This window comes from Salinarimonas rosea DSM 21201, from assembly GCF_000429045.1.
GTDB classification, from domain to species: domain Bacteria; phylum Pseudomonadota; class Alphaproteobacteria; order Rhizobiales; family Beijerinckiaceae; genus Salinarimonas; species Salinarimonas rosea.
In genome coordinates this window covers 167,077-277,613 of record NZ_AUBC01000007.1, presented here as the reverse complement: position 1 = coordinate 277,613, position 110,537 = coordinate 167,077, and the positions used below count along the sequence as shown (strand labels likewise).

General features: G+C 72.3%; 98 protein-coding genes and 2 tRNA genes (1 of these 100 running past the window's edge). 53 read left to right on the top strand and 47 right to left on the bottom strand.

The annotated features are described in order from the left end of the window. The coding region (locus tag G407_RS32835) for a transposase (RefSeq protein ID WP_156917500.1) at positions 1 to 254 on the bottom strand (254 nt) is incomplete at its 3' end. Positions 255 to 277: 23 nt separating this feature from the next. Here G407_RS32835 and G407_RS26385 point away from each other — a divergent pair. Then, positions 278 to 784 carry a PilZ domain-containing protein gene (locus G407_RS26385; RefSeq protein ID WP_052341081.1) on the top strand — a complete coding sequence of 169 codons (507 nt, stop codon included), beginning with the start codon at positions 278 to 280 and terminating at the stop codon, positions 782 to 784. 196 nt (positions 785 to 980) lie between these two features. Beyond that, entirely contained in the window at positions 981 to 3,389 is a 2,409-nt protein-coding gene (locus G407_RS26380) for a mechanosensitive ion channel domain-containing protein (RefSeq protein WP_052341080.1), read from the top strand. Positions 3,390 to 3,398: 9 nt separating this feature from the next. Here G407_RS26380 and G407_RS26375 read toward each other — a convergent pair whose 3' ends face one another. Further along, entirely contained in the window at positions 3,399 to 6,149 is a 2,751-nt protein-coding gene (locus G407_RS26375) for an ATP-binding protein (protein ID WP_052341079.1), read from the bottom strand. Between the two features lie 147 nt (positions 6,150 to 6,296). Between G407_RS26375 and G407_RS30965 the strand changes: the two genes are divergently transcribed. The 3 genes from G407_RS30965 to G407_RS0107785 all read left to right on the top strand — a co-directional run bounded on the left by G407_RS30965 (position 6,297) and on the right by G407_RS0107785 (position 9,287). Beyond that, entirely contained in the window at positions 6,297 to 7,478 is a 1,182-nt protein-coding gene (locus tag G407_RS30965) for a hybrid sensor histidine kinase/response regulator (protein WP_084327378.1), read from the top strand. After that, a complete protein-coding gene (locus G407_RS0107790; protein ID WP_029030367.1) occupies positions 7,475 to 8,743 on the top strand; it encodes a pilus assembly protein TadG-related protein in 1,269 nt (422 codons plus the stop codon). Before G407_RS30965 ends, G407_RS0107790 begins: the two co-directional genes overlap by 4 nt. A 196-nt stretch (positions 8,744 to 8,939) precedes the next feature. Further along, a complete protein-coding gene (locus tag G407_RS0107785) occupies positions 8,940 to 9,287 on the top strand; it encodes a response regulator (protein ID WP_029030366.1) in 348 nt (115 codons plus the stop codon). 28 nt (positions 9,288 to 9,315) lie between these two features. On the opposite strand, the gene G407_RS0107780 is transcribed toward G407_RS0107785, so the two are convergent. Further along, on the bottom strand, positions 9,316 to 9,966 hold the full coding sequence (locus tag G407_RS0107780; protein WP_029030365.1) for a DUF4142 domain-containing protein: 651 nt from the start codon (positions 9,964 to 9,966) through the stop codon (positions 9,316 to 9,318). 125 nt (positions 9,967 to 10,091) lie between these two features. Then, positions 10,092 to 11,027 carry a dihydrodipicolinate synthase family protein gene (locus G407_RS0107775; protein ID WP_029030364.1) on the bottom strand — a complete coding sequence of 312 codons (936 nt, stop codon included), beginning with the start codon at positions 11,025 to 11,027 and terminating at the stop codon, positions 10,092 to 10,094. Between the two features lie 167 nt (positions 11,028 to 11,194). Here G407_RS0107775 and G407_RS0107770 point away from each other — a divergent pair, with 167 nt between their 5' ends. Next, the gene (locus G407_RS0107770; RefSeq protein ID WP_029030363.1) at positions 11,195 to 12,061 is read left to right on the top strand and encodes a D-amino-acid transaminase; all 867 of its coding nucleotides are present in this window, start codon (positions 11,195 to 11,197) and stop codon (positions 12,059 to 12,061) included. Between the two features lie 97 nt (positions 12,062 to 12,158). Here the strand turns inward: G407_RS0107770 and G407_RS0107765 are convergent, their stop codons facing one another. Next, positions 12,159 to 12,830, bottom strand: coding sequence for an outer membrane protein (locus G407_RS0107765; RefSeq protein ID WP_029030362.1), 672 nt, complete (start codon positions 12,828 to 12,830; stop codon positions 12,159 to 12,161). A 296-nt stretch (positions 12,831 to 13,126) separates the two neighbouring features. Here G407_RS0107765 and G407_RS0107760 point away from each other — a divergent pair, with 296 nt between their 5' ends. After that, positions 13,127 to 13,639 (top strand): tyrosine phosphatase family protein, encoded by a 513-nt coding sequence (locus G407_RS0107760; protein ID WP_029030361.1) that lies wholly within the window; start codon positions 13,127 to 13,129, stop codon positions 13,637 to 13,639. Between the two features lie 21 nt (positions 13,640 to 13,660). Here G407_RS0107760 and G407_RS0107755 read toward each other — a convergent pair whose 3' ends face one another. Beyond that, a complete protein-coding gene (locus tag G407_RS0107755) occupies positions 13,661 to 15,250 on the bottom strand; it encodes a hypothetical protein (RefSeq protein ID WP_029030360.1) in 1,590 nt (529 codons plus the stop codon). Continuing rightward, a complete protein-coding gene (locus G407_RS0107750; protein WP_029030359.1) occupies positions 15,247 to 17,472 on the bottom strand; it encodes a transglycosylase domain-containing protein in 2,226 nt (741 codons plus the stop codon). Before G407_RS0107750 ends, G407_RS0107755 begins: the two co-directional genes overlap by 4 nt. 354 nt (positions 17,473 to 17,826) lie before the next feature. Here G407_RS0107750 and G407_RS0107745 point away from each other — a divergent pair, with 354 nt between their 5' ends. The 3 genes from G407_RS0107745 (at position 17,827) to G407_RS0107735 (ending at position 23,376) form a co-directional block, all read left to right on the top strand. Then, on the top strand, positions 17,827 to 18,852 hold the full coding sequence (locus tag G407_RS0107745; RefSeq protein WP_043539174.1) for an NAD-dependent epimerase/dehydratase family protein: 1,026 nt from the start codon (positions 17,827 to 17,829) through the stop codon (positions 18,850 to 18,852). Positions 18,853 to 18,924: 72 nt separating this feature from the next. Further along, positions 18,925 to 21,660: a DUF2339 domain-containing protein gene (locus tag G407_RS0107740; protein ID WP_029030357.1), complete on the top strand. Its 2,736-nt coding sequence runs from the start codon at positions 18,925 to 18,927 to the stop codon at positions 21,658 to 21,660. 78 nt (positions 21,661 to 21,738) lie between these two features. Beyond that, complete coding sequence (locus G407_RS0107735) at positions 21,739 to 23,376, top strand: alpha-D-glucose phosphate-specific phosphoglucomutase (protein WP_043539173.1); 1,638 nt, start codon at positions 21,739 to 21,741, stop codon at positions 23,374 to 23,376. Positions 23,377 to 23,393: 17 nt separating this feature from the next. Here G407_RS0107735 and G407_RS0107730 read toward each other — a convergent pair whose 3' ends face one another. Further along, positions 23,394 to 24,425 (bottom strand): tyrosine recombinase, encoded by a 1,032-nt coding sequence (locus tag G407_RS0107730; RefSeq protein WP_029030355.1) that lies wholly within the window; start codon positions 24,423 to 24,425, stop codon positions 23,394 to 23,396. Then, entirely contained in the window at positions 24,422 to 24,568 is a 147-nt protein-coding gene (locus G407_RS0107725; protein WP_029030354.1) for a hypothetical protein, read from the bottom strand. Before G407_RS0107725 ends, G407_RS0107730 begins: the two co-directional genes overlap by 4 nt. A 294-nt stretch (positions 24,569 to 24,862) precedes the next feature. Between G407_RS0107725 and G407_RS32035 the strand changes: the two genes are divergently transcribed. From G407_RS32035 to G407_RS26360, 3 genes are read left to right on the top strand one after another with little or no spacing between them, the layout of a single operon-like run. Beyond that, the gene (locus G407_RS32035) at positions 24,863 to 26,953 is read left to right on the top strand and encodes a sensor histidine kinase (RefSeq protein WP_052341077.1); all 2,091 of its coding nucleotides are present in this window, start codon (positions 24,863 to 24,865) and stop codon (positions 26,951 to 26,953) included. Beyond that, complete coding sequence (locus G407_RS0107715) at positions 26,950 to 27,375, top strand: response regulator (RefSeq protein ID WP_029030353.1); 426 nt, start codon at positions 26,950 to 26,952, stop codon at positions 27,373 to 27,375. Before G407_RS32035 ends, G407_RS0107715 begins: the two co-directional genes overlap by 4 nt. 5 nt (positions 27,376 to 27,380) lie before the next feature. Next, entirely contained in the window at positions 27,381 to 28,463 is a 1,083-nt protein-coding gene (locus G407_RS26360) for a sensor histidine kinase (protein WP_245259041.1), read from the top strand. 10 nt (positions 28,464 to 28,473) lie between these two features. On the opposite strand, the gene G407_RS0107705 is transcribed toward G407_RS26360, so the two are convergent. The 8 genes from G407_RS0107705 to G407_RS0107670 all read right to left on the bottom strand — a co-directional run bounded on the left by G407_RS0107705 (position 28,474) and on the right by G407_RS0107670 (position 39,331). Beyond that, positions 28,474 to 28,944 (bottom strand): acyl-CoA thioesterase, encoded by a 471-nt coding sequence (locus tag G407_RS0107705; RefSeq protein ID WP_043539171.1) that lies wholly within the window; start codon positions 28,942 to 28,944, stop codon positions 28,474 to 28,476. 75 nt (positions 28,945 to 29,019) lie between these two features. Then, positions 29,020 to 30,387: an L-serine ammonia-lyase gene (locus G407_RS0107700; RefSeq protein ID WP_029030351.1), complete on the bottom strand. Its 1,368-nt coding sequence runs from the start codon at positions 30,385 to 30,387 to the stop codon at positions 29,020 to 29,022. 26 nt (positions 30,388 to 30,413) lie between these two features. After that, the gene (locus tag G407_RS0107695) at positions 30,414 to 30,977 is read right to left on the bottom strand and encodes a sarcosine oxidase subunit gamma (protein WP_029030350.1); all 564 of its coding nucleotides are present in this window, start codon (positions 30,975 to 30,977) and stop codon (positions 30,414 to 30,416) included. After that, entirely contained in the window at positions 30,961 to 33,963 is a 3,003-nt protein-coding gene (locus G407_RS0107690) for a sarcosine oxidase subunit alpha family protein (protein ID WP_029030349.1), read from the bottom strand. The genes G407_RS0107695 and G407_RS0107690 overlap by 17 nt, the downstream gene beginning before the upstream one ends. Beyond that, positions 33,960 to 34,253, bottom strand: a complete 294-nt coding sequence (locus tag G407_RS0107685) for a sarcosine oxidase subunit delta (RefSeq protein ID WP_029030348.1) — start codon at positions 34,251 to 34,253, stop codon at positions 33,960 to 33,962. The genes G407_RS0107690 and G407_RS0107685 overlap by 4 nt, the downstream gene beginning before the upstream one ends. 12 nt (positions 34,254 to 34,265) lie before the next feature. After that, positions 34,266 to 35,522, bottom strand: coding sequence for a sarcosine oxidase subunit beta family protein (locus tag G407_RS0107680; protein WP_029030347.1), 1,257 nt, complete (start codon positions 35,520 to 35,522; stop codon positions 34,266 to 34,268). 159 nt (positions 35,523 to 35,681) lie between these two features. Continuing rightward, positions 35,682 to 36,695: a GlxA family transcriptional regulator gene (locus G407_RS26355; RefSeq protein ID WP_043539169.1), complete on the bottom strand. Its 1,014-nt coding sequence runs from the start codon at positions 36,693 to 36,695 to the stop codon at positions 35,682 to 35,684. A 125-nt stretch (positions 36,696 to 36,820) separates the two neighbouring features. Then, complete coding sequence (locus G407_RS0107670; RefSeq protein ID WP_029030346.1) at positions 36,821 to 39,331, bottom strand: GcvT family protein; 2,511 nt, start codon at positions 39,329 to 39,331, stop codon at positions 36,821 to 36,823. A gap of 237 nt (positions 39,332 to 39,568) precedes the next feature. Here G407_RS0107670 and G407_RS0107665 point away from each other — a divergent pair, with 237 nt between their 5' ends. From G407_RS0107665 to G407_RS0107620, 10 genes are all read left to right on the top strand, one after another. Next, on the top strand, positions 39,569 to 40,606 hold the full coding sequence (locus G407_RS0107665) for a GlxA family transcriptional regulator (RefSeq protein ID WP_029030345.1): 1,038 nt from the start codon (positions 39,569 to 39,571) through the stop codon (positions 40,604 to 40,606). Between the two features lie 193 nt (positions 40,607 to 40,799). Further along, positions 40,800 to 41,591: a lytic transglycosylase domain-containing protein gene (locus G407_RS31625; RefSeq protein ID WP_156917499.1), complete on the top strand. Its 792-nt coding sequence runs from the start codon at positions 40,800 to 40,802 to the stop codon at positions 41,589 to 41,591. Positions 41,592 to 41,696: 105 nt separating this feature from the next. After that, a complete protein-coding gene (locus tag G407_RS0107655) occupies positions 41,697 to 43,238 on the top strand; it encodes an aromatic amino acid lyase (RefSeq protein ID WP_029030344.1) in 1,542 nt (513 codons plus the stop codon). A 67-nt stretch (positions 43,239 to 43,305) separates the two neighbouring features. After that, positions 43,306 to 44,217, top strand: a complete 912-nt coding sequence (gene osmF / locus G407_RS0107650) for a glycine betaine ABC transporter substrate-binding protein OsmF (RefSeq protein WP_029030343.1) — start codon at positions 43,306 to 43,308, stop codon at positions 44,215 to 44,217. 219 nt (positions 44,218 to 44,436) lie between these two features. Beyond that, positions 44,437 to 45,636 (top strand): ABC transporter permease, encoded by a 1,200-nt coding sequence (locus tag G407_RS0107645; protein WP_052341074.1) that lies wholly within the window; start codon positions 44,437 to 44,439, stop codon positions 45,634 to 45,636. Further along, a complete protein-coding gene (locus G407_RS0107640) occupies positions 45,633 to 46,568 on the top strand; it encodes an ABC transporter ATP-binding protein (RefSeq protein ID WP_029030341.1) in 936 nt (311 codons plus the stop codon). The genes G407_RS0107645 and G407_RS0107640 overlap by 4 nt, the downstream gene beginning before the upstream one ends. Then, positions 46,565 to 47,302 carry an ABC transporter permease gene (locus G407_RS0107635; protein WP_029030340.1) on the top strand — a complete coding sequence of 246 codons (738 nt, stop codon included), beginning with the start codon at positions 46,565 to 46,567 and terminating at the stop codon, positions 47,300 to 47,302. Before G407_RS0107640 ends, G407_RS0107635 begins: the two co-directional genes overlap by 4 nt. 447 nt (positions 47,303 to 47,749) lie before the next feature. Beyond that, positions 47,750 to 49,141, top strand: coding sequence for a dihydroorotase (locus G407_RS0107630; protein WP_029030339.1), 1,392 nt, complete (start codon positions 47,750 to 47,752; stop codon positions 49,139 to 49,141). Continuing rightward, the gene (locus G407_RS0107625; protein WP_029030338.1) at positions 49,138 to 50,397 is read left to right on the top strand and encodes a Zn-dependent hydrolase; all 1,260 of its coding nucleotides are present in this window, start codon (positions 49,138 to 49,140) and stop codon (positions 50,395 to 50,397) included. Before G407_RS0107630 ends, G407_RS0107625 begins: the two co-directional genes overlap by 4 nt. Before the next feature lie 4 nt (positions 50,398 to 50,401). Further along, positions 50,402 to 51,496, top strand: a complete 1,095-nt coding sequence (locus G407_RS0107620) for a thiohydantoin desulfurase (RefSeq protein WP_029030337.1) — start codon at positions 50,402 to 50,404, stop codon at positions 51,494 to 51,496. 19 nt (positions 51,497 to 51,515) lie between these two features. Here the strand turns inward: G407_RS0107620 and G407_RS0107615 are convergent, their stop codons facing one another. After that, on the bottom strand, positions 51,516 to 52,442 hold the full coding sequence (locus G407_RS0107615; protein ID WP_052341073.1) for a LysR family transcriptional regulator: 927 nt from the start codon (positions 52,440 to 52,442) through the stop codon (positions 51,516 to 51,518). 90 nt (positions 52,443 to 52,532) lie between these two features. Between G407_RS0107615 and amaB the strand changes: the two genes are divergently transcribed. The 5 genes from amaB to G407_RS0107590 all read left to right on the top strand — a co-directional run bounded on the left by amaB (position 52,533) and on the right by G407_RS0107590 (position 59,035). Further along, entirely contained in the window at positions 52,533 to 54,059 is a 1,527-nt protein-coding gene (gene amaB, locus G407_RS0107610; protein WP_029030335.1) for an L-piperidine-6-carboxylate dehydrogenase, read from the top strand. Between the two features lie 199 nt (positions 54,060 to 54,258). Then, positions 54,259 to 55,479, top strand: coding sequence for an acyl-CoA dehydrogenase (locus tag G407_RS0107605; protein WP_029030334.1), 1,221 nt, complete (start codon positions 54,259 to 54,261; stop codon positions 55,477 to 55,479). A gap of 40 nt (positions 55,480 to 55,519) precedes the next feature. Then, positions 55,520 to 55,945, top strand: coding sequence for a hypothetical protein (locus tag G407_RS26345; protein WP_052341072.1), 426 nt, complete (start codon positions 55,520 to 55,522; stop codon positions 55,943 to 55,945). Beyond that, a complete protein-coding gene (locus tag G407_RS0107595) occupies positions 55,942 to 57,132 on the top strand; it encodes a CaiB/BaiF CoA transferase family protein (RefSeq protein WP_425337486.1) in 1,191 nt (396 codons plus the stop codon). The genes G407_RS26345 and G407_RS0107595 overlap by 4 nt, the downstream gene beginning before the upstream one ends. Before the next feature lie 220 nt (positions 57,133 to 57,352). Beyond that, positions 57,353 to 59,035, top strand: coding sequence for a thiamine pyrophosphate-binding protein (locus G407_RS0107590; protein WP_029030332.1), 1,683 nt, complete (start codon positions 57,353 to 57,355; stop codon positions 59,033 to 59,035). Positions 59,036 to 59,095: 60 nt separating this feature from the next. Here the strand turns inward: G407_RS0107590 and G407_RS32725 are convergent, their stop codons facing one another. Next, positions 59,096 to 61,363 carry a putative bifunctional diguanylate cyclase/phosphodiesterase gene (locus tag G407_RS32725; protein ID WP_052341071.1) on the bottom strand — a complete coding sequence of 756 codons (2,268 nt, stop codon included), beginning with the start codon at positions 61,361 to 61,363 and terminating at the stop codon, positions 59,096 to 59,098. A gap of 225 nt (positions 61,364 to 61,588) precedes the next feature. On the opposite strand from G407_RS32725, the gene G407_RS0107580 reads away from it, so the two are divergent. The 6 genes from G407_RS0107580 to G407_RS26335 all read left to right on the top strand — a co-directional run bounded on the left by G407_RS0107580 (position 61,589) and on the right by G407_RS26335 (position 69,500). Next, complete coding sequence (locus tag G407_RS0107580; RefSeq protein ID WP_029030331.1) at positions 61,589 to 62,761, top strand: phosphoserine transaminase; 1,173 nt, start codon at positions 61,589 to 61,591, stop codon at positions 62,759 to 62,761. 211 nt (positions 62,762 to 62,972) lie between these two features. Next, positions 62,973 to 64,589, top strand: coding sequence for a phosphoglycerate dehydrogenase (serA, locus tag G407_RS0107575; RefSeq protein WP_029030330.1), 1,617 nt, complete (start codon positions 62,973 to 62,975; stop codon positions 64,587 to 64,589). A gap of 71 nt (positions 64,590 to 64,660) precedes the next feature. After that, positions 64,661 to 65,410 (top strand): tRNA (guanine(46)-N(7))-methyltransferase TrmB, encoded by a 750-nt coding sequence (trmB, locus tag G407_RS0107570; RefSeq protein WP_084327382.1) that lies wholly within the window; start codon positions 64,661 to 64,663, stop codon positions 65,408 to 65,410. After that, positions 65,407 to 66,177: an ABC transporter permease gene (locus tag G407_RS0107565; RefSeq protein ID WP_245259040.1), complete on the top strand. Its 771-nt coding sequence runs from the start codon at positions 65,407 to 65,409 to the stop codon at positions 66,175 to 66,177. Before trmB ends, G407_RS0107565 begins: the two co-directional genes overlap by 4 nt. 39 nt (positions 66,178 to 66,216) lie before the next feature. After that, positions 66,217 to 67,200: an ABC transporter substrate-binding protein gene (locus G407_RS0107560; RefSeq protein WP_029030327.1), complete on the top strand. Its 984-nt coding sequence runs from the start codon at positions 66,217 to 66,219 to the stop codon at positions 67,198 to 67,200. 101 nt (positions 67,201 to 67,301) lie between these two features. After that, positions 67,302 to 69,500 carry a PBP1A family penicillin-binding protein gene (locus G407_RS26335; protein ID WP_084327376.1) on the top strand — a complete coding sequence of 733 codons (2,199 nt, stop codon included), beginning with the start codon at positions 67,302 to 67,304 and terminating at the stop codon, positions 69,498 to 69,500. On the opposite strand, the gene G407_RS0107550 is transcribed toward G407_RS26335, so the two are convergent. The 6 genes from G407_RS0107550 to G407_RS0107525 form a co-directional block, all read right to left on the bottom strand. Beyond that, positions 69,494 to 70,708, bottom strand: a complete 1,215-nt coding sequence (locus G407_RS0107550) for a multidrug effflux MFS transporter (RefSeq protein WP_029030326.1) — start codon at positions 70,706 to 70,708, stop codon at positions 69,494 to 69,496. The genes G407_RS26335 and G407_RS0107550 overlap by 7 nt on opposite strands. Positions 70,709 to 70,763: 55 nt before the next feature. Continuing rightward, positions 70,764 to 71,330, bottom strand: coding sequence for a PIN domain-containing protein (locus tag G407_RS26330; protein WP_052341069.1), 567 nt, complete (start codon positions 71,328 to 71,330; stop codon positions 70,764 to 70,766). Beyond that, positions 71,320 to 71,769 carry a hypothetical protein gene (locus G407_RS32030; RefSeq protein ID WP_029030325.1) on the bottom strand — a complete coding sequence of 150 codons (450 nt, stop codon included), beginning with the start codon at positions 71,767 to 71,769 and terminating at the stop codon, positions 71,320 to 71,322. Before G407_RS32030 ends, G407_RS26330 begins: the two co-directional genes overlap by 11 nt. A gap of 159 nt (positions 71,770 to 71,928) precedes the next feature. After that, positions 71,929 to 72,630 carry a lytic transglycosylase domain-containing protein gene (locus G407_RS31620; RefSeq protein WP_156917497.1) on the bottom strand — a complete coding sequence of 234 codons (702 nt, stop codon included), beginning with the start codon at positions 72,628 to 72,630 and terminating at the stop codon, positions 71,929 to 71,931. Between the two features lie 75 nt (positions 72,631 to 72,705). Then, positions 72,706 to 74,004: a L,D-transpeptidase family protein gene (locus tag G407_RS31615; protein ID WP_156917496.1), complete on the bottom strand. Its 1,299-nt coding sequence runs from the start codon at positions 74,002 to 74,004 to the stop codon at positions 72,706 to 72,708. A gap of 155 nt (positions 74,005 to 74,159) precedes the next feature. Further along, complete coding sequence (locus G407_RS0107525; RefSeq protein ID WP_029030324.1) at positions 74,160 to 75,122, bottom strand: acetyl-CoA carboxylase carboxyltransferase subunit alpha; 963 nt, start codon at positions 75,120 to 75,122, stop codon at positions 74,160 to 74,162. A 203-nt stretch (positions 75,123 to 75,325) separates the two neighbouring features. Here G407_RS0107525 and ahcY point away from each other — a divergent pair, with 203 nt between their 5' ends. The 3 genes from ahcY to G407_RS0107510 all read left to right on the top strand — a co-directional run bounded on the left by ahcY (position 75,326) and on the right by G407_RS0107510 (position 77,744). Then, the gene (gene ahcY, locus G407_RS0107520) at positions 75,326 to 76,726 is read left to right on the top strand and encodes an adenosylhomocysteinase (protein ID WP_029030323.1); all 1,401 of its coding nucleotides are present in this window, start codon (positions 75,326 to 75,328) and stop codon (positions 76,724 to 76,726) included. A 221-nt stretch (positions 76,727 to 76,947) separates the two neighbouring features. After that, positions 76,948 to 77,499, top strand: a complete 552-nt coding sequence (locus G407_RS30265) for a DUF2975 domain-containing protein (RefSeq protein WP_052341066.1) — start codon at positions 76,948 to 76,950, stop codon at positions 77,497 to 77,499. Continuing rightward, positions 77,499 to 77,744, top strand: coding sequence for a helix-turn-helix domain-containing protein (locus tag G407_RS0107510; protein ID WP_029030322.1), 246 nt, complete (start codon positions 77,499 to 77,501; stop codon positions 77,742 to 77,744). The genes G407_RS30265 and G407_RS0107510 overlap by 1 nt, the downstream gene beginning before the upstream one ends. A 20-nt stretch (positions 77,745 to 77,764) precedes the next feature. On the opposite strand, the gene G407_RS0107505 is transcribed toward G407_RS0107510, so the two are convergent. The 6 genes from G407_RS0107505 to G407_RS0107480 all read right to left on the bottom strand — a co-directional run bounded on the left by G407_RS0107505 (position 77,765) and on the right by G407_RS0107480 (position 82,049). Further along, positions 77,765 to 78,226, bottom strand: a complete 462-nt coding sequence (locus G407_RS0107505) for a helix-turn-helix domain-containing protein (RefSeq protein ID WP_029030321.1) — start codon at positions 78,224 to 78,226, stop codon at positions 77,765 to 77,767. Positions 78,227 to 78,235: 9 nt separating this feature from the next. Further along, a complete protein-coding gene (locus tag G407_RS0107500) occupies positions 78,236 to 78,547 on the bottom strand; it encodes a DUF4258 domain-containing protein (protein WP_029030320.1) in 312 nt (103 codons plus the stop codon). Between the two features lie 94 nt (positions 78,548 to 78,641). After that, positions 78,642 to 79,982: a flagellar protein export ATPase FliI gene (gene fliI / locus G407_RS0107495; RefSeq protein WP_029030319.1), complete on the bottom strand. Its 1,341-nt coding sequence runs from the start codon at positions 79,980 to 79,982 to the stop codon at positions 78,642 to 78,644. Continuing rightward, complete coding sequence (locus G407_RS0107490; RefSeq protein WP_029030318.1) at positions 79,979 to 80,518, bottom strand: hypothetical protein; 540 nt, start codon at positions 80,516 to 80,518, stop codon at positions 79,979 to 79,981. Before G407_RS0107490 ends, fliI begins: the two co-directional genes overlap by 4 nt. Beyond that, the gene (gene flgF / locus G407_RS0107485) at positions 80,518 to 81,249 is read right to left on the bottom strand and encodes a flagellar basal-body rod protein FlgF (protein WP_029030317.1); all 732 of its coding nucleotides are present in this window, start codon (positions 81,247 to 81,249) and stop codon (positions 80,518 to 80,520) included. Before flgF ends, G407_RS0107490 begins: the two co-directional genes overlap by 1 nt. Before the next feature lie 20 nt (positions 81,250 to 81,269). Further along, on the bottom strand, positions 81,270 to 82,049 hold the full coding sequence (locus G407_RS0107480) for a DUF1217 domain-containing protein (RefSeq protein ID WP_029030316.1): 780 nt from the start codon (positions 82,047 to 82,049) through the stop codon (positions 81,270 to 81,272). Positions 82,050 to 82,356: 307 nt separating this feature from the next. Here G407_RS0107480 and G407_RS26310 point away from each other — a divergent pair, with 307 nt between their 5' ends. After that, on the top strand, positions 82,357 to 83,352 hold the full coding sequence (locus tag G407_RS26310; protein WP_052341065.1) for an IS5 family transposase: 996 nt from the start codon (positions 82,357 to 82,359) through the stop codon (positions 83,350 to 83,352). Positions 83,353 to 83,560: 208 nt separating this feature from the next. On the opposite strand, the gene G407_RS26305 is transcribed toward G407_RS26310, so the two are convergent. Beyond that, positions 83,561 to 84,598 (bottom strand): sensor histidine kinase, encoded by a 1,038-nt coding sequence (locus G407_RS26305; protein WP_052341064.1) that lies wholly within the window; start codon positions 84,596 to 84,598, stop codon positions 83,561 to 83,563. 191 nt (positions 84,599 to 84,789) lie between these two features. Between G407_RS26305 and G407_RS0107465 the strand changes: the two genes are divergently transcribed. Further along, on the top strand, positions 84,790 to 85,602 hold the full coding sequence (locus G407_RS0107465; RefSeq protein ID WP_245259038.1) for a Crp/Fnr family transcriptional regulator: 813 nt from the start codon (positions 84,790 to 84,792) through the stop codon (positions 85,600 to 85,602). Between the two features lie 18 nt (positions 85,603 to 85,620). Here G407_RS0107465 and G407_RS0107460 read toward each other — a convergent pair whose 3' ends face one another. Together G407_RS0107460 and G407_RS0107455 are read right to left on the bottom strand one after the other, a co-directional pair. After that, positions 85,621 to 86,196: a protein phosphatase CheZ gene (locus G407_RS0107460; protein WP_084327374.1), complete on the bottom strand. Its 576-nt coding sequence runs from the start codon at positions 86,194 to 86,196 to the stop codon at positions 85,621 to 85,623. 79 nt (positions 86,197 to 86,275) lie between these two features. Then, the gene (locus G407_RS0107455) at positions 86,276 to 86,659 is read right to left on the bottom strand and encodes a response regulator (RefSeq protein WP_029030313.1); all 384 of its coding nucleotides are present in this window, start codon (positions 86,657 to 86,659) and stop codon (positions 86,276 to 86,278) included. A 242-nt stretch (positions 86,660 to 86,901) separates the two neighbouring features. Here G407_RS0107455 and G407_RS26300 point away from each other — a divergent pair, with 242 nt between their 5' ends. Further along, positions 86,902 to 87,372, top strand: coding sequence for a MaoC family dehydratase (locus tag G407_RS26300; RefSeq protein WP_052341063.1), 471 nt, complete (start codon positions 86,902 to 86,904; stop codon positions 87,370 to 87,372). 72 nt (positions 87,373 to 87,444) lie between these two features. Further along, entirely contained in the window at positions 87,445 to 88,413 is a 969-nt protein-coding gene (locus tag G407_RS26295; RefSeq protein ID WP_052341062.1) for a bifunctional riboflavin kinase/FAD synthetase, read from the top strand. 209 nt (positions 88,414 to 88,622) lie between these two features. Here the strand turns inward: G407_RS26295 and rplT are convergent, their stop codons facing one another. Continuing rightward, entirely contained in the window at positions 88,623 to 88,997 is a 375-nt protein-coding gene (gene rplT, locus G407_RS0107440; RefSeq protein ID WP_029030312.1) for a 50S ribosomal protein L20, read from the bottom strand. A gap of 41 nt (positions 88,998 to 89,038) precedes the next feature. Continuing rightward, a complete protein-coding gene (gene rpmI / locus G407_RS0107435; protein WP_029030311.1) occupies positions 89,039 to 89,239 on the bottom strand; it encodes a 50S ribosomal protein L35 in 201 nt (66 codons plus the stop codon). A gap of 266 nt (positions 89,240 to 89,505) precedes the next feature. On the opposite strand from rpmI, the gene G407_RS26290 reads away from it, so the two are divergent. After that, positions 89,506 to 89,718 (top strand): hypothetical protein, encoded by a 213-nt coding sequence (locus G407_RS26290; RefSeq protein ID WP_043539166.1) that lies wholly within the window; start codon positions 89,506 to 89,508, stop codon positions 89,716 to 89,718. Positions 89,719 to 89,737: 19 nt separating this feature from the next. Here G407_RS26290 and G407_RS0107425 read toward each other — a convergent pair whose 3' ends face one another. Next, entirely contained in the window at positions 89,738 to 91,258 is a 1,521-nt protein-coding gene (locus G407_RS0107425) for a bifunctional ADP-dependent NAD(P)H-hydrate dehydratase/NAD(P)H-hydrate epimerase (RefSeq protein WP_029030310.1), read from the bottom strand. A 226-nt stretch (positions 91,259 to 91,484) separates the two neighbouring features. Here G407_RS0107425 and G407_RS0107420 point away from each other — a divergent pair, with 226 nt between their 5' ends. From G407_RS0107420 to G407_RS0107395, 6 genes are all read left to right on the top strand, one after another. Further along, positions 91,485 to 91,823, top strand: coding sequence for a P-II family nitrogen regulator (locus tag G407_RS0107420; RefSeq protein WP_029030309.1), 339 nt, complete (start codon positions 91,485 to 91,487; stop codon positions 91,821 to 91,823). 95 nt (positions 91,824 to 91,918) lie between these two features. Continuing rightward, positions 91,919 to 93,328, top strand: a complete 1,410-nt coding sequence (gene glnA, locus G407_RS0107415; RefSeq protein WP_029030308.1) for a type I glutamate--ammonia ligase — start codon at positions 91,919 to 91,921, stop codon at positions 93,326 to 93,328. A 380-nt stretch (positions 93,329 to 93,708) separates the two neighbouring features. Further along, positions 93,709 to 96,132, top strand: coding sequence for an endopeptidase La (gene lon / locus G407_RS0107410; protein ID WP_029030307.1), 2,424 nt, complete (start codon positions 93,709 to 93,711; stop codon positions 96,130 to 96,132). A gap of 165 nt (positions 96,133 to 96,297) precedes the next feature. After that, positions 96,298 to 96,642, top strand: a complete 345-nt coding sequence (locus tag G407_RS0107405) for an HU family DNA-binding protein (protein WP_169728769.1) — start codon at positions 96,298 to 96,300, stop codon at positions 96,640 to 96,642. 121 nt (positions 96,643 to 96,763) lie between these two features. Next, positions 96,764 to 96,839, top strand: a tRNA-Val gene (locus tag G407_RS0107400). Positions 96,840 to 97,000: 161 nt separating this feature from the next. After that, positions 97,001 to 97,077 (top strand) — tRNA-Asp (locus G407_RS0107395). Between the two features lie 167 nt (positions 97,078 to 97,244). On the opposite strand, the gene G407_RS0107390 is transcribed toward G407_RS0107395, so the two are convergent. From G407_RS0107390 to G407_RS0107370, 5 genes are all read right to left on the bottom strand, one after another. Next, entirely contained in the window at positions 97,245 to 97,826 is a 582-nt protein-coding gene (locus G407_RS0107390) for a peroxiredoxin (RefSeq protein WP_029030305.1), read from the bottom strand. A gap of 258 nt (positions 97,827 to 98,084) precedes the next feature. Continuing rightward, positions 98,085 to 98,837, bottom strand: a complete 753-nt coding sequence (locus G407_RS26285) for an ABC transporter ATP-binding protein (protein WP_043539163.1) — start codon at positions 98,835 to 98,837, stop codon at positions 98,085 to 98,087. Continuing rightward, positions 98,834 to 99,670, bottom strand: a complete 837-nt coding sequence (locus G407_RS0107380) for an ABC transporter ATP-binding protein (RefSeq protein ID WP_029030304.1) — start codon at positions 99,668 to 99,670, stop codon at positions 98,834 to 98,836. Before G407_RS0107380 ends, G407_RS26285 begins: the two co-directional genes overlap by 4 nt. Then, positions 99,667 to 100,587, bottom strand: coding sequence for an ABC transporter permease (locus G407_RS0107375; protein ID WP_029030303.1), 921 nt, complete (start codon positions 100,585 to 100,587; stop codon positions 99,667 to 99,669). Before G407_RS0107375 ends, G407_RS0107380 begins: the two co-directional genes overlap by 4 nt. Next, positions 100,584 to 101,666, bottom strand: a complete 1,083-nt coding sequence (locus G407_RS0107370; protein WP_084327373.1) for an ABC transporter permease — start codon at positions 101,664 to 101,666, stop codon at positions 100,584 to 100,586. The genes G407_RS0107375 and G407_RS0107370 overlap by 4 nt, the downstream gene beginning before the upstream one ends. Before the next feature lie 82 nt (positions 101,667 to 101,748). Between G407_RS0107370 and G407_RS26280 the strand changes: the two genes are divergently transcribed. The 4 genes from G407_RS26280 (at position 101,749) to G407_RS0107350 (ending at position 105,626) form a co-directional block, all read left to right on the top strand. Further along, positions 101,749 to 102,405 carry a helix-turn-helix domain-containing protein gene (locus G407_RS26280; protein WP_052341061.1) on the top strand — a complete coding sequence of 219 codons (657 nt, stop codon included), beginning with the start codon at positions 101,749 to 101,751 and terminating at the stop codon, positions 102,403 to 102,405. Beyond that, positions 102,402 to 103,994 carry an ABC transporter substrate-binding protein gene (locus G407_RS0107360; RefSeq protein ID WP_029030301.1) on the top strand — a complete coding sequence of 531 codons (1,593 nt, stop codon included), beginning with the start codon at positions 102,402 to 102,404 and terminating at the stop codon, positions 103,992 to 103,994. Before G407_RS26280 ends, G407_RS0107360 begins: the two co-directional genes overlap by 4 nt. An 85-nt stretch (positions 103,995 to 104,079) precedes the next feature. Further along, positions 104,080 to 104,544 carry a GAF domain-containing protein gene (locus G407_RS0107355; RefSeq protein WP_029030300.1) on the top strand — a complete coding sequence of 155 codons (465 nt, stop codon included), beginning with the start codon at positions 104,080 to 104,082 and terminating at the stop codon, positions 104,542 to 104,544. Further along, on the top strand, positions 104,541 to 105,626 hold the full coding sequence (locus G407_RS0107350; protein WP_043539162.1) for a M24 family metallopeptidase: 1,086 nt from the start codon (positions 104,541 to 104,543) through the stop codon (positions 105,624 to 105,626). The genes G407_RS0107355 and G407_RS0107350 overlap by 4 nt, the downstream gene beginning before the upstream one ends. A 20-nt stretch (positions 105,627 to 105,646) precedes the next feature. Here the strand turns inward: G407_RS0107350 and G407_RS0107345 are convergent, their stop codons facing one another. Both G407_RS0107345 and G407_RS0107340 read right to left on the bottom strand, forming a co-directional pair. Continuing rightward, entirely contained in the window at positions 105,647 to 106,945 is a 1,299-nt protein-coding gene (locus G407_RS0107345) for an aspartate aminotransferase family protein (protein WP_029030298.1), read from the bottom strand. Then, on the bottom strand, positions 106,942 to 107,823 hold the full coding sequence (locus G407_RS0107340) for a phosphotransferase (protein ID WP_342418132.1): 882 nt from the start codon (positions 107,821 to 107,823) through the stop codon (positions 106,942 to 106,944). The genes G407_RS0107345 and G407_RS0107340 overlap by 4 nt, the downstream gene beginning before the upstream one ends. Here G407_RS0107340 and G407_RS32465 point away from each other — a divergent pair. Then, a complete protein-coding gene (locus tag G407_RS32465) occupies positions 107,758 to 107,970 on the top strand; it encodes a hypothetical protein (protein ID WP_245259050.1) in 213 nt (70 codons plus the stop codon). The two genes, G407_RS0107340 and G407_RS32465, sit on opposite strands and share 66 nt — an antisense overlap. 32 nt (positions 107,971 to 108,002) lie before the next feature. Here the strand turns inward: G407_RS32465 and G407_RS0107335 are convergent, their stop codons facing one another. The 3 genes in view from G407_RS0107335 to G407_RS0107325 are tightly spaced (at most 50 nt apart) and all read right to left on the bottom strand, a layout consistent with a single transcriptional unit that may run on beyond the window. Further along, the gene (locus tag G407_RS0107335) at positions 108,003 to 109,214 is read right to left on the bottom strand and encodes a Zn-dependent hydrolase (protein WP_029030296.1); all 1,212 of its coding nucleotides are present in this window, start codon (positions 109,212 to 109,214) and stop codon (positions 108,003 to 108,005) included. Between the two features lie 50 nt (positions 109,215 to 109,264). Then, on the bottom strand, positions 109,265 to 109,966 hold the full coding sequence (locus G407_RS0107330) for a GntR family transcriptional regulator (protein WP_156917495.1): 702 nt from the start codon (positions 109,964 to 109,966) through the stop codon (positions 109,265 to 109,267). 13 nt (positions 109,967 to 109,979) lie between these two features. Next, positions 109,980 to 110,537, bottom strand: partial view of a histone deacetylase family protein gene (locus tag G407_RS0107325; RefSeq protein WP_245259043.1) — the 3' portion only. It continues 438 nt past the right edge of the window; only the last 558 of its 996 coding nucleotides appear in the window; its start codon lies off the right edge, out of view — the gene reads right to left on this strand; it ends in the stop codon at positions 109,980 to 109,982.

The window sequence follows — 110,537 nt, the reverse complement described above, 5'->3', positions numbered from 1 at the left end:
CGACGCGCTTCGCGGCGCCACGTGAACACCTGCTGCGGCGTCAGGCCATGACGGCGCGCAACCTCGGACACGACCGCGCCCGGCTCGAGCGTCTCGGCGACGATCCCGGCCTTCTCGTCCGCGCTCCAGCGCCGGCGCCCACCAGCGCCGTTGATCACCTCCAGCCGGCGCACCACGCGCGCCGGCTCGAGCGTAGGCTCAAGTCCAGACACAAAACGATCTCCGACCACTATCGGGACGAGAGCTTCGCTCATCAGCTCACGGCGAGGAAGGTGGGATGGAGACAGCGCTTACGATCGTGCTCGGCGACGGCGCCGCCTTCTCCGGCGAGACGCGCTGCGTCTCCCCCGGCGGTGCCGTCGTCGCGTCCGTGGCGCCCGTCGTCGAAGGCGAGATCCTGACGCTGGCGATGGCCGAGATCGGGGTGGCGCGCGGGCGGGTGGCGCGATTCGTCGACGGCGGCTTCGCCGTCGCCTTCGAGCGCGACGGCCGCGAGGCGCGCACCGCCGCGCTGATCTGGCTGGAGGAGCGCCTCGAAGGCCGGCGCTCGGAGCTGCGGGCGCATCCGCGCGGCGTGCCGCCGCCGGCGACCGCGACGCTCACCGTCCTCGACGAGCCGCCGGAGATCGCGCCCGTGGCGGTCGCCGATCTCTCCTTCGGCGGCGCCCGCCTGATCTCGCCGCTGCGGCCGGGCCTCGGCGCACCGGTCCGCCTGGGCGGCCTGCCCGGACGGGTCGTGCGGCACACGCCCGACGGGCTCGCCATCGTGTTCACGGGTCCGTGATCGCCGCGGCGGTACGGCACGACTCCTTGAGAGGACGGACGAAATCGCCGAGGCGGGCCGGAGGGTGCGGAGCGGGGCGCGCGCGGGCGGTTTCCCCCGGGGTCGATTTCCCTATAGTGCGGCCGGTGCCGACGGGATTCGCCGTCGCGTCTGTCCTCCGCGGCACCCGTCCCCAGTCCGAAGCCCTTTCCGGATCATGCGCCAGAACTCGTCGCTCATCGTCTTCATCCGCTCGCACACGCGCCTGGCGACCGTCGCCCTCGTGATCTCGCTCGCGCTCGCGATCGTGGTGCTGCTGGGCGCCGCCGCGCGGGCGCAGGTTCCGGGCCTCGCCCTCCCCGGCGTCGCGGCGCAGCAGGACGCCCCCGCGGACGAGGCGGCGGCGGGAGAGCCGACGGACGCGACGCTCCCCCCGGAGCTCGAGGCGCTGCGTGCGGTCATCGCCGACGACGCGGCGCGAGCGCGCCTGCTGGAGGCGCTCGCCGCCACCGCGCCGGCCGGGGACGCGGTCGCGGCCGCCGCGGCGGCGCAGGAGGAGGCGCCCCTGCCGTTCGCGACCGTGATCGCGGAGCAGACCCGCGCCGTCGCCGAGCAGGTCGCCGGCATCTTCGCCGTCACGGGCCGCGCGCTCGACACGGTGGCCGCGCTGTGGCGCGACGTCGACGCCGCCGACGTCGAGCGGCTCGGGCGGATCGTCGCCGCGCTCGGCCTCGTCATCGCCGTCACGGTCGGCAGCTATCTCGTGCTGCGCTGGCTCGCGGGCCGCCTCGGCGACCGCTTCGCCCGCCATCGGCAGACGGGCAACATCATCGGGCGCATCGTGCTCTCCGTGGCGACCTTCCTCGTCGAGGCGCTGGCGCTCGCCGCCGCATGGGCGATCGGCACGTTCGTCGCGGTGCACTGGGGCCCGACGGGGATGAACGCTCTGAACCAGCAGCTCTTCCTCAACGCGTTCGTGATGGCGGAGGTGATCAAGCTCGGCGTGCGCGCGGTGCTGCGGCCGAACCGGGGGAGCCTGCGCGTCATCCAGGCGATCTCGGACACCGCCGCCGCCTATTGGTATTTCTGGATCGGCCGCACGACGTCGATCGTGGTCTACGCCTTCCTGTTCGTCGCGCCGATCGCCTCGTGGACGGTCTCCTTCGCGGCGGGGCAGGCGATCCGCACGCTCGCCGTTCTCGCCGCCTGCCTCGTCGGCGTGCTCGTGACGCTCCAGAACCGCGACTTCGTGCGCCGCATCATGCTGCGCCGTGCCGTCAACGGCCAGGACGATGCGACCGCGCGCTTCATGGCGGCGCTGGCGCGGGTGTGGCACGTGCTCGCGATCGTCTACTTCGTCGCCTTGTTCTTCGTCTGGACGGTCCACCCGCGGGAGGCGCTCACCTACATGCTCTCGGCGACGTTCGAGAGCGCCATCGCCATCGGCGTGGGCGTGGGCATCGCGATATTCCTGTCGCGCTTCATCACGGGCGGCATGCGCCTGTCGCCGGACGTGAAGCAGCGCCTTCCCCTGCTCGAGTCGCGGCTCAACGCCTTCGTGCCGAAAATACTGCACGTGATCCGGCTCGTCGTGCTCGTCGGCATCCTCGTCGCGGTGGCGCAGGCCTGGGAGCTGTTCGACTTCCTCGCCTGGGCCTCGAGCGGCGTCGGCTTCGCGGTGACGACCTCGCTGATCTCGGCCTTCCTGCTCGTGCTCGTGGGGATCGCGCTCTACATCCTGGTCTCGTCCTGGGTCGAGTACCGCCTCAACCCGGACTACGGAACGCCGCCGTCGGCCCGCGAACGCACCTTGCTCGCCCTCTTCCGCAACGCCTTCACGGTGACGCTCGTCGTCGTCATCACCATCATGGTCCTGTCCGAGCTCGGCGTGAATGTCGGGCCGCTGCTCGCCGGCGCCGGCGTCGTCGGCCTCGCGGTCGGCTTCGGTGCGCAGAAGCTCGTGCAGGACGTCATCACCGGCGTGTTCATCCAGCTCGAGAACGCCATGAACGAGGGCGACGTCGTCTCCGCCGGCGGAATCTCCGGCGTCGTCGAGCGGCTGACCATCCGCTCGGTGTCGATCCGCGACCTGCAGGGCACCTACCACGTGGTGCCGTTCTCGAGCGTCGACAGCGTCTCGAACATGATGCGCCACTTCGCCTACTACGTCGCCGACATCGGCGTCGCCTATCGCGAGAACGTCGCGGAGGTGAAGCAGGCGATGCAGGACGCCTTCGACCTGCTGACGCGCTCCGAGGATCACGGCGCCGACATCCTCGGCCCCTTCGAGCTGTGGGGCGTCGAGGCGCTGGCCGACTCGGCGGTGGTGATCCGCGCCCGCATCAAGACGGCGCCCGGCAAGCAATGGGCGACGGGCCGCGCCTATCTCGAGGCGGTCAAGCAGGTCTTCGACGAGCGCGGCATCGAGATTCCCTTCCCGCACCTCACGATCTACGCCGGCGAGGGCAAGACCGGGACGGCGCCGCCGCTGCGCATCCTGGCCGAGCGCGCCGCCGCCGGCGGCGCGCCCACGGCCGCGCCACAGATGGCGACCGCCGACGAGGCGGTGGAGAGCATCGCCGGCAACGTCACCTCCGCGCCCGAGGAGACCGGCGCCAAGGCTTGAGTGCGGCTCTCAGCCGGCGGCCGCGACGGCCTCGGCGCCGGCGCGCTGCGGCTCGTCCGCCCCCAGGCGCACGCGCAGGGCCGCGATCGTCTCGTCGAGGAGCGGCGCCAGCGCGCCGAGCCGGTCCGCGTCCGGGAGCGTCCCGGTCTCGCGCGCCGCCGCCTCGATCGCCGCGAGCCTCGCCGCCAGAGCCGACGCGCCGACGTTCAGGCTCATCGACTTCAGCGCATGCGCCGCGCTGGCGACGCGCGCCGGCTCGGCGCCGTCCGCGACCGACGCGGCGAGCTCCGCCAGCGCCGGCGGCGCGTGCTCCAGGTAGAGGCCGAGGATGCGCCGCAGGAAGCCGGCGCCGGTGGTCTGCGCCATCTCGGCGATGCCGGCGACGACGTCCTCGTCGAGGAGCGCCTCGGGAGCGGGCGCCTGGTCCGCCGCGGGAGCCTCGTCCGCCGCTGGAGCCTCTGGCGGCGGCGCGGGAGCCGCGCCGGCGGAGGGCGACGCGGGCTCGGACGCCTCGAGATGCGCGCCCAGCGTCTGCGCCAGCGCGGCGAGGCTGAAGGGCTTGTGCAGCACGCCGTCCATGCCCGCCTCGCGCCAGGCGTCCGCGCCGGCGCCGACGACGTGGGCGGTCAGCGCGACGATGGGCGTGCGGGCGCTGCCCGTGCGCGCCTCGTGGGCGCGGGCGAGGCGGGTCGCCTCGAAGCCGTCGAGCTCCGGCATCGAGCCGTCCATCAGGACGAGATCGAGACCGCCGGCCACGATCGCGTCGAGCGCCTCGCGCCCGTTCGCCACCGTGCGCGCCGCGATCCCGAGCCGCGACAGCGCCTCGCAGGCGACCTCGCGGTTGACCGCGCTGTCGTCGGCGACGAGGACCCGCGCGCCGCCGAAGCGCGGCAGGGCCGACGCGACGCCGTCCCGCGCGCGCTCCTCCCGCGGGAAGGGCGTGCCGTCGACGAGCCGCGCGAGGGCGAGCGTCCATTCGCTCGGCGCCAGCGGCCGGCGCAGCAGCGCGTCCGCGAGACCCCGGGCGCGGGCTTCCTCACCGGCGCGCTCCCCGATCGGCGAGAGCGCGAGGACCCGCCGCGCGCCCGCGGGCCTGCCCGCACGCAGGAGGGTGTCCGCATCGACGATCCAGTCGACATCCGGGCCGGCGTCGCCGGGCTCCGCAACGTCGAACCCCGCCGCCACGAGCCCCAGCGACAGCGCCGCGCGCGTCGCCGATCCGGCCGCGGCGACGACCGCCGTACGGGGCGCCTCGAGCCGGGGCGCCGTCGGAACATTGTCCGTCACGGCGATGCACGGGAGCTCCACCGTGAAGCAGGACCCCTCGCCGAGGACGCTCTCGACCCGGATGTCGCCGCCCATCGCGGCGACGAGGCGCTGGACGATGGACAGGCCGAGCCCGGTGCCGCCGTAGCGGCGCGTGGTCGACTGGTCTGCCTGGGAGAAGGCGGAGAAGATCGTCGCCAGCTTCTCCTGCGGGATGCCGATGCCGGTGTCCTCGACCCGGATCGTCACCCGCTCCCCCGCGGTGGCGACGCGCACCAGCACGTGGCCGGTCTCGGTGAACTTGAGCGCGTTGTTGACGAGGTTGGCGATCACCTGCGTCAGCCGCACCGGATCGCCGACGATCCGCGGCAGGGCCGGGTCGATCGCGGCGGCGAGGTCGAGCCCCTTGCCGGCAGCGCGCTCGCCGAACAGCGTGACCACCGTCTCCGCCGCCTCGCCGAGATCGACGGGCACGGCCTCGAGCTCGAGCTTTCCGGCCTCCACCTTCGCGAAGTCGAGGATGTCGTTGATGATCGCGAGCAGCGACTGGCCGGAACGGGCGATCACCTCCGCGTAGCGCCGCTGCCGCTCGGGCAGGTCCCCGGCGGCGAGCAGCTCCGCCATCACCAGCATGCCGTTCATCGGCGTACGGATCTCGTGGCTCATCGTGGCGAGGAAGTCCGACTTGGCGCTGCTCGCCCGCTCGGCGGCGTCCTTGGCCAGCACGAGATCACGGGTGCGGTCCTCCACCTCCATCTCCAGCCGCTCGCGGTGCTGCGCGAGGCGTGCGTCGCGCCGGCGGATCTCGCCGAGCATGGCGTTGAAGCCGAGCGCGAGCTGGCCGATCTCGTCGTCGCTCTCGACGGGACAGGCCTCGTCGTAGTCGTGCGCCTCGCGCACCCGGCTCATCGTCGCCGACAACGTGAGGAGCGGGCGGGTGATCGCGCGCTGCAGGCGCCAGGCGATGGCGAGGCCGATGACGCTCGCCACGACCGCGGCGCCGAGACCGAAGGCGAGGACGACGAGGAGGCGGCCCCAGAGGTCGCCGGTCTCCGACGTCAGCTCCAGCCGGCCGACCTCGACGCCGCGATGGCGCACCGGCACGCCGACGACGACGGTGCGCGAGGAGAGGATCGCCGCGACGGAGAGCGGCGTCGTCTCGTCGAGCACGAGATCGCCGAGGAGCCGCACGCCCGAGCCGGCTTCCTCGAGCAGGGTTCCGTCGCGGTCAGCAACCGTCACATGCGTTATGCCGGGCAGGCGGCCGATGGCGCGGACCGCCTCGAAGATCGCGTCGCGGTCCTGCCGGACGACCGCCTCGGCGCTCGCCGCCGCGAAGGCGTGGGCGACGGCGAGCAGGCTCTCGCGCTTCTGCTCCCCGTACCGCCGGACCTCGAGCCAGAGGCTCGTCGCCGAGCCGAGGGTGAGGGCGATCAGGACGGAGACCACGACCAGACGGCCAAGCTTTCCGACGACCGATCTGCTGGGTTGCAAGTGACCACTCCTGTCGTCCGAGCGTCCACACGCCCGCGTCCATGAGCGAATAGAGCCACGAATGAGTAAGTGTCGGCTTAACTAACCGATTTAATCGGGGATTCACGGATTGCGCCTAAACGTCCTCCTCTAAGAAGGGCGGAACCGATGCTCCTCGGCAAGACGAATGCGGGCTTTCTCTACGTTTTCGAAAGCCCGACGCGCATCCTCGTGGTGGACGACGACCCGATCATGCGCGAGATCGCGGTCGGGCATCTCGACCATCCCGGCGGGGAGATCGTCACGGCCGCCGACGGCGAGGAGGCGCTCGCGATCCTGCAGCGGGATGCCCGCTTCGACATCGTCCTGTGCGACCTCGAAATGCCCAGGATGAACGGGTTCGCGCTCCTCGCCGAGATGCGGCGCGATCCGCGCATGCAGAACCTCCCCGTCGTGGTGATCACGAGCCGCGACGACGTGTTCGCGGTCGATCGCGCCTACGAGGTCGGTGCCACGTCCTTCGTCGCCAAGCCGGTCAATTGGCGCCTCCTCGGCTACCAGCTGCGCTACGTCCTGCGCGGTGCGCGCATGGAGGCGATCACCCGCGAGGCGCGGGCCCGAACCGAGGAGGCGGACCGGCTCAAGGAGAGCCTGCTCTCCCTCCTCCAGCACGAGACCCGGACGCCGCTCAACGCGATCATCGGCTATTCGGAGCTGCTCCAGGCGTCGCTCGATCCCGACGCCGACCCCCGCGACTATCTCGACGGCGTCATCACCGCGGCGCGCGGGCTCAACGAGACGCTCCAGCGCGTCTTCGCCTTCGCGCAGACGTCGGCGGGCACCGTCCCCGTGACGCCGGAGCGCCTGTGCGCGGCCGATCTCCTCGAGGACGAGGTCCACCGCCGTCGCCGGGCGGCGGATGCTGCTGGCATCACGCTGGACGTGGACGCCGACCCGGCGCTCTTCGTGACGGCGGACCAGCATCTCGTCGCCAAGGCCCTCGGGGAGCTCGTCGCGAACGCGCTCGCGCACACCCCGCGTGGCGGCCGGGTGCGGCTCACCGCCCGCGGCGAGGCGGGCGAGGTCGCGCTCGGCGTCGCCGACGACGGCCCGGGCCTCGACGCGGAGACGCTCGCCCGCTGCACGCAGCCCTTCCTCCAGGCGGAGAACGTGCTCGTCCGCCGCGCCGTGGGGCTCGGCCTCGGGCTGGCGATGGCGCGGCGCATCGCCGAGCTCAACGGCGGGCACCTCTTTCTCGAGTCGGCCCCGGGCCGGGGGCTCGCTGCACGCATCGTCCTGCCGGCTGCGCGCCTCGACGCGACCGGACTGCCCAGGGAGGCCGCCGAATGACGGGCAAACGGGTCATCGGGCGTCTCGCGGCGCTGCGTCGGCGGCTCGCGGACGAGGCCGGCAGCGTCGCCATCGTCTTCAGCCTCGCCGTCGTGCCGATGCTCGCCGCGGCCGGGCTCGCCGTGGACGCGACGAGCTGGTACGCCGCACGGTCCTCGCTGCAGGCCGCCGCGGACACGGCGGCGATCGCCGCCGCGCGCGAGATGCGGCTCGCCAACACGCCCGCCGACCAGCTCGAGGCCGGCGCCGAGACGGCGGCGCGCGCCGCGCTCGCCACGCGCGGCTTCGATGCCGCGGCTGCGCGGGTGGACGCGACGGTCGATTCCAGGACCCACTCCGTGCGCATCGACATCGGCAGCCCGCTCGAGCGTGTCTTCAGCCGCATCGTCACCGACGCGTTCGCGCAGGTCGTCGTCACCGCGACCGCGAAGCTGAGCGGAAGCGCGCCGATCTGCGTCGTGGCGCTCGACCCCACGGGCTCGAAGGCGCTGCACCTGGAGAAGCGGGCCGTCATGGAGGCGCACCGCTGCGGCGTCTTCTCGAACTCGACGCATACGCAGGCCCTGCGGGTCGACGATCAGGCCGAGCTCCACGCCGCGCTGATCTGCTCGGCGGGCGGCCATTTCGGACGCGGCACCGCCTTCGTGCCGACCCCGCGCACCGAGTGCCCGCCGATCCCCGACCCCCTCGCCGGCCGCGCGCCTCCGGCCGTCGGCCCGTGCGACCACGAGGGCCTCGACATCCGCGCCGACACGTACCTGCTTCCGGGCGTCTATTGCGGCGGCATCCGGATCAGCCAGGGGGCGCGGGTCGAGCTCGGCTCGGGTCTCTACGTCATCAAGGACGGCGAGCTGCGCGTCGACGACGGAGAGCTCGTCGGCCGCTATACGAGCTTCTACTTCACCGGCAGGAACGCCGCGATCGACTTCCGCAAGCAGTCGCGCATCGATCTCGCCGCCATGCGCGACGGGGCGCTCGCGGGCATCCTCATCTTCCAGGACCGCGCGGCGGAGGAAGGGCGCGACTTCAAGATCACGAGCGACGACGCCCGCACGCTCCTCGGCACGATCTACCTGCCCCGCGGCGATCTGCTGGTGGACGCGGACAGAGCGGTCGCCGACGAGTCCGCCTACACGGTCATCGTCGCCCGGCGGCTCGAGCTCTCGGCAGGCCCGGTGCTCAAGCTCAACACGGACTACCACGCCACCGACATCCCGGTTCCCGACGGTGTCGGTCCCACGGGCGACGTGGTGCTGTCCCAGTAGCGCGGCATATCGTCCTGAACATCTGCGAATGATCCTCGAAGGCCGGCGATCTACGCAGTAACAGATGGTTAACCACGATCGTTCGACTTCGACTAAAGCTCGAACGAGCGGGAACCGCGATGCGTGCCGCCGGTTGAGCCAACATGTCGGTTCCACGAAGAGGCGTCCCGCCGACGGAAACGAGGAGCGGGACGAGGTGAGCGATGTGAGCGTGCGTATCCTGATCTGCGAAGACAACCCGCTGATCGCCCTGGATCTCCAGGCGATCGTCGAGAACGACGGGCACGAGGTCGTCGGCGTCTGCGACAGCGCCGCCGCGGCGAGCCGCCTGCTCGCGACGCAGGTCGACTTCGCGCTGCTCGACATCGACCTCACCGACGGCAAGAGCTTCGGCGTCGCCCAGGCGCTGGAAGAGCGGGGAGTGCCCTTCGCCTTCGTCTCGGCCGCGCGCCCCAGCGACCTGCCGGAGGACCTGCGCGGGGCGCGCTTCGTCGCCAAGCCGTATCGCGAGGACGCGATCCTCGCGGCGCTGCCGCGCCACTGACGGGCTCGAGCCCACCTTCCGGGACGGCTCACCCGTCGGCGATGAACTCTGCGACGAGCTCCTGACGAATGGTCACCGCCTGATAGAGGGATACCTCCAGCATGGGCAGGATGCGCCGCGCGAGCTCGCGTACGTTCTCGTCGGAGCCGAACCGCCTGTAGAAGCTCGTCAGCCCGACCGCTTCCCGGTGCGCCTCGATCATCGCGTCGATGTAGAGTTCCTCGAAATCGATCGGGCGCGTCGCCGCCGCGAGCGCCGCCATCGCTTCGCCGTCGCCGGGCAGGGCGACCGGGCCGGCGTCCACGCTTTCGGGAAGCGTCTCCTGCGCGATGGCGCGCCCCGCCTCGTGCGCCTCGAGGATGTCACGGGCGACGTCGGTCGTACGCGGGCGCGGGTCGCGCGCGAGCACCAGCTCGGAGGCCCTCATGGCCAGCCGATCGAGCGCGACGAGGCGGCCGAGATAGGTCGGGGCGTCGAGATCCTCGAGCGTGCGCCAGTCGAGCTGCGTCTGCGGCGCGATGCGCTCCGCCGCCTCCTCGGGCGTGAACGGCGCGGCTTCCGGCGCGCGGGCGTCGCCGGCGTCGACGCCGTCCTGCGCGCGCAGCGGCGGTGCGCCCGCGAGCGCGAGAAGCGAGACGGCGAGCGCGAGCGCACGGAGCGGGGTCGAGACGGGTCCCAACGTTGATCTCCCGGGGGTGAATGCCACCCGAGAGAACGAGCCTTCGTCGCCGACGGTTCCGCGCGTGACCCGCGACGCTCCCGCGCGGGATCCCCGCGCGAGTAGGACCCCCGCTCGCGCGATCGTCAGGCCGGGCGCAGGTCGCCGGCGCGCGGATCGTGCCGCGCGAGGCGGGCCAGCAGGAGATCGACCTCGGCCTTCGTCTTCGCCGACACGCCTCCGCCGGGCTTGCGCAGCGTCGCGTTCGCGATGATGCCGCGCCGCATCAGCACGTACTTGCGCACGGCGAGCCCCGCACCGGGCTGCTGCTCGTAGCGCATGTAGGGCAGGTGCGCGTCGAAGAGATCGTGTGCCGCCTCGCGCTCGCCCGCCGCCGAGAGCCGCACCACGTCCGCCAGCATGTCCGGAAAGGCGTAGCCCGTCATGGCGCCGTCGGCGCCGCGGGACATCTCGAAGTCGAGGAACATGCCGCCGTTGCCGCACAGGATCGAGACCCGGCGCATCGAGCCGTCCGCCTCGAAGCCCCGCAGCGTGGTGATCTTCTCGAGGCCGGGCCAGTCCTCGTGCTTGAGCATCACCGCGCCCGGATTGTCCGCGACGATGCGCCGGATGACGCCGGGCGTCATCACGACGCCCGTGGAGAGCGGGTAGTCCTGGACGACGAAGGGCACGTCCGCGCCGATCGCCTCGGCGGCGTTGGCGTAGTAGCCGACGATCTGGTCGTCGGTCTTCAGCGAGGAGGGCGGCGCGATCATCACGCCGGCGGCCCCCGCGGCCATCACGGCCCGCGTCAGGCCGCCCATCGCGGCGAAGCCCGGGGCGGAGACGCCGACGACGACCGGCACGCTGGCGCGCGCGATCACCCGCGCCGCGACGGCGAGCGCCTCCTCGGCGTCGAGCTTGGGCGCCTCCCCCATCATGCCGAGCACCGTGATGCCGGTGGCGCCCGCCGCGACGAAGAAGTCCGTCATCCGGTCGATGGAGGCCTCGTCGACGCGCCCGTCCTCGTGGAAGGGGGTCGGGGCGATGACGTAGACGCCTTTCGCGGATGCGTCGAGCATGGGGGAGGGCTCCTGGCAGCGGGTCGAACGAGGCGCGCACGCTAGGGCGCGGGGCGCAGGCGCGCAAGCGCACCCACACGCATGCGCATTTCGGCCCGCTTGCAGGAGGCGCCCCCGCCGTGGTGTGGTCGCGACCTCCCGAAGAGACGAGAAGAGGCTGCGCTCCGATGTCCCGCACCGTGTTCCTGAACGGCGACTTCGTCCCCTACGAGGAGGCCCGCATCCCGGTCATGGACCGCGGCTTCCTGTTCGCGGACGGCATCTACGAGGTCGCCGCGCTCGTCGACGGCAAGCTGGTCGACGCGCTCGCCCATCTCGCCAGGCTCGACCGGTCGCTGCGCGAGATCGAGATCGCGAACCCCTATGCCGCCGAGGAGTGGATGCGGCTCATGCAGGAGCTCGCCCACCGCAACGACCTCGCCGAGGGGCTCGTCTACATCGAGGTGACCCGCGGGGTCGCCGAGCGCGATTTCGCCTTCCCGCCCGAGGGGACGACGCCCACGGTCGTGATGTTCACGCAGGCCAAGCGCATCCTCGGCGCGCCGGCGGCGGAGACCGGCGTCGCCGTCGTCACCGTGCCGGACCTGCGCTGGAAGCGGCGCGACATCAAGTCGGTGGCGCTCCTCGCCCAGGTTCTGGCCAAGCAGGAAGCCGCCCGCGCCGGCGTCGCAGAGGCGTGGATGGTGGAGGACGGATACGTGACGGAGGGGTCCTCCTCGTCGGCCTTCATCCTCACCGCCGACGACCGGCTCGTCACCAGGCCCCTCTCGACGGCGATCCTGCCGGGGATCACGCGCACGGCCGTCATGCATCTCGCCCGCGAGATGCAGCTCGTCGTCGAGGAGCGGCTGTTCAGCGTGGAGGAGGCGCACGCTGCCAAGGAGGCGTTCTACACCTCGGCGTCCGCTTTCGTGATGCCGATCGTGGCGATCGACGGGCGCACGGTCGGGACCGGCACGCCGGGGCCGGTGGCGCGTCGTCTGCGCGAGGTCTACATCGCGCTCGCGCGGGACGGATCGCTCGCGAGCGGCTGAGCGTCCGCGTCCTGCAGCCGCCCCCATCATGCGAACGCCCCGCCCTCCGGCAGGAGGGCGGGGCGTCGTGCGTCTCGTCCCGACCGGGGACGCGGGATCAGAACTTGTAGTTCAGGCCCGCGCGGACGGTGGAGAACTCGACGCCGGCCTTGCGCTGGACGTCGAGGTTGTAGGTCTCGTTGTCCAGGTCGGTGTAGAGGTACTCGACCTTGGCGGTCAGGTTGTTGGTGAAGGCGTGCTCCACGCCGCCGCCGAGCGTCCAGCCCCAATGGGTCTGGTCGTCGGAGAAGGTGGTGCCGCCGACGACCGCCGTCACGTCGGCGCTGCCGTAGGCGAAGCCGCCGGTGGCGAAGACGAGAGTGCGGTCGAGCGCGACGCCGGCGCGGGCGCGCACGGTGCCGAAATAGTCGAGCTGGGCCTCGCTGACCGTGCCGGCGAGCGCGCCCGGGACGGCGGGGCCGCCCTCGAAGTTCGTCCACTGCAGGTCGGTCTCGAGACCGGCGACGAACTGGCCGAACTGGGCATTGTAGCCGAGCTGGCCACCGCCGACGAAGCCGTCACCCTCGTCGTAGAGCGCACCGCCGGTCGTGCCGGTGAAGTCGCCCCAGGCGTAGCCGAGGTTCACACCGGCGTAGAAGCCGGTCCAGGTGAAGACGGGGGGCGCGGACGGAACGAAGGGGGCCGGCTGCGTCCGGGCCGGCAGGTCGGCTGCGACGGCGGCCGCCGAGAGCGCGACGAGCGCGGTGGAGGCGATGAGCAGGCGAATCATGATGTTTGGTCCTCTTGGTGGGATGGCGGACACATAGCGCGGAGTCCCATGGCGCGAAAGTCGCGCGGACCGGTTACCGAAGCATTGACGCAGTACGTTGTATTTCTGCAACTTAATCACTAGTTAAACATGCTCACGCCGTCTTGTCGGCGACTTTGTGTCGAAAGCGAGGCAGTGCCGAATACGAGGAACCTTCGACCTCGTTTTCTCAACGAATTGTTCACCCTGTCGGCGTGTCCCTCACGCGCGGATCCACGCGTTGACAGCCGCACGCACGGCTGCGATCCCTCGCGGCCATGCCGTACCTGCAGGTCTGCCCCCTCTCCCGTCTCGACGAGACCGTCCGCACGACGCGCGCGTCGCACCTGGTCACGCTCGCCGGCGTCGGGACGGCGCTCGCGCGTCCCGCCGCCATCGCCGAGGATCGCCACCTGACGCTGTTCATGAGCGACATCGTCGAGCCGATGGACGGCCATGTCCTGCCCGGGATCGAGCACGTCGGGCCCTTCCTCGGCTTCGTGCGCGCCTGGGACCGCGCGGCGCCGCTCGTGATCCATTGCTGGGCGGGGATCAGCCGCTCCACGGCGAGCGCCTTCGTCGCCGCCTGCGCGCTCGCGCCCGAGCGCGACGAGGCGGTGATCGCGCTGGCGCTGCGGGCGGCCTCGCCGATGGCGACGCCCAACCGGCGGATCGTCGCCGTCGCCGACGAGCTGCTCGGGCGCCGCGGACGCATGGTCGACGCCGTCGCCGCGATCGGTCGCGGGGCCGACGCCTACGAGGGCGTGCCGTTCACGCTGGCGCTGGACTGAGCCGTCGGGCTGCGTGCCGCCTCAGCGGCCGCAGCCGTCGAGATCGCCGGGCTCGGCCGTACCGGCGGACGCGAGCAGCCCGGCCGCGGCGAGCGGGACGGCGGCGGCCGTCGGCGAGGCGGCGGCGAGCGAGCCCTCCTCCTCGAGCGTGCGCACCGCACCGGCCAGCGGCGCGGTGGTGAGCCGCGCGACCGTGGCCGGCAGGCCCGCGGCCTCCTGCACCACGGAAGCCGCGATGTCCCCTGCGATCTCGGACATCGGCCGCCCGGCGAGCGTTCGCACCAGGTCCGCGAGGCCGTGATCGACGACGGCGACCGACATCGTGCGGGCGCGGGCGCGGGCGAGATCGCGCGATCCGAGCTCGGAGAGGTCGAGATCCTCGTCGACCTCGAGGTCGACCTCCGCCGTCGCGTCGGCGAGGCCGGGCGCGGCGAGGCAGACGAGACGCAGGCGCAGGCGCCCGGGGCGCAGCACCGCATCGGCGGAGACGTCGAGGCTCAGATGCGGTGCGCCTTCGAGCCCCCCGGCATCGACACCCTGCGCGGAGGCGGACGCGGCGATCGTGCGCGCGGGCTCCTCGATCGGCGTGCCGGCGAGGAGCGCCGCGGACGCCCGCGCCCCGCCGAGGTCGATCCGCGCGCGCGAGGCGGACGAGCCGAGGTTGACGTAGACGCCGCCCTCCTCGGCGACGAAGACCGCCGGCTCCGCCCCCGGACGCCGGGCGCGGAAGAGCAGGTCCTCGAAGGAGAGAGAGAACAGCCGGGCCGCGTCGTCGGGAGCCTCGGCGAGGCCGAGCGCGGACTGGGCCACCCGGGTGAGGCTGCGCGGCGAGCCTTCGAGCGCGAGGCTGCCGAGCGTGAACTCCGCCGCGCCGGCGAAGCGTGCGCTGCCCGACAGGCCGCGCGCGGTGAAGCCGGCGATGTCGAGCGCCGGGACGCCGGGGGCGTCCTCGCTCGCTTCCCCCGGGCGTGCCACGAGGCCGTCGAGCACGAGGTGCTCGGCCGCGAAGCGCGAGGCGAAGCTGCCGCGAGCGGGATCGTCGACGCTCCGGCGGACCTCGATCGCGACGTCCTCGATCACCACGTCGGCGGGGGCGGCGGCATCCGGGAGGACTCCGGTCGCGGCGGCGCCCAGCGTCCGCAGCGCCTGCGCGGAGAGGACCACGAGATCGGCGCCGAGCGTGCCGCCGTCGTTCTCCAGCGTGAAGCCCTCGAGCACAAGGTGATCGCCCACGAGCGCCGCGTTCGCCGCGGCGAGCCGCGTGCCGCGCCAGCCGACGGCGAGAGACAGGCCGCTCGCGGTCAGGTCCGGGACGATCCGCCGGGCGTCGGCGCCGCCGGCGCCGGCGAGCGGGTGGTCGGCCGGCAGGCGCACGGAAACGGGCGCGCCGTCCCAGGCGACGCTCGACCAGGTGGCGCGCTCGAGCACGGGATGGGCCTGCGAGAGGAACCTGCCGAGCGCCACCTCCGGCGCCTCCGCCCGCTCGGGCGGAAGCGCCTGCGCCACGGGCTGTGCGGCGACGCCGTGCGGCGCGAGTCCCGCGCCGAGCGTGAGCGCGATCAGGGCCACGCCCGCGAGGCGCGCGGCGCGGGTCGACGACGAACCGTTCATTGGGCCCAACCCGGCCTCCATGCTTCCGCCGGCGCGGCGCCGGCATAGGGGTCGCCACGCTGGCCTTCGAAGCGGCCGGCCCACCAGCCGCCTCCGCCGCGGGGCTCGGGCTGCGGCTCCGGCTCGGGCTCGGGCGCGAGCCAGTAGGGCATCTCCTCGCGGGCGAAGAGCGGCGCCTCGATGGTCGCCGTGGTGATTCCGGCGGCGCGCGCCTCGCGCAGGAAGGACGCGGCGATCGGCGCGGCGAACGAGCCGCCGGTCGCCAGCCGGCCGTTGATGGGGGGCAGCGGGCGATCGTCGTCGCGCCCGATCCAGACGGCGAAGGCGAGATCGCCGGTGCGCCCCACGAACCAGCTGTCGCGGTGCTCCTGCGAGGTGCCCGTCTTGCCGACGACGCCTTCGGGCCCGTTGGCGAAGGCGCCCGCCGCGGTGCCGCGCAGGACGACGCCGCGCATCATCCGCTCGAGGTCCTCGAGGTACGCGCGGCTGGCGATGTCGCTCGAGCGCGGGTCGAGCGCGGCCATTCCGAGCGCCATGCGGTAGGGCGATGTCTCCACCGCGCCGATCGAGGCGGAGGGATAGAGCAGGCCACGCTCGTCGGGCGGGTAGAGGCTCGCCGAGACGGCGACGCGGCGGACCTCCTCCATGCCGACATGCATGGCGAGGCGGGCGGCGACCTGGTTGTAGCTGCGCTCCAGCGCCGTGAAGACCGGCGTGTAGCTGCCGCCGCCGCCATCGTAGTTGCCCGGCGACCAGACCTCGTTGCCGACCGTCACGGTGATCGGGCCGTTGAGCACCCAGTCCTGCGGCAGCACGCCGCCTTCGAGGGCCGCGAGCCAGACGAAGGGCTTGAAGGCGGAGCCGGGCTGGCGCTGGGCGCGGGTGCGGTCGAAGCCGCTCGCCCAGCTGCGCGTGCCGCCCACGGAGGCGATCACCTCGTTGGTGGCGAGATCGATGGCGACGAGCGCGCCCTGCACCCGGGGGCGACCCTGGACCTCGCCGTTCGGCAGAAGGACGAAGACGTCGCCGAGCTCCGCACCGCGGGGGAGCTCCGGCGCGGAGGGGGCGGGAGCGGGGACGTCCGCCGCCGTGGCGCCGGTCGTGTCGACGGGATCGCGCGGCTCGACGATCGGGCCGTTGCGGCCCGTGATCACGCGCAGGAAGCCGTCCGGCAGGCGGGCGACGACGCGGTCCGCGGCAAGCCAGAGCGCGTCCGGGTTCTCCGCGGCGCGATCGAGCACGCGCTCCGGCACGCGGCCCAGCGGCGCGTCGGGCAGGCGGCGGTTCACCGGCTCGAGCACCTCGTCGAGCGCGCGCTGCGCCATCGCCTGGGCATCGGCGTCGATCGTGGTCGGGAACGGCCGATCGGCCGCCTGGTCGAGATAGGTCCCCGTGCCGAGGAAGCGGCGGGCCTCCGAAAGCACCCAATAGTCCGGATCGTCGGGCGCGGCGCCGGCGCGGGGGGGCGGCGGCGGCGGCGCGACGGCGATGCCGGAGGCCTGCGCCGCATCGCGCGTGGTCTCGTCGATGAAGCCGACCTCGGCCATGCGGGAGAGGACGTGGTCGCGCCGGACCTTCGCCCGCTCGGCGCTGCGCAGGGGGTCGAGGCCCGACGGCGCGCGCAGGACGCCGGCGAGGAAGGCGTGCTCGGGCAGTGTCAGGGCGTCCCAGTCGCGGCCGAACCAGTTGCGCGCGGCGTTGGCGGCGCCGTCCGAGCGGCGGCCGAAATAGACCGCGTTGGCGTAGCTCTCGATGATCTCTTCCTTGGAGGCGACGCTCTCCGTCATCACCGCCACGATGGCCTCGGCGACCTTGCGCTCGAGCGTCGCCGAATCGCCGACGAGCGCGTTCTTGGCGAGCTGCTGCGTCAGCGTCGATCCGCCGCCGGCGTCCGAGCGGCCGCCGAGCGCGCCGATCACGGCGCGGCCGAGCCCCGCGGGGTCGAGCCCCATGTGCCGCTCGAAGCTCGCGTCCTCCACGGCGACAAGGGCCTCCACGAACTGCCCCGGCAGGTCCTCGTAGCGCACGGTGGCGCGGTCCACGCCGAGCCGGCCGGCGGCCTCGCCGTCCCGGTAGACGATGGCGATCGAGCGGGAGGCACCCGCCGCCTCGGTCCCGTGCAGCGCCAGCACGGGCTTGGCGTCCACGACGCCCACCGGCCCGGCGACGATGGGAGCGCCGAGGGCGACGAGCGCGGCGAGGGCGGTGAACGCGTCGGACATGATTCGGCGTGTCTCCAGGAAGGGTCTAGTCGGCGCTTCGCCCGAACGCGCACTCGCGAGCCGCTGCGATTCTCATTTGCACCCTAACATCGGTTACGTCCAGGTTGACGCTCGGCGAATGCCAGGCACCGCATCGCTTTCGCGCCGCGGTGTGGAAAACTTGTGACGGCGCACCGCGCATCCGCGATGCGGCGATAACGCCGCAGGTGGCGTTCGGGTGCGACGCGGCGCGGCGGAACGGACGTTTCCCGTGAAACACTCCGCGGCAACGCCCCTGCGTCGCGCGCGGCTGCCCGGCGTCGTTGCCCGACGGGGGCGATCGGGCTATCGACCCCGACGAAGGAGCGCATCGCCATGGTTCACCCGCCGCGCAAGGCCCTCGTCACCGGCACCGCCGGCTTCATCGGCTTCCACGTCGCGCAGCGCCTGCTCGCGGACGGATGGCTCGTCACCGGCGTGGATGGGATGACGACCTATTACGACGTCTCGCTGAAGGAGGCGCGCCACGCCCGCCTGCGCCGCTCCAATGCCTTCCATGCGCACGAGATCATGCTCGAGGACGACGCGGCGCTCCAGGAGGTCTTCGACGCGGCGACGCCGGACGTCGTCGTCCACCTCGCCGCCCAGGCAGGCGTGCGCTACTCGCTCGAGAACCCGCGCGCCTATGTCGACGCCAACCTGGTGGGCACCTTCAACGTGATGGAGGGCGTGCGGCGGCATGCGCCGACCCACTTCCTCCTCGCCTCGACCAGCTCCGCCTATGGCGCGAACACCGAGATGCCCTTCGGCGAGACCGACCGGGCCGATCATCCGCTGACGCTCTACGCCGCCACGAAGAAGGCGACGGAGACGATGGCGCATTCCTACGCGCACCTGTGGAAGCTGCCGACCACCGCCTTCCGCTTCTTCACCGTCTACGGTCCCTGGGGCCGGCCCGACATGGCGCTGTTCAAGTTCGTGCGCGCGACGCTCGCCGGCACGCCGATCGAGGTCTACGGCGAGGGCCGCATGCAGCGCGACTTCACCTACATCGACGACCTCGTCGAGGCGATCGTGCGCCTGATCGACACGCCGCCGGTGGAAGGCGCGCCGATCGCGCCCTTCGATTCGCTCTCGCCCGCGGCGCCGTGGCGGGTGGTGAACATCGGCGGCGGCCAGCCGGTGGGGCTCATGCCCTTCATCGAGACGATCGAGGCGGCGCTCGGCGTGCCCGTGCGGAAGACGATGCTGCCGATGCAGAAGGGCGACGTCGCCGCCACCTTCGCCCGCGCGGAGCTGCTCGAGGCGCTCACCGGGTACCGGCCGTCGACGCCGGTCGAGGAGGGCGTGCGGCGGTTCGTCGACTGGTACCGGGAGCACTACGGCCCGTCTGCGACCTGATGGCGCAGCGGCGCGACTTGGGCTAAGCGTTGCGGCGGCTCGCGACGAGCCGTTCCCCGGGAGCGCGCGGCCGTGGACGACGAAATCTTCTTTCTCCTCATCGGGCTCGCCGTCCTCTCGCTGCCTATCCTGGCGATCGCCGCCTTCGTGATCGCCTACAATGCCCGCCAGCGGCTGCGCGGGCTCGAGAACCGTCTCGCCACCGCCGAGAGCGCGCTCGTCGCACTGCGCACGATGCCCTCTCCGCCTCCCGCCCCCTCCCGCGAGGCGCCGCCGACGGCGGACGTGCTGCGGGAGGAGCCGCCGTCCGCGCCGGAGGAGGAGCAGCCGCCGGAGGCCGGCTTCGAGCCGGCGCCGCTGCCGGAGATGCCGCCGCCCCCGCCGCCCCAGGCGTCGCCTGTGCCGCCTCGGCCCGGGCTGGAGGAGCGGTTCGGCACCCGCTGGGCGGTCTGGATCGGCGGGCTCGCGCTCGCGCTCGGCGGCGTCTTCCTGGTGCGCGCCTCGATCGAGGCGGGCCTGCTCGGTCCCGGCGCCCGGATCGCGCTCGGCGCGCTGTTCGCGGCGGCGCTGATCGCCGGCGGCGAGGTCCTGCGTCGGCGCACGGCGCCGATTCCGGCCTACGGCAGCGCCTACGCCCCGGGGGCGCTCACGGCGGCCGGGGCCACCACGGCCTTCGCCGTCGTCTACGCCGCGTTCGCGCTCTACGGCTTCATCGGTCCCGCGGCCGCCTTCCTTCTCCTCGCCGCGGTCGCCTTGGCGACGATGCTCGCGGCCGCCCTGCACGGGCCCGCGCTCGCGGCGATCGGCCTCGTCGGCGCCTTCGCCGCCCCGCTCCTCGTCGAGAGCGACACGCCGAGCCTCTGGCCGCTGCCCCCCTACCTCGCCTTCGTGGCGATCGCCGCCTACGGCGTCGCACGGCTGCGGCGTTGGCGCTGGCTCGCGCTCGCGACCGCGATCGGTGCCGCGCTGTGGGCCCTGGTGCTGACGCTGCTCGCCTTCGGCGACCATGCGCCCGGCCTCGTGCACATCGCGCTCCAGACCGCGCTCGCCGCCGGCGCCTTCGTCGTGCTGCCCTACGGCCGCGACCGCGCGCCGCGGCCGATGCTCGACCTCGTCGCCACCGGCGTACTCGCGGGCTGCGCGACGCTGGCGCTGCTGGCGGTCGAGAGCGGCGACGTCGGCCCCGCCGCGCGCGTCGCCTTCGCCGGCACGGTGGCTGCCGTTCTGACGGCGACCGCTCTGCGCTTCGCCCCCGCCGCCGCGGGCGCGCTCCTCGCCGCGATCGTCGTGGCCGGCGCGCTCGCGACCTGGCCGCTCGCCTGGGAGATGGCGGACGAGCCGCAGCGCCTCGTTCCCGGCGGTGTCGCACGCACGCCCTGGCCGCAGGCGCTCGAGGCCTTCCTCGCCTTCGCCGCGCTCGCCTCGGCAGCGATCGCCGCGGCGTCCGGCCTGCGGCTCCTGCGCGGCCCGGCACTGCCGCGGCTCCCGGCCGCCGCCCTCGTCGCCGCCGCGTCCGGCGCGCCGCTCCTCGTGCTCGTCACCGTCTACTGGGTGCTCACCGACGCGTTCCGCAGCTTCGACGCCGCGCCCGTCCTGCCGTTCGCGGCGGTCGCGGCCGGCCTCGCCATCGCCTACGCCGCGCTCGCCGCATGGCTCCAGCCGCGTCTCGCGGCGCGGGACGGCGAGACGCCGGGGCGCCTCCTCCTCGCCGGCAGCGCCGCAGCGGCGCTCTCGGCGCTCTCCGCCGGCCTCGTCTTCACCCTCGACCGCGGCTCGCTCACGGTGGCGCTGGCGCTCTCGGCGCTGGGAAGCGCGTATGTCGCGGACCGCACCGGGATCGCGACGCTGCGGTGGGCGGTCGGCGTCCTCGGCGTCGTCGTGCTCGCGCGGCTGGTGGCCGATCCCGTGCTCGCCGACGATCCCGGGCGCACGATCCTGCTCAACTGGCTCCTCGTCGGCTACGGCGTGCCGGCGGCGTCCTTCGCGCTCGCGGCGCGGCTCCTCGACCGCACCCGCCGCGACGGCGTCTCGCGCTTCGCCGAGAGCCTCGCCTTCGTGCTCGGGGCTTTCCTGGTCTTCTTCCAGATCCGCCACGCCCTGCACGGCGGTGATCCGCTGGCGCAGGCGACGGACCACGTCGAGATCGGCCTCCTCGCCACCGCCTCGCTGGCGTTCTCGATCCTGGCGACGCGCCTCGACATCGCCCGCCGCGACCCCGTCACCGGCATCGCGAGCCTCGCCTTCGCGGCCCTCTCGCTCGCGCTCGTGGCGCTGGGCCTCGGGCTGGGCGCGAACCCGCTCGTCACGGACGAGCCGATCGCCGGCGTTCCGGTCCTCAACGACCTCCTGCTCGCCTACGCCCTGCCGGCGGCCCTCGCGGCCGCGCTGGCGGTCGCCGCGCGCGGGGTGCGCCCGCCCTGGTTCGTGGCCGCGGCCGGCTGGCTCTCGCTCGCGCTCGCCGTCGCCTGGATCGGCCTCTCGATCCGCCACGCGGCGCTCGGGGCCCGAATCGGGCTCGACCGGCCGACGACGGAAGCCGAGATGTGGGCCTACTCCGCGGCGCTGATCGCGCTGGCCCTCGCCGCGCTCGCCGTGGGGTTCGTGCGCGATTCGCGGCGTGCGCGCCTCGTGGCGATGGCGTTCCTCGCGGCGGCCGTGGTGAAGGTCTTCCTCCTCGACCTCGCCAATCTCGAGGGCGTGCTGCGTGCGGTCTCCTTCATCGGGCTCGGCCTCGCGCTCGTGGGCATCGGCCTCGTCTGGCAGCGGCTGCTGGCGCGGCGCCCCGCATCCGGCGCGGGGGCGCAGTAAGGCGCGGGGTGGATCGGCGCGCGCCGATCGGTATGCTGCCGGCCCACACGCCTATCCGCATCCGTCACGGGAGATCGCATGACCATCGCCGTCGAGACCGTGGAGACGACACCCTTCCCGGACCAGAAGCCCGGCACGTCCGGCCTGCGCAAGAAGACGGCGGTGTTCCGCCAGCCGCACTACGTCGAGACCTTCGTCCAGGCGATCCTCGACGGCGTGCCGGACAAGCCCGCCGCGACGCTCGTGGTGGGCGGCGACGGGCGCTACCTCGTGCGCGAGGTCGTGCAGGTGATCGTGCGCATGGCGGCGGCGAACGGGATCGGCCGCCTCGTCGTCGGCGCCGAGGGCCTGCTCTCGACCCCCGCCGCCTCGGCCCTGATCCGCAAGCGCGGCGCCGCCGGCGGAATCGTGCTCTCGGCGAGCCACAATCCCGGCGGCCCGGACGGCGACTTCGGCATCAAGTTCAACGTCTCCCACGGCGGCCCGGCGCCCGAGAGCGTCACGCGCGCCATCCACGAGCGGGCGAGCGCCATGACGGCCTACCGCATCGCCCGCGCGCCGGACCTCGACCTCGGCTCGCTCGGCGAGACGCGGCTCGGCGACACGATCGTCGAGATCGTGGACCCGGTCGCCGACTACGCCGAGCTGATGGCGCAGTTCGTCGACCTCGACGCCATCGCCGGCCTGTTCGCCCGGGGCTTCCGCATGCGCTTCGACGCGATGAGCGCGGTCACCGGCCCCTACGCCACCGCCATCCTCGAGGAGCGGCTCGGCGCGCCGGCGGGGACCGTGGTCAACGGCACGCCGCTGCCCGACTTCGGCGGGCACCAACCCGACCCGAACCCCGTCCACAACGCCGAGCTCGTGGCGCTGATGACCGGGCCCGACCGGCTCGACTTCGCAGCCGCGTCCGACGGCGACGGCGACCGCAACATGATCGTCGCGCCGGGCATGTTCGTGACGCCGAGCGATTCGCTCGCGATCCTCGCCGCGCACGCGCATCGTGCGCCCGGCTATGCCGACGGTGTGGTCGGCGTCGCCCGCTCCATGCCCACGAGCCGCGCCGTCGACCGCGTCGCCGCCGCGCTCGGCGTGACGTGCTACGAGACGCCCACGGGCTGGAAGTTCTTCGCCAACCTCCTCGACGCGGGGATGATCTCGCTGTGCGGCGAGGAGAGCGCGGGGACGGGCTCGTTCCACGTGCGCGAGAAGGACGGCCTGTGGGCGGTCCTCCTGTGGCTCGATATTCTCGCGAAGACCGGCGAGAGCGCGGACGCTCTGGTGCGGGCGCACTGGGCGCGGTTCGGGCGCGACTACTACCAGCGCCACGACTACGAGGAGGTCGACGCCGAGGCCGCGGCCGCGCTGATGGACGACCTGCGCGCCCGCCTGCCGACGCTTCCCGGGACCGAGGCCGCGGGCCTGCGCGTCGAGGCCGCGGACGACTTCGCCTACACCGATCCCGTGGACGGCTCCGTCACCGCCGCGCAGGGCGCGCGCATCTACTTCGCCAACGGCGGCCGCGCGGTCTACCGCCTCTCCGGCACCGGCACGGCCGGCGCGACGCTGCGGGTCTATCTCGAGCGCTTCGAGCCGGCCGACGGCGACCACGAACGCGACGTCGGTGCGGCGCTGGCGGACGTGGTCGCGGCGGCGCGCGAGATCGCCGGGATCGAGGCCCGCATGGGCCGGGCCGAGCCGAGCGTGATCACCTGACGCGCGGAGGCGGAGGATCAGCCGGGCTCGTCCTCCGCCGCGGGCCGCGCGTCCCCGAGCGGGTGGAGATCGCGCACCATCGCTGCGGTACGGGCATCGAGCACGTGCGTGTAGATCTGCGTCGTGGCGATGTCGGCGTGGCCGAGCAGCTCCTGGATGACGCGCAGATCCGCGCCGTTCTGCAGGAGGTGGCTCGCGAAGGCGTGGCGCAGCACGTGCGGGCTCACCAGCCGGGCGGGGATGCCGGCGGCGCCCGCGAGCGCCTTCAGCTCCCGGGCGAAGGCCTGGCGGGTGAGGTGGCCGCTCTCGCTGTCCGCCGGGAACAGCCGGGCCGTGCCTGCGGTCGGTCTCTCCCCGGACGCGGTGGTCCCTGCGGCGCCGTCGCGCTCGAGCGCCTCGAGATAGTCCTGCGCCGCCGCCCGGGCGGGCTCGGTCACCGGCACGAGCCGCTCCTTGCCGCCCTTGCCGCGGATCACGAGCGCCCGCTCGCGGGTGCGCGCCGCCGAGCGCGGCAGGGCGACCAGCTCGGAGACGCGCAGCCCCGTGGCGTAGAGGTATTCCAGCAGGCAGCGCAGCCGCAGGGCCCGCAGCCGCGCCTTCGCGCCGATGCCCGGCACCTCCGCCGCCTCAGTCGCGGCAGCGAGGAGCCGGTCGACGTCGTCCACGGAGAGCGTCTTCGGCAGTCCGCGCGCCTGCTTCGGCCCCTGCAGCGTCGCCGTCGGGTCGTGGGCGGCGAGGCCCTCCGCCAGCAGGAAGGCGTGGAAGCGCCGCACCGCCGAGAGCCGCCGCGCGCTCGACGAGGCCTTGAGCCCGCGCTCGGCGATGGAGGCGAGGAAGCCGCGTACGGTCTCCGCGCGCGCCTCGATCGCGGCGGTGCCGACCTCGGCGAGGTAGTCGAGGTAGTCCGCGAGGTCGCGGCCGTAGGCGTCCAGCGTGTTGCGGGCGGCGCCCCGCTCGGCCGCCAGCATGTCGAGGAAGAGCCCGACGAGCCGAGCGTCGCCGCGCGCGGCCGCGCCCGCCGACGGGCGTCCCCGCCCCGGTCCGCTCATCGCGGGGCGAGCCGCGAGGGCGGCACGGTCGTCGAGATCTCGCGCACGTCCGGCTCGACGAGAAGGGCGAGCGCCCACATGCCGGCATAGGCCAAGCCGGCCAGCAGGCCGAGCAACACGACGAGGCGGAACAGGGTCGGCACGGTCTCGGGGCTCCCGGGCTGTCGGACGGCGCGGGCGACACGAAACGGCCCGCGTCGCGCCATCTCCGGGCCACGGGGCCGGTCTAGGCGCGGTCGGCGAACCCTAAGCGCCCGTTCGCGCCTTGCCTAGCCCTGCGAACGATCGGGGAGGCGCTCGACACCGGCGCCGATTCGGACGGTGCCGTGGGGTGGAACCATCGCTGCGGTGACGCGTTGTCTCTCGCCGCATTATGGCCTCGTGCCGGTCGGTGGCGCGTGGGCAACGTCTCCGGACGAAGAAGCAAGAGCGACGGCATGGACGACATGAACGCCGCACGGCGTGAGGACGCCGGCGGTGGCAAGAGGTTTCGGGAGCGGCTGACGCGCCTGTCGGGGCGCAACCTGCTCGCCCCCGCCGTCGTATTCGCCGTCGGGCTCGCCAGCACCCTCGTCGCCGGCGTGGCCTACGACCGCGTCGCCGCCGCGCGCGACGCGCAGCGGTTCGAGTCCCTCGTCGCCCAGCGCGTCATCTCGATCGACGAGCGCATGAGCCTGTATGTCGGGCTGCTGCGTGGCGTCGCGGCCCATCTCGCCATCGAGCAGGCCATCGACCGCGGGCGTTTCGCGGCCCTGATCAGGCGCATGCGGATCGACGAGGAATACCCGGGCGTCCAGGGCGTCGGCTACGCGGCGCTGATCGAGGACGCCGCCGACGAGGCGGCTCTGGAGGCGACGATGCGCGCCCAGGGCGTCGAGGACTTCGCCGTCTGGCCCCGAGAAGACGACATCGAGGACGACATCGAGGACGGTGCCGCGGGCGGAGCGGCGGGCGAGCCCGCACCGGAAGCGCTGCGCAGCGCGATCGCGCTCCTCCAGCCGGACGACGCGCGCAACCTCCAGGCCATCGGCTTCGACATGGCGTCGGAGGAGACGCGCCGTAGCGCGATGCTGCGCGCCCGCGACCGCGGCAGCTCGACGGCCTCGGGGCGCGTGACCCTCGTCCAGGAGACGGACGAGGACGTGCAGCCGGGCTTCCTCATCTACCTGCCGGTCTATGCCGGCGGGCGCATCCCGGAGACCGTCGAGCAGCGCCGGCGCCTGCTGGAGGGCTGGGTCTACGCGCCCTTCCGCGCCCGCGACCTGTTCGACCGCGCCCTGTTCCAGGGGCTCGGCGGCGAGCTCGAGTTCGCGGTCTACGACGGCGTCGCCCCGATGCCGGAGCACCTGCTCTACCGCTCCCGCGGCATGGACGAGCCCGGCCGTCTCGGCTTCGAGAGCGTCGAGCGCATCACCATCGCCGACAAGCAGTGGACCGTGGTTCTCAAGACCGCGCCGCTGTTCGAGCGGGCGTCGCCGCGGGTGTTCACCCCGTTCATCTTCCTGGCCGGCTTCGTGGCTACCGGCATGCTCACCGCGGCGAGCGTGCGGCAGGCCCGGGCCGTCGACGCGGCGGAGCAGGCGCGGACGCAGGTCGAGGAGCTCAACCACACGCTGGAGCACCGCGTCGAGCGGCGCACCGCGCAGCTCGAGCGCGCCCGCGCCCGCCTCGCCGAGCTCAACGTCGACCTCGAGCGGGCCGTGCAGGCGCGTACGGCCGAGCTGACCGCCGCCAACGAGGAGATCCAGCGCTTCGCCTACATCGTCAGCCACGACCTCCGCGCGCCGCTCGTCAACGTAATGGGCTTCACCGCCGAGCTGGAGACGGTGCGCACCGATGTCGAGGCGTTCCTCGCCGAGGTCGCGGCGAAGGCGCCCGAGATCGCGAGCGAGGACGCCCGGCGCGCCATCGAGACCGACCTGCCCGAGGCGCTCGGCTTCATCCGCGCCTCGACGCAGAAGATGGATCGCCTGATCAACGCCATCCTCAAGCTCTCCCGCGAGGGCCGGCGCGTGCTGTCGGCGGAGCCGGTCGCGCTCGCCGAGATCGTCGAGAGCCTGCGCGAGAGCCTCGCCCACCAGCTCGTCGAGCGCGACGCGACGATCGAGATCGGGCCGCTGCCGACGATCACCTCGGACCGGCTCGCGCTCGAGCAGATCATCGGCAACGTGGTCGAGAACGCCGTGAAGTACCTCGACCCGACGCGACCCGGGCAGATCCGGGTCACTGCCCAGGACACCGGGCCGCTCGTGCGGCTCGCGATCGCCGACAACGGCCGCGGCATCTCGCAGACCGACTTCGAACGCATCTTCGACCTGTTCCGCCGCGCGGGCCGCCAGGACGTGCCCGGCGAGGGAATCGGCCTCGCCCACACCCGCGCGCTGGTGCGCCGGCTCGGCGGCTCGATCGAGGTCGAGTCGACGGCAGGCGAGGGCTCGACATTCACGATCACCTTGCCGAAAGTGCTCGACGACGCCGCCAGGGCGTCCAAGGACGATAACAAGGACGAGAAGGAGAGCGCTGCATGAGCCCGCAGCCCGTTACCATCATCATGGTCGAGGACGACCAGGGCCACGCCCGCCTCATCGAGAAGAACGTCCGCCGCGCCGGCGTGAACAACGAGATCCGCCACTTCGTCGACGGCACCTCCGCGCTCGCCCACGTCATGCTGGAGGAGGTGCGCGCCAACGGCCCGCTCCTCGTCCTGCTCGACCTGAACCTGCCGGACATGAGCGGCATCGACATCCTGGCCAAGCTCAAGGCCGACGAACGCCTGCGGCGCGCGCCGGTGATCGTGCTGACGACGACCGACGACCAGCGCGAGATCCAGCGCTGCTACGACCTCGGCTGCAACGTGTACATCACGAAGCCGGTGGAGTACGAGACGTTCGCCCAGGCCATCCGGCAGCTGGGCCTGTTCCTTTCCGTGATGCAGGTGCCAGAGGCCTGACGATCGTGCCCTACCAGCTCGAAGGCGTGCGCCTCCTCTACATCGACGACGACCCCGCCTTCGGCCGCCTGGTCGAGCGCACGCTGGCCCGCAAGGGCATCGCGGTCAGCTTCGCGCTCGGCGGCGACGACGGCGTCGCCGCACTCGCGACGGGCGGCTTCGATGTCGTCGCCCTCGACCACTTCATGCCGGGCAAGGAAGGGCTCGAGGTTCTCGCCGAGATCCGCGCCCTGCCCGACCCGCCCCCGGTCGTCTACGTCACCGGCGCCGACGAGGGCCGCATCGCCGTCGCGGCGCTGAAGGCCGGCGCGGCCGACTACATCGTCAAGGACGTGGGCGGCGCGTTCTTCGACCTGCTCGTCGCCGGCATCGGCCAGTCCCTGTCGCAGGAGCGCGTGCGCCGCGCCAAGGAGGCGGCGGAGCGCGAGGTGCGCGAGCAGCGCGACCGGGCGGAGATGCTGCTGCGCGAGGTGAACCACAGGGTGGCGAATTCGCTCCAGCTCGTCTCCTCGCTGGTCTCGATGCAGAAGTCGCTGGTGACGGATCCCGGTGCACGCTCGGTGCTCGTGGAGACGCAGTCGCGAATCACCGCCATCGCGCAGATCCACCGGCGGCTCTACACCTCGCCGGACATCCGCGCGGTGTCGATGGACGCCTACCTGCGCGGGCTGATCGAGGAGCTCGCCGCCGCCCTCCAGGCGCAGGGCGAGCGCCACGAGCTGAAGGTCCAGGCGGAGGGCGTCCCGATGCCCACCGACAAGGCGGTCTCGCTGGGCGTGATCGTCGCGGAGCTGGTCACCAACGCCGTGAAATACGCCTATCCGGCGGGAGCCGGCGGCGAGGTCCGGGTGCTCCTCGTGCGCGACGGCAGCGGCATGGCCCGGCTCGTTGTCGAGGACGACGGCGCCGGCTGGCGCGGCGAGGAGCCGGCGACGGGGAGCGGGCTCGGGACGCGGATCATCAAGTCGATGGCGTCGGCGCTCCAGTCGAGGCTCGAGTTCGATCCGAGCCACCGCGGGACGAAGGTGATGCTGCGCTTCGCGGTCGAGGAGGAGACGCAGGAGGATCCGGCCCGCCGGGTGGGGTGAGGCGCCGTCCTCAGGGCGGCGGCGGGGGTGCCGCGCGCGCGAGGCGTTCCAGTGCCGCGCGGGTGTCCTCGGGGATCGGCACCGGCCGGCTGTTTTCACGTGAAACGAAGACGTGGGTGAACCGCCCCGCCGCTGCGGCCTCGGGCGCACCCGCCTTGAAGATCCCCACCGAATAGGTGACCGACGAGCTTCCCAGCCGTGCGACCGCGATTCCGGCCTCCAGCGCGTCCGGGAAGGCGACGCTCTCGAAATAGGCGCAGGACGTCTCGACCACGAGCCCGACCACGGGGCTCGTCGCGACGTCGAGCAGGCCCGCGTCGACGTACCAGCCGTTCACCGCCGTGTCGAAGTAGCTGTAGTAGACGACGTTGTTGACGTGGCCGTAGACGTCGTTGTCCATCCAGCGCGTCTGGATCGGCCGGAACACGGCGTAGGCGGCGCGCGCGGGGCGGGGCTGGCGGGGCAATCGGGTCTCCTCCATCGATGCGGCGGAGACCGAGCATAGGCCCGGCTCTGCGCGGCGTCACCCGCGGGGGGGGGGGCGGCGCGGCGCGCCTCAGCACTCCGCGACGTTCACCGCGAGCCCGCCCTGGGACGTCTCCTTGTACTTCGACTGCATGTCGAGCCCGGTCTGGCGCATCGTCTCGATGACGCAGTCCAGGGAGACGTGGTGGACGCCGTCGCCGTGGAGCGCGAGGGAGGCGGCGGCGATGGCCTTGATGGCGCCGAAGGCGTTGCGCTCGATGCAGGGGATCTGCACGAGGCCGCCGACGGGGTCGCAGGTCATGCCGAGATGGTGCTCCATGGCGATCTCGGCGGCGTTCTCGACCTGCTCGGGCGTCGCGCCCAGCGCCGCGGCGAGGCCGGCGGCGGCCATCGAGGCGGCGGAGCCGACCTCGCCCTGGCAGCCGACCTCCGCGCCCGAGATCGAGGCCTTGCGCTTGATCAGCCCGCCGATGGCGGCCGCCGTGAGCAGGAACGTGCGCGTCGTCTCCGGCGACGTCTCTCCGCAGATCTCGCGCAGGTAGCGCAGCACCGCCGGGACGATGCCGGCCGCGCCGTTGGTCGGCGCGGTGACCACGCGCCCGCCGGCGGCGTTCTCCTCGTTCACCGCGATGGCGAAGGTCGAGACGCGGTCCATCACCTCGCTCGGCGAGCGGATGTTGGCCCGCTCGCCGGCCTGGAGGCGGGCGTGGAGGTCCCGCGCGCGGCGGCGGACCTTGAGGCGTCCCGGCAGCGTGCCGCCGGTGGAGAGTCCCCGCTCGATGCAGGCGAGCATCGCCGCGGCGATGCGGTCGAGCCCCGCCTCCACCTCGTCGAGGGGCCGCAGCGCCGTCTCGTTCTCGCGCTGGACCGCCGCGATGTCGACGCCGCGCGCCCGGCACAGCGCCACCAGCGCGTCCGCGCTGTCGAAGGGCAGCGGAGCGGCGACTTCCATGGGTGCCGACGCTCCCGTGTCCGCGGCCTGCTCGCCGACGACGAAGCCGCCGCCGATCGAGTAGTAGACGCGCTCGAGCGCCAGCGCGCCGGCTTCGTCGAAGGCGCGGAAGCGCATGCCGTTGGTGTGGCCGGGCAGCATCTCGGCGGTGTCGAGGACGAGGTCCGCGTCCGGGTCGAAGGCGACGTCCCGGTTGCCCACGCGGATGGCGCCGTCGCGCGCGAGCCCGGCGACGAGGCCGGGCACGGCGTCCGGATCGACCGTGTCGGGCCGCTCGCCCAGCAGCCCGAGGCAGATCGCCGTGTCGCTCGCGTGCCCGCGCCCGGTGAAGGCGAGGGAGCCGTGCAGGCTCACCGCCATCCGCGCCGGTGGCGCGGGGAGCGCGCGCAGGTCCGCCAGGAACCGCGCGGCGGCCACCATCGGGCCGACCGTGTGCGAGCTCGAGGGGCCGATACCGATCTTGAAGAGCTCGAAGACGCTGATCATGGCCCGTCACGCTCCGCCGCGGCGGCTCACAGGCCGCGCGCCGCCTCGAGGAGAAAGCCGCGGACGTAGTCCGCGTAGGAGCGCCAGCATTCCACCTCGAACGTGTCCGCGTCGAGGTGCGAGAGCAGGATCTCCGTCTTGGCGAGAACCGTCCGGGTCGCCCTGCCGACCGGGAACGCCTCCGGCGCGAGGTCGAGCGGGCAGCCGGCGGAAAGTGCCGTCGCCGCGCCGGCACCGCTCACGAGGAGGCCGCAGGAGCGGTGGCCGACGTCGACGAGCGCGTGGACCGTGCCGGCGAGCGCGCCGATGACGCGGGCCGCGAGCTCGTCGCCCTCGTCGGCGTCCGCGACGAGGAGCCATTCGTCCGGCCCGAGCCGCAGGGCGCGGCGGCCGTCGCATTCGCTGGTCGAGCCGATCGGCCCGTCGAGCACCAGCCCCGCGACGCTCCCGATTCCCGCGGCAGCCAGAGGGCGAAGGCGCAGCGACAGGCGCGTGCGCGGGGGACTCGGCGCGATCGTGACGCCGCCGATCGTCTCCGCGGCGAGCGGGAAGGGCGCCGCGCGGGTCGCCCGGTTACGAATCTCGAGCATGGACGCGCACTCCTTCCGCATCGACGAAGACGGTGTCGCGGATCGTGGCGCGGGCGAAGCCGGCCATCGTGGTGACGTGGATGGTCTCGCCCATCCGCGCGTGGCCGTCGGCGACGAGGGCCAGCGCGATCGTGCGCCCGCAGGCGGGGCTGAAATAGCTCGACGTGACGTGGCCGAGCATCGGCACCGGCACCGGGGCCGAGGGGTCGAGCACGATCTGCGCGCCCTCGTCGAGCCGCTCGTGCGGATCCTCCGTCTCGAGCCCGACGAGCTGCTTGCGGCCGCCCGCCACGAGGTCGGGCCGCGCGAGCGAGCGCTTGCCGACGAAATCGGGCTTCACCTTCGAGACCATGCCGCCCAGCCCGACGTCGTCGGGCGTCACCGTGCCGTCGGTCTCCTGGCCGACGATGATGAAGCCCTTCTCGGCGCGCAGCACGTGCATGGTCTCGGTGCCGTAGGGCGTGATGCCGAGCTCCCGTCCCGCCTCCCACAGCGCCTCCCACACCGCGCGGCCGTAGTCGGCCGGCACGTTGACCTCGTAGCCGAGCTCGCCCGTGAAGGAGACGCGCATCAGCCGCGCCGGCACGCCGCAGACGAAGCCCTCGCGCACGGACATGTGCGGCAGCGCCTCGTTTCCGAGGTCGATGTCGGAGACGAAGGGCGCGAGCACGTCGCGGGCGCGCGGGCCCTGCAGGGCGATCACCGCCCATTGCTCGGTCACCGAGGTGAGGAACACGTCGAGGTCCGGCCACTCGGTCTGGAGGTAGTCCTCCATCAGCGCCAGCACCCGCGGCGCACCGCCGGTGGTGGTGGTGACGTGGAAGCGATCCTCCGCCAGGCGCGCGACGACGCCGTCGTCGAGGATGAAGCCGTCCTCCTTCAGCATCAGCCCGTAGCGGCACTTGCCCGGCGCGAGCTTCGACCAGCCGTTGACGTACATCCGGTTCAGGAACTCGGCGGCATCGGGGCCGACGACCTCGATCTTGCCGAGCGTCGAGGCGTCGAAGATGCCGACGCCATCGCGCACGGCCGCGCATTCGCGTGCGACGGCGGCGTGCATGTCCTCCCCGGCCTTGGGGAAGTACCAGGCACGCCGCCACAGCGAGACCGGCTCGAACACGGCGCCATGGGCCTCCGCCCACGGGTCGATCGGCGTCCGGCGCACGGGGTCGAAGAGCGCGCCCTTGCTCGGGCCGACCAGCGCGCCGAAGGAGACCGGCGTGTAGGGCGGGCGGAAGGTCGTCGTGCCGACCGTGGGCAGCTCCTTGTCGAGGAGCCCCGCCACGTAGCCCAGCGCGTTCATGTTCGACGTCTTGCCCTGGTCGGTGGCCATGCCCGTCGTCGTGTAGCGCTTGACGTGCTCGATCGCGTGGAAGCCCTCGCGCACGGCGAGCTTCAGGTCCTTGGCGGTGACGTCGTTCTGGAAGTCGACGAAGGCGCGCACGCGCCCGGGATCGGCATCGGTGGGCAGCACGCGCATGGGCTGGAAGCCGGTGCGGGTGGGGCTCGCCTGGAAGGTGCGTGCCTCGGAGACGCCCGCGGCCGCCGCGCCGGCAGCGAAGCCGGCGTCGAGGCAGGCTGCGAGGTCGTAGTCCCCGGCGCAGGCGCCGGCGGAGCGCTCCGCCTGGGCGTGCGTGCCGGGCAGGAAGGCGTCGCGCTCGGCGTCGAAGGCGAGCTTGCCGCGCGACTGCGAGAACAGGTGCACCGCCGGCGTCCAGCGGCCCGACATGCCGACGCAGTCGCACGGCAGGGTGCGGCGGGCGCCGACCGAGCCGTCGGCGCGCAGCGGCGCCACGACCAGGCCGGAGACCCGCAGGCGGCCCTTCGAGCCCACCACCGTGTGGCCCGCCAGCACCTCGATGCCGTGCTGCGCGGCGAAGGCCACGTCCGCGGCGCAATCCCCCGCGAGCCGCACGTCGACGATCGTCACCCGGATCCCCGCCGCCGCGAGATCGGCGGCGGCGGTGTAGGCCGAGGAGCCGACGGTCGCGATCGCCACCTGGCGTCCCGGCGCCACGCCGTAGCGGTTGACGAGGACGCGCAGGCCCTCCGCCAGCATGATGCCCGGGCGGTCGTTGTCGGCGAAGACCAGCGGGCGCTCGTGCGACCCGGTGGCGAGCACGACCTCGCCGGCGCGAACCTGCCACAGCCGCTCGCGTGGCAGGTCGCGGGCCTGGTCGAGGGGGAGATGGTCGGAGACCCGCTCCACCAGGGCGACGTGATTGTGGTTGTAGTAGCCGAAGGCGGTGGTGCGCGGCAGGATCACCACGTTCTCGTGCCCGTCGAGGGCGGCGAGCGTCTGAGCCACCCAGTCCTGCGCCGGCAGGCCGTCGATGGTCGCGCGGGGGTCGTGCAGCAGCGCACCGCCCGGCTCGGCCTGCTCGTCGGCGAGCATCACCCGCTTGCCCGAGCCCGCGGCGGCGAGCGCGGCGGCGAGGCCGGCGGGACCGGCGCCGACGATCAGCACGTCGCAATGGGCGTGGCGGTGGGCGTAGCGGTCCGGGTCGGGGCCCTCCGGCGCCACGCCGAGCCCCGCGGCGGCGCGGATGATCGGCTCGTAGACCTTGTCCCAGAACGAGCGCGGCCACATGAAGGTCTTGTAGTAGAAGCCCGCCACCAAGACCGGCGAGAGCAGGTCGTTGACCGCGCCGATGTCGAAGCCGAGCGAGGGCCAGCGGTTCTGCGAGCCGGTGACGAGCCCGTCCACCGCCTCGACGGCGCCGGCGCGGTTGTTCGGGTCGACCCGGCCGGGGCCGCGATCGACCGAGAGCAGCGCGTTCGGCTCGTCGGTCCCGACCGAGAGGAGGCCGCGCGGCCGGTGGTACTTGAACGAGCGGCCCATCAGGTGGACGCCGTTCGCCAGCAGCGTCGACGCCACGGTGTCGCCGGCATAGCCCTCGTAGGTCTCGCCGTCGAAGCGGATGGCGAGCGGCCGCGTGCGGTCGATGCGCCCGCCCTGCGGGAGGCGGTAGGCCTGAGCGCTCATCGGGCGTCCTCCGCTGCGATGTCCGGGCGCGGCGCGCCGGCGGGATAGGTGGCGACGAACTTGTCGGAGTGCGTGTCGCGGAGCGCGTTGAACCACCGCTGGCAGCCGTGGGCGTGGTTCCAGCGCTCGGCGAAGAGGCCCTTGGGGTTGTTGCGCACGAACAGGAACTCGGACCACGCCCGGTCGTCCAGCGCCGACGGGTCGGCCGGGCGCGCCACGTGCGCCTCGCCGCCCCAGCGGAACTCGAGTTCCGGCCGCGGACCGCAATGGGGGCAGGTGATCAGCAGCATGACTCTCGCCCCTCAGTGCGCGACGGCGGCGGCCGCCGCCTCGTCGATCAGGCGTCCGGTGCGGAAGCGATCGAGCGTGAACGGCGCGTTGATCGGATGCGGCTCGCCGGTGGCGAGCGTGTGCGCGAAGACGTGGGCCGAGCCCGGCGTCGCCTTGAAGCCGCCGGTGCCCCAGCCGCAATTGACGTAGAGGCCCGGCACCGGCGTCTTGCCGATGATCGGCGAGCGGTCCGGTGTCACGTCGACGATGCCGCCCCAGTTGCGCAGCATGCGCATCCGCGAGAAGCGCGGGAAGATCTCGCAGATCGCGTCGAGCGTGTGCGTCGTGATCTGCAGGCCGCCCTGCTGGGAATAGGACGCGTACTGGTCCGTGCCGGCGCCGATGACGAGCTCGCCCTTGTCGGACTGCGAGATGTAGGCGTGGACCGCGTTCGACATCACGACGCAGGGGAAGACCGGCTTCACCGGCTCCGACACCAGCGCCTGGAGCGGGAAGCTCTGGAGCGGCATGCGCACGCCGGCGCGCTCCATGATCACCGAGGTGTGCCCCGCGGCCGCGACACCCACCCGCGTGGCGCCGATGAAGCCCCTCGTGGTCTCGACCCCGGTGACGGCGCCGGTGGCGGGATCGCGCCGGAACCCCGTCACCTCGCAGTTCTGGATGATGTCGACGCCGCGCGCATCCGCCGCGCGGGCGTAGCCCCAGGCCACCGCGTCGTGGCGCGCGGTGCCGCCACGGCGCTGGAGCGCGGCGCCGAGCACGGGATAGCGGGCGCGCGGGTCTATGGAGAGCGGCGGGCAATAGGCCTGCGCCTGCTCCGGCGTCAGCCACTCGTTGTCCACGCCGTTGAGCCGGTTGGCGTAGACGTGGCGCTTGAAGACCTGCACGTCGTGAACGTTGTGCGCCAGCATCATCACGCCGCGCTGCGAGTACATCACGTTGTAGTTCAGGTCCCGGGAGAGTCCCTCCCAGAGCTTCACCGCGTGCTCGTAGAGATGCGCGCTCTCGTCGTAGAGGTAGTTCGAGCGGATGATCGTGGTGTTGCGGCCGGTGTTGCCGCCGCCGATCCAGCCCTTCTCGAGCACGGCGACGTTCGTGATGCCGTGCACCTCGGCGAGGTAGTGCGCCGTGCCGAGCCCGTGCCCGCCGCCGCCGACGACGACGACGTCGTAGCTCTTCTTCGGCTCCGGCGAGCGCCATTGCCGGCCCCAGCCTTCGTGCCCGCGCACGGCCTCCGTGAGCAGGTTTGCGAGATTGAAACGGCGCATGGCGGTCACTCGCTCGTCGCCCGCCCGTGCGAGGCGGGATCATTGGGGCGGGATCAGGATCGCATCCTGCGCCCGCGCGCCCGCCGCCGCTTGATCGGCCGCGACGTTCTCTTGCGTGATTACGACACGTCGCGTCGCCTGCGCTCAAGCGCGGCCGGTTCACGGCGCGGCCGTCGGCTCGCTCTCCTGCGGGCGCGCCGCACGCACCAGGCTCGGCGACAGGTTGAAGTAGCCCTTGAACTGGCGGGAGAAATGCGCCGCGTCGCAGAACCCCGTCTCCACCGCGACGGCGGTGACGGGCTTGGCGGTGTTCTCGATGAGCCAGCGCGCGTGCCGCAGCCGCAGCTGGCGGTAGACCACCGCCGGGCGCAGCCGCAGCCGCGCCTGGAACAGGCGCTCGAGCTGGCGCGTGGAGAGCGCGAGCGAATCCGCGATCGCCGCGATCGTCATGGGCTCGGCGATGTTCTGCTCCATGAGCCTGAGCGCGCGCTCGACCCGCGCCTCGCCGATGCGCTCGACGGGGAGCGCGTGGGGCTGCGCATCGCTCGCCGCGCGGGCGTGCTGGAGCAGGAGCACGTGCAGCGCCTTCTGCGCCACGGCGCGGCCGAGATGTTTCTCGATCAGCCAGGCGGCGAGGTCGGCCACGCCGGCGCCGCCCGAGCAGGTGATGCGATCCCGGTCGACGAGGAAGAGCTGGTCGGACAGCGGCGTCGTGTCGGCGAACGCGGCCTCGTACTCGGCGTGGTGGTACCAGGACACGCAGGCCCGGCGGTTCCGCATCAGCCCGGCGCGGGCGAGGACGAAGGAGCCGGTGCACACGCCGACGAGCGGCACGCCCGCCAGCGCCGCGGACCTCAGCCAGCGTTCGGTCTGCGCATCGACCTGGTCGCCGCCGTGGAGCAGGCCGCCCACCACGACGACGTAGTCGAAGCCGCGCGGATCGGAGAGCGGCGAGGTGCGCCCCACGGACAGGCCGCAGCTCGCCCGCACCGGCTCGGCGCTCGACGCCATGATCGCCCACGAGCAGCGGATCGGCCGCGACCGGTCCCCCTCGTCGGCGGCGAGCCGCAGCGGATCGACGAAGAGCGAGAGCGCCGAGAGGGTGAAGTTCTGGGCGAGCACGAAGCCGACGCGCAGCGCGAGCGGGGGATCTGCGGGGGAGCCTGCGGGCATGGATGACGTCCTCCCTGGATCGAAGTGCGCGGCAGCGGGACGGCCGAGGCGATCCATGACCGCGATCCGCCTGCATACTCCTTCCCTGTAGGGGAAGGAGAACGCACGCCGCGCCGCTCGGCTGCTCACCCCCGCAGCCGCGCGTTCTCCGGGTCGAAGGGCGACTCGCCGATCACCATGCACCGGTGCGGCCGGCCGAGGATCACGATGTCGAGCTCTGTGCCGATCTCGCCCAGGTCCGGTCGGACCATGCCGAGCGCCAGCGACTTGCCCGTGCGCCAGCCGAAGCCGCCGGAGGTGGCGCGCCCGACGATCTCGCCGCCGCGCAGGAGCGCCTCGTTGCCGCGGGCGTCGGCGTCGCCGACGTCGTAGACCTCGAGCGTTACGAAGCGGTTGGCGAAGCCCCTTGCCTGCCGGGCCAGCAGCGCCTCGCGGCCGATGAAGTCGCCCTTGTCGAGCCGCACGAAGCGGTCGAGGCCGCTCTCCAGCGCCGCGTACTCGATCGAGAGCTCGCGCGGCAGCACGCGGTAGGACTTCTCGAGGCGCATCGAGTCCATGGCGCGCACGCCGTAGGGCGCGATGCCGAAGGGAGTCCCGGCCTGCATCAGCAGGTCGAAGACGTAGGCCGTCATCTCGACGGGAACGTGGAGCTCGAAACCGAGCTCGCCGACGAAGTTGACCCGCAGCGCCTTGGCGTTCGCGACGCCGACGTCGATCGTCCGGCCGGTGAGCCAGGGGAAGGCGGCGTTCGAGAGATCCGTGTCGGTGACGCTCTGGAGCACCTCGCGGGCGTGCGGGCCGGCGAGGCCCAGAACACCGATCTGCGTCGTGACGCGGGCGAGGTCGACCGAGCCGTCGCGGGGGCGCAGCTTCGAGAGATAGTCGAAGTCGTGCCGCTCTGCCGAGCCCATGCCGACGAGGTAGAACCGCTCCGGCCCTTCGCGGAAGACCGTGAACTCGGCGCGCACGCCGCCGTTCTGCGCGAGCATGTGCGTCAGCCCGATCCGCCCGGTCTTCTGCGGCAGGCGGTTCGCGAGGATGCGATCGAGCCAGGCCTCGGCGCCGGGTCCCGAGACCTCGTACTTGGCGAAGGCGCCGAGGTCCTGGATGCCGACCGCCTCGTGCACCCGGCGCACCTCGTTCCCGACATGCGCGAAATAGTTCGAGCGGCGGAACGACCAGCGCTCGCGCGGGCGCTCGCCCGCCTTCGGGGGCGGGTGGTTCTCGGCGAGGAGCACGTCCTCCTTGGCGAGATCCGCCTCGTCGAGGCCGTAGCCCCCCGGGGCGAACCAGTTCGGGCGCTCCCAGCCGTAGACGCAGCCGAACACCGCGCCGAGCGCGGCCATGCGGTCGTGCACCGGCGAGCGGCGCAGGGGGCGCGCGGCGGCGCGCTCCTCGTCCGGGTAGTGGACGGTGAAGACGTTGGCGTAGGCCTCCTCGTTCTTGGCCTTGAGGTACCCGCGCGTGGCATGCGGGCCGAAGCGGCGCGGGTCGACGCCGCCCATGTCGATCGTGGGCTCGCCGTCGACGATCCACTCGGCGAGCTGCCAGCCGGCGCCGCCGGCGGCGGTGACGCCGAAGGAGTGGCCCTCGTTGAGCCAGAAATTCGGCAGGTCCCAGGCCGGGCCTATGATCGGCGAGCCGTCGGGCGTGTAGGCGATGGCGCCGTTGTAGACCTTCTTGACGCCGACCTCGCCGAAGGCGGGCACCCGGGCGATCGCCGCCTCGATGTGGGGCCCGAGCCGCTCGAGCTCCTCCTGGAACAGCTCGTACTCGCTGCTCGCGTCGGGCCCGTCGACGTAGCAGCAGGGCGCGCCCGCCTCGTAGGGCCCGAGGATGAGCCCGCCGGCCTCCTCGCGCATGTACCAGCCGGAATCGGACTCGCGCAGCACGCCCATCTCCGGCAGGCCCTGGCGGTGGCGGGCGACGATCTCGGGATGCGGCTCGGTGACGATGTACTGGTGCTCGACCGGGATGACGGGGATGTCGAGCCCGATCATCGCGCCGGTCCGGCGGGCGAAGTTGCCGGTGGCGCAGACCACGTGCTCGCAGGTGATCGCGCCCTTGTCGGTCTCGACCCGCCAGCGCCCGTCGGCGGTGCGCGCGATGCCGGTCACGGTGGTGAAGCGGTGGATCTCCGCGCCCCGCGCGCGGGCGCCGATGGCGAAGGCCTGGGTCAGGTCGGCGGGCTGGATGTAGCCGTCGTCGGGATGGCGGATGGCGCCGACGAGCCCGTCGGTCTCGCACAGCGGCCAGATCTCCTTCACCTGCGCGGGGGTCAGCACCTCGACGCGCACGCCCAGCGTGTCGGCGATGTTCTTGTAGTACATGTACTCGTCCCAGCGGTCCCTCGTTCGCGCCAGGCGGATGTTGGAGACGCGCCGGAAGCCGACGTCCTGCCCGGTCTCCTCCTGCAGCGTCGCGTAGAGCGCGACCGAGTACTCGTGGATGCGCCCGACCGAGTAGCTCATGTTGAACAGCGGCAGGAGCCCCGCCGCGTGCCAAGTCGAGCCCGAGGTCAGCTCCCGGCGCTCGATCAGGACGACGTCCGACCAGCCCTTCCTGGCGAGGTGGTAGAGCGTCCCGGTCCCGACCACGCCGCCGCCGATCACGACGACACGCGCCTCGCTTCGCATCCCGCCCGCATTCATGGCTCGCCTCCGCCCGCGCGGCCCCCTCCGGACCCGCGGCCATGCTCGCCACGCCCCCGCTCCGCCGCTTGCGCGAAGGCGACGTGCGATGTCGCGCGGGCGCCATCGGCCGGTGCGAGCCTTTCGCGAAGATCGGAACAGGTATCCGCGCACGGTTGCCGTTTTTGCGCCACGCAGGGCGGGAATACTACACTTCGTCGGCTTCGTGCCGTGGAGGCGAGCATGGCGGGACGGTTCGATCCGGAGAGACCCCTGGCGCTCGGCTTCTTCCTCACGCCGAACTTCTCGATGATCGCCTTCACGTCGGCCATCGAGCCGTTCCGGCTCGCGAACTACGCCACCGGGTGGGATCTCTATTCCTGGCGGCTGTACTCGCCCGACGGGGAGCCGGTGCGCGGCTCGAATGCGGTCGCGGTCGCCGTGGACGCGCGGATGTCCGCCGCGCAGGGGCTCGACCGGGTCTTCGTGTGCGGCGGCAACGGCGTGCAGGGTTTCGATCATCACGACACCATCGCCGCGGTGCGACGCCTCGCCGCGCACGGGGCGGAGATCGGGGCCGTGTGCACGGGCGCCTGGGTGCTCGCCAAGGCGGGCCTCCTCGACGGCTACCGCGCCACCATCCACTGGGTCTACCAGTCCGGCCTCGTCGCCGACTTCCCCGATCTCGAGGTGAGCGACGAGCTCTTCGAGATCGACCGCAACCGCTTCACCTGCGCCGGCGGGATGGCCGCCGCCGACATGGCGCTCTCGCTCGTGGCGCAGGACCGAGGCGCCGACGTCGCCGCGCAGGTCACCGACCTCCTGATCCACAATCGCATCCGGGAGGCGCGCGAGCGCCAGCGCATGGACCTGCGCGCCCGCGTCGGCGTCGCCCATCCCAAGCTGCTCGCCGTCGTCCAGACGATGGAGGAGACGGTGGAGGAGCCGCTGCCCTGCGCCGACCTCGCCCGCACCGCGGGCGTGTCGCAGCGCCAGCTGGAGCGGCTCTTCGTCAAGTATCTCGGCGAGCCGCCGACGCGCTACTACATGAAGGTGCGCCTCCAGCGCGCCCGCCAGCTGCTGCGCCAGACCAGCCTGCCGGTGCTCGAGATCGCGCTGTCCTGCGGCTTCGTCTCCGCGTCGTACTTCTCCAAGACCTACCTCGAGCATTTCGGCCGCTCGCCCTCGGCCGAGCGCAAGCCCGGCGCCCGCGAGAGCATGGCGGTGGGTGCCGTCGGGCCCCGCGGACGCGGGCGCGTTGCCCTCGCCGACGCAGGCTGACGCGCCGCCTTATTCTCGTCCCTCTTCGCCGCGAGAAGCCCACCCGTCGGCGCGCGAGGCGCGCCGACGCCCGCGCCCTCCCGGCGCATCGACCGGCGCCCGCAGAACCGGGGCCGATCCCAGCGGCGAGCCCCCGGAACCCGGCGGCGCTCGATCCCGCGCGACACGACGATCACCTTAGGAGAACGAGACGATGCGAATCGCTCTCGCGACCGCGCTCGCCCTGATCCTGGCGACCCCTGCGCTCGCCAACGAAAACGCCGCGCTCTTCCTCGCCGAGCACGCCGCCGCGCAGGCGGAGACGGCCGCGCCGGAGGCCGTCGAGACCGCCGCCGACGCGGCGCCGGCCCCCGCGACGTACGCCCCGGCGAGCGCGCAGGCCTTCTTCCTCGCCGAGGCCGCGCGTGCCCAGGCGGAAGCGACCGAGACCGGCACGGCGCAGCCCGCCACCGACGAGGCGCCCGAGACGGCCGCCGCGCCGGCTCCCGCCGCCGCGAGCCACCCCGCCAAGGCCTTCTTCCTGGCCGACGCCGAAGCCCGCGCCGACGACGCGCCGGCCGCGACCGCCACCGTGGTCGAGACCGCCGCCGCCGCCGCGCCCGCCGCCGCGGGCGGATCCGTGCAGGCCATGGTCACCGCCGCCGCGCTGCGCCACGGCATCGACCCGACGCTCGCCCACGCCATGGCGATGGTGGAGAGCAACTACCGCTGCTCGGCGGTGGGCCGCGCCGGCGAGCTCGGCGTCATGCAGGTGAAGCCCGCGACCGCCCGCTCGGTCGGCGTCACCGGCAACCTGCGCGACTGCGCCACCGGCATCGAGGCCGGCATGCGCTACCTGCGCGCCTCCATCGACCGCCACGGTGCGGGCTGCGGCGGCATCTCGGCCTACAACATGGGCATCCATCGCAAGGCCAGCTTCTGCAACGGCTACGGCCGCAAGGTCATGGCCCGGATGAGCCGCGTCCAGCTCGCCTCGCTCGACTGACGCGGTCGCGCCGGGCCGCGCCCGCCCTTGCGGCGCGGGACGGCCCGTGGTCAGGATCGGCCCCGGCGCATCCCCCGCGCCGAGGCCCGATCGCGCGAGACCCCGATGCCCGCCCCGCCCGCCATCACCCTCACCGGCGCGCCGCTCTCCTTCGAGACGATGGTGCGCATCGGGTCCGGGGTCGCGGTGCCGCGGGCGGACGACGATGCGCTCGCCCGGGTGCGCCGGGCGCGCGCCGCCATCGATCGCGCGATCGAGGCCGGCGTGCCGGTCTACGGCGCCACTACCGGCGTCGGCGCGATGAAGGACGTGACCTGGTCGCAGGACGCGCTCGATACGTTCAGCGCGGGGCTCGTGCGCGCCCACCATTTCGGCACGGGCGCGCCGTTCCCGTTGTCGACCGTGCGCAACGCCATCACCATTCGCATCAACACGGCGCTCACCGGGCGCGTCGGCTGCTCGACGGAGCTGGTGGCGGCGTATGTCGCGCTGCTCGAGCACGACGTGGTCCCGGTCGTGCGCCGCACGGGCTCGATCGGCTGCGCGGACATCGGCCTGATGGGCCAGATCGGCGCCATGCTCACCGGCGTCGGCGAGGCGATCTACCGGGAGAAGCGCCTGCCTGCGGCGGTGGCGCTGCAGCAGGCCGGGCTCTCCCCGATCCGGCTGCTGCCGCGCGATTCGCTCGCCTCGATCTCGGTCAACGCCATCGGCCACGCCGCCGCGGCCGAGGCGACGCGCGCCGCGGCGCACACGATGCGCATCCTCCTCGCCACCGGGCTCGCCACCGCCGGCGCGCTCGGCGCCTCGCGTGCGCCGTGGAAGGCGGTCGCCCACGTCGGGACCGAGCGCGAGGCCACCGTCGGCGCCTGGCTCTACGAGAACGCACGCGGCTGGGACTGGCCGCACGCCACCAGCGTGCAGGACCCGCTCTCCTTGCGCATGATGGCGCAGGTCTTCGGCACGCTGTTCCAGAGCCTCCTCGTCTCGGCGGACAAGGTGCTCGCCGCCACCGGCCGCACCGACGACAACCCCGTCGTCATCGACGGCGAGGTGCTGACCTCCGGCGGCTCGCTGCCGCTCGACGTCACGCTGTTCATGGAGACGCTGCAGGTCGCGCTCTGCCACGCGGCGCGCAACTCCTTCAACCGCTGTGTCCTCCTCGGCAACGGCGCGCGCCGCGACCTTCCCGTGAACCTCGTCGTGCCCGGCACGATCGCCACCGGCTTCGGGCCGGTGATCAAGCTCGCGGGCGAGCTGTTCACGCGGATCCTGTCGATGTCGAACCCGGTCTCCGCCCAGCCCCTCGTCGTCGCCGGCGGGCTCGAGGACGAGGCGGCGTTCCTGCCGCTCGTCAACGAGCGCGTCGATCGCCAGGTGCGGGCCCTGCGCCGCATGGCCGCGCTCGAGGGGCTGCTCGCCGCGCAGGCGATGGACATCCTCGGGGACAGGCCCCGCGGCGTCGCCGGCTACGTCTACGAGCTCGTGCGCCGCCACGCCGCCTTCTACGACGTCGACCGCCCGCTCTCGGCGGAGGTGGAGGCGATCGAGGGCGAGCTCGCCTCGGAAAACGTGCTGGGGGAGTTGATATCCCTCGCGCCCCTGCCAGAATTGGACGACGTCTTCGCCCTGCGGCCGATCCGATAGCCGCGCTTGAGCGTTTCCCCACAGTGCCGGCGCGATGTCGGCCCCCGAGACTCGAAGGGAGAACCGCATGCGTCCCGTCCTCACCACCCTCGTCGCCGCCGGAATCCTGGCGGGCGGCGCGGCCGCCGCCGACGCCCAGGTCGTCGTCTCCTCGAAGATCGACACCGAGGGCGGCGTGCTCGGCAACATCATCCTCCACGCGCTCGGCGAGGCCGGCATCGAGACCACCGACCGCATCCAGCTCGGCGGCACGCCGATCGTGCGCGAGGCGATCACCGCGGGCGAGATCGACGTCTATCCGGAGTACACCGGCAACGCGGCCTTCTTCTTCAACGAGGCGGACTCGGAGGTCTGGAAGGACTTCGACGCCGGCTACCAGCGCGCCGCCGAGCTCGATCGGGAGGCCAACGACATCGTCTGGCTCCAGCCGGCGCCGGCGAACAACACCTGGGCCATCGCGGTGCGTGCCGACCTCGCCGAGGCGAACGGTCTCGCGACGATGACCGACTTCGCCGAATGGGTCTCCGGCGGCGGCGAGGTGATCCTCGCGGCCTCCGCCGAGTTCGTGAACTCGCCCGCGGCGCTTCCCGCCTTCCAGGAGACCTACGGCTTCACGCTCTCCCCCGACCAGCTGATCACCCTCTCGGGCGGCGACACCGCGGCGACGATCGCGGCGGCCGCGCGCCAGACCTCCGGCGCCAACGCCGCCATGGTCTACGGCACGGACGGCGGCATCGAGCCCTCGGGCCTCGTGGTCATGGAGGACGACCAGGGCGTCCAGCCGGTCTACGCGCCGGCCCCGCTGGTGCGCGCCGCGGTGCTCGAGGAGCACCCGCAGATCGAGGAGATCCTGAACCCGATCTTCGGGTCCCTCACCCTGGAGACGCTCCAGGAGCTCAACGCCCGCGTCCAGGTCGGCGGCGAGGCCGCGAGCGCGGTCGCGCGGGACTACCTGACGCGCGAGGGCTTCGTGCAGTGAGGTGAGATGAAGGTCGCGACCTGTTCCCCTCTCCCTGGTGGAGAGGGGCTAGGGGTGTGGGGCGTGCAGAATTGCGGCCGACGTGGATGCGGGCCTGGATCAGCCCGTCGCAAGACCGCGACGCCCCACACCCCCGACCCCTCTCCACGAGGGAGAGGGGAGAGCGTCGCGGCCGTCATGCGGCGTCGTGAATTGCCGATGACGGGGAACTGATCGGCCATGGCCCACGGCATCTCCACCGCCGCGCCGCCGGCGCGCCTCGCGCTCGACAAGCTCGGCGTGCTCCTCGCGGCGCTCGTCGCGGCGGGGGCGCTGGCGCTGCCGTTCGCGACGTTCCGGGCGAACCGGATCGTGCTGGGCGAGCCGCGAGACATCCTCGGCGCACTCGATCCGGCGATCGCCTGGACGCTGTGCGCCGTCCTCGCCGCCGCCGGCCTCGTCGCGCTGGTGCGTACGCCGGTGCGGCTGCGCCTCGCGGCCGGTCTCGTCGCCCTCCTCGCGCTCCTCCTCGCCGTCGGGCGCGCGGGAACGTTCCTCACGCCGGAGGGGAACACCTTCGCCCGGGTCTCGCCGGCGTCGGGCTTCTGGCTGCTGCTCTTCGCCTTCGCGCTGATGGTGGCGGACGCGCTGTCGCGCCTCGCCCTCTCGCCGGTGAAGCGGCTCGCGGGCCTCGCCGCCACGGCGGCGGTCCTGGCGGCCATCCTCCTCTCCGGCTCGTGGGACGACCTCTCGATGCTGCGCGAGTACGCCACGCGGGCCGACGCGTTCTGGCGCGAGGCGCGCACCCACGTCGTCCTCGCCTTCGGCTCGCTGGCGCTCGCGACGCTCACGGGCGTGCCGATCGGCATCGCCTGCACGCGCTCCGCGCGCCTGCGCGGGCCGGTGCTCAACGTCCTCAACATCGTCCAGACGATCCCCTCGATCGCGCTCTTCGGCCTCCTCATCGCGCCGATGGCCTGGATCGCGGCGACCGTGCCCGGCGCCTCGGCGATCGGCATCGCCGGCATCGGCGCGGCGCCGGCGCTGGTGGCGCTCTACGCCTACTCGCTGCTGCCCGTGGTCTCGAACACCGTGGTCGGACTCGACGGCGTGCCGCGCCAGACCGTCGACGCGGCACGCGGCATGGGCATGACGGACGGCCAGCGCCTCGCCCGCGTCGAGCTGCCTCTCGCCTTCCCCGTGATCCTGACGGGCATCCGCATCGTGCTCGTGCAGAACATCGGGCTCGCCACCATCGCGGCGCTGATCGGCGGGGGCGGCTTCGGCGTCTTCGTCTTCCAGGGAATCGGGCAGACGGCGATGGACCTCGTCCTGCTCGGCGCCGTCCCCACCGTCGTGCTCGCGGTGGGCGCAGCCATCGTGCTCGATGCGCTCGTCGAGATGAGCGAGCGCCCGGGCGTGAAGGAGGCGCGAGGATGATCGAGATCGACGCCGTCAGCAAGACCTACGGCGATGCGACCGTGGTCGACCGCGTCTCGATGACGGTGCCGTCGGGGACGATCGCCGTCATCGTCGGCACCTCCGGGTCGGGCAAGACGACGCTCATGCGCACCATCAACCGCCTGGTCGAGCCCACATCGGGCAGCGTGCGCATCGACGGGGAGGACAACCGCGCGCTCCCGGCCTACGAGCTGCGCCGGCGCATCGGCTACGCCATCCAGGGACACGGCCTCTTTCCGCACCGCACCGTGGCGCAGAACATCGGCACGGTCCCGAGCCTGCTGGGCTGGGACGCCAAGCGCATGGCGCGGCGGGTCGACGACCTGCTCGAGCTGTTCCAGCTCGACCCGGCAGCCTTCCGCGAGCGCATGCCGCACGAGCTCTCCGGCGGGCAGCAGCAGCGCATCGGCGTCGCCCGCGCGCTGGCGGCCGAGCCGAACATCCTCCTGATGGACGAGCCCTACGGCGCGCTCGACCCGATCATCCGCGCCAAGGCGCAGGACGACCTCCTCGCCATCCAGGCGCGGTTCGGGACGACGATCGTCCTCGTCACCCACGACATGGAGGAGGCGATCCGGCTCGGGCACCGCATCGCGGTGATGGATGCGGGCGCGCTCCTGCAGTACGCGGCGCCCGCGGATATCATCGCGCGGCCCGCCACGCCGTTCGTCGAGGAGCTGATCGGGGCGCCCGAGCGGCCCTTCCGGCTTCTGTCCCTGGCGCGGGTCGGCGACCTCGCCGAGCCCGGCGAGGCGCCGGGCGAGCCGCTCGACGCGGGCCTCTCGGCGCGCGACGCGCTGGCCGAGCTGCTCTGGTCCGGCCGGGCGGCGGCGCCCGTGGCGCGCGACGGCGCCGTCGTCGGGCGCGTGCGGCTCGACGGCCTCGCCCGGCACGCGGCGAGGCCGTCATGAGCGCGGGCACCGTGCTGCGGGCCGCGACGCTGGTCGTGCTCCTCGCCTTCCTCCTCGCGCCGGAGGCCTTCGGCCCGCTCTTCGCGCCGCTGACCGAGCGCGGCGCGCCGCCGATCTACGTGCAGGCGGACATGCTGACGCTGGCCGTGAACCACCTCGCCCTCGTCTTCGCCGCGGTCTTCGCGGCGACGATCGTGGCGGTGGGCCTCGCCATCGTGGTGACGCGGCCCTTCGGCACGGAATTCCTGCCGCTGTCCCGCTCGATCGCCAACATCGGCCAGACCTTCCCGCCGATCGCGGTGCTCGCGCTGGCGGTCCCCGCGCTCGGCTTCGGCGCCGCGCCGACCTTCGTCGCGCTCTTCCTCTACGGCCTCCTGCCGATCTTCGAGAACGCGCTCACGGGGCTGACCAACCTCCAGCCGACCGTGCGCGACGCCGCCGACGGCATGGGCATGACCGAGCGCCAGCGCCTCCTCCGGGTGGAGCTGCCGCTGGCGCTCCCGGTGATCCTCGCCGGCATCCGCCTCTCCACCGTGATCGCGCTCGCCACCGCCACGATCGGCTCGACCGTCGCCGCCTCGACCCTCGGCGAGGTGATCATCGCGGGGCTGCTCACCGACAACATCGCCTTCATCCTCCAGGGCGGGCTCGTGGTGGGCGCGCTCGCGGTCCTGATCTACGACGCCTTCCTGTGGACGGAGCGCCGGCTGGCGCGCAGGATGGGACGCACGTGATGAGGGCGAAGGGGCCGATCGTGCAGAGGGCCGAGGGTGTGGAGGGTGCAGGATCATCGACCGGGTCGGTGCAGCTGGCCGGGCGCATCATCGACGTCTCGCGCGTCCACGACGCTCCGCACCCCCGACCCCTCTCCTTCCCTGTAGGGGAAGGTGTCTCGGCGAAGCCGAGACGGATGGGGCGCGCGGGACGCGCGTTCGGCGAAGCCGAAGAGCACCGGCGGGACCGGACGCCGAGGCTTCCGCTTCGCGGAACGCGTCGCTCTCGCGCCGCGCCCCATCCGTCGCCGGCTTCGCCGGCGACACCTTCCCCTACAGGGAAGGAGACGGGCCGGCGCGGACGATGCGTGAATCGATGCTCCGCGAGGGAGAGGGGAGAGCGTTGCCGGCGTCGTCCACGGGACGGCCTCGCCGAAACTCGAAACGCGCGTTGGAGGTGACCTGCCGATGTCCGACTTCGATCTCGTCCTCTCCGGCATTGTCGTCCTGCCGAGCCGCATCCTCTCCCCCGGCTGGGTCGCCGTGCGCGGCGAGAGCATCGCGGCGGTGGGGGAGGGCGTCGCGCCCGCGGCGCGAGAGAAGCACGACCTCGGGCGGGCGCTGATCCTGCCCGGCGCCATCGACGCGCAGACGCATTCGCTCTCGCAGAAGGGCCAGGAGGGCTTCGCCTGGTCGACGCGCTCGGCGGCGGCGGGGGGCGTCACCACGCTGGTCGACATGCCCTACGACGAGGGCGCGGTGGTCGACAACGCCGCGCAGGTGACGGCGAAGGCGCAGGACGCCGCGCGCGAGGCGCGGGTCGACTTCGCGCTCTACGGCACGATCGCTCCGGACGAGGGCCCGGCGCGTATCCCCGAGCAGGTCGAGGCGGGCGTGTGCGCCTTCAAGTTCTCGACCTTCGGCACCCACCCGACTCGCTTCCCGCGCATCCCCCCGCCGCTCCTGGCGGACTGCTTCGCCGAAGTGGCGAAGACCGGGCTCGTCGCGGGCGTGCACAACGAGGACGACGAATCCGTCCAGGCCGGCATCGCCCGCACCAAGGCGGCGGGCATCGCCGACTGGCGGGCGCACGGCCTCTCGCGCCCGCCGCTGACCGAGCTCCTCGCCATGGCGCAGATCTACGAGACGGGTGCGGCCACAGGCTGCCCGGCGCACGTGGTGCACTGCTCGCTCGCCCGCGGCTACGACCTCGCGGCGAGCTATCGCGCGCAGGGCTTCGCGGCCACCGCCGAGTGCCTGATCCACTACCTCGTGCTGGCCGAGGAGGAGGACATGCCGCGGCTCGGCGGGCGCGGGAAGGCCAATCCGCCGATCCGCTCCGCCGCCGAACGCGAGGGCCTCTGGCGTCAGGTGGCGGCGGGCAACGTCTGGCTCGTCTCGACCGATCACGTCTCCTGGTCGCTCGATCGCAAGAGCCACGCGAACATGTTCGACAATGCGTCCGGCGTGCCCGGGCTCGAGGCGATGGTCCCCGCCTTCGTCGCCGGCGCGCTCGCGCGCGGCGTGCCGCTGACCTGGGCGGCGCGGCTGATGGCGCAGAACCCGGCGCGGCACTTCCGCCTCGACCACGTCAAGGGCGCCCTCACCCCGGGCCGCGACGCCGACATCTGCGTGCTCACCCCCGAGCCGATCGTGTTCGATGCGGCGAAGAGCGGCCACAACGTCGTCGGCTGGTCGCCCTACGACGGCATGACCTTCCCCTGGCGCGTCGCCGCCACCTGGTCGCGCGGCGAACGCGTGTTCGACGGCACCACCGTCTCCGATCCCGGGCGCGGACGCTTCGTGCGCCCGCCGCTCACCCATGTGCTTTCGCACGTCCCCACAGAAGACAGAGCATGACAGCCAACCTCCCGGTCGACCCCACCCGCATCGCTGCCGACATCGACGGCCTCGCCGCGCTGACCGAGCCCGGCCGGCGGTGGACGCGCCGCGCCTTCACGCCGATGTTCCTCGAGGGCCGCGCCTTCCTCGCGGCGCGCATGCGCGAGGCCGGCCTCGAGACCCGCATCGACGCCGCCGGCAACCTGATCGGCCGGCGCGCCGGCGCCAGGCCGGGGCTCGGCACGATCATGGTCGGCTCGCATTCCGACACGGTGCCCTCGGGCGGGCGCTACGACGGCATCGCCGGCGTCGCCGCCGGGCTCGAGGTGGCGCGCGCGCTGGATGCGGCGGGGGTGAGGCTCGACCACGACCTCGAGGTGGTCGACTGCCTGGGCGAGGAGGTGACGGTCTTCGGCGTCTCCTGCGTCGGCTCGCGCGGCATGGCGGGGCTCGTCCCGGAGGCCTGGCTCGCGCGGCGGGACGCCGATGGTCGCGCGCTTCCGGAAGGCCTCGCCATGGTCGGCGGCGACGCGGCGCGGCTGGCGGACGCGAAGCGCGACGACGTTCGCGCCTTCCTCGAGCTGCACATCGAGCAGGGCCCGGTGCTGGAGGCCGAGCGCGTCGACATCGGCGTCGTGTCGGCCATCGCGGGCATCACCCGCCTCGAGATCGTGGTCGAGGGCCGCGCCGACCACGCCGGCACGACGCCGATGGGATCGCGCGCCGACGCGCTCGTCGCTGCCGCGCGGATCGTCGAGGGCGTGCGCGCCCTCGCGCGGGGCCTCGCCGCCGGGCCGGAGCACTTCGCGGCGACCGTCGGCGAGTTCGCGATCGAGCCGGGAGCGGCGAACATCGTACCGTCCCGGGCGCGCATGCTGATCGACGCCCGCGCCGAGAACCGGGCGACGATGGAGATGTTCTGCGCCCGCGTCGCCGGCATCGCGGCGGAGACGGCCGCGGCGGAGGGCGTCGCCATCGCCCCGCCGACGCGGGTCTCCGACGCCATGCCCACGCCCCTCGACCCGCTCGTGATCGCCACCCTCGAGGGCGCCTGCGACGCGGTCGGCGCCTCGCGGCGCCCGATGGCGTCGGGCGCCGGGCACGACACCGGATGGATGGCGCGCTTCGCCAAGGCCGGCATGATCTTCGTGCCCTGCGCCGGCGGGCGCTCGCACGCCCCCGAGGAATCGGCGGAGATCGCCGACATCGCGCTCGGGGCCGCCGTGCTCACCGAGGCGGTCGTCCGCCTCGACGCGTCCCTTCGGGAGAGCTGACACCATGGGCCGCATCCTCGGGGAGAAGGACGTCGAAGCCGCCGTGAAGGGCGGCTCGGTCTACGCGGCCGGCGGCGGCGGCTGGGCCGACCACGGCCGCATGCTGGGCTACGCGGCCGTGTCGATCGGCAAGCCGGAGCTCGTCGGGATCGACGAGCTCGATCCCGACGACTGGGTCGCCACCGCCGCCGCCATCGGCGCGCCGGCCTCGACCACGCCCTGGGAGATGCGCGGCGTCGACTACGTCAAGGCCGTGCAACTGCTGCAGGAGGCGCTCGGCGCGCCCATCGCCGGCCTGATCGTCGGCCAGAACGGCCGCTCCTCGACGCTCAACGCCTGGCTCCCCTCCGCCATCCTCGGCACCAAGGTGGTGGACGCGGTCGGCGACGTGCGCGCGCACCCGACCGGCGACATGGGCTCGATCGGGCTCGCCCGCTCGCCCGAGCCGATGATCCAGACGGCGGTGGGCGGCAACCGCGCCGAGAACCGCTACATCGAGCTCGTCGTGCGCGGGGCGACCGCCAAGGTCTCGCCGATCCTGCGCACGGCGTCGGACCAGTCCGGCGGCTTCATCGCGTCGGCCCGCAACCCGGTGCGCGCCTCCTACGTGCGCGCCAACGCGGCGCTCGGCGGCATCTCGCTCGCGCTGACGCTCGGCGAGGCGATCATCGCCGCCGAGCGCCGGGGCGGCGCGGCGGTGATCGACGCCATCGTCGAGACGACGAAGGGTGCGATCATCGCCCGCGGCACGATCTCCCGGAAGGCGGTGACCTACACCAGCGAGGCGTTCGACATCGGCACCGTGACGGTCGGCGGGGGCGACGACGCGCGCATCCTTCACGTCATGAACGAGTACATGGCGGTGGAGGACCCGGGCGGCGCCCGCCTCGCCACCTTCCCCGACGTGATCACCACGCTCGACCCGACCGGGGAGCCGCTCTCGGTGGGGCAGCTCCACGTGGGCATGGAGGTCGTGGTGCTGCGGGTGCCGAAGACCGTCATCCCGCTCGCGTCGAGTGTGCTCGACCCCTCGGTGTACCCGGCCGTGGAGACGGCAATGGGCATCGCCATCGCGTCCTACGCGCTCGACGGGCGGTGACCGGCGCGGCCGCGCGCCGTCACGCCGTCTCCGCCAGCAGCCACTCCCGGAAGGCGGCGACCGCCGGCAGCGCCGCCTTCTCCTCCGGGTAGACCAGCCAGTAGGCCTCCTGCGAGCGCGACGGGCGGTCGAAGGGGATCACCAGCACGCCGGCGCGCAGCTCGTCCTCGACGAGGAAGCGCGGCACGATGGCGAGGCCGAGCCCGGCCACCGCCGCCTGCGCCACCATGGCGAACTGCTCGAAGCGCGGCCCGGGCGTCGCCCGCGCCGGATCGAGCCCCGCTTCGCCGAGCCATTGCTCCCAGGCGCGCGGGCGGGTCGCCTGCTGGAGGAGCGGCACCCGCAGCACGTCGGCGGGCTCGACGAGCCGATGGCGCGAGACCAGCGCGGTGCTCGCCACCGGCACGATCTCCTCGCCCATCAGCCGGTGCAGCTTGGCGCCCGGCCAGATCGGCTCGCCGAAGTGGATCGCGGCGTCGTGGCCCTCCCGGGCGAAGTCGAAGGGGCGCACGCGGGTGGCGAAGTTGATGGTCACCCCGGGATGCGCCTCGGTGAAGCGCGGCAGCCGCGGGATCAGCCAGCGCGTGCCGAAGGTCGGCAGGATCGCGAGGTTGAGCACGCCGCCCGCGCCGCGGAAGGCCATGATGTTGAGCGTCGCCGCCGAGAGGCTGCGCAGCGCGCCGCGGACCTCGACCGCGTAGGCCGCGCCCGCGGCGGTGAGCGTCACGCGCTGGCGCACGCGCTCGAACAGCCGCACCCCGATCTGCGCCTCGAGCCCCGCCACCTGGCGGCTCACCGCACCCTGGGTGAGCGCGAGCTCCTCCGCCGCACGGGTGAAGCTGAGATGGCGCGCCGCCGCCTCGAAGGCCGCGAGCGCCCCCAGCGACGGCAGGTGAGACGGCCCCTGCGAGGGTGGCTGCGAGCGGGGGGCGAGGCTCTCGTTCATGCGTTCTCCTCATGAAGTGGTGAGAACATATCGGTTGCGCGCGCGACCGAAAAGGCCGATCCTGCGGGCCGTTTCGATGATGAGGCCATGATGACGGATTTCGCGCCCGCCCGCCCCCACGCGCTCGCCATCCTGGAGCGGCTCGGCGTCTCTCCCGCGTCCTTCGCCGAGGAGGGGATCGTCGCACGCTCGCCGATCACCGGCGAGAGCATCGCCACCGTGCGCGAGACCACGCCCGCGCAGACGACCGAGATCATCGCCAAGGCGCATGAGGCGTTCCTGGCCTGGCGCGAGGTGCCCGCGCCCCGTCGCGGCGAGCTGGTTCGGCTCCTGGGGGAGGAGCTGCGCGCCGCCAAGGACGACCTCGGCATGCTGGTGACGCTCGAGGCCGGCAAGATCGTCTCCGAGGGCCTGGGCGAGGTCCAGGAGATGATCGACATCTGCGACTTCGCGGTCGGCCTCTCGCGCCAGCTCTACGGGCTCTCGGTCGCCACCGAGCGCCGGCATCACCGCATGGCCGAGACCTGGCATCCGCTGGGCGTCTGCGGCGTGATCTCCGCCTTCAACTTCCCCGTCGCGGTCTGGTCCTGGAACGCGGCGCTCGCCTTCGTCTGCGGCGACCCGGTGGTGTGGAAGCCCTCCGAGAAGACGCCCCTCACGGCGCTCGCCGTCGCCGCCATCCTCGAGCGCGCCATCGCCCGCTTCGGGGACGACGCGCCGGCCGGCCTGCACGCGCTCCTGATCGGCGGGCGCGACGTCGGCGAGATCCTCGTCGACGACCATCGCGTGCCGGTGGTCTCGGCGACCGGCTCGACGCGGATGGGCCGCGACGTCGGCCCGCGGCTCGCGAAGCGCTTCGCCCGCGCGATCCTGGAGCTCGGCGGCAACAACGCGGCGATCGTCACGCCCTCGGCGGATCTCGACCTGACGCTGCGCGGCGTCGCCTTCTCGGCCATGGGCACCGCCGGCCAGCGCTGCACGACGCTGCGCCGGCTCATCGTCCACGAGAGCGTCTACGACGCGCTCGTTCCCAAGCTCGCCAAGGTCTACGGCTCGGTCGCCATCGGCGATCCGCGCACGGACGGCACGCTGGTCGGCCCGCTCGTCGACGCCGACGCGCTCGCCGGCATGGACGCGGCGCTCGCCGAGGCGAAGGCGGCGGGCGCGACCGTGCACGGCGGCGGGCGCGCGTCGGTTCCCGGCGAGGGCGTCTACGCCCGCCCGGCGCTGGTCGAGATGCCGCGCCAGGAGGGGCCGATGCTGCGCGAGACCTTCGCGCCGATCCTCTACGTGACGCGCTACGGGACGTTCGAGGAGGCGATCGCGCTCCAGAACGGGGTCGGCGCGGGCCTGTCCTCGTCGATCTTCACGCTGGACATGCGCGAGGCGGAGCGCTTCCTCTCGGACGCGGGCTCGGATTGCGGCATCGCCAACGTCAACATCGGCCCGTCGGGCGCCGAGATCGGCGGCGCCTTCGGCGGCGAGAAGGAGACCGGTGGCGGCCGCGAGGCGGGCTCGGATGCCTGGAAGGCCTACATGCGCCGCGCCACGAACACCGTGAACTTCGGCACCACGCTCCCGCTGGCGCAGGGCGTGAAGTTCGACATCGACGCCTAGTCCCTCCCATCGGGGAGGGGAACGCTCGCGCAGCGAGCGAAGGGTGGGGTCCGCAGGGCTCCAGGGCTCGCCACCGGCGGCTTTCGGCTTCGCCGAACACGCCTCCGGCGTGCCCCATCCGTCACCGCGCTCACGCGCGCCGCCACCTTCCCCTGCAGGGAAGGACAGGGCGCGGCTCAGTACGAAGAGGACGACACGCATGACCGCTCTCGCCCAGACCTCGCCCAAGGACGCCCCGAATCCCGGCGCCTTCGCCTGGGAGGACCCCTTCCTGCTCGAGGATCAGCTCACGGACGAGGAGCGGATGATCCGCGACGCGGCGCGTGCGTTCGCGCAGGCCGAGCTCCAGCCGCGCGTGATCGAGGCCTATCGCGAGGAGAAGACCGATCGCGCGCTGTTCGCCAAGATGGGCGAGACGGGCCTCCTCGGCGTCACGCTGCCCGAGGAATACGGCTGCGCCGGCGCGAGCTACGTCGCCTACGGGCTGGTGGCGCGGGAGATCGAGCGGGTCGATTCCGGCTACCGCTCGATGATGAGCGTGCAGTCCTCGCTGGTGATGTACCCGATCTACGCCTACGGCGACGAGGCCCAGCGCAAGAAGTACCTGCCCAAGCTCGCCTCCGGCGAGTGGGTCGGCTGCTTCGGCCTGACCGAGCCCGACGCCGGCTCCGATCCCGGCGGCATGAAGACGGTCGCCAAGAAGACGGCGACCGGCTACGTGCTCAACGGCGCCAAGATGTGGATCTCGAACTCCCCCATCGCCGACGTCTTCGTCGTGTGGGCGAAGTCCGAGGCGCACGAGGGCAAGATCCGCGGCTTCGTGCTCGAGAAGGGCATGAAGGGCCTCTCCGCCCCGAAGATCGGCGGCAAGCTCAGCTTGCGCGCCTCGATCACCGGCGAGATCGTCATGGACGGCGTCGAGGTCGGCGAGGACGCGCTGCTCCCGAACGTGTCGGGCCTGAAGGGCCCGTTCGGCTGCCTCAACCGCGCCCGCTTCGGCATCTCCTGGGGCGTGATGGGCGCGGCCGAGGATTGCTGGCACCGCGCGCGGACCTACACGCTCGAGCGCGTCCAGTTCGGCCGGCCGCTGGCGCAGACGCAGCTCGTCCAGAAGAAGCTCGCCGACATGCAGACCGAGATCGCGCTCGGCCTCCAGGGGAGCTTGCGGGTCGGCCGCCTCTTCGACGAGGGCCGCGTGGCGCCGGAGATGATCTCGCTGGTCAAGCGCAACAATTGCGGCAAGGCGCTCGACATCGCCCGGGTCGCGCGGGACATGCACGGCGGCAACGGCATCATGGAGGAGTACCACGTGATGCGCCACGCCGCGAACCTCGAGACGGTGAACACCTACGAGGGCACGCACGACGTCCACGCGCTGATCCTCGGGCGCGCGCAGACGGGGCTGCAGGCCTTCTTCTGAGCGTCTCGGGCTCGCGGGGGAGGCTGGTGGGGAGGACGCTATGGGACGCGCGCTCATCGCGGGCCTCGCCTACTTCGCCCTGGTCTTCGCCGCCGGCGTCGTGCTGGGGACGCTGCGGGCCTTCGTGCTGACGCCGGCGTTCGGGCACGTGGGCGCGGTGATCGTCGAGCTGCCGGTGATCCTCGCGATCGCGGCGATCGCGGCGCGCCGGCTGGTGCGCCGCTTCGCCGTGCCGCCGGCGCTGGGGCCGCGGGCGGCCATGGGGACGCTCGCCTTCGGGCTGCTGATCCTGGCGGAGCTGGGGCTCTCGGTCGCCCTGTTCGGGCGCACGCCCGGCGCGCACTGGGCGACCTACACCACGCTGCCCGCGCAGCTCGGGCTCGCCGGGCAGGTGGCGTTCGCGCTGCTGCCGCTGTTCGTGGCGCGCGGTCCGATACCATCGAGAACCGGAGATCCGCTCAGGTGACCATCCCGCTGCGCCCCCTTCACGGCATCAAGGTCCTCGAGCTCGCGCGCATCCTCGCGGGGCCGTGGACGGGACAGCTCCTCGCCGATCTCGGCGCGGACGTGGTCAAGGTCGAGCGTCCCGGCGAGGGCGACGACACCCGCGGCTGGGGGCCGCCGTTCGTCGCGGGTGCCGACGGCGCGCCGCACGCGGCAGCCTATTTCCATGCGGCGAACCGCGGCAAGCGCTCGGTGGCGGTCGACTTCACCACGCCCGCGGGGCAGGAGACGGTGCGCCGGCTGGCCGCCCACGCCGACGTCGTCATCGAGAACTTCAAGGTCGGGGGGCTCGTGAAGTACGGCCTCGACGCCGCGAGCCTCAGGGCGCACAACCCGCGCCTCGTCGTCTGCTCGATCACCGGCTTCGGCCAGGACGGGCCCTACGCCCACCGCGCCGGCTACGACTTCATGATCCAGGGCATGGGCGGGATCATGGACCTCACCGGGGCGCCCGACGGCGAGCCGCAGAAGATCGGCGTGGCCTTCGCCGACGTCTTCACCGGCGTCTACGCCACGGTGGGCATCCTCGCGGCCTTGCGCCGGCGCGAGCTGACGGGAGAGGGCGGGCACGTCGACATGGCGCTGCTCGACACGCAGGTGAGCGTGCTCGCGAACCAGGCGATGAACCACCTCGTCTCCGGCGGGGTGCCGACGCGCATGGGCAACGCCCACCCCAACATCGTCCCCTACCAGGTCTTCCCCGTCGCGGACGGCCACGCGATCATCGCGGTCGGCAACGACGGGCAGTATCGCCGGCTGTGCGCACTCCTCGGCGATCCGGCGCTCGGCGAGGACCCGCGCTTCCTCACGAACCGCGACCGGGTGGCGAACCGCGGCGTGCTGATCGCGCTCCTGTCGGGCCTCACCGCCCGCAAGACCCGCGCCGACCTGCTGGCCTCCTGCGAGGCGGCGGGCGTCCCCGCCGGCCCGATCAACAATGTCGCCGACGTCTTCGCCGACCCGCAGGTGATCGCCCGCGCCATGCGCCTCGACCTCCCGGCCCCCGACGTCGCCGGCGGCAGCGTGCCGTCGGTGCGCTCCCCGATCGTGCTCGACGGCGCGCCCCAGGCGTCCGGCCGAGCCTCTCCGGGGCTCGGGGCGCATACGGACGAGGTCCTGGCCGACCCAGCCTGGGGAGCCGGGGGATGACGCCGGACGCCAGCCTCCCGCTCCTCCCCCATAGGGGGAGGTGGATCGGCGCCGCAGGCGACGAGACGGAGGGGGTGCGCCGCGAGGCGCGCTTCGGCGAAGCCGAAATTCCACGCGTCGCGCCATGGGACCCCGCCCCTGGCTCGCTCCGCTCGCCGTCCCCGCCCCGATGGGGCCGGAGCGTGCCGGCCCTGTTCGAACCCCGCTCGGGAGTGACCTCATGACCACCCATCCCCTCCGCACCGGCGGGCAGATCCTCGTCGATCAGCTGCGGGTCCACGGCGCGTCGCACGTCTTCTGCGTTCCCGGCGAGAGCTACCTCGCCGCGCTGGATGCCCTGCACGACGCGGACGTCGCGCTCACCGTCTGCCGCCAGGAGGGCGGGGCGGCGATGATGGCGGAGGCTCACGGCAAGCTCACCGGCAAGCCGGGGATCTGCTTCGTCACCCGCGGGCCGGGCGCGACCAACGCCTCGCCGGGGCTGCACATCGCCCGCCAGGATTCGACGCCGATGATCCTCTTCGTCGGCCAGGTCGCGCGCGTGATGAAGGAGCGCGAGGCCTTCCAGGAGCTCGACTACCGCGCCGTGTTCGGCACGATGGCCAAGTGGGCGACCGAGATCGACGACCCCGCGCGCATCCCCGAGATCGTCTCGCGCGCCTGGCACGTCGCCACCTCCGGCCGGCCCGGCCCGGTGGTGATCGCGCTCCCCGAGGACATGCTCACCGAGGAGGCGGCCGTCGCCGACGCGCCGCCCCACGTCGTCGTCGAGACGCATCCGGGCCTGTCGCAGATGGCGGAGCTTCAGAAGCTGCTCTGGGCGGCGAAGCGGCCGATCGCGCTGCTGGGCGGCGCGCGCTGGAACGAGGCGGCCGTGCAGCGCTTCGTGCGCTTCGCCGAGCGCTTCGCGCTGCCGGTCGCGTGCACGTTCCGCCGGCAGATGCTGTTTCCCCACGACCATCCCTGCTACGCCGGCGACCTCGGGCTGGGCGTCAACCCGCAGCTCCTGGCGCGCATCCGCGAGGCGGACCTCGTCCTCGCCGTCGGCGGGCGGCTCTCCGAGATCCCGAGCCAGTCCTACGAGCTCTTCGGTATCCCGGATCCCGGCGTCGATCTCGTCCACGTTCATCCGGACCCCGAGGAGCTCGGGCGCGTCTACCGGCCGCGGCTCGCGATCAACGCCGCGCCCAGCGCCTTCTCCGCCGCGCTGGAGGGTGTCCAGCCGCCGACGACGATCCCCTGGGCCGGCGCGGCCGACGAGGCGCACGCGGCCTACGTCGCATGGTCCGACCCGCGCGCGATCACGCATCCCGGCGACCTCCAGATGGGCGCCGTTATGGCGCACCTCGGCGAGGTCCTGCCGGCGGACGCGATCCTGTGCAACGGCGCCGGCAACTACGCCACCTGGATCCACCGCTTCCACGCGTTCACCCGCTACGGCACGCAGCTCGCGCCGACCTCGGGCTCGATGGGCTACGGCGTGCCCGCCGCGGTGGCTGCCAAGCGCGTCCACCCGGAGCGTACCGTCGTCGCCTTCGCCGGCGACGGCTGCTTCCTGATGAACGGCCAGGAATTCGCCACCGCCGTGCAGCACGACCTCGCGATCCTCGTCGTCGTCGTCGACAACGGCATGTACGGCACGATCCGCATGCACCAGGAGCGGGAATATCCCGGCCGCGTGGTCGCGACCGCGCTCCAGAACCCCGACTTCGCCGCCTACGCCCGCGCCTTCGGCGGCCACGGCGAGACGGTGACGCGCACGGAGGACTTCGCGCCCGCCCTCGAGCGGGCGATCGCCTCGGGCAAGCCGGCGATCCTGCACCTCCTCATCGACCCGGAGACGATCACGCCGGCCGCGACGCTGACGGGCCTGCGCCAGGCGGCCCTCTCCCGGCGCCGGTGAGCACCGCCGCCGGCGCGGCGGCCCGAACTCACCGATACCCGGGGCGATCGCGCCGCCGGCTCATCCTCCGGCGCCTGCTGCCCGGCCTGCCCGGCGCAGGTAGTCCGCCACGTTCTCCGGCGCGAGGGGCACGGCGAAAAGGTAGCCCTGCCCGACGTCGCAGCCCATGCCCGCGAGGATGGCGCGCTGCCGCGGCGTCTCGATCCCCTCCGCGACGACGCCGAGGGACAGGCCGTGGGCGAGCCCGACGATGCCCGAGACGAGGGCGCGCGCGCCGTCGTCGCGGTCGATGCCGTCCACGAAGCTGCGGTCGATCTTCAGGCGGTCGACCGGGAAGCGCTTGAGATGCGAGAGCGATGCATAGCCGGTGCCGAAATCGTCGAGCGCGATCCCCACGCCCATGCCGCGCAGCCGCTCCAGTGCCGCGACGATGGTGCCCGCGTCGCGGTCGAGCAGCACCGTCTCGGTGATCTCGACCTCGAGCCGGCTCGCCGGGAGCCCGTGGCGCGCGAGCGCGTCGGCGACGAGGTCGACGAAGCCCGCATCGCGCAGCTGCGCCGCCGCGACGTTGACCGCGATCCGCCCCGGCTCGAGCCCGGCGTCGACGAGGCGACGCGTCGCCGCGAGCGCCTCGTGGAGCACGACGGCGCCGACGGCGCCGATGAGGTTCGCGTCCTCCGCCACCGGGATAAACAGACTCGGCGGCACGAAGGCGCCGGCCCGGCGCCAGCGCGCCAGGGCCTCGAAGCCCTCGTGCGTTCCGTCGGCGAGGGACACCTGCGGCTGGAGCGCCACGGAGATGTCGTGTCCAGCGAGGGCCTCGCGCAGTCCCGAGACCAGACCCTGGCGACGCGCCTCGCGCTCGCCCAGCGCCGGCGCGTAGACCCGCGCCGAGCCGCCCGGGGCCTCGGCCCGCGGCGCGCCGGCCCGGCGCTGTGCCTTGACGTCGTAGAGCGCGAGATCGGCCGCCTTCAGCACCTCGCGCGCGCAGGCGCCGTGCTCGGGGAAGAAGGCGCAGCCGACGCTGGCGCGCGGGAACAGCGCCCGGCCGGTGGTCTCCACCGGCAGGCCGAGACGCTCCAGCACCCCCGCGAGCAGCCGCTCGAGCGCCGCCTCGCTAGCAATGCCCGGCATCAGGATCGCAAACTCGTCGCCGCCGAGCCGCGCGACGACGTCGCCCGGCCGTATCGACGCGGCGAGCCGCTGCGCGACCTCCCGCAGCAGCCCGTCGCCGACGTCGTGGCCGAAGCTGTCGTTCACCCTCTTGAAGCCGTCGAGGTCGAGGATGGCGAGCGCCCCCGGGCGCGCCCGCGGGCCCGGCCCGACGAGGCGTTCCAGCCGCTCGCCGAAGGCGGCGCGGTTGTGGAGCCCCGTGAGCGGATCGCGCTCGGCCCGTTCGCGCACGGCGAGCTCGGCGCGCTTGAGCGCCGTGACGTCGGTGCCGATGCTGACGCGGTGCCCGCTCGGCGAGCGCCGCTCGCGGATCTGCAGCCAGCGCCCGTCCGCGAGCCGCCGCAGCCGGCGCCGGCCCGGCCGGACCCGCTCGCGCATCAGGCCGTCGAGCCAGGCCTCGACCGCCTGGGGCGTGCGGCCGACATCGAGGAAGCGCCCCTGCGCGGCCGCCCGCGTGACGATCTCGCGGAAGTCGAGCCCCTCGATCGCGGTCGCCGGCCCGAGCCCGAGCAGGCGCCGGAAGGCGCCATTCGACAGGACGAGCCGATCCTGCGGATCGAAGGCGGCGATGCCGGCGGGCACCGCGTCGATCACCTCGCGCAGGAGGGTCTCCGCCGCCGTGCGCCGGCGCACTTCCTCGGCCAGCGCCGCCTCCGTGCGCTTGCGCTCGGTAATGTCGTAGCGCACCGAGAGGTAGCCGGCGATCCGGCCCGTGGGGCCATGGCGGGGCACGATCGTCGTGTCGACCCAGTAGAGCGCGCCGTCCCTGCGGCGGTTGCAGATCTCGCCGTGCCAGATGCCGCCTTCGGCGATCGTCCGCCACAGGGCGGCGAAGAACCCGGGGGGATGGGCCCGCGCGTTGAGCACCCGGTGCGTCCGGCCGATCAGCTCGTCGGCCGAGTAGCCGCTGATCCTGCAGAACGCGGCGTTCACCCGCGTGATGACGCCCCGCGCGTCGGTCTCGGCGACGATCGCCTGACGGTCGAGCGCCGCCATCACGGCGTCGTGGGTGCCGAAGTGCGGTGCGGACTCGCGCCCTGCGACACCCCGCGTCATCCGCCTCTCGTCTCCCGCCCCGTCTCCGACCCCTTCGAGCACCGCCCGCACCGTGGCTCCGTCGGCCTCGTCGGCATGCGGCTCGCGACGCGCCTTCATCAGCAACTCCCCCGTACCGTGCAGCGCTGGTTGCGGCCGTGCAGTGGTGACGACCTACGTAGGATGCCGGACCGTTCTTTAGCAAAGGTGAATTAACGTCGCTGCAGGGTGCGATCCAGATCGGGAAAACCGCACGGCTTGACCGTTCCGCCCGGCGGGCGCATACCCGTCGGCGGGACACCTCTCCCCACCGAGAGGCGCCCATCTGGAAGGATGGACACCGCGATGACACGACACCACGCCCCCGAGGCGCGCCCGCGCGCGCCCTACTTCTCGTCCGGCCCCTGCGCCAAGCGCCCCGGCTGGACCCTCCAGGCCCTGGAGGACGCGGCGCTCGGCCGCTCCCACCGCGCCAAGGTCGGCAAGACCAAGCTCGCACAGGCGATCGACCTCACCCGCGAGGTGCTGCGGGTTCCCGACGACTACCGCATCGGCATCGTGCCGGCCTCCGACACCGGGGCCGTCGAGATGGCGATGTGGACCATGCTCGGCGCCCGCGGCGTCGACATGCTCGCCTGGGAGAGCTTCGGCGAGGGCTGGGTCACCGACGCGGTGAAGCAGCTCGCGCTCGAGGACGCGCGGGTGATCACCGCCGACTACGGCTTCCTGCCCGACCTGTCGCAGGTCGACGCGGCGACCCGCGACGTGGTCTTCACCTGGAACGGCACCACCTCGGGCGTGCGCGTGCCGAACGCCGACTGGATCCCCGCCGAGCGCGAGGGCGTCGTGATCTGCGACGCGACCTCCGCGGCCTTCGCGCAGCGGCTCGACTGGGACAAGCTCGACGTCGTCACCTTCTCCTGGCAGAAGGTGCTCGGCGGCGAGGCCGCCCACGGCATGCTGATCCTCTCGCCCCGCGCCGTCGCCCGGCTCGAGAGCTTCAAGCCGCCCCGCCCCCTGCCGAAGATCTTCCGCCTGACCAAGGGCGGCAAGCTGATCGAGGGCATCTTCAAGGGCGAGACCATCAACACGCCCTCCATGCTCGCGGTCGAGGACTATCTCGACGCGCTCGCCTGGGCCAAGTCGATCGGCGGCCTCGACGGGCTCGTCGCCCGCGCCGACGCCAATGCCGGGACGATCCACGACTGGGTGGCGCGCGCGGACTGGGTGGCGAACCTCGCCCGCGATCCGGCCACGCTGTCGAACACCTCCGTGTGCCTGACGATCGACGATCCCGAGATCGTCGCGCTGGGCCAGGAGGCGGTCGCGGCGCTGGCGAAGAAGATGGTCTCCCGGCTCGAGGGCGAGGGCGTCGCCTTCGACATCGGCGCCTATCGCGACGCGCCTCCGGGCCTGCGCATCTGGTGCGGCGCCACGGTCGAGCGCGCCGACCTCGAGGCGCTCACCGCCTGGCTCGACTGGGCCTTCGAGGAAGAGAAGGCGGCGCTCGTCGCGTGACCTCCTCTCCCTCCCTGTAGGGGAGGGGATGGTTCGCGAAGCGAACCAGGGGTGGGGTCCGTTCCGGGCATCCGCTTCGCGGATCGCGCCTGCGGCGCGCCTCATCCGTCTTGCCGCTTCGCGGCGAGCCACCTTCCCCTACAGGGAAGGAAAGGCTCCGCCGCCGCACCCGCATTCCGACAGACGTCCATTCCCGCAGGAGCGCCGACCCATGTCCGCACCTTCGTCCGCCAAGTCCTCCGCCCCGCGCGTCCTCGTCTCCGACGCCCTCTCCCCCGCTGCCGTCAAGATCTTCCAGGATCGCGGCGTCGCCGTCGACTTCCAGCCCGACCTCGGCCGGGACAAGGACCGCCTCGCCGAGATCATCGGCGACTACGACGGCCTCGCCATCCGCTCGGCCACCAAGGTCACGCCGAAGCTGCTCGAGCGTGCGACGCGCCTTCGGGTGATCGGCCGCGCCGGCATCGGCGTCGACAACGTCGACATCCCCGCCGCCACGACCCGGGGCGTGATCGTGATGAACACGCCCTTCGGCAACTCGATCACCACCGCCGAGCACGCCATCGCCATGATGTTCGCGCTCGCCCGCCAGATCCCGCAGGCCGATGCCTCCACGCAGGCCGGAAAGTGGGAGAAGAACCGCTTCATGGGCGTCGAGATCACCTCGAAGACGCTCGGCGTGATCGGCTGCGGCAATATCGGCTCGATCGTGGCGAACCGCGCCATCGGCCTGCACATGCGGGTGATCGCGTTCGACCCGTTCCTGTCGCCCGAGCGGGCGCTGGAGCTCGGGGTCGAGAAGGTCGAGCTCGACGAGCTGCTGGCCCGCGCCGACGTGATCACGCTGCACGTGCCGCTCACCGATCGCACCCGCAACATCCTGTCCCGCGAGGCGCTGGCGCGGACGAAGCCGGGCGTGCGCATCGTCAACTGCGCCCGCGGCGGGCTCGTCGACGAGGCCGCTTTGCGCGAGCTGCTCGACGAGGGCCATGTCGCCGGCGCCGCCTTCGACGTGTTCGCCCAGGAGCCGGCAACCGAGAACCCGCTCTTCGGCCACCCGCACGTCGTCTGCACGCCGCATCTGGGCGCGTCGACCACCGAGGCGCAGGAGAACGTGGCGCTGCAGGTGGCCGAGCAGATGTCGACCTACCTGCTGACCGGCGGCGTCGAGAACGCGGTGAACTTCCCGTCGATCTCGGCCGAGGAGGCCCCGCGGCTGAGGCCCTTCGTCGCGCTCGCCGAGAAGCTCGGCTCCTTCCTCGGCCAGCTCACCGAGGCGCCGATCAAGGGCGTGCGCATCGAGTACGAGGGCGCGGTCGCGGGCATGAACACCCGCGCGCTCACGGCGGCGGCGGTGACGGGGGCGTTGAAGCCGATGCTGCAGGACGTGAACATGGTCTCGGCGCCGATCGTCGCCCGCGAGCGCGGCATCGTCGTCGAGGAGATGACCCGCGAGAACCCGCAGCGCGACTACGAGAGCCTGGTGCGCATCACCATCGACGCCGAGGACATGCCGCGCTACGCGTCGGGCACCGTGTTCCACGACGGCAAGCCCCGCGTCGTCGAGATCCGCGACATCGATGTCGACGCCGAGTTCGCGCAGAACATGATCTACGTGCGCAACGCCGACGAGCCGGGCTTCATCGGCGCCTTCGGCATGGCGCTCGGCGAGGCGGGGGTGAACATCGCCACCTTCTCGCTCGGCCGCGACAGGCCCGGCGGCGACGCGATCTGCTTCGTCTCCGTTGACCAGAAGCCCTCGCCGGAGCTGCTCGACCGGATCGAGGCGATCCCGCAGGTGAAGCGCGCCCGCGCGATCGCGTTCTGACCTGTTCTCGCGGCGCGAAGCCGTATAAGGGTCGGCGCTGCCGCGTGGGCGGCGCCGATGCGAACGAGATCATGACCCGCGAGACCACCGAAGCCGACGCCGACGCGCCCGACATCGCGGATGCGAGCGGTTCCGCGAGCGCCTTCTTCGGCCGGCGCAAGGGCAAGCGCCTGCGGCCGGGCCAGGAGGCGCGGCTCGGAACGCTCCTGCCCGAGCGGCTCCTGCCCGACCCGCGCGCGCATCCGGAAGCGTTCGCCGATCCGGCCGCGCTGTTCCCGCACGCCCCCGAACGGATCGTGCTCGAGATCGGCTTCGGCGGCGGCGAGCACCTGGCGCACCGGGCGCGGGAGGATCGCGCCGCCGGCTTCATCGGCGTCGAGCCCTTCGTCAACGGCATGGCCAAGATGCTCGCCGCCATCGACGAGGACGACCTCGCCAACGTGCGGCTCTTCGACCAGGACGCCGCCCTGCTCCTGCCGGCCCTGCCGGACGCGTCCCTCGATGCGGTCTACCTGCTCTACCCCGACCCGTGGCCGAAGCGGCGCACCCGCAAGCGCCGCTTCGTCTCGCCGCGGACGCTGGCCGAGATCGCCCGGCTGCTGAAGCCCGGCGGCATCTTCCGCTTCGCCAGCGACATCGACGACTACGTCGGCTGGACGCTGGTGCGCGCCGCCGCCGAGCCGCGCCTCGCCTGGACGGCGCGCCGCGCCGATGACTGGCGCACGCCCTATCCTGGCTGGCCCGGCACGCGCTACGAGGCCAAGGCGATCCGCGAGGGGCGGGTGCCGAGCTACCTGACCTTCGAGCGGGTCGCGGTGTGACCATCGCCGCCGCCCTGCGCGCCGTGCTCGCGCGGCTCGCCGTCGCGGCGGGGGTGCTGGGCGTGTGGGAGCTCGCCGTGCGCCTCCTCGCCGTGCCCGCCTTCGTGCTGCCGGCGCCGAGCCGCATCGCGGCGACGCTCGCCGCGCGGGCGGGGCTGATCCTGGACAACGCGCTCGTCACCGCGACGGAGACCCTCGCCGGGCTCGTGGTGGGCGTGAGCGTCGGCGTCGTCGCCGCGCTCGCCATCGCCGCCTCCGCCCGCACAAGGGCGGTGATCGGCCCGGTCCTGCCGATGGCGCAGGCGATCCCGGTCTTCGCCATCGCCCCGCTCCTCGTCACCTGGCTCGGCTTCGGGCTGGCGCCGAAGGTGGTGATGGCGGCGCTGATCATCTTCTTCCCCGTGGCGAGCGCCTTCTACGACGGGCTGCGCCGCGCCGACGAGAACCTCGTCGCGCTGGCGCGGCTCTACGGCGCGGGACCGCTGCGCATCCTCTTCCTGATTCGCGCCCCGGCGGCCCTGCCCTCGCTCGGCGCGGGGCTGCGGGTCGCCGCCGGCGTCGCGCCGATCGGGGCCATCGTCGGCGAGTGGGTCGGCAGCGCCGCCGGCCTCGGGCATCTGATGCTCCACGCCAACGCGCGCGCGCAGACCGATCTCGTCTTCGCCTGCCTGATCGTGCTGATGCTCTTCGCGCTCGCGCTCTGGAAGGCTATGGATCTCGCCGTCGCCCGCGCCCTGCACTGGGCGCCCGAGACCCTCCCGGGCTGAGCGCGCAGCGTCGCGGCCCGGCAAGAAAGGACTCCCCCGATGCAACGCCCCCTCGCGCTCGCCCTCGCCGCCTCGCTGGGCCTCGCGGCCTCCCTCGGCCTCGCGACCGAGAGCCGCGCCCAGGCGCCGGAGCCGCTGACCGTGCTCCTCGACTGGTTCGTCAATCCCGACCACGCGCCCCTCGTCGTGGCCCGCGAGATGGGGTTCTTCGAGCAGGCGGGGCTCGACGTCACGCTGATCGAGCCCGCCGACCCGTCCGCGCCGCCGCGCCTCGTCGCCGCCGGCCAGGGCGACGTCGCCGTCTCCTACCAGCCGAGCCTCTACCTGCACGTGGCCGAGGAGCTGCCGCTGCTGCGCATCGGCACGCTCGTCTCGACGCCGCTCAACAGCCTCGTCGTGCTGGCACAGGGGCCGATCGAGACCCTGGCCGACCTCGAGGGCAAGACCATCGGCTATTCCGTGGCCGGCTTCGAGGAGGCGCTGCTCGCGACCATGCTCGACGAGGCGGGGCTCACGCTGGACGACGTCTCCCTCGTCAACGTCAACTTCGCCCTGTCGCCGGCGCTGATGGCCGGGCGGGTCGACGCCGTGATCGGCGCCTTCCGCAACTTCGAGCTGACCGAGCTCGAGCTCCAGGGCTCGCAGGGCCGCGCCTTCTTCCCCGAGGAGCACGGCGTGCCGCCCTACGACGAGCTGATCTACGTGGTGCGGGCGGACCGGGCCGGCGAGCCGGTCTTCGCGCGCTTCCTCGAGGCGGTCGAGCGCGCCACGGTGCACCTGCTCAACCACCCCGACCAGAGCTGGGAGACCTTCGCCGCCGCCTACCCGAAGGCGGACGACGCGCTCAACCGCGCGGCCTGGGACGACACGCTGCGCCGCTTCCAGGCGAGCCCGGCCGCGCTCGACCCGGCGCGCTACGCCCGATTCGCCGAGTTCATGCGCGAGCGCGGGCTGATCGAGGAGGTCGCGCCGCTGTCGGACTACGTTGCGCAGCCCGCGGCCGGGGAGGCAGCAGCCCAATAGCGTTCATGCCCCGTTAAACTGCCACAATCTATCCCTCTTGAGGAGGTCCGCACACGGGGCGCGAGGCAGCGGGCGTCGAGCCCGCGGGGAGCGAGGGCGGCATGGACGGTAACGACCGAGGACGGCGGGGACGGCGCGAGCCGACCTTCGATATGCCGGCAGCGGACGCGCTCGACATCCGTCTCTCCCCGCAAGACCGCGCCGGAGGAGGCAGCGAGATGGCCCGCAAGGCCGCCCGCAGCCGCGGCGCCGCCGCCAAGGCGCCGGCCGCGAAGAAGAGCCCCCCGCGCCGCGGCGCGGCGGCTCCCGGCCGCGGCGGTGGTCGCAACGCCCCGCGCGGCGGCTCCGGCGGCGGGCGTGGCGGACGGCCGCGCCGTCGGCGCTCGCTCCTGGGCCATCTCGTCTACTCGACCTTCGTGCTCGGCATCTGGGCCCTGATCGCGGTGGCGGGCGTCGTGGCCTACCACGCCACCCAGCTGCCGCCGATCGACCAGCTCGAGGTCCCCAAGCGCCCGCCGAACATCGCCGTTCTCGCCGCCGACGGGACCCTCCTCGCCAACCGCGGCGAGACCGGCGGCTCGAACGTGCCCTACGAGGAGCTGCCGGACTACCTCCCCGACGCCTTCGTCGCGATCGAGGACCGGCGCTTCTGGTCGCACTGGGGCGTCGACCCGCAGGGCATCGCCCGCGCGCTGGTGACCAACCTGCGCGGCGACAGCGGCCTGCACGGCGGCTCGACGCTGACCCAGCAGCTCGCCAAGAACCTGTTCCTCACCCAGGAACGCACGATCTCGCGCAAGATCCAGGAGGCGATCCTCGCCCTCTGGCTGGAGCGGACCTACTCGAAGGCCGAGATCCTCGAGCTGTACATGAACCGCGTCTATTTCGGCGCCGGCGCCTACGGCGTCGACGCGGCGGCGCGGCGCTACTTCGACAAGTCGGCGCGAGACGTGACGCTGTCGGAGGCCGCGATGCTGGCCGGCCTGGTGCAGCAGCCCTCGCGGCTCGCGCCGACCCGCAACCCGTCGGGCGCCAAGGCGCGCGCCGAGGTGGTGCTGCGCGCCATGCGCGAGGAGGGCCTGATCGACGAGACCCGCCTCGTCACCGCGCTCTCGCGCCCCGCCGAGGCGGTGCGCCAGGAGGGCAGCGGCACGGCGAACTACGCGGCCGACTACATCATGGACGTCCTCGACGACTTCGTCGGCACGGTGGAGGAGGACATCGTGGTGATGACCACGATCGCGCCGGACGTGCAGGCGGCCGCCGAGCAGGCGCTCACCGCGACGCTGGCCGAGGAGGGCGGCACCTACGGGGTCTCCCAGGGCGCCGTCGTCACCATGCGGCCCGACGGCGCCATCGTGGCGCTCGTCGGCGGCAAGGACTACCGGGCGAGCCAGTTCAACCGCGCCACCCAGGCGCGCCGCCAGCCGGGCTCGGCCTTCAAGCCCTTCGTCTACCTCGCGGCGCTGGAGGCGGGGCTCACCCCCGACACGATCCGCGAGGACCGTCCGGTGACGATCGGCAACTGGTCGCCGGAGAACTACTCGCGCGACTTCCGCGGTCCGGTGACGCTGCGCGAGGCGCTGGCGCTCTCGCTCAACACGATCGCGGCGCAGCTCGCCGCCGAGGTCGGCCCGCGCGAGGTGGTGCGCGTGGCCCAGCGGCTCGGCATCGCCTCGCCGCTCGAGCCGAACGCCACGATCGCGCTCGGCACCTCGGAAGTGACGCCGCTCGAGCTCACCGGCGCCTTCGCCGCCTTCGCCAATGGCGGGGAGGGGGTGATCCCCTACGTCATCTCCGAGATCCACGCCGCCGACGGCCCGGTGCTCTACCGCCGCGGCGACCTCTCGCTCGGCCGCGTCGTCGAGCCCGAGCACGTGGCGATGATGAACGCCATGATGCACGAGACCTTCACGATGGGCACCGCCCGGCGCGCCGAGCTGCCGGGCTGGGCCGGCGCGGGCAAGACCGGTACGAGCCAGGAGTTCCGCGACGCCTGGTTCGTCGGCTACACCGGCGCGCTGGTCACCGGCGTGTGGGTCGGCAACGACGACGGCACGCCGACGCGGCGGGCCTCGGGCGGGAACCTGCCCCTGACGATCTGGAGCCGCACGATGAACGCGGCGCTCGCCGGCGAGACGCCGGTGGCGCTGCCCGGCGGCGGCGTCTGGCAGGGGCCGACGCAGCTGTGGAACGCGCCCGTGGCGCAGGGCCCGGTGGCGCCGCCGGCCAACGAGAACTCCGACTGGCAGCGCCCGACGGAGCCGGGCTTCATCGAGCGGATCTTCGGGATCTACTGAGGCGCCGCACCGCGCACGCCGCGCGAGAGCACGAACACGCCGCAGCCGAGCGCGCCGAGCACCGCGATCGCGCCCGGCAGCGCGAGCGGCGTCGTCGCCACGGCGGCGCCGAGCCCGATGCCGACGATCGCCGCGACCGACATCTGGCAGATGCCCATCAGCGAGGAGGCGGTACCCGCCCGCTCCGGGAAGGGCTGCATCGCCGCCGCCATCGATTGCGGCATGGTGAGCCCGACGCCCACCGCGTAGAGCGCCATCGGCAGGGTGATCTCGAGCGACGAGCCCGTGCCGACCAGCGCGAGCGCCAGCATCGCCGCCCCGCCGGCGGCCTGGGCGGCGAGCCCCACCACGATCGTGCCGTCGAGCCCGCGGCCCGGCACGAGGCGCTGCGCCAGGAGCGTGCCGCCGATGTAGCCCACCACCATCGTCGCGAAGGAGAAGGCGAAGGCCAGCTCCGAGAGGCCGTAGACGCCCTGCAGCACGAAGCTCGACCCGGAGATGAAGGCGAACAGGCCGGAATAGGTCAGCGTGTTGAGCGCGACGTAGACGCGGTAGCTCGGATGGCGCAGCAGGTCGCGAAAGCCGCGCAGGATCGAGACGAGGGAGAGCGGGCTCGGGTCGCGCGCCCGCAGCGTCTCCGGCAGGGCGAGCGCCACCACGACCGCTAGGGCGAGGCCGCCGAGCGCGCTCGCCCCGAAGATCGCCCGCCAGCCCAGCGCGGCGAAGATCAGGCCGCCGAGGATCGGCGCGATCGCCGGCACGAGGCCCATGATCGAGCCCATGCGCGAGAGCTCCCGCCCCGCGCGCGGACCGTCGTAGAGGTCGCGCACGATGGCGCGGGCGAGCACGATCGGCCCGGACGCACCGAGCGCCTGGACGAAGCGCGCGGCCGAGAGCGCCTCGATCGTCGGCGCCAGGGCGCAGGCGAGGGTCGCCAGGAGGAAGAGCGCGAGGCCGATGCCGAGGAGCGGCCGTCTTCCCATCCGGTCCGACAGCGGCCCGTAGAGGAACTGCCCGCAGGCGAAGCCGACGAGGAAGGCCGAGAGCGTCGCCTGGGTCTGCGGCGTCGTGGCCTCGAGCGCCTGCGCGATCGCCGGCAGCGCCGGCAGGTACATGTCGGTCGACAGCGGCCCGAGCGACGTCAGCATCGCCAGCGTGGCGGTGAGGCCGAGCGTGTCGGGACGCAGGAGGAAGCGGGCGTGACGCATGCCCCCGCTGTAAAGCCTCGCGCGGCGCCTGTCTCGCGCGCAGACGCCGGGGCGGTCAGGGACGGTGCGCGCGCAGGGCGGCGGCGAAGGACGGCAGCCCCGCGCCGGCGAGAATCTCCAGATACGCCTCGGGAGAGGGACGCGAGCGCGAGAGCGCGCGCCGCGCCGCGTCGACAACCTCCAGCATCAGGTCCGGGACGCACGAGAGCAGGCAGCCGAGCAGCGCGTCCGGGTCGATCGCCGCGAGCGCGAACGGAGCCAGGCTCGCCGCGGTGAAATGGCGATCGCGGGTGACGATGATCCGTGCCCCACAGGCGATCGCCGCTGCGACGACATGGCGGTCGTCGGGATCGGCGAAGGCGATGGTCGGCACCAGAGATTCGTACCCGACGGCTCGCGCGCCCGGAAGCGCGCGGTTCATGGCGTCCCGGCGGGCCTCGATGCTGCGCCTGTCCGATCCCGCCGCCTTCGCGATCGCCCGCTCGACCCACTCGCGCTCGATGTCGGCGCTCCAATACGCGTCGACCAGGCCTGCTTGCGCGGTGAAGGTGAGGATGTGAGCGGTCTGGAAGGGGAAGAGGACGCTGGCGTCGTAGACGACGACGGGGACCTCAGCCGCCATCGCGACGCATCGCCTCGTCCGTGAGAACTCCGAGCTCCGCGAGCGCACGCCGCTGCGCCGTCTCGATCTCGCGAAAGGCGAGGACATCCGACAGCCGGAGCCGGTACGCCTCATCCGTCCGGACGTGGGGAACGTCGCCGCGGGCGAGACGATGCGCCAGCATGGCCCGCGACATGGAGAGCAGGTGCGCTGCTTCGTCGAGGCCGATTTCCCGATCCTCGTCGATCACGGTGGCCTGCCCCGTCGTCGCCAGCAGGTCGAGCAGCTCCGACAGGACCGCCATCGTGCTCGGAGGGACGACGAAGCTCTGGGTAGAGTCGTCCGAGATCGTCAGGCGAACGCTGCTTGCCGTGCCCTGGCGAAGCGCGAGACGCAACGCCTCGACGGCCGGTCGCTCGTCGTCCGGTATCCGATGATGCAGGGCGATCTCCTCGGACATCCCCGACCCCTTTTCGACCATAGACGACATGCAGGACGCCTTCAACGCGGCGCGAGGCGCGCGAGCCACCCGCCATTCGCGCAGCCGGCTCGGGTTCACGTCCCGGCTGCGCCTACGATACCGATGACCGCATGTGCAATCAAGAACGGCGCCTGCGGGCTATCGCGCAATCGACAACGCCGAGCTCGGCAGCCTGCTCTCGATCGCCTGCATGCGCTCCCGGTGGCGGCGCCAGAGCGCGGCGTCGTACCCGCCGCCCCCGCCGCGTCGGGCGACGGCGACGGCCTGGGGGACCTCGGCGTCGGCCAGGGGCGAGCCGATCTGCTTCAGGTGGGCGATGGCGCGCACGCAATAGGCCACCGAGCGCGCGCTCATGCGGGTCTCGCCGTGGCCGGCGCGGTACTTCATCAGGGCGGTGCACAGGTCGCCGTCGGCCAGCCGCCACGCCTGCGCGAGGTATCGCACGCCGTAGCGCACGTTGTTGGCAGGCAGCCTCAGGCCCTCGACGCTGCCTCGGAAGCCGAGCATCGCGGCGGTGCCGGGGCGCACCTGCATCAGGCCGACCTCGTCGAGCGCGCCGAGCGCCGCCGGGTCCCAGGCGCTCTCGACGGTGACCACCGCCTCGGCGAGCGCGACCGGGATGCCGTTGCGGCGTGCCTCCGCCCCGACGAGCGCGAGGTGCGCCTCGCGGCCCCTGACCGCGAGCGCCTCCTCCAGCGTGGCGGCGAGCACGTCCTCGGTCGTGGGCGGCGATGCGGCGGGCGGCGGCGCGGGCAGGTCGAGGGCCATGGCCGCCGGTGCCGCGGACGCGACGCCGAGCGCGAGGCCGAGGAACGTGATCAGCAGGCGCACAGGACCCATGAAAAAACCCTCCCGGAAGCGATCGGCTCCCGGAAGGGTAGGTGCGCAATGCCGGCGGGTCCAGGGCGGGACCGATCAGTCGAGCGAGGAATAGCCCGACGACGGCCACAGCGGCTGCGTGCCCGGGGCGACCGACGCGCCGCGCTGCGGCGGCACCGGTGCCGTCGCCGGGTCGCGCGGGGCAGGCGTGCCGCCGAGCGGCAGGGTCGAGAACAGGCCGCCGAGCATGCGGGCGTAGAACGGCTCGCGGGCCTCGGCGGGCGCCTGCGGCGCGGCCGCGGGCACGCTCGCGGTCGCCACCGGGGCGGCTGCGGGAGCGGCGGGCCTCGTCTGCGCCGCGACCGCGGTCGGCGTCGCCTCCTCGAGCGGGCGCCCGCGGGAATCGACCGGCACCAGCCGCGGCCCGGCGGCGAGCGCCTCCGGGCGGCTGACGATGCCGAGGCGGTCGTCGTTGCGGTTGCGCCCGGCGTCGAGCGCCGCGAAGGCGGTGGCGCTCGCGACGTCCATCTCGCGGGCGTTGGCCAGGCCGAAGGAGGGATGGCCGCCGCCGTCCTCGTAGACGACCCGCACCGCCGGCTCGCCCGACTCGATCAGCCGGGCGACCTCGATCTCGTCCGCCTGCGCCCGTGCGCGAACCATTGCCGTCACCGTCGGGTCGGCCGGCGTGCAGTTCCGCGTGCCGAAGGAGTAGCGCCCGCCGCAGACCTCGACCGACGGCTCGAGGCGCGTCACCTCGAAATGGTCCCAGCCTTCCTTGAGGTTGCGCCAGAAGGCGATGTTGGGGTCGTAGCGCGACTGGGCGAGGTTCTCGGGCGTCATCCGGAACGGGTAGGACTGGAACTGGAAGGCGCGCTGGCCGCCCTCGAAGGCCTCGCGCGCGAGCGCGTAGACCTCGCCGATCGCCTCGTCGGTCATGGCGAAGCAGCCACGCGAGGTGCACGAGCCGTGCACCATCAGGAACGACCCGGTGCGGCCGTTCGCGCGGTCGAACTCGTTCGGGAAGCCGGTGTTGAAGGAGAGATAGAAGCTCGAGTTCGGGTTCATCAGTGCCGGCGACACGGCATAGAAGCCCTCCGGCGCCTGCCGGTCGCCCTCGCGCATCTTCGGGCCGAGCTGGCCGGACCAGCGGCAGATCGGGTAGGTGTCGAGGAGGGCGTAGCGGCCGTCCCGGCCCTTCTTCCAGACCTCGAGCTCGGACTCCATCTTGAAGACCCGCACCAGGATCGGGTCGTCCTCGTCCATGCCCTTGGACGCCATCAGCGCGAGCGTCTGCGGCGGGATCGGCTGGAGGTGCTTGTTCGACGAGACGGTACGCTCCTGGCAGGCGGTCAGCGCCAGCGCCAGCGCGGCCACGAGAGCGGCTCTTCTCACCATGGGGTCCCCACTTCCTCGCGCCCGTCGGCGCACCTCGTCCACGGCGCGTCGCGCGCGCCGCTCGTCCCCCGCACCGTAGGATCGTTAGCCTTACGCGAACCTTACCGCAAGACCACCCCCTCCCGGAGCGGTCTTCACTCATGGTGAACGCTCTGTTACGCGAGCTTGAGCTTGCGGCCGATGGCCAGAAACTTGTCCGCCCGCGCGGCGCGCACCGCGTCGGGCGACAGCGGCGCGAGCTCGGCCAGGGCGGCGGCGACGGCGTTGCCGGTCGCCTCCATCACCGCCGCGACGTCGCGATGCGCGCCGCCCACGGGCTCGCGCACGATCGCGTCGATGACGCCGAGCCGCAGCAGGTCCTGTGCCGTGATCTTCATGGCGGTCGCGGCGTCCTGCGCGCGCCCGGCGTCGCGCCACAGGATCGAGGCGGCGCCCTCCGGCGAGATCACGGAATAGATGGCGTGCTCGAGCATCAGCACGCGGCTCGCGGTGGCGAGGGCGATCGCGCCGCCGGAGCCGCCCTCGCCGATGACGACGGCGACGTTGGCGACGCCCAGCGCGAGGCAGGCCTCGGTGGAGCGCGCGATCGCCTCGGCCTGGCCGCGCTCCTCGGCGTCGATGCCGGGATAGGCGCCGGCCGTGTCGACGATGGCGATCACCGGCAGGCCGAAGCGGTCGGCGAGCTCCATGACGCGCACGGCCTTTCGGTAGCCCTCCGGGCGGGCCATGCCGAAATTGTGCCGGATGCGCGAGCGCGTGTCCGAGCCCTTCTCCTGGCCGATGACGCAGACCGGCTCGCCGCGGAAGCGCCCGAAGCCGCCGACGATCGCCTCGTCCTCGCCGAACTTGCGGTCGCCCGCGATCGGCGTGAACTCCTCGACGAGCCCGTGCACGTAGTCCGAGAAGTGCGGCCGCTGCGGATGACGGGCGACGAGCGTCTTCTGCCAGGGCGTGAGCGTCGCGTAGAGCCCCGCCAGCGCCTCCGCAGCCTTGGCCTCCAGCCGCGCGATGTCGTCGGAGATGGCGACGGCGTCGCGTTCGGCGCCGAGCGCGCGCAGCTCCTCGAGCTTGGCCTCGAGCTCGGCGACGGGCTTTTCGAAATCGAGATAGGTACGCATGTATCCGCGCGAATGGGACGGGCGGGCGCAGGCCGGAGAGGCCCCGCCGCGAAGCGCGCGGACACTGCTCGCAACGCTGGGGGAAGTCAAGGTTCGCCGCCCCGCCGCGAGAAGGACATAAAGACATGTTTATATGTTGATTGCCATCGGCTGCGGGGTCTGCTATGGCATCGCCGAACCACGACACCGAAGGGACTCTCACGATGGCGCAGGACTATATCGTCAAGGACATCTCGCTCGCCGATTGGGGCCGCAAGGAGATCTCGATCGCCGAGACCGAGATGCCGGGCCTCATGGCCACGCGCGAGGAGTACGGCCCGTCGCAGCCGCTCGAGGGCGCGCGCATCGCCGGCTCGCTGCACATGACCATCCAGACGGCGGTGCTGATCGAGACGCTCAAGGCGCTCGGCGCGGACGTGCGCTGGGTATCGTGCAACATCTACTCGACCCAGGACCACGCCGCCGCTGCGATCGCGGCCGCCGGCACGCCGGTCTTCGCCTGGAAGGGCGAGAGCCTGAAGGACTACTGGGACTACACCGCCATGCTGTTCGACTGGCACGGCGGCGGCATGCCCAACATGATCCTCGACGACGGCGGCGACGCCACCATGCTCGTCCACCTCGGCAAGCGCGCCGAGGACGGGGACACGGCGTTCCTGTCGAAGCCCGGCTCCGAGGAGGAGGAGGTCCTCTTCGCGCTGATCAACCGCCTGCTCGGCGAGAAGCCGAAGGGCTGGTTCAACGAGCTCGCCACCTCGATCAAGGGCGTCTCCGAGGAGACGACCACGGGTGTGCACCGGCTCTACATCATGGCGAAGGAGGGCAAGCTGCTCTTCCCGGCCATCAACGTGAACGACTCGGTCACCAAGTCGAAGTTCGACAACCTGTACGGCTGCCGCGAGTCGCTCGTCGACGGCATCCGCCGCGGCACCGACGTGATGATGGCCGGCAAGCTCGCCATGGTCGCCGGCTACGGCGACGTCGGCAAGGGCTCGGCCGCCTCGCTGCGCCAGGCCGGCTGCCGCGTCATGGTCTCCGAGGTCGACCCGATCTGCGCCCTGCAGGCGGCGATGGAGGGCTACGAGGTCGTGACGATGGAGGACGCCGCCCCGCGCGCCGACATCTTCGTCACCGCCACGGGCAACAAGGACGTGATCACGGCCGACCACATGCGGGCCATGAAGGACCGCGCCATCGTCTGCAACATCGGCCACTTCGACAACGAGATCCAGGTTCAGGCCCTGCGGAACTACAAGTGGACCAACATCAAGCCGCAGGTCGACGAGATCGAGTTCCCCGACGGCAAGCGCATGATCCTGCTCTCCGAGGGCCGGCTGGTGAACCTGGGCAACGCCATGGGCCACCCGTCCTTCGTCATGTCCGCCTCGTTCACCAACCAGACGCTCGCCCAGATCGAGCTGTGGCAGAACACGGGCAAGTACGAGAACCAGGTCTACGTCCTGCCCAAGCACCTCGACGAGAAGGTCGCCATGCTCCACCTGGAGAAGATCGGCGCAAAGCTCTCGAAGCTGCGGCCGGACCAGGCCGACTACATCGGCGTGAAGGACAGCGGCCCGTTCAAGCCGGAGCACTACCGCTACTGAGCGGATGATGCCGGCGGCGGTGACGCCGCGGCGCGACGCGAGACGAGGAGCCCCGGCCGGCGACGGTCGGGGCTCTCCTCGTCGAGGGGAGCGGTTTCCAGGAGAGCAGCGGCGAGAAAATTCATGCTAGACATGAATTTTATCTTGCAAAAGGAGAATTGAAGGCCTACCTACCCTCCAGCGGCGCGCAGCACGCCGTCGGACGAGGAAGAGGACAGGTCATGCCCAACGCAGCACCCACCCGCGCCCGGCGCATCGCCAAGGTTTCCGCGACGATGGCGGTCCTGACCATCGTCGTCGCGGCCCTGCAGGTCGTGGCCTACGTCGCGATCTTCCTCCACCCGGACGGGCTCGCCGAGCTCGCCGCCCGCGAGGTCCTGCCGCCCGGCGCCGCCTTCACGCTCACCCCCGCCTCGATCGCGGCGGGTTTCGTCACCGGGGCGATCCCGGTGGCGCTCTCCCTCTACGGCCTGTGGCACGCCCACGCGCTGTTCCGCGGCTGGCGCGACGGGCCGATCTTCACCGAGGCGTCCGGGCGCCGCCTGGTCCGCATGGGCGCGGCGCTCGCGCTGATGCCGGCCGCCGCCCTGGTCTCGAGCGGGCTGACCTCCCTCGTCCTGACGCTCGGCAACCCGCCCGGCCAGCGCACCGTGCAGATCGCGGTGAGCGACGACCCCATCGTCATGGCCATCGCCGGCGGGCTCCTCGTCGTCGTCGGCTGGGTGATGGCGGAGGCCGCGCGCCTCGCCGAGGAGAACGAGGCGTTCGTCTGATGCCGATCGTGGTCAACCTCGACGTCATGCTCGCCCGGCGCAAGATGCGCTCGAAGGAGCTCGCCGCCATCGTCGGCATCTCCGAGCAGAACCTCTCGCTGCTCAAGTCCGGCAAGGTCCGCGGCGTGCGCTTCGAGACGCTCGACAAGATCTGCCGCGCGCTGCGCTGCCAGCCGGGCGACCTGCTGGAATGGCAGGAGGGGGACGGCGGCGCCCCGTCGGCCGGCGCCGACGGCGAGGCTTGACCGCGGCCCCGCCGCGGCGGTCACGCCGCCACGGGTGCCGTCGGCTCCCAGCCCTCCTCGGTCTCGGCGAAGGTGATGACGCGATCGGCCTCGTCCTCCAGGTCTGCGATGCGCCTCAGGTACGCCCCGACCCGCGCGTCGCCGCCCCGATGCTCCGCATAGAGAAGCCGCAGCAAGCGATCGGCGACGGCGTCGACGCGGCGCGTCTTGCCCTTCTCCCACCGTGCGACGCTCTGCTCGGAGACGTCGAGCAACCGGGCGAGCGACGCCTGCGACAGGCCGAGCTCGGTGCGCAGGAACCGGAACTGCGCACCCGTCAGCCGGCGTGTCTCCTCGACGAGATGGCGGCCGATCGCCTCGTGCAGGCCATCGATGTCGTCGATCGCCACGAACGAGCGCCCCCCGCTCTCGATCCGGCGGAATCCGCTCGCGAGATAGACATCGTCGAGCCCGCTCTCCCGATAGTGGTACGGCTCGGTCATGAGGTGCTCCTAGATAACCGTTATGGCGATCAGCTCGGTCTCACGTACGGCGACGACGACCTGCACACGTCGGCCGGCGGTGAGTCTTCGCATCTTGATTCGCCAATCGCCCCACTGATCCTTGGTCGGTCCATGGATCGCTTCGCCATTGCGCAGGACGTCCAGGACCTGACGCATCAAGATCCCCCTTTCCTGCAGTCGCTCCTGGAAGTGCGGCGCCTCGAAATTGATGTTGCCGGTATTCTGCGCCAAGGCGCGCACGCGCGCCTCCAGCTCCTGGCGGGAGGGTCGCTCGGGGAAGGGGATCACTTCCGCGGTCATGCACCTATCAATATGATAGGGCTGCTCGCGCCGTCAATAGTCCGTGCCGTGGCGTTCCATGCCTCCGGCCCTGCGGAGTGAGCGCGACAGGCGCTCACCCCTTCAGCAGCACCGCCAGCTCCCGGTACGGATCCTCGCTCTTCGGCGAGGCCGGGTCCTGCCTGAGCGCGTCGTAGAGCCTGGGCACGATCGCGACGGCGCGGTCGAGGTCGGGGTCGGCGCCCGGTTGCCAGGCTCCCATCAGGCGCAGGTCGCGGGTCTCCTCGAAGCGGGCGATCAGCGCGCAGAAGGAGCGCACCAGCGCCTGCTCCTCGGGGGACCAGACCTTGCGCGAGAGCCGCGAGATCGAGGTGAGCGGGTTCATCGCCGGGTAGCGGCCGCGGTCGGCGATCCAGCGCTCGAGCACGATGTGGCCGTCGAGCGTGCCGCGGATCGCATCGGCGACGGGGTCGTTGTGGTCGTCACCGTCGACGAGCACGGAGAAGATCCCCGTGATCGTGCCCGTCCCCTCGTAGCCGGGGCCGGCCCGCTCGAGCAGCCGCGGCAGGTCGGAGAACACGCTCGGCGGATAGCCGCGCGAGACCGCGGGCTCGCCGGCGGCGAGCGCCACGTCGCGGGCGGCGTGGGCGTAGCGCGTGACCGAATCGGCGATGAGCAGCACGTGCTCGCCGCGGTCGCGGAAGAACTCGGCGATCGCCATGGCGGTGTTGGGCGCGAGGCGGCGCATCATCGGGCTCTCGTCGCCGGTGGAGACCACCATCACCGCCTTGTCGCGGTTCGCGCCGAGCGTCTCCTCCAGGAACTCGCGCACCTCGCGCCCGCGCTCGCCGACGAGCGCGATCACCACCGTGTCGACGGTCTGCGCGGCGGCGAGCATCGAGATCAGCGTCGACTTGCCCACCCCCGACCCGGCGAAGACGCCGATGCGCTGGCCGGCGCAGAGCGGCGTGAACAGGTCGATGGCCCGCACGCCGGTCCGGAAGTGCCCGCCGAGACGTGCGCGGCGCATGGCCGGCGGGGGCTCGCGGAAGGGGTGGACGATCGTCGCCCCGTGCCGCAGCGGTCCGCGCCCGTCGATCGGACGCCCGAGCGCGTCGACCACACGGCCCTTCCAGGTGGGGTCCGGCTGCAGCGAGACCGGCTCCATGCGCCAGGTGCGGGTCCCGAGCCGGGCGTCGATGGCGCCCTCGAAGGGCTTGACCGTGGCGCCCCGCGCATCGATGCGCACGACCTCCCCGATCTGCGGTCCGTCGGCGCCGGGGATCGCGACCCGCTCGCCGAGCTTCAGGAAGGGCGAGAGGCCGCCCACGCGGTAGTGCCCGGGGGCCACGGCGGCGACGACGCCGCCCTCGGCCACGAGCGGCACGTCGCGGGCCGCACGGCCGACGGCGTCGGCGAGGCGGTCGAGGGCGTTGGCGGGGCGCGGCGGGCTCACGGCCTGTCCGCCCCGCGCTCCGGCGCCCGCAGCGGCACGTCGCCGAGATGGCGCGCGCGCAGGGCCTCGATCACCTGCGCCGAGAAGACGCTGCGCGGATCGGCGGCGAGGCGCGCGGCGTCGACCACGACCGGCGCCGACGGCGGCGCCTCCGGCGGGGGTGCCCAGGCATCGCGCGGATCGACGGCTGCCGCCGGCGCGGTTCCGGCGGCGGTGGCGAGCGTCGGTGCGCCGCGCATCGCGGGCACGCCCTCGCTCGCCCAGAGGTCGATGGAGGCGTCGGCGGGCGTCTGCGGCGGCGGCGGGATCGGCGGTGGCGGGGGCGCGTTGGCGGCGGCGTGCAGCGCACGGGCGATCAGCGCCTCCTCGAAGGAGGGCGGGATCGGCGGGTTCGCCGTCGGCAGCGGCGGGGGCGGCGTGCGCGCGAGCCGCAGCGCCTCGCGCGCGGCCTCCAGCCGGCCGATGCGCGCGTGCGCCTGCGCATCCATGGCGAGCCCGACGGGCGGGGCGGAGAGCGGGACGACGACCTCGCTCATCAGGCGCCGCCCTCGCCGCCGAGCGTGCGGATCGCGCTCGACTGCGTGCGCTCCGACTGCTCGATCGTCTTCGACACCGCGTCGAAGGCCCGCGAGACCATGACGAGGCGCGTCATCTCCAGCACGGGATTGACGTTGGCGCCCTCGACGAAGCCCTGGGCGACGCCGTTGCCGACGAAGTCGAGCACCGGCTCGGCCGGCAGGTCGGGCACGACGCCGGAATTCTCGAAGCGTCCGAGCCGCGCGGCCTCGGGGATGGCGAACAGGCCGAGCGCGCCGACCTGGACGCCGCCCTGCTCGAGCATGCCGTCGCGGGCGGCGGACGGGGGGCCGCCGTCGGCGTCGAGCTGGATCGGCGCGAAGCCCGCGTCGAGCACGCGGTACCCCGCCGTGGTGACGAGCTCGCCGTTCGCGTTCATCGAGAAGCGCCCGTCGCGGGTGTAGACCGGCCCGTTCGGCCCCTCGAAGGCGAAGAACGCGTCACCGTCCACGGCGAAGTCGAGCAGGTTCCCGGTCTGCTGCAGCCCGCCGGCGTTGCGCGACACGAAGGTCTCGCCGGCCGAGGCGAAGGCGACCGGGTCCTTGCCGGCGGTTGAGAGCAGTTGCTCGAAGGTGATCTCGTCGGCGCGGTAGCCCACCGTCGACATGTTGGCGACGTTGCGGGCGATCGTCTCCATGCGGCGCTCGAGCGCCACCTGGCCCGAGAGGGCGACGTAGATGGAGGGCTGCATGGGCTGTCTCGTGGCTCGCTCTAGCGTCCGAAGCGGATCGATTGCAGGCTCATCAGCACGTCCGAGCCGATCTGAGCCGTGACCGGCTGGCCGATCGCGATGGTCGGCACCTGCGGCGCCACCGGCGGGTTGGCGACGTCCCAGAGCGCGGCGAAGCGCTCGAGGAAGGCGGAGAGCTTGCCCGGGTCCTTCATGTCGGCGAGGTCGAGCCGGTTCTCGATCAGGCGCGCCTGCTTGTCGACGTCCGCGCCCTGGATCGAGTCGGGCAGCCCGAGAGCGGTGCGAACCACCTGCGCGAGCGCGGGATCGGCCAGGATCTGGTAGGGGCTGGTGAGGCCGGACGCCTTGCGCTCGAAGTAGAGCGCGAGGCGCACGCCCTCGTTCTGCGCACCCTGCGTCTCCTCCAGCGTCTGGCGGACGTACTTGTCGATCGTGCCCTGCACGGCGCGCGAGAAGACCGTCGTCGTCTCGCCGTAGCGCTTGAAGTTGAAGGCCTCGACGAAGTCCCGGTAGCGCCGGTCGACGAGCTTCATGGCGAAGGCGTCGCGGGAATCGATGCCCTCCGAGAGCGCCTTGCGCATGAAGCCCTTGGCGTAGGTCATGTCGGAGAGGCCGTGCGCCTTCATGGCGAAGGAGAACAGGCGATCGTCGGCGAGGAAGTCCTCCATGGACTTCACCTGCCCGATCGTCTCCTCGTAGTACGCGATCTCCCGCGCCGCCTGGGGCGTCTGCGCGGTACGCTCGAGCGAGCGCGGCAGGTCGCTCGCCACGAGCCGGTAGGACAGGGCCGTCGCCAGCATGGGGCCTCCTCGCGCCGATCCCGGCGCCTCTCTCGTGCGAGGAGGATCGGGGGAGAGGCTTGCGCGGGGCTGGAGGGGGTGTGCGAGCGGGGCCTCGCCCGGGACGGCGGGTGATATCGTGGCGAGCCACGAGGACGGACTTGCCCGACGAGACGACCATCGGTCGCGACGAACCGCCCTGGTGTCGGTTGGAGGCGTGCTCGCGGAGACTTCTCCTTCCACTACAGGATTCCTCTGCGAAACGGCGGCTTGGCCGTGACCCGACGTTCTGATTCACTGAGGGTGGATCGGGTTGTGGAGATTCGTCATGGCGCCGTCTCAGATGAGCTTCGTCGACCATTTCACGGGCCCTCGGCTCGGGTCCAACAAGCCGTTGGAGGCGATCGACGCCCTGATCGACTGGGCTCCGCTGGAGGCGCACGCGCGGGAGATCCGCAAGGGCCAGACTGGTCGCCCACCCTACGCGGCGCTGGCGATGCTCAAGGCGCTGTACCTCCAGTCGCTCTATCGGCTCTCCGATCCGCAGCTGGAAGCGGCCCTGCTCGACCGGCTCTCGTTCCGCCGCTTCTGCGGCTTCGGCCTGGACGAGCGCACGCCCGACGAGACGACGATCCTGCGCTTCCGGCACGCCGCGGCGACGGCGGGGCTTCTGGACGCGTGTTTCGAGGCGGTCAACGCGCAACTCGAAGCCAAGGGGCTGATCGTCAAGAAGGGCACGCTGATCGACGCGACGCTGACCGCGGCGGCCCACAACAAGCCGCCGTTCGAGAAAGGAGCGGCGCAGGCGCGCAGCCCACACTCGCCGGACGCGACCTTCACGCGCAAGAACAACAAGAGCCACTTCGGCTACAAGCAGTCGATCGGCGTCGACGAAGGATCGCTGCTGGTGCGCAAGATCGTGGTGACGGCCAACGCCGTGTCGGACAGCGAGGCGGCCGACGCGCTGATCTGCGGGGACGAGCGGGCGGTCTATGCCGATCGCGGCTACACGCAGAAAGCGCGCCGCGAGCGGCTCGCGGGTGCCGGCATCAAGGCCCGGATCATGCACCGGCGCACGAGCAACGGCCAGCCGCTGCCGCGCTGGAAGGAGCGTCTCAACAAGCTGATCTCCCGCCGTCGCGCCCCAGTCGAAGGCGTCTTCAGCGTCGTGAAGCGTCTCTACGGTCAGGCCCGCGCCCGATGTCAACGTCTCGGCACGGTGAGCGCGGACGCCGTCGCGGCGGTGACGGTCTACAACCTCAAGCGCGCCGTGCGCCTGCTCGAGCCTCCACCGCGGCGACGGAGCGCGCCGGCCCGCGCATGAACGCCGCCCGAAATGGCGCCTCGCACATCCTCTCGGGCGTCTCGGGCACCCACGAAACGGGGCTGCCGCGCCAACCGTGGCGCCCCCGAAGGATCGCGCGCGAAGACCCGCGCTCGAATAAACACCCCCCGAGCGACGGCGGTGCAGTAGACCGCCGTTTCGCAGAGGAATCCTACAGGGAAGGAGAAGGGGCGGCGGCGTCCAGCCCCTACCCCGCCGGAAACCGCACCACCACGGCCGTCCCGCGTGGGCGGCGCTCCCAGGCGATGGTGGCTTCGAGCTGGCGGGCGAGCTCGGCGACGATGCGCATGCCGAGCCCCGTGCGCGTCTCCTCCTCGAACCCGTCGGGGAGCCCGCGCCCGTCGTCGGCGATGACGAGGCGGGCGCGGCCGTCCGGCTCGACGGCGAGCGAGAGGTCGATCGTCCCCGCCTCGTCGGCGGCGTAGCCGTGCTTGAGCGCGTTGGTGATGAGCTCAGTCGCCACGAGCGAGAGCGTCACGAGGCGATGATGCGCGATCGTCACGGGCTGCGTGCACACCGTGCAGGTGACGCGCGGCGCGCCGACGGCGGCGACGACGTCGCCGCACAGGTCGGAGAGGATGTGGTCGAGGCCGCCCCGCGCGGCTTCCGGATCGTAGAGCCGACGATGGATGCGGCCCATCACGTCGAGGCGGGCGCGGGCGGCGTCGAGCGCCGCGAGGGCGGCGGGATGGCCGCCGACGTGGCGGCGCTGCAGGGTGAGCAGTGCGGCGACGAAGGCCATGTTGTTCGAGACGCGATGCTGGAGCTCGTGGAACAGCGTGCGCTGCGCGTCGAGCAGGGCCCGGGCGCGGGCCTCCTCGGCGGCGAGCCGGCGCAGCGAGAGGTCCATCATGTGGATGAGCAGGATCTCGACGCCGACCACGAGCACGTAGAAGGCGAGCGCGATCGCCGTCCCCGGCCACAGCAGCGCGAAGGAGTGAAAGGGCGGGATGAACAGCCACCACGCCGCGAGCCCGCTCAGGACCGCCGCGAACACACCGGGGCGCACGCCGCCGAGGAAGGTGGCGACGAGCACGACGGGGAAGAACGTCACGTAGGGGTAGCCGACGAGCGCGTCCCCGATCGCGATCCGCACGCCGAGCGCCACGAGAAAGCCCGCCGTCGCGACCGCGTAACCGAGCGCGGGGCGCGCGCGCAGCCCGGCGGCGGCATCGAACAGGCGCAGGAGCGGGGGCTCTGCGGCGGGGGCGGCGGCGGTGCGCATCGCGGACGATCTCCGCGCGCCCGGGGACGCGCTCTTCCGGTTCACGCGTCGCGGCGCGCGCCGCCGGACGTGCGTGAGACTTCCTGCCTAGGCGCGGCGGAGGATGCTGTCAGCGCACAAGTGCACAGTCCGGGCATCGACGCGGCGGAACCCCCGATCGAACCACGGCCGAGCTTCGGCGTTGAGGCTGCATGAGCAACGAAGCCGAGGCGCACGCCATGCTCGTCACGGGCCAGACCAACACCCTCCCCGCTCACGTGGAGGGCAACAACCTCCTGCGCACGCTGCGCCACGAGGATCTCGCCCGGCTCACGCCGCATCTCGAGATCTGGGAGGGCGGGCGCGACGAGATCTTCTACGAGCCCGGCGACGACGTCGCCCACGTCTACTTCCCCTGCGGCGCGAGCCTCGCGTCGTTCCTGGTGCCGCTCGCCGACGGGCGCGCGGTGGAGACCGTGCTGATCGGGCGCGAGGGCGCGGTCGGCGGAATCGTCAGCCGCGGACGGCTGCCCGCCTACGCACGGGCCATCGTCCAGCATCCCGGACGGTTCCTGCGCCTGCCGGTGACCGCGCTCGACGCGGCCAAGCGCGACTCGCCGGGGACGGCGGACCTGTTCGCGCGCTACGCCGACTGCCTGATCGCGCAGGTGTTCCAGTCGGTGGCCTGCAACGCCGCCCACACGCTCGAGCAGCGCGCCGCCAAGTGGCTGCTCGCGGCGGAGGAGCGTACCGGTGCGGCCTCGATCCCGATGACGCAGGAGCAGCTCGCGGCCATGCTCGGCGTGGGGCGCAGCTACCTGAGCCGCGTCATCCGCGTTCTGCGCGAGCGTGGGGCGGTGCGGGTCTCGCGGGGACGCATCGAGATCGTCGACCGCGGCCGGCTGGCGATGGGCGCGTGCAGCTGCAACGCGCTGGTGCGCGGGCATTTCCAGGACGTGCTGGCGGGCGTCTACCCGGTGGAGGTCGCGCCGCGGCGCCCGCGCGTCGCCGAGGCGGTCGGCTGACGGGCGCCGCGGCGGCGATCAGCCGAACAGGGCGTCGATGTCGTCCTGGCTCACCGCGAGGTCCGCGGTCTGGGGACCGTTGAGCAGCAGCGCGTCCTTGCGGGCCTGCTTGGCGGCGTCTTCCGGGTCGACCTGCGCCGCCTGGTCGCGCATGTTCACCGCCGCCGCGAAGCGCGACAGGCGCTTCTCGACCTGGGCGAGCTCGTCGACGACCTTGTTGATGCGCTGGCCGGTGATGTCCTGGAAGGAGCATGCCTCGAAGATCTGCGTGACCTTGTGCTGGACGAAGGTCCGGTAGGTCTCGAAGTCCTGCTCCGCCGAGCCGAGTATCTCCTCCGCGGCGGCCATGATCGTGTTGGTCGCCGACTGCGTCGCGTCGACCACGTTGCCGAGCTCGTCGTGGGCGACGGGCAGCCGCGCCCGGTAGAGCTCGTTGGCGCGCAGCGCGCCGATCTCGCGCTTGATGTTGGTAACGTAGTCCGCCACCGCCTCGAGCTCGCGCGCGACCATCTTCAGGTCGATGCCGCCCGGGTCGATCAGCGCGCCGCGGGTTCTCGTGCTCGTGCGCATGCGCTGCGCGGATGCCGTCGCCATGCCGCCACCTTTCGCTGTTGTCGTTCGTGGCCGGCGGACCCCGCGACCTGCGCCGCGGGACCGCGGAGGGGCACCGGGATCAGGACCCGCAGACGGCCTCGATCTTCGCCTTGAGGGTCTGCGCGTTGAACGGCTTGACGATGTAGTTGTTCACGCCGGCCTTCTTCGCCGCGATGACGTTCTCCGTCTTCGACTCGGCGGTGACCATGATGAACGGCGTGACGCGCAGCGCCTCGTCCGAGCGGACGTGGCGCAGCAGCTCGTAGCCCGTCATCGGCTCCATGTTCCAGTCGGAGATGACGAGGCCGTACTTCTTCTCCTTGAGCTTGGCGAGCGCCGCGGTGCCGTCGGAGGCGTCGTCGACGTCCTCGAAGCCGAGCTGCTTGAGGAGGTTACGGATGATGCGGACCATCGTCTGGTAATCGTCGACGACGAGGATCGGCATCTTGAGGTCGAGGGCCATGTCCCAAGCTCCGGTTTCGCGGGCCGCCGCCTCTTTCCGGGCGGCGAGAAGACGGTGATCGAGGCGGCCTCCGCGGGGGGACGCCGATGCTCGCGTTCTAACCCGGGCCGTGTTGCGAAGCGGTTAATCGCCCGCGCCCCGCCGGGCGGCGGCATGCGACCCGGGTTCGACGGGACCAAAGTCTCATGGATGCGCGTTGCGGATGCGCTCTATTCTCGGGGCATCGCGAGGAGGACAGCACGATGGCCGCCAACGCACTCGCTCGGGCGCGCGAGGACACGCAGACGTTTCCCGTCCTCTACTTCGAGGACCTGTCGCTCGGCGCCCACGCGACCCTGATGCGCACGGTGATGGAGGCCGATCTCGCGCGCTTCGCCGAGATCTCGGGCGACACCAACCCGATCCACCTGTGCGAGCGCTACGCGCAGGCGACCCGCTTCGGCCAGCGCATCGCCCACGGCATGTTCACGGCGAGCCTGATCTCGGCGATCCTCGGCACGCGCCTGCCTGGGCCGGGCGCGGTCTACCTGTCGCAATCGCTCCAGTTCCTGGCGCCGGTGCGCATCGGCGACGTGGTCTGCGCCACGGTCGAGATCGTCGAGCTCGTCGCCGAGCGGCGCCGGGCGCGGCTGTTCTGCGAGGCGCGGGTCGACAATCGCCCGGTGCTCGAGGGCGAGGCCTGGGTCGCGGTACCGGGCCGCGAACGGCGCTGACGGACGCGAGGCGCGCCCCGCGGGCCGCTTCGCGCTTGATTTGTGCGCGCGGCTGACGCACTTCGTGCGCCCATGACCGGCCCGCTTCCCCCCGTCTCCGCATCCGCGACGCATGTCGACCCCGCACCCGGCCGCCGCGGCCCCGTCGTCGCCATCGGCAATTTCGACGGCGTCCACCGGGGGCACCGCACGCTGCTCGCGAACGCGCGCGAGCGGGCCGCCGCGCGCGGCGTCGCGACCGCGGTGCTCACCTTCGAGCCGCACCCGCGCGCCTTCTTCGCCCCCGACAAGCCGCTGTTCCGGATCACGCCGCGCGCCGAGAAGGAGCGCGTCCTCGCCCGGGTCGGCGTCGATGCTGTGCACGTGCGCGCCTTCGACGCCGCGCTCGCGGGGATGAGCCCCGAGGCCTTCGTCGACGAGCTCGTCGTCGGCGCCCTCGACGCCTCGGGCGTCGTGGTCGGCTACGACTTCCACTTCGGCAAGGCCCGGGCGGGCACGCCGGCGGTGCTGACGCGGCTGTGCGCCGAGCGGGGCATCGGCTGCGACGTCGTGCCCGTGGTCGAGGAGGCGGGCGCGCCGGTCTCCTCCTCCGCCGTCCGCGCGGCTCTGGGGGAGGGCGCCATCGCCCGGGCGAACGCGCTGCTCGGCTATCGCTGGTTCGTGCTGGGCGAGGTGCGCCACGGCGACAAGCGCGGGCGCACGCTCGGCTATCCCACGGCCAACATGGCGCTGGCCGAAGGCTGCGGGCTCGCCCACGGCATCTACGCGGTGCGGCTCTGCGCCGACGGCGTGGTGCGCGACGGCGTCGCGAGCTTCGGCCGCCGCCCGACCTTCGACGACGGCGCACCGCTGCTGGAGACGTTCGTGTTCGATTTCGCCGGGGATCTCTACGGCCGGACGGTCGGCGTCGAGCTCGTCGGCTTCATCCGCGGCGAGGAGCGCTTCGAGAGTGCACAGGCGCTGATCGCGCAGATGGACCGCGACAGCCTGCGCGCGAAGGAGATCCTGGCGGGAGAGGACGGGCTCGAGTCCATGCTGTGAGGGGGGGGGGCGGCCGCAGCCCACATCACCACCGGCCGGCCCACCCTTCGTCGCGCCGTGCTTCCACCCGGCACAGGCGCCGGTCGAGCCCGTCGCACCGCGCCGACCCGCCGACCCTCTTCAACGCGAAAGAGCGCGAGGGTCGCCCCACGCGCTCCATGACAACTCGAAGGCGAAAGCCTGCCGCCGGCCCTCCGGCCGGCCGCGGATCACGCCGCCTGGGCCGGCGCCGGCAGCGCGCCCTTGGCCTTCTCGACCAGCGCCGCGAAGGCGGCCGGCTCGTGGATGGCGATGTCGGACAGCACCTTGCGGTCCACCTCGATGCCGGCCTTGTTGAGGCCGTCGATGAAGCGCGAGTAGGTCAGGCCGTGCTCGCGGACCGCAGCGTTGAGGCGCTGGATCCAGAGCGCGCGGAAGGTGCGCTTCTTGTTCTTGCGGTCGCGGTAGGCGTACTGCATCGAGCGATCGACGGCAGCCTTCGCGGTGCGGATGGTGTTCTTGCGGCGGCCGTAGAAGCCCTTGGCGGCCTTCAGGACCTTCTTGTGCTTGGCGTGAGCGGTCACGCCGCGCTTGACGCGGGCCATGGTTCAGTCTCCGGTATTCGAATGCGGCTGGGGTCGATCGGTCAGGCGTAGGGGAGGAAGTAGCGCTTCACGAACTTCGCATCGCCCTCGAACATCACGGCGGTGCCGCGCTGGTCGCGAATCTGCTTCTTCGTGCGCTTGATCATCCCGTGCTGCTTGCCCGCCTGGGTGCGGATCACCTTGCCGGTACCGGAAACCTTGAAGCGCTTCTTGGCGCCCGACTTCGTCTTCATCTTGGGCATTTGGCTCGTCTCCTGTCGCGCACGGCGTCTTTCGTCTCCCCGGAAGGAGACCGCGCCGTCCGCCCGTCTCGTGTGAGCGTCTCGTCCCGCCACGGCAGCCCTTTCGCCGGGCGGGTCGATGAGGCGCGGGACATGGCACGGATTCACGCCGCTTGCAAGGTCCTCTCTCGCGTGCCGGACGAGGAGCCGAGCGCGCGGAACCCGCCGTCCGCCGCCGCCTTGTCCCCGCGAGCCCCACCCTACGACCGACCGAGAGGAAGACCCGCATGGCCGAGAAGAAGCCCGACGACGCCCCGCGCGACGACGAGAAGACGCCGACCCACGCCCCCGGCGAGGACGCGCTCCCCGGCCGCCGCGGCCCGCAGCCCTATCCGGTGAACGACCCCGAGCTCACCGACCCCGGCAAGACCCGCGGTGCCGAGCCCGACGTCGTGCCGGTGCGACCCGGCGTCGGCGGCGGCAAGATGCCGACTATGTGAGGCCGGTCGGCCCGGCCCCTCACGCCAGCACCTCCCCGAGCACGCCCGGCAGCACCTCGGGGAGGTCCTCCGCGATCAGCCCCGGCCCCAGGCGCGCGCCCGCGCACCCGTGCAGCCACACCGCCGCGCAGGCGGCCTCGAAAGCCGGCATGCCCTGCGCGAGCAGCCCGGCGACGAAGCCGGCCAGCACGTCGCCCGAGCCGGCGGTCGCCAGGTAGGGCGTGCCGGTGGCGTTGATCGCGGCGCGTCCGTCCGGCGCCGCGATCACCGTGTCCGGGCCCTTGTCGACGAGGACGATCCCGAGCGCCGCCGCCCCCGCCCGCGCCGCCGCGAGCTTCGAGGGTGCCTCGCGCGCCTGCGCGCACTGCGAGAACAGCTTGGCGAACTCCCCGGCGTGCGGCGTCGCGACGACGGCGCCCATCCGCGCGCACAGCGCGGCCAGCGCCGCGTGCTCGCCGGCGAAGGCGGTGAGCGCATCGGCGTCGAGCACGAGCGCGCGATCCGCCGCGTGCGTGGCCCCCGCCGCGGCCTCGACGAGCGCCCGCGCCCGCCCGCGCCCGAGGCCCGGGCCGAGCGCGACGACGTTCAGGCGCGCGTCCTCCAGCAGCCCCGCCAGGTCCGCGGCGTCGTCGCACGGCCGCAGCATGATCGCGGTGAGGTGGGCGGCGTTCACGGCCAGCGCGTCGCGCGGCGAGCCGACGGTGACGGCGCCCGCCCCGATCCGCAGCGCGCCGCGCGCCACCAGCCGGGCCGCGCCGGTGGCGTCGGCGGGTCCCGAGAGCACGAGCGCGTGCCCGCGCGCGTACTTGTGCGCGTCGAGGGCCGGGTGCGGAAAAGCGTCGCGCCACAGCGCCTGCTCGTTGGCGGAGGTCCGGGGCGCCAGTCCCTCGATCACCGCATCCGGAATGCCGATGTCGGCGACGACGAGGCGGCCGCACAGCGAGCGACCCGGCATCAGGAGGTGGCCGGGCTTGCGGCGCGCGAAGGTGACGGTGAGCGTCGCCGGGCAGGCGGTGCCGCGCACCCGGCCGGTGTCGCCGTCCACGCCCGAGGGCACGTCGACGGCGACGACGGGGATGCCCGTCCCCGCCAGCTGCTCGAGGAACGCCGCCGCCGTGCCGTCGACGTCGCGGGCGAGGCCCGCGCCGAAGAGGGCGTCGATCGCGAGGTCGAACGCGGCGGGGTCGATCTGCGCGAGGGGGATGATTCGCGGATCCGCCTCTCCCGGCGCGGTGACGCGCCCGCTCCAGGCCGATGCCGCCGTCGCGGCGTCCCCCGCGAGCCGGGCCCGCTCGCCGAGCAGGGCGACGGTCGGCGCGAAGCCGCGCGCGGCGAGGAGGCGCGCGGCGACGAAGCCGTCGCCGCCGTTGTTGCCGGGCCCGCAGGCGACGAGCACGCGGGCGCCGTGCGGGACGAGCCCCGCGGCCGCGTCCGCGACCGCGGCGCCGGCGGCCTCCATCAGCGCGATGCCGGGCCGGCCTGCGGCGATGGTGCGCCGGTCGGCTTCGCACATCGCGGCGGTGTCGAGGATCCGATGCATCATTTTTGGCCGTCCCCTGCCTCGTATCCGCACCCCGCGCGCCGCATGCCGACGCCGCACCCGGATATTCCGCTCATCGCGCGAGCACCTGCCTTCAATTTGTGCAACGCCAGCCGCAAAAGCGATCAGCATCGCTTGCTCGGCTTTCCCGCCGCGATGATAAGAGATGAGGCGCGGACGCGCAGCCCGCGCCGGCACGACAGCGACGACCGAGGGCGAAGCCGACATGCGAAAGATCGAGGCGATCATCAAGCCGTTCAAGCTCGACGAGGTGAAGGAAGCGCTCCAGGACGTCGGGCTGCAGGGCATTACCGTCATCGAGGCCAAGGGCTTCGGGCGGCAGAAGGGGCACACGGAGCTCTACCGGGGTGCCGAGTACGTCGTGGACTTCCTCCCCAAGGTGAAGCTCGAGATCGTCCTCGCCGACGACCTGGTGGAGAAGGCCGTCGACGCGATCCGCAAGGCGGCGCAGACCGGGCGCATCGGCGATGGCAAGATTTTTGTATCGACGGTGGACGAGGCGATCCGCATCCGCACCGGGGAGACCGGGGCGGACGCGATCTGACCCGCCCCGCCGCCCGCTTCGACCCAACCGCGGCCGTCCAGGACCGCGGATGAAGAGCCCGCCCTGAAGACCCCGTACGAGAGGACTACCCGGACATGCAGACCGCCAACGACGTGCTCAAGGCGATCAAGGACAACGACGTCAAGTACGTCGACTTCCGCTTCACCGATCCGAAGGGCAAGTGGCAGCACGTCACCTTCGACGTCACCTTCGTGGACGAGGACACCTTCGCCGACGGCATCATGTTCGACGGCTCCTCGATCGCCGGCTGGAAGGCGATCAACGAGTCCGACATGACGCTGATGCCGGCTCCCGAGACGGCCTGCATCGACCCGTTCTTCTCGGCGACGACCATGTCGATCGTCTGCGACGTGCTCGAGCCGGCTTCCGGCGAGCCCTACGGCCGCGACCCGCGCGGCACCGCCAAGAAGGCCGAGGCGTTCCTCAAGTCGACCGGCATCGGCGACACGGTGTTCGTCGGCCCCGAGGCCGAGTTCTTCGTGTTCGACGACGTGAAGTTCGCCGCCGACCCCTACAACGTCTCCTTCCAGGTCGACTCGACGGAGCTGCCGACCAACGGCATGCGCGCCTACGAGGGCGGCAACATGGGTCACCGCATCCAGATGAAGGCCGGCTACTTCCCCGTGCCGCCGCTGGACGCCGGGCAGGACATGCGCTCGGAGATGCTCGCGGCCATGGCCGAGATGGGCGTCAAGGTCGAGAAGCACCACCACGAGGTGGCCTCGGCCCAGCACGAGCTGGGCATGAAGTTCGACACCCTGGTGCACATGGCCGACCAGATGCAGGTGTACAAGTACTGCATCCACAACGTTGCGGCGTCGTTCGGCAAGTCGGCGACCTTCATGCCCAAGCCCGTCTACGGCGACAACGGCTCGGGCATGCACGTCCACCAGTCGATCTGGAAGGACGGCAAGCCGCTCTTCGCCGGCGACAAGTACGCCGACCTCAGCCAGGAGTGCCTCTGGTACATCGGCGGCATCATCAAGCACGCCAAGGCGATCAACGCCTTCACCAACCCGTCGACGAACTCCTACAAGCGCCTCGTCCCGGGCTTCGAGGCGCCGGTGCTGCTCGCTTATTCCTCGCGCAACCGCTCGGCGTCCTGCCGCATCCCGTGGACGACCTCGCCGAAGGCCAAGCGCGTCGAGGTCCGCTTCCCCGACCCGACGGCGAACCCCTACCTCGCCTTCGCGGCGCTGCTGATGGCCGGCCTCGACGGCATCCTCAACAAGATCGACCCCGGCGCGGCGATGGACAAGGACCTCTACGACCTGCCGCCGCGCGAGCTCAAGAAGATCCCGACCGTCTGCGGCTCGCTGCGCGAGGCGCTCGCCGCCCTCGACAAGGACCGCGCCTTCCTCAAGGCCGGCGGCGTGTTCGACGACGACCAGATCGACGCCTACATCGAGCTGAAGATGCAGGACGTCATCCGCTTCGAGCACACCCCGCACCCGGTCGAGTACGTGATGTACTACTCGGTCTGACCCGAGCGCACCGGCACGAGCGCACGCCGCGCGAGCGGCGGCGTCTCGACGGGGCCTGACGGGACATGACGGGACATGGGGAGCCGGGGCGCGACGCGTCCCGGCTCCTCGCGTTTCGAAGGGCGCGCGACGCTTGCACGGACGCAATCGGATATCCCGTGCAGGCTGTGGGGGATCGGCGGCTCGCGCTTGAAACGGGCGCCGCAACGCGCCACCTTACCGGAGCGCGACGCGCTTTCGCTCCCGGCTACGAGGGGAGCGCGCCGCACGCCCCGCGCGTCGATTCGCATTCGGCGCGAGCGCGGGGACGTCATCCGCCCGCCGGCGGCCTGCTTCCACGAGAGGCGCGCCCGGGCGCAAAGGGAAGAGGATCACCCTCCATGACTCAGTCCAAGACGCGGCAGCCCGTCGTTCCGGGGTCGGAAGGCACCTATCCGGTGCTCCCGCTCCGCGACATCGTCGTCTTCCCGCACATGATCGTGCCGCTCTTCGTCGGCCGCGAGAAGTCGATCCGGGCGCTCGAGGAGGTGGTCAAGACCGACCGCCACATCCTGCTCGCGACTCAGAAGAACGCCGCCGACGACGATCCGGCCGCCGAGGCGATCTACGACGTCGGCACGCTCGCCAACGTCCTCCAGCTGCTCAAGCTGCCCGACGGCACGGTCAAGGTGCTCGTCGAGGGCGCGGGCCGCGCGCGCGTGGGCGAGTACCTGCGCGTGGAGGACTACTACGAGGCCCGCGCGACGGTGCTCGAGGACGACCTCGGCGACCGCATCGAGGCCCAGGCGCTGGCCCGCTCGGTGGTCGGCGAGTTCGAGAACTACGTCAAGCTCAACAAGAAGGTCTCGCCCGAGATCGTCGCCGCGGTGACGCAGATCGAGGACCCGGCGAAGCTCGCCGACACGGTGGCCTCGCATCTCGCCGTGAAGATCTCCGACAAGCAGGAACTGCTCGAGACGAAGACCGTCGCCGAGCGTCTCGAGCGCGTGCTCGGCCTGATGGAGAGCGAGATCTCCGTGCTCCAGGTGGAGAAGCGCATCCGCACCCGCGTCAAGCGGCAGATGGAGAAGACGCAGCGCGAGTACTACCTCAACGAGCAGATGAAGGCGATCCAGAAGGAGCTCGGCGACGAGGACGGCCGGGACGAGATCGCCGAGATCGAGCAGAAGATCAAGGACGTCAAGCTCTCCAAGGAGGCCCGCGACAAGGCCACCGCCGAGGTCAAGAAGCTGCGCCAGATGTCGCCGATGTCCGCCGAGGCGACGGTGGTGCGCAACTACCTCGACTGGATGCTGTCGATCCCGTGGAACAAGCGCTCCAAGGTCAAGAAGGACCTCGCCGGGGCGCAGGCGATCCTCGACAACGACCATTTCGGGCTCGAGAAGGTCAAGGAGCGCATCGTCGAGTACCTCGCCGTGCAGCAGCGCGCGAACAAGCTCACCGGCCCGATCCTGTGCCTCGTCGGCCCGCCCGGCGTGGGCAAGACCTCGCTCGGCAAGTCGATCGCCCGGGCGACCGGCCGCGAGTTCGTGCGCATGTCGCTCGGCGGCGTGCGTGACGAGGCGGAGATCCGCGGTCACCGGCGTACCTATATCGGCTCGATGCCCGGCAAGATCATCCAGTCGATGCGCAAGGCCAAGACCTCGAACCCGCTCATCCTGCTCGACGAGATCGACAAGATGGGCCAGGACTTCCGCGGCGACCCGTCGGCGGCCCTGCTCGAGGTGCTGGATCCGGAGCAGAACTCGACCTTCAACGACCACTACCTCGAGGTGGACTACGACCTGTCGAGCGTGATGTTCGTCACCACGGCCAACACGCTCAACATCCCGGCGCCGCTGCTCGACCGCATGGAGACGATCCGCATCGCCGGCTACACCGAGGACGAGAAGGCCGAGATCGCGCGCCGGCACCTGATCCCCAACGCGATCAAGAAGCACGGCCTGAAGTCCGAGGAATGGGCCATCGACGACGCGGGGCTGCTCCTCCTCATCCGCCGCTACACGCGGGAGGCGGGCGTGCGGAACCTCGAGCGCGAGATCTCCAACCTCGTCCGCAAGGCGGTCAAGGAGATCCTGATGACGGACAAGACCTCCGTCGTCGTCACCGAGAAGACGCTCGAGGACTTCCTCGGTGCGCCGCGCTACCGCTACGGCGAAGTCGAGGCGGAGGACATGGTCGGCGTCGTCACGGGCCTGGCCTGGACCGAGGTCGGGGGCGAGCTGCTCACGATCGAGGGCGTCATGATGCCCGGCAAGGGTAAGATGACGGTCACGGGCAACCTGCGCGACGTGATGAAGGAGTCGATCTCGGCGGCGGCGTCCTACGTCCGCTCGCGGGCCGTCGACTTCGGCCTCGAGCCGCCGCTCTTCGACCGCAAGGACATCCACGTCCACGTGCCGGAGGGCGCCACCCCGAAGGACGGCCCGTCGGCCGGCATCGCCATGGCGACTGCGATCGTGTCGATCATGACGGGCATCCCCGTGCGCCGCGACATCGCCATGACCGGCGAGGTCACCCTGCGCGGGCGGGTGCTGCCCATCGGCGGTCTCAAGGAGAAGCTGCTCGCGGCCCTGCGCGGCGGTCTCAAGACGGTCCTCATCCCCGAGGAGAACGTCAAGGACCTCGCCGACGTGCCGCAGAACCTGAAGTCCGGCCTCGAGATCGTCCCGGTCTCGCGGATGGAGCAGGTGCTCGAGCACGCTCTCGTGCGCAAGCCCGAGCCGATCGAGTGGGACGAATCGGCGATGCCGGCCCCCGCGCGCGGCGCGGAGGAGGGCGAGCCGGGCTTTGTCGCCCACTGAGGACCTCGCCGAGCGGCTCCGGCGGCGCCCCTCGAGGCCCGCCGAACGTCGAAGCGCTCCAAGGCGGCCTCCGGACCCGGTCCGGAGGCCGTTTTTTTGCGCTTCGGGGGCAGTTTCCACAGCCAAATCGCATTCTCGGCGCTTGCGGGGCCGGAGCATTCCGCTATGCAGGAAAGAACCGAACGACGGCGCAGCAAGGGTTTGCGCGCCGCGCATGCTTTGGAGGAGGTAGCGATGAACAAAGGCGAGCTCGTCAGCGCCGTGGCCGAGAAGACCGGCCTCAGCAAGGCTCAGGCCGGCGAGGCGCTCGACGCCGCGCTGGAGTCGATCCAGGAGACCCTGAAGAAGGGCGAGGAAGTGAAGATCGTCGGCTTCGGCACCTTCACCGTCGCCGACCGCCCCGCCGGCGAGGCGCGCAACCCGCGCACCGGCGAGAAGGTCCAGGTCCCGGCCTCGAAGACCCCGAAGTTCAAGGCCGGCGCCGGCCTCAAGGACGCCGTCAACAGCTGAGGCCGCACGCGGCCTGCCGTCGACACGCGACGTCTCGCGAAGCCGTCGGCGCGCTTGCGCCGGCGGCTTCGTGTTTCTATGTACGAGCGAGCCTGGACGCGCGGCGCGCGCCCGGGCCCGGGGGCGGTTAGCTCAGCTGGTAGAGCATCTCGTTTACACCGAGAGGGTCGGCGGTTCGAGCCCGTCACCGCCCACCAATGCCGCGATCCGCGGGGGCGCGACCGGCGCACCGATCGCCCCATCGATTGCCCCTCGGCAAAAAGCACGAGGGCGGCTCGAGGATCGCTTGACACCGGTCGCGGGGGGCCGTAAACCCCCGCCACTGCCGCCGCGGACAGCGTGCGGCGCGAAGGGAAATGCGGGCGTAGCTCAGTCGGTTAGAGTGCCGGCCTGTCACGCCGGAGGTCGCGGGTTCGAGCCCCGTCGCCCGCGCCACCCTGCTTCCACGACATCGCCGCTACACCTCCCCGCAGGGGAGGAGTCCGTGCGGGCGCGGGGGCCGCTCGACGGCCGGCCGAGCCGTATCGCCGCCTTCCCAACCCTCAGGCTCTGCGAGCCTCCGTCCGCCCCTGCGGGGAGGAGGCGCTGCCGCGGGCCCTCCCTCAGCCCGGCGGGCCACGGCGCTCCCGCAGGTGCGCGAGCACGTCGGCGGCATTCCGGTCGGGCGGGAAGACCGGGTAGAACACCGTCTCGATGGTGCCCTCGCGCACGATCAGCGTGACGCGCTTGTGCAGCGTGCGCCCCATCGCCTCGAAGGTCGGCAGCCGCAGTGCCGTCGCCAGCGCGAGATCGGCGTCGGAGAGGAGCGGGAAGGGCAGGTGCAGGCGCGACGCCGCCTCGGCCTGCGCCTGCGGCGCCTGCGTCGAGATCCCGAAGACGGCGTCGGCTCCGGCCTCGATCAGCTCCGCGAAATGGTCGCGGAAGGCGCAGCTCTGCGGCGTGCAGCCCTTCGCGCCGGGGATCGCGCCCCACCCCTCCGGCAGCGCGACGCCGGGCTCGGCGGTCATCGGGTAGACGTAGAGCACGCACACGCCTCCGAGATCGCAGAGACGCACCCGCCCGCCCGCGGTCGAGACGAGCGCCACGTCCGGAAGCCGCATCCCGGCGAGATGCGCGGCACCGCCGTCGTCCTCCGGCGCGGGAAGGGCGGACCAGTCGACGGGGGGATGGGCGGGAGCGGTCATCGGCGATCTCTCGGCACGTGGTCCGGGAGCCTAGGGCAGATCGCGGCGCGATGAAATCGCCGGAAGGCTTCCCTTCCGGGCCGGTCGGCGAGTCGGCCTAGAGGCTGTCCGAGGAGGCCGGCGACCGTCACGAAGCACGAAGCCCTTCTCGGCATCGGCCGGGGCCTCGCCGCCGACGCGAACGGGCCTCGCGTCGACGTTCCGGATGCGCCCTGCGCGGGTGGCTCGTCGAGCGCGAGCGCTTCCGCCTCGGCCCCGCTAGGGAGACGCGTGCCCGCGCGACGACCCTCCCAGGGAGAGCGACACGAGCTCGCGCCCGTATGCGCTCCGCAGCTGGTGCGCGCGCAGGTCGGCGATGGGTGCCGTCTCGACGATCTCTCCCGCGCGCAGGACCGCGAGCCGGTCACACAGGAAGGCGGCGACCGGCAGATCGTGGGTGACGAGCAGGTACGTGAGCCGTCGCTCCGCGCGGAGCGTCTTCAGGAGGTTGAGAATCTCGGCTTGCACGGAGACGTCGAGGGCCGATGTGGGCTCGTCGAGGAGGAGGATCGGCGGTTCCAGCATCAGCGCGCGGGCAATCGCCACGCGCTGCCGCTGGCCACCCGAGAGCTGATGCGGGAGGCGGAATCGGAATCGTGCGGCCAGTCCCACGGCGTCGAGCATGGCGAGAACGCGCCGGTCGCGCTCCCCTATTCCGTGGATCGAAAGCGGCTCGGCCAGGGTATCGTCGACGGTCCGGCGCGGGTGGAGGGAGCCGTACGGATCCTGGAAGACCATCTGGACGCGGCGTGCCAGCGAAGGCGTGCGGCGGTGCTCGATCGGCTCTCCCGCGAGGGCGAGCCGTCCGGTCCAGCTCGGGGCCTGTCCCGCGAGGGCCTTGAGGATGGTCGACTTGCCCGAGCCGCTCTCCCCGACGAGGGCGAAGCTCTCGCCGGCGCCGACGCTCAGGCTCACGTTGCGCACGACATGGGTGCGGCCGTAGCGCACGTCGAGGTTCTCGATCTCGATCATCGGGACGCTCCCAGGGCACCGCGGTCCAGGACCGGGAGCAGCTCGCGCGCGTCGTCGAGGTGCGGCGTCGATGCGAGGAGCCCCTTCGTGTAGGGGTGCGTCGCCTCGGCCAGCCGGCCTGCGGCGCACTCCTCCACGATCCGTCCGTCATACATGACCAGGACACGGTCGCACCAGCGTGCGACCATCTCCAGGTCGTGGCTGATCAGGACGAGACCCATGCCCCGGCGGCGCACGAGATCGTCCATGATCTCGAGCACCTGCGCGCGCACGGACACGTCGAGGGCCGAGGTCGGCTCGTCCGCGATCATGACGTCGGGCTCGAGCACGACCATCATCGCGATCATCACCCGCTGTCCCATGCCCCCGGAGACCTCGTGCGGGAACAAGCGATAGACGCGCTCCGGGTCGTCGATCCGCACGGCCGCGAGCACGTCCAGGACGCGGCGGCGTCGCTCCCGCCTCGACGCGCGGCTGTGGAAGGCGAGAGCCTCCCCGATCTGCTCGCCGATGCGGATCACCGGATTGAGCGAGAACTTCGGGTCCTGCAGGACCATCGACAGGCGCGCGCCGCGCAGGCGGCGGAAGCCCCGTTCGTCGAGGCGCGCGAGATCGATGCCGTCGAAGACCATGCGATCGGCGATCGCGCGACCCGGTGCCGGGACGAGGCCCATCAGGGCGCGGCCGGTCATCGACTTGCCCGAGCCGGACTCGCCCACGATCCCGAGCCGCTCGCGGCCGAGGGAGAAGCTGATGCCTCGCACCACGTCGGTCGGCCCGTGATCACCCGGAAAGCGAACGCGCAGGTTCTCGACCTCGATCAAGGCGCTCATGTCTTCGTCCCCCTGCGCGGATCGAGCACGTCACGCAGGCCGTCCCCGAGCAGGCAGAAGCCGAGGCTGACGATGACGATGGCGAACCCCGGCATCGTCGCGACCCACCACTGGTCGAGGATGAAGGCGCGCCCGCGGGAGATCATCGCGCCCCATTCCGGGAGCGGCGGCTGGGCACCGAGCCCGAGGAAGCCGAGCCCGGCCGCGGTGAGGATGATGCCGGCCATGTCGAGCGTGGCCCGGACGATCGTCGAGGACAGGCACAACGGCAGCACATGCCGGAAGACGATTCGCGTGTGGCTCGCTCCCTGCATCCGAATCGCCGCGATGAAGTCGGCACGCCGGAAGGTCAGCGTCTCCGCACGGGCGATGCGGGCGTAGACGGGCCAGGCGGTGATCGCTATCGCGATCACCGCGTTCTCGATGCCCGGACCGAGCGCGGCGACGAAGGCGAGCGCCAGGATCAGCCGCGGCATCGACAGGAACACGTCCGTCAGCCCCATCAGCACCCGGTCGACGGCGCCGCCGAAATAGCCGGACACGGTCCCGACGAGCAGCCCGAGAGGCGCGGAGATCGCCGCGACCAGGACGACGATCAGCAGCGTGATCCGAGCTCCGTGGATGATGCGCGAGAGGATGTCGCGCCCGAGCTCGTCGGTGCCGAGCCAGTGGGCGCCGGAGGGCGGCGCCAGGCGGTTCGCGAGGTCGCCCGCGATCGGGGAGTAGGGCGCGAGCCAGGGCGCCGCCGCCGCCACGACGACGAGCCCCACCACGATGACGAGCCCGACCATGGCGAGGGGATTGCGCGCCAGCGCGCGCGTCACCCGATAGGCCTGTCCCAGGCGGGCCTGCGCGCGCGTCGCCGGGCTCTCGTGCAGCAACCATGTGCGCACCGACGCTGTCCTCTGCCCTCTCATGAGCGCGCCCTCGGGTCGATGATCAGGTAGAGAAGATCGGAAAGCTTGTTGATGGCGATGAAGACCACGCCGATCAGCAGCGTTGCGCCGAGGACAGCGTTCATGTCCGCATTGAGGAGCGCGTTCGTCAGGTAGTTCCCGATGCCCGGCCAGGAGAACACCGTCTCGATCATCACCGATCCTTCGAGCAGGGCGGCGTAGGAAAGACCGACGACGGTGACGAGCTGGACGCGGATCGGCTTGAAGGCATGGCGCCAGACGACCACCCGTTCCGGCGCGCCCTTCGCGCGGGCGGTGACGATGTATTCCTGCCCGAGCTGCTCGAGCATGAAGGAGCGGGTCATCCGCGAGATGTAGGCCAGGCTGAAGAAGCCCAGGATCGTCGCGGGCAGCACGATGTGGGAAAAGGCGCTGCCGAAGCTCTCCATGTCGCCCGCGAGGAGGCTGTCGACGAGCAGAAGGCCCGTCACCGGCTCAACCATCCCGTCGAGGAAGAAGTCTATCCGCCCCGGTCCTCCGACCCAGCCCAGGCTCGCATAGAAGACGACCAGGCCGACGAGACCGATCCAGAACGCCGGAATGGCGTAGCCGGCGAGCCCGAGGACGCGGATCACCTGGTCGACGAGCGTGCCCTGGCGCGCCGCGGCGACGACGCCCATCGGAACGCCGAGCGTCACCCCGATGAGGATCCCGAGCGTCGCCATCTCCAGCGTCGCCGGGAAGACGCGCGCCAGGTCCTCCATCACCGGCCTCTGGGTCGTGACGGACATCCCGAGATCGCCGCGCAGAACGTCCATGACGTAACGGGCGAACTGGACGACGACGGGATCGTCCAGTCCCATCTCGATGCGTGCCGCATCGTAGACGGCCTGCGACGCCCGCTCGCCCACGACGGCGATCACCGGGTCGATCGGCACCACACGGCCGACGACGAAGGTGACGGCCATCAGCCCGAGGAGTGTCAGTGCCAGGGTGAGAGCGATCCACGCCAGCGAGCGGCCCCGCCTCAGCAGGGCCGCGGCGGACGCGCGTGGGATCCGGCTCGCGCGCTGCTCTGCTCCGATCTCCGCCTGCGCCATGCGCACCTCGCGTTCCAGGAATTCGCCCTTTGACTTATCAAAAAAATTTTGCTGAGGTCAAAGAGGTTTTCGGAGCTGCCTGATGAACCTGCCGGCGGAACGCCTCGACCAGACGCCGTCGCGCGCTGCGCCGCGGTGCGGAGTGCGCATTCGCGAGCTGCGCCGCAAGGCGGGGCTGACGCTCCAGGCGCTGTCGGACCAGGCGGGCATCTCGGTGGGTTTTCTCAGCCAGGTGGAGCGGGACAAGGCGACGCCGTCGCTCGGCACGCTCGCAGCGCTGGGCGACGCCCTCGGGGTCGACATCGACTACTTCGTCGCCGCCCCCAAGCCGCTCGACGCCGTCAGCCGCGCGGGCGAGCGCCCGCTCTTCGCCATCGCCAGCAGCTCGCTCGCCTACGAGCGCCTGACCACGACATTGCCCGGAGGCGCGCTCTCGGCGCTGATCGTGCACCTCCCCGTCGGCTATACGTCCGAGGTGGTGCGGCATACCGGCGAGGAATTCGTCCTCGTGCTCGAGGGGCGCATTCGGCAGACGCTGGGAGACGTCACCCTCGAGCTCGAGGCGGGAGACAGCCTCCACTACATGGGTGAGACCCCGCACGCTTTCGCCAACGTCGGAGACGAGCCTGCCCGTCTGCTCTGGACGGGCACCTCGCCCCGGCTGCTCGGCAAAAACCCGGATCTGCCGCAGCGCGAGCCGCGCGCCGCGACCGATCCCAACGACCGGAGTGGATCATGAGACGTCTCGGTGCTGCCCTCGCCGTCAGCCTCTTCGCCCTGATGCCGGCGCTAGGCCCCGCCTCCGCCGACACCCCCGCCGACGCCCTCGTCGTCGCCCAGAACATCGACGACATCGTCAGCATCGACCCGGCCCAGGCCTACGAGTTCTCTTCCGGCGAGTACGTCACGAACACGTACGATCGCCTCGTCCAGTACGATGCGGTCGACACGGAAACGCTGGCGCCGGGTCTCGCGACGTCGTGGGAGGTCGATGCGGACGCGAAGACGATCACGTTCACCCTGCGCGACGGCGTGACCTTCCATTCCGGCAATCCGCTGCGCGGCGAAGACGTCGTCGGCTCGTTCGAGCGTGTCGTGGTGCTGAACAAGGCGCCCGCCTTCATCCTGACGCAGCTCGGCTGGACGCCGGAGAACATTCGCGAGATGGTGACCGCGGACGGCAACACGGTCACGGTCCGCTACGCGGGTGATTTCGCTCCGTCCTTCGTCCTCAACGTGCTCGCGGCGCGTCCCGCCTCCGTGGTCGACATGGAGACCGTGATGGCGAACGCGGTCGACGGCGACCTGGGCAACGCGTGGCTCAACCGCAACTCGGCGGGCACGGGTCCCTTCTCCCTGCGCGCCTACCGCCCCGCGGAGATGCTCGCGCTCACCGCGAACGAGGACTACTTCGCGGGCGCGCCGGCGATGAAGCAGGTCGTCATCCGTCACGTGCCCGAAGCGGCGACGCAGCGGCTCCTGCTCGAATCCGGCGACGTCGACATGGCCAAGAACCTCACGCCCGACCAGGTGGCGGGGCTGGCCGACGATTCCGGGATCGACGTGGAGACGTATCCGCAGGCCGCGGTGCACTGGATCTCCTTCAACCAGAAGGTCGACGCACTCACCGACCCCGCGGTCTGGGAAGCGGCGCGTTGGCTCGTCGACTACGAGGGCATGGCCTCGAGCTTCCTCGACGGCCAGATGGAGGTCCATCAGGCCTTCTGGCCGGCCGGCTTCCCGGGAGCCGTCACGGACATCCCCTTCTCCTACGATCCGGAGAAGGCGCGCGCGATTCTCGAGGAGGCCGGCGTCGAGCTGCCGATCCGGGTGACGCTCGACGTCATCAACTCGACCCCGTTCACCGACATGGCGCAGGCGCTGCAGGCGTCCTTCGCCCCGGCCGGCATCGAGTTCGAGATCCTGCCCGGCACCGGCGCCCAGGTGATCACCCGGTACCGGGGACGCGCGCACGAGGCCATGCTCCTGTATTGGGGGCCGGACTTCATGGACCCGCACTCCAACGCCAAGGCCTTCGCCTACAACACGAACAATTCGGACGACGCCTACCAGTCCACGACCACGTGGCGCAACGCCTGGCAACCGTCCGACGCCACCAACGCCAAGACGATGGCTGCGCTCGCGGAGCCCGACGCGGAGCGACGCCTGGAGATGTACCGCGAGCTCCAGCGCGAGATGCAGGAGGTGGCGCCCTTCGTGGTGATGTTCCAGGCGGTCAAGCAGGTCGCCATGGCGGACGACGTGGAAGGCTTCGTGAACGGCGCCACCTCCGACTTCGTCTACTACCGCCTCGTGACCAAGGAATGACCAGCGGACCGAGAGACGGTCGCATTGCGCCCCGGGTTGCTCCCGGGGCGTTTCTCCGGCGCGAGCCGACACCAGGAACCCCGAGATGACCACCTCTCCAGCCGAGACATTCGCCGCTCTGCATCGAGCGGCCGATGCCGCTTGCGGCGCTCGCCTCTTCACCGTCATGATCCTGGACCGCGATGCCGGGCTCGCGCGACGCGCCTACACCTCGCATCCGGACGACTACCCCACCTCCGGTGCCAAGCCGATGCGCTCCGATGCGTGGACGCGGCAGGTGATCGACGAAGGGCGCAGCTTCGTCGCCAACAGGACCGAGGATTTTTCCGCGTTCTTCTCCGACCATCCCCGGATCACGGCTCTGGGATGCGCGGCGGCGCTCAACATCCCCGTGCGTGACGGGGAATCCGTCGTGGGTACCGTGAATATCCTCGACCGGGCAGGGCATTTCACCCCGGAAACCGTGAGCCGGCTCGAGTCCCTCGTCGCCGCGCAGCGCCCGGACCTGATCCGGGCGATGTCCAGCCTGCGCCAGGAGCAATCGGCATGATCGATCGTCTGAACCGCCTCCGGGACCGCATGGCCGCGACGGGCACCGACCTCGTCGCGATCGCTCCCGGTGCCCACATGGGCTGGCTGCTCGGGTTCGCGCCGCACCCCGACGAGCGTCTGTGCCTTCTCCTCGTGGGGCGCGACCAGGCCACGTTCGTGATGCCTGCCCTGAACGCCGCGGATGCGCGGCAGCACACGGACCTGCCCTTCTGCGAATGGGCCGACGCAGACGGACCGATCCAGGCGTTGAACGACGCCTTGACGCGCATCGGCGGCACGCCCGCGCGCGTCGGCCTCGACGAGGCGATGCGCGCGGATTTCGCGCTCACCCTGCTGGACTTCCTTCCGGGTGTCGAGCGGAGCTATGCCGCCGAGACTATCGGGGCCTTGCGGATGAGCAAGACCCCCGACGAGCTGCACCTCCTGGCCGAGAACGCGGCGATCGCCGACCGCGCCCAGGCCGCCGTCGCCGCGGCCCTTCGGCCGGGCATCTCCGAGGCGGAGCTCGCCGACGTCGCCCGGTCGGCGTTCGCCGCCGAGGGCGCGCAGCCGCAATTCGCCATCGTCGCGATCGACGGCAACAGCGCCTTTCCGCATCACCACACGGGCGAGGCGCGCGTCGGCGATCGAGCCGTCGTCCTGATCGACATCGGCGGACGCAAGCAGGGATACTGCTCCGATATCACCCGCATGGCGATCCTCGGCGAGCCGCCGGAAGGGTATCGCGAGGTGCACGCCGTCGTCGATGCCGCGGTCGAGGCGGCCCTGTCGGCCATCCGCCCGGGCGTTCGGGCCCGCGCGGTCGATGCAGCGGCACGGGGCGTGATCGAGGCGGCCGGCTACGGGCCCTACTTCACGCACCGTACGGGCCACGGGCTCGGCACCGAGGTTCACGAGGGCCCCTACGTGACGGCGACGAGCGACACCGTGCTCGAGCCCGGGATGGTGTTCACGATCGAGCCCGGCATCTACCTTCCGGGTCGCTTCGGGGTTCGCCTCGAGGAGGTCGCGGTCGTGACGTCGGACGGCGCGCGCATCCTCTCGTCCCGCTCGAGAGCGCCCGCGACGGCGGGGCGCTGAGGTCGGTGCGTCCGGGCGCGTCAGCCCGGCATTTCGGACAGCACGCCGTCCAGCGCCTCGAGCAGACGACCGGCGTGCTCCTCGTCGAAGACGAGCGGCGGGCGGATCTTGAGCACGGACCCGTCGCGCCCGGCCGCGCCGACGAGCACGCGCCGCCGACGGAGCGCATCGACGATGTGTGCCGCCCTCTCCGGCGCCCTGCCGCCGGCGTCCGCGGTCACGTCGACGCCGACGAAGAGGCCCGCGGCGCGAATCTCGCCCAAGCCTCCACGGCGGGCGGCGATCTCTTCCAGGCCGGCCCGGAGAACTCTCCCCGTCGCCTCGACGCGGCCGAGCAGCCGCTCCTCGGCGATGATGTCGAGCACGGCGAGCCCGGCCGCGCACGACACGGGGTTCCCACCGAACGTGTTGAAGTAGCGCATCTGCTCGCCGAAGGCGGCGAGGACCTCGGGCTTGGCGACCAGCCCGGCAACGGGATGCCCGTTGCCCATCGGCTTCCCGAGCGTCACGATGTCCGGGACGATCTCATGGCGCTCGAAGCCCCACATGTGCGTGCCGGTGCGCCCGAAGCCCGGCTGCACCTCGTCGGCGATGAACAGCCCTCCGGCCCGGCGGATGGTCTCCACGGCAGGCCGCAGGAAGCCGCGGGGATCGGGTATCACACCGTCGCTCGAGAAGATCGTGTCGACGATGAGCCCGGCCGGCCGCACACCCGCTGCCGCGAGGTCCTCGACGGCTACAGCGACATCGCCGGCGAAACGCGCACCGGTGTCGTCGCGGAACGGCGCCGGGACGACGCGCACGTCGCGCGACAATTGCTGCATCCCCAGCGAGGGCGACATGCCGGCGAGCGCGAGCGTCACGCCGTGGTACGCGTTCTCGGTCACGACGAAGCCGGTGCCGCCCGTGAAGACGCGCGCGGCGCGCAGCGCGAGATCGTTGGCCTCGCTGCCCGTGCAGGTGAACATCACGTGGCCCAGCGCGCGCGGGAAATGGCCCAGGAGGCGTTCCGCGTAGTCGAGCACCGTCTCGTGGAGATAGCGGGTGTGCGTGTTCAGGACCGCCGCCTGCCGGGCGATGGCGTCGACCACGCGCGGATGGCTGTGGCCGACGCAGGCGACGTTGTTGTAGGCGTCGAGGTAGCGGTTTCCGTCCGGGTCGTAGAGCCAGACCCCCTCCCCCCTGACCACATGCACCGGCTCCGAGTAGAACAGCCGATAGGCGGGACCGAGCAGTGCTCGGCGGCGCGCGATCAGGCGCCTGTCGCCATCCGGCCCCCCGGTCGCGGTCGTCGGATCGCGTCTGTCGGTCGTGCTCATCGCCGGGCGCCCTCCCTGCAGGCTTCGCCGAGGAACGCCCGGGCCTCGTCTCGCGAGAGGCTCCCCAGGCGCGCGAGGCTGCTCCACGCGGCCTCGCTGTTCCGAAGCACGTACTCGCGGTTCGCCGGCTCGCAGGATGCGCGCCAGCCACCGATGACGATGACGAGCACGAGACGCGTCGCGATCAGGTCGTAGAGCAGGTCGAGCTCGCCGGCTTCGAGCGGCAGGCATTCGTGGAACCCCGCCACCACGTCCGCCGCACCGGCGAGCGGATGCCCCTCGGCGGTCGACTGGTAGGACGCCGCGACGGCCAGTTCCTGGACGAGCGGGCCGTGCACCATGTCTCCGAAGTCGATCAGGCCGGCGATCCGATCGGTGTCGGCCGCGTCGACCAGCACGTTCTGCGGGTTCGCGTCGTTGTGGATGGCCTGCGCGCGGAGCATCGGCAACGCCGCGGCGACGTCCCGGTCGAAGGCGTCGAGGAACCGGTCGACGAGGGGGCGGTCGCGCAGGGCCGGGATCGCGTCGACCATCGCCCGAACCCTGGGCGCCCGCTGCAGGTCCCACAGCATCGTGGGGTCCTCGACCACACCGCCGAAGTCCTTCAGGGCCAGCGCGAGCCGGGCCAGGGTCCTCCCGAGGTTCCTGCGCTGGCGTTGCGAGCGCGGGGCCGATTGCAGCGGGACGCCGTCCAGGAACGTCACCATCCGCACCGGCCGCTCGCCTCTGGCCGACCTCCATGTCGCCGTCGTCCGCCCGTCCAGCGTCTCGACGACCCTGGGGATGGGAAGGCTCGGATCTCGGAGCGCGACATGCCCGAGCGCGGCGCCCTGCGCGAGCGATGCCGGCAGATCCTGATCGCCGCTTCCGATCTTCATGACGAGGCGTCGCCCGCCGGCCTCGCGCAGCAGGAAGTTGGCATCCTTCTCGCCGCTCAGGCGCTTCGCTCGCCCGTCGATGCCGAAGTGGCGTCTCGCCAGGGCCTCGGCCAGGTCGCAATCGACCCGGTCCGCGGGTGTGAATGAGAGGTCGCGCACGTCGCTTGTGGCCATCTCGCCTACCTGTCGGCTCGCGCCGCGGCGACGTGGAGAAGAAGGTTCAGCCCCGGCTCCAGGTCGCCCGGCTCGGCGAGCTCCTCGGAATTGTGCGTCACGCCGTCCCGGCAGGGCGTGAAGATCATCGCCGTGGGGCACACACGGGAGAGGAAGTAGGCGTCGTGACCCGCCTGGCTGGGGATGTCGCGCCACGAGTAGCCGAGCCGGCGCGCCGTCAGCCGGCCGAGCTCGGCGAGCTCGTCGGAGAAGATGCGGCCGCCCCAGCTCCAGCTGTCGACGATCGTCGCGTCGCACCCCGATCGCGCCGCCGCTTCGCCGATTGCGCGCCTGGTCCGCTCGGCCATCACGCCCGCCGTCACCGCGCATTCGTGGCGGACATCGCAGACGACCTCGGCCCATTCCGAAAGGGTGCCGGCCTTGTTCGGCCACGCGGAGACGCGCGCTGCCGTGGCCTTTCCGCCGGTGCCCGCATGATCCCATCCGATCTCGTCGACGGCGACCATCAGGCGCGCGGCTGCGACCAGCGCGTTGCGCCTGCGCTCCATGGGCCACGGCCCGGTGTGGGCCGTCTCGCCCGTGAACGCGACCTGGAAACCGTGCGAGGCGTACGCGTGCGAGACGATGCCCAGCGCAGTCCCCTCGGCCGACAGGATCGGCCCCTGCTCGATGTGGAGCTCCAGGTAGGCGTCCGGCGTGCCTCCCACCGGCGCGTCCCCGCAATACCCGATCCGCGCGAGCTCGTCGCCGAAGCGCGCTCCGTCCTCGGCACGGCGATCGTGAACCCAGTCGACGGTGTAGGCGCCCGCATAGCAGCCGGAGGCCGTCATGGGCGGGGAGAAGCGGGCCCCCTCCTCGTTGGTCCAGCTGACGATCTCGATCGGTCGCTTGGTCGTGTGGCCCAGGTCCGCGAGCCGCCGCACGACCTCCAGGGCGCCGAGGACTCCGACCACCCCGTCGAAGCGGCCGCCGTTCGCCTGCGTGTCGAGATGGCTCCCGAGCAGAACGGGAGCCGACGTGGGCTCGCGCCCCTCCCGCCGCGCGAAGATGTTGCCCACCCGGTCGACTCGCACCTCGAGCGCGGCCTCCCGGCACCACGCGACGAACACGTCCCGCATCTCGCGATCGGCATCCGTGAGAGCCAAGCGGCTCAAGCCTCCGGGGCGGCCCGCTCCGATCGAAGACGAGCGGTCCAGGGTGGAGCAGAAGCGCTGCATGTCGACCCGGGCGCCCGGGTCGAGAGGCGCGCTGTCGGATCCCGAAATCGTCATGCCTGCTCCTCGTCCAGCAGCCCCGTCGCGAGGATCGCGTCCCCGCCGGCCATGATGTCCCGGCAGATGGCGCTCCGCGCTGCCTCCGGGTCCTTTCGCCGGATGGCGTCGAGAACGATGTAGTGGTGGTCGATCATGACCCGGCCGCCGACGTCGTATCCGGCCGCGATCACGGGTCCGCTCTTCAGCCAGAGAAGCCTGAGAATGTCGCGCAGGATGGGCAAGACGGCGATCTCCGCCAGAGCGAAGTGGAAGACCTGGTTGAGAGCGACCGCCTGACCGATGTCACGGTCGGCAATGGCGCGCTCGTTCGCGGCGATGATCGCGGCGAGGCGCGCGAGGTCGTCGCTCGTCGCCGCCCGTGCGGCGTCCTCCGCCGCGAGGCCCTCGAGCTGGAGGCGGATGCGACGGATCTCCCGATACTGGTCGGAGCCGACGTAGGGCACGCGAATGTCGCGCGCGCTGCGCATCGTCAGCGCACCTTCCTGGACGAGCCGCATGATGGCATCGCGCACGGGAGTGACGCTGGTACCCACCTGCTGCGCGATCTCGCGGATGCGAAGCCGTTCTCCCGGCTCGAGCGCGCCCTTCATGAGCGCGTCTGCGACGCGCTGGTAGACCAGCTCGCCCAAGCGCGCCGCATCGACCGGCTCGAAGAGATCGGCGGCGGTCGGCGCTCCGTCTCGTCTTCCATTCATCTGCATCAGCCCTTCAGCCCGCGCGCAGCCCGTCGACGAACTCACCGAGGCAGGCTCCGATGACGCATACGCGATATCCGCCTTCCTGAACCACGACGGTCGGCATGCGTACGTCGGCGATGCGGCGGCCGATCTCTCCGTAGGCCGCGGTCTTCACGCCGAGCATGGAAAGCGGGTCGTCACGGTGCATGTCGAAGCCCAGCGAAACAACCAGGGCGCGTGCACCGAAGCGCGCGACGGCTTCCAGAGCCCGGTCCAACGCTCCCAGCACGGTGACGTCGCCGGCGCGGGGCTTCAGAGGGAGGTTGAGATTGAAGCCGAGGCCGTCGCCGGCACCGCGCTCGTCCGCGTAGCCGGTGAAGAACGGGTAGTAGGCCTCCGGGTCGACGTGCAGCGAGACGGTCATCACGTCCGAGCGTCGATAGAAGATCTCCTGCGTGCCGTCGCCGTGATGCGCATCGACGTCGAGGACGGCGACCCGATCGAAGCGGCTCCTCAAGCGCTGGGCGGCGATGGCGGCGTTGTTCAGGTAGCAGAAGCCGGAGGCGCGGTCCGCGCGGGCGTGGTGACC

What these genes read in the sequence shown, in the direction of transcription:
- G407_RS0107505 (WP_029030321.1), bottom strand. Translation starts at nt 78,226, where the DNA reads ATGACCGAGCCGTACCACTATCGGGAGAGCGGGCTCGACGATGTCTAT.
- G407_RS32030 (WP_029030325.1), bottom strand. Translation starts at nt 71,769, where the DNA reads ATGTCCGAGGAGATCGCCCTGCATCATCGGATACCGGACGACGAGCGA.
- flgF (WP_029030317.1), bottom strand. Translation starts at nt 81,249, where the DNA reads ATGCAGCCCTCCATCTACGTCGCCCTCTCGGGCCAGGTGGCGCTCGAG.
- G407_RS0107630 (WP_029030339.1), top strand. Translation starts at nt 47,750, where the DNA reads ATGTCCGACTTCGATCTCGTCCTCTCCGGCATTGTCGTCCTGCCGAGC.
- G407_RS0107330 (WP_156917495.1), bottom strand. Translation starts at nt 109,966, where the DNA reads ATGAATGGAAGACGAGACGGAGCGCCGACCGCCGCCGATCTCTTCGAG.
- G407_RS0107605 (WP_029030334.1), top strand. Translation starts at nt 54,259, where the DNA reads ATGACCGCTCTCGCCCAGACCTCGCCCAAGGACGCCCCGAATCCCGGC.
- G407_RS26305 (WP_052341064.1), bottom strand. Translation starts at nt 84,598, where the DNA reads ATGCGCACCGCCGCCGCCCCCGCCGCAGAGCCCCCGCTCCTGCGCCTG.
- G407_RS0107425 (WP_029030310.1), bottom strand. Translation starts at nt 91,258, where the DNA reads ATGCATCGGATCCTCGACACCGCCGCGATGTGCGAAGCCGACCGGCGC.
- G407_RS0107685 (WP_029030348.1), bottom strand. Translation starts at nt 34,253, where the DNA reads ATGCTGCTGATCACCTGCCCCCATTGCGGTCCGCGGCCGGAACTCGAG.
- G407_RS0107420 (WP_029030309.1), top strand. Translation starts at nt 91,485, where the DNA reads ATGCGAAAGATCGAGGCGATCATCAAGCCGTTCAAGCTCGACGAGGTG.
- serA (WP_029030330.1), top strand. Translation starts at nt 62,973, where the DNA reads ATGTCCGCACCTTCGTCCGCCAAGTCCTCCGCCCCGCGCGTCCTCGTC.
- G407_RS26385 (WP_052341081.1), top strand. Translation starts at nt 278, where the DNA reads ATGGAGACAGCGCTTACGATCGTGCTCGGCGACGGCGCCGCCTTCTCC.
- G407_RS0107590 (WP_029030332.1), top strand. Translation starts at nt 57,353, where the DNA reads ATGACCACCCATCCCCTCCGCACCGGCGGGCAGATCCTCGTCGATCAG.
- G407_RS26280 (WP_052341061.1), top strand. Translation starts at nt 101,749, where the DNA reads ATGAACCTGCCGGCGGAACGCCTCGACCAGACGCCGTCGCGCGCTGCG.
- G407_RS0107620 (WP_029030337.1), top strand. Translation starts at nt 50,402, where the DNA reads ATGGGCCGCATCCTCGGGGAGAAGGACGTCGAAGCCGCCGTGAAGGGC.
- G407_RS0107350 (WP_043539162.1), top strand. Translation starts at nt 104,541, where the DNA reads ATGATCGATCGTCTGAACCGCCTCCGGGACCGCATGGCCGCGACGGGC.
- G407_RS0107335 (WP_029030296.1), bottom strand. Translation starts at nt 109,214, where the DNA reads ATGCAGCGCTTCTGCTCCACCCTGGACCGCTCGTCTTCGATCGGAGCG.
- G407_RS0107735 (WP_043539173.1), top strand. Translation starts at nt 21,739, where the DNA reads ATGACCATCGCCGTCGAGACCGTGGAGACGACACCCTTCCCGGACCAG.
- rplT (WP_029030312.1), bottom strand. Translation starts at nt 88,997, where the DNA reads ATGGCCCGCGTCAAGCGCGGCGTGACCGCTCACGCCAAGCACAAGAAG.
- G407_RS0107635 (WP_029030340.1), top strand. Translation starts at nt 46,565, where the DNA reads ATGAGCGCGGGCACCGTGCTGCGGGCCGCGACGCTGGTCGTGCTCCTC.
- G407_RS31620 (WP_156917497.1), bottom strand. Translation starts at nt 72,630, where the DNA reads ATGGGTCCTGTGCGCCTGCTGATCACGTTCCTCGGCCTCGCGCTCGGC.
- G407_RS0107340 (WP_342418132.1), bottom strand. Translation starts at nt 107,823, where the DNA reads ATGAAGATCGGAAGCGGCGATCAGGATCTGCCGGCATCGCTCGCGCAG.
- G407_RS26300 (WP_052341063.1), top strand. Translation starts at nt 86,902, where the DNA reads ATGGCCGCCAACGCACTCGCTCGGGCGCGCGAGGACACGCAGACGTTT.
- G407_RS0107655 (WP_029030344.1), top strand. Translation starts at nt 41,697, where the DNA reads ATGCCCGCCCCGCCCGCCATCACCCTCACCGGCGCGCCGCTCTCCTTC.
- amaB (WP_029030335.1), top strand. Translation starts at nt 52,533, where the DNA reads ATGACGGATTTCGCGCCCGCCCGCCCCCACGCGCTCGCCATCCTGGAG.
- G407_RS32725 (WP_052341071.1), bottom strand. Translation starts at nt 61,363, where the DNA reads ATGAAGGCGCGTCGCGAGCCGCATGCCGACGAGGCCGACGGAGCCACG.
- G407_RS0107695 (WP_029030350.1), bottom strand. Translation starts at nt 30,977, where the DNA reads ATGCTCGAGATTCGTAACCGGGCGACCCGCGCGGCGCCCTTCCCGCTC.
- G407_RS0107390 (WP_029030305.1), bottom strand. Translation starts at nt 97,826, where the DNA reads ATGACCGCTCCCGCCCATCCCCCCGTCGACTGGTCCGCCCTTCCCGCG.
- G407_RS0107640 (WP_029030341.1), top strand. Translation starts at nt 45,633, where the DNA reads ATGATCGAGATCGACGCCGTCAGCAAGACCTACGGCGATGCGACCGTG.
- G407_RS0107615 (WP_052341073.1), bottom strand. Translation starts at nt 52,442, where the DNA reads ATGAACGAGAGCCTCGCCCCCCGCTCGCAGCCACCCTCGCAGGGGCCG.
- G407_RS26335 (WP_084327376.1), top strand. Translation starts at nt 67,302, where the DNA reads ATGGACGGTAACGACCGAGGACGGCGGGGACGGCGCGAGCCGACCTTC.
- G407_RS0107525 (WP_029030324.1), bottom strand. Translation starts at nt 75,122, where the DNA reads ATGCGTACCTATCTCGATTTCGAAAAGCCCGTCGCCGAGCTCGAGGCC.
- G407_RS0107670 (WP_029030346.1), bottom strand. Translation starts at nt 39,331, where the DNA reads ATGCGAAGCGAGGCGCGTGTCGTCGTGATCGGCGGCGGCGTGGTCGGG.
- G407_RS0107745 (WP_043539174.1), top strand. Translation starts at nt 17,827, where the DNA reads ATGGTTCACCCGCCGCGCAAGGCCCTCGTCACCGGCACCGCCGGCTTC.
- G407_RS0107510 (WP_029030322.1), top strand. Translation starts at nt 77,499, where the DNA reads ATGCCGATCGTGGTCAACCTCGACGTCATGCTCGCCCGGCGCAAGATG.
- G407_RS0107370 (WP_084327373.1), bottom strand. Translation starts at nt 101,666, where the DNA reads ATGGCGCAGGCGGAGATCGGAGCAGAGCAGCGCGCGAGCCGGATCCCA.
- trmB (WP_084327382.1), top strand. Translation starts at nt 64,661, where the DNA reads ATGACCCGCGAGACCACCGAAGCCGACGCCGACGCGCCCGACATCGCG.
- G407_RS26355 (WP_043539169.1), bottom strand. Translation starts at nt 36,695, where the DNA reads ATGCCCGCAGGCTCCCCCGCAGATCCCCCGCTCGCGCTGCGCGTCGGC.
- G407_RS0107405 (WP_169728769.1), top strand. Translation starts at nt 96,298, where the DNA reads ATGCAGGAAAGAACCGAACGACGGCGCAGCAAGGGTTTGCGCGCCGCG.
- G407_RS26310 (WP_052341065.1), top strand. Translation starts at nt 82,357, where the DNA reads ATGGCGCCGTCTCAGATGAGCTTCGTCGACCATTTCACGGGCCCTCGG.
- G407_RS0107455 (WP_029030313.1), bottom strand. Translation starts at nt 86,659, where the DNA reads ATGGCCCTCGACCTCAAGATGCCGATCCTCGTCGTCGACGATTACCAG.
- G407_RS0107560 (WP_029030327.1), top strand. Translation starts at nt 66,217, where the DNA reads ATGCAACGCCCCCTCGCGCTCGCCCTCGCCGCCTCGCTGGGCCTCGCG.
- G407_RS26290 (WP_043539166.1), top strand. Translation starts at nt 89,506, where the DNA reads ATGGCCGAGAAGAAGCCCGACGACGCCCCGCGCGACGACGAGAAGACG.
- G407_RS0107490 (WP_029030318.1), bottom strand. Translation starts at nt 80,518, where the DNA reads ATGAGCGAGGTCGTCGTCCCGCTCTCCGCCCCGCCCGTCGGGCTCGCC.
- G407_RS0107765 (WP_029030362.1), bottom strand. Translation starts at nt 12,830, where the DNA reads ATGATTCGCCTGCTCATCGCCTCCACCGCGCTCGTCGCGCTCTCGGCG.
- G407_RS26380 (WP_052341080.1), top strand. Translation starts at nt 981, where the DNA reads ATGCGCCAGAACTCGTCGCTCATCGTCTTCATCCGCTCGCACACGCGC.
- lon (WP_029030307.1), top strand. Translation starts at nt 93,709, where the DNA reads ATGACTCAGTCCAAGACGCGGCAGCCCGTCGTTCCGGGGTCGGAAGGC.
- G407_RS0107680 (WP_029030347.1), bottom strand. Translation starts at nt 35,522, where the DNA reads ATGCGCCGTTTCAATCTCGCAAACCTGCTCACGGAGGCCGTGCGCGGG.
- G407_RS0107700 (WP_029030351.1), bottom strand. Translation starts at nt 30,387, where the DNA reads ATGATCAGCGTCTTCGAGCTCTTCAAGATCGGTATCGGCCCCTCGAGC.
- G407_RS0107500 (WP_029030320.1), bottom strand. Translation starts at nt 78,547, where the DNA reads ATGACCGCGGAAGTGATCCCCTTCCCCGAGCGACCCTCCCGCCAGGAG.
- G407_RS0107465 (WP_245259038.1), top strand. Translation starts at nt 84,790, where the DNA reads ATGAGCAACGAAGCCGAGGCGCACGCCATGCTCGTCACGGGCCAGACC.
- osmF (WP_029030343.1), top strand. Translation starts at nt 43,306, where the DNA reads ATGCGTCCCGTCCTCACCACCCTCGTCGCCGCCGGAATCCTGGCGGGC.
- G407_RS0107750 (WP_029030359.1), bottom strand. Translation starts at nt 17,472, where the DNA reads ATGTCCGACGCGTTCACCGCCCTCGCCGCGCTCGTCGCCCTCGGCGCT.
- G407_RS0107550 (WP_029030326.1), bottom strand. Translation starts at nt 70,708, where the DNA reads ATGCGTCACGCCCGCTTCCTCCTGCGTCCCGACACGCTCGGCCTCACC.
- G407_RS0107460 (WP_084327374.1), bottom strand. Translation starts at nt 86,196, where the DNA reads ATGGCGACGGCATCCGCGCAGCGCATGCGCACGAGCACGAGAACCCGC.
- G407_RS0107690 (WP_029030349.1), bottom strand. Translation starts at nt 33,963, where the DNA reads ATGAGCGCTCAGGCCTACCGCCTCCCGCAGGGCGGGCGCATCGACCGC.
- G407_RS26345 (WP_052341072.1), top strand. Translation starts at nt 55,520, where the DNA reads ATGGGACGCGCGCTCATCGCGGGCCTCGCCTACTTCGCCCTGGTCTTC.
- rpmI (WP_029030311.1), bottom strand. Translation starts at nt 89,239, where the DNA reads ATGCCCAAGATGAAGACGAAGTCGGGCGCCAAGAAGCGCTTCAAGGTT.
- G407_RS30265 (WP_052341066.1), top strand. Translation starts at nt 76,948, where the DNA reads ATGCCCAACGCAGCACCCACCCGCGCCCGGCGCATCGCCAAGGTTTCC.
- G407_RS0107375 (WP_029030303.1), bottom strand. Translation starts at nt 100,587, where the DNA reads ATGAGAGGGCAGAGGACAGCGTCGGTGCGCACATGGTTGCTGCACGAG.
- G407_RS0107730 (WP_029030355.1), bottom strand. Translation starts at nt 24,425, where the DNA reads ATGAGCGGACCGGGGCGGGGACGCCCGTCGGCGGGCGCGGCCGCGCGC.
- G407_RS0107625 (WP_029030338.1), top strand. Translation starts at nt 49,138, where the DNA reads ATGACAGCCAACCTCCCGGTCGACCCCACCCGCATCGCTGCCGACATC.
- G407_RS32035 (WP_052341077.1), top strand. Translation starts at nt 24,863, where the DNA reads ATGGACGACATGAACGCCGCACGGCGTGAGGACGCCGGCGGTGGCAAG.
- G407_RS0107760 (WP_029030361.1), top strand. Translation starts at nt 13,127, where the DNA reads ATGCCGTACCTGCAGGTCTGCCCCCTCTCCCGTCTCGACGAGACCGTC.
- G407_RS26295 (WP_052341062.1), top strand. Translation starts at nt 87,445, where the DNA reads ATGACCGGCCCGCTTCCCCCCGTCTCCGCATCCGCGACGCATGTCGAC.
- G407_RS0107705 (WP_043539171.1), bottom strand. Translation starts at nt 28,944, where the DNA reads ATGGAGGAGACCCGATTGCCCCGCCAGCCCCGCCCCGCGCGCGCCGCC.
- G407_RS32465 (WP_245259050.1), top strand. Translation starts at nt 107,758, where the DNA reads ATGCCCGAGCGCGGCGCCCTGCGCGAGCGATGCCGGCAGATCCTGATC.
- G407_RS0107665 (WP_029030345.1), top strand. Translation starts at nt 39,569, where the DNA reads ATGGCGGGACGGTTCGATCCGGAGAGACCCCTGGCGCTCGGCTTCTTC.
- G407_RS0107580 (WP_029030331.1), top strand. Translation starts at nt 61,589, where the DNA reads ATGACACGACACCACGCCCCCGAGGCGCGCCCGCGCGCGCCCTACTTC.
- G407_RS0107770 (WP_029030363.1), top strand. Translation starts at nt 11,195, where the DNA reads ATGTCCCGCACCGTGTTCCTGAACGGCGACTTCGTCCCCTACGAGGAG.
- ahcY (WP_029030323.1), top strand. Translation starts at nt 75,326, where the DNA reads ATGGCGCAGGACTATATCGTCAAGGACATCTCGCTCGCCGATTGGGGC.
- G407_RS0107715 (WP_029030353.1), top strand. Translation starts at nt 26,950, where the DNA reads ATGAGCCCGCAGCCCGTTACCATCATCATGGTCGAGGACGACCAGGGC.
- G407_RS0107380 (WP_029030304.1), bottom strand. Translation starts at nt 99,670, where the DNA reads ATGAGCGCCTTGATCGAGGTCGAGAACCTGCGCGTTCGCTTTCCGGGT.
- G407_RS31625 (WP_156917499.1), top strand. Translation starts at nt 40,800, where the DNA reads ATGCGAATCGCTCTCGCGACCGCGCTCGCCCTGATCCTGGCGACCCCT.
- G407_RS0107480 (WP_029030316.1), bottom strand. Translation starts at nt 82,049, where the DNA reads ATGCTGGCGACGGCCCTGTCCTACCGGCTCGTGGCGAGCGACCTGCCG.
- G407_RS30965 (WP_084327378.1), top strand. Translation starts at nt 6,297, where the DNA reads ATGCTCCTCGGCAAGACGAATGCGGGCTTTCTCTACGTTTTCGAAAGC.
- G407_RS31615 (WP_156917496.1), bottom strand. Translation starts at nt 74,004, where the DNA reads ATGGTGAGAAGAGCCGCTCTCGTGGCCGCGCTGGCGCTGGCGCTGACC.
- G407_RS0107645 (WP_052341074.1), top strand. Translation starts at nt 44,437, where the DNA reads ATGGCCCACGGCATCTCCACCGCCGCGCCGCCGGCGCGCCTCGCGCTC.
- G407_RS0107755 (WP_029030360.1), bottom strand. Translation starts at nt 15,250, where the DNA reads ATGAACGGTTCGTCGTCGACCCGCGCCGCGCGCCTCGCGGGCGTGGCC.
- G407_RS26330 (WP_052341069.1), bottom strand. Translation starts at nt 71,330, where the DNA reads ATGGCGGCTGAGGTCCCCGTCGTCGTCTACGACGCCAGCGTCCTCTTC.
- G407_RS0107345 (WP_029030298.1), bottom strand. Translation starts at nt 106,945, where the DNA reads ATGAGCACGACCGACAGACGCGATCCGACGACCGCGACCGGGGGGCCG.
- G407_RS0107775 (WP_029030364.1), bottom strand. Translation starts at nt 11,027, where the DNA reads ATGCTCGACGCATCCGCGAAAGGCGTCTACGTCATCGCCCCGACCCCC.
- G407_RS26285 (WP_043539163.1), bottom strand. Translation starts at nt 98,837, where the DNA reads ATGATCGAGATCGAGAACCTCGACGTGCGCTACGGCCGCACCCATGTC.
- G407_RS0107360 (WP_029030301.1), top strand. Translation starts at nt 102,402, where the DNA reads ATGAGACGTCTCGGTGCTGCCCTCGCCGTCAGCCTCTTCGCCCTGATG.
- G407_RS0107355 (WP_029030300.1), top strand. Translation starts at nt 104,080, where the DNA reads ATGACCACCTCTCCAGCCGAGACATTCGCCGCTCTGCATCGAGCGGCC.
- glnA (WP_029030308.1), top strand. Translation starts at nt 91,919, where the DNA reads ATGCAGACCGCCAACGACGTGCTCAAGGCGATCAAGGACAACGACGTC.
- G407_RS0107790 (WP_029030367.1), top strand. Translation starts at nt 7,475, where the DNA reads ATGACGGGCAAACGGGTCATCGGGCGTCTCGCGGCGCTGCGTCGGCGG.